Origin of the sequence: Candidatus Microbacterium phytovorans, from assembly GCA_029202445.1 — a bacterium.
In the GTDB taxonomy this organism is placed as follows: Bacteria; Actinomycetota; Actinomycetes; order Actinomycetales; family Microbacteriaceae; genus Microbacterium; species Microbacterium phytovorans.
The window spans coordinates 171,566-286,908 of sequence record CP119321.1 but is presented as its reverse complement, the minus strand read 5'-3'; the positions used below and the strand labels follow the sequence as shown (position 1 = coordinate 286,908).

Annotated in this window: 107 protein-coding genes (2 of these 107 running past the window's edge); 48 read left to right on the top strand and 59 right to left on the bottom strand. The window is 70.1% G+C overall.

All coding sequences use genetic code 11. The features are described 5' to 3' along the window. From P0Y48_01315 to P0Y48_01300, 4 genes are all read left to right on the top strand, one after another. On the top strand, positions 1-1,002 hold the 3' portion of the coding sequence (locus P0Y48_01315) for a TPM domain-containing protein (protein WEK13881.1). The gene continues 990 nt to the left of window position 1, outside the view; only the last 1,002 of its 1,992 coding nucleotides appear in the window; its start codon lies beyond the left edge, outside the window; the stop codon is at positions 1,000-1,002. Positions 1,003-1,077: 75 nt separating this feature from the next. Then, entirely contained in the window at positions 1,078-1,815 is a 738-nt protein-coding gene (locus P0Y48_01310) for a PspA/IM30 family protein (GenBank protein WEK13880.1), read from the top strand. Between the two features lie 96 nt (positions 1,816-1,911). After that, complete coding sequence (locus P0Y48_01305) at positions 1,912-2,721, top strand: arginase family protein (protein WEK13879.1); 810 nt, start codon at positions 1,912-1,914, stop codon at positions 2,719-2,721. After that, complete coding sequence (locus P0Y48_01300; protein WEK13878.1) at positions 2,718-3,170, top strand: Fe-S oxidoreductase; 453 nt, start codon at positions 2,718-2,720, stop codon at positions 3,168-3,170. The genes P0Y48_01305 and P0Y48_01300 overlap by 4 nt, the downstream gene beginning before the upstream one ends. A 54-nt stretch (positions 3,171-3,224) precedes the next feature. On the opposite strand, the gene P0Y48_01295 is transcribed toward P0Y48_01300, so the two are convergent. From P0Y48_01295 to P0Y48_01285, 3 genes are read right to left on the bottom strand one after another with little or no spacing between them, the layout of a single operon-like run. Next, positions 3,225-3,713 carry an SIP domain-containing protein gene (locus tag P0Y48_01295; protein WEK14976.1) on the bottom strand — a complete coding sequence of 163 codons (489 nt, stop codon included), beginning with the start codon at positions 3,711-3,713 and terminating at the stop codon, positions 3,225-3,227. Positions 3,714-3,762: 49 nt separating this feature from the next. After that, the gene (locus tag P0Y48_01290) at positions 3,763-4,473 is read right to left on the bottom strand and encodes a tyrosine-protein phosphatase (GenBank protein WEK13877.1); all 711 of its coding nucleotides are present in this window, start codon (positions 4,471-4,473) and stop codon (positions 3,763-3,765) included. Then, the gene (locus P0Y48_01285) at positions 4,466-4,948 is read right to left on the bottom strand and encodes a carboxymuconolactone decarboxylase family protein (GenBank protein WEK13876.1); all 483 of its coding nucleotides are present in this window, start codon (positions 4,946-4,948) and stop codon (positions 4,466-4,468) included. Before P0Y48_01285 ends, P0Y48_01290 begins: the two co-directional genes overlap by 8 nt. Before the next feature lie 97 nt (positions 4,949-5,045). Between P0Y48_01285 and P0Y48_01280 the strand changes: the two genes are divergently transcribed. The 8 genes from P0Y48_01280 to P0Y48_01245 all read left to right on the top strand — a co-directional run bounded on the left by P0Y48_01280 (position 5,046) and on the right by P0Y48_01245 (position 12,600). Then, entirely contained in the window at positions 5,046-5,963 is a 918-nt protein-coding gene (locus P0Y48_01280; protein WEK13875.1) for an alpha/beta hydrolase, read from the top strand. Between the two features lie 156 nt (positions 5,964-6,119). Further along, positions 6,120-7,631, top strand: a complete 1,512-nt coding sequence (locus P0Y48_01275; protein ID WEK13874.1) for an ABC transporter substrate-binding protein — start codon at positions 6,120-6,122, stop codon at positions 7,629-7,631. Beyond that, the gene (locus P0Y48_01270; protein ID WEK13873.1) at positions 7,628-8,578 is read left to right on the top strand and encodes an ABC transporter permease; all 951 of its coding nucleotides are present in this window, start codon (positions 7,628-7,630) and stop codon (positions 8,576-8,578) included. The genes P0Y48_01275 and P0Y48_01270 overlap by 4 nt, the downstream gene beginning before the upstream one ends. Beyond that, positions 8,575-9,486: an ABC transporter permease gene (locus P0Y48_01265; protein ID WEK13872.1), complete on the top strand. Its 912-nt coding sequence runs from the start codon at positions 8,575-8,577 to the stop codon at positions 9,484-9,486. Before P0Y48_01270 ends, P0Y48_01265 begins: the two co-directional genes overlap by 4 nt. Further along, entirely contained in the window at positions 9,483-10,283 is an 801-nt protein-coding gene (locus P0Y48_01260) for an ABC transporter ATP-binding protein (GenBank protein WEK13871.1), read from the top strand. Before P0Y48_01265 ends, P0Y48_01260 begins: the two co-directional genes overlap by 4 nt. After that, positions 10,280-11,095, top strand: coding sequence for an ATP-binding cassette domain-containing protein (locus tag P0Y48_01255; protein ID WEK13870.1), 816 nt, complete (start codon positions 10,280-10,282; stop codon positions 11,093-11,095). Before P0Y48_01260 ends, P0Y48_01255 begins: the two co-directional genes overlap by 4 nt. 10 nt (positions 11,096-11,105) lie before the next feature. Continuing rightward, complete coding sequence (locus P0Y48_01250) at positions 11,106-12,233, top strand: M4 family metallopeptidase (protein WEK13869.1); 1,128 nt, start codon at positions 11,106-11,108, stop codon at positions 12,231-12,233. Beyond that, positions 12,217-12,600 carry a hypothetical protein gene (locus tag P0Y48_01245; protein ID WEK13868.1) on the top strand — a complete coding sequence of 128 codons (384 nt, stop codon included), beginning with the start codon at positions 12,217-12,219 and terminating at the stop codon, positions 12,598-12,600. The genes P0Y48_01250 and P0Y48_01245 overlap by 17 nt, the downstream gene beginning before the upstream one ends. On the opposite strand, the gene P0Y48_01240 is transcribed toward P0Y48_01245, so the two are convergent. Genes P0Y48_01240 through P0Y48_01230 form a run of 3 tightly spaced genes read right to left on the bottom strand, consistent with a single transcriptional unit; the run spans position 12,583 to position 14,403 of the window. Further along, positions 12,583-13,200, bottom strand: a complete 618-nt coding sequence (locus P0Y48_01240; protein ID WEK13867.1) for a GNAT family N-acetyltransferase — start codon at positions 13,198-13,200, stop codon at positions 12,583-12,585. The genes P0Y48_01245 and P0Y48_01240 overlap by 18 nt on opposite strands. Before the next feature lie 4 nt (positions 13,201-13,204). Continuing rightward, entirely contained in the window at positions 13,205-13,903 is a 699-nt protein-coding gene (locus P0Y48_01235) for a uracil-DNA glycosylase (protein ID WEK13866.1), read from the bottom strand. Then, positions 13,903-14,403 carry a phosphoribosyltransferase gene (locus tag P0Y48_01230; protein ID WEK13865.1) on the bottom strand — a complete coding sequence of 167 codons (501 nt, stop codon included), beginning with the start codon at positions 14,401-14,403 and terminating at the stop codon, positions 13,903-13,905. Before P0Y48_01230 ends, P0Y48_01235 begins: the two co-directional genes overlap by 1 nt. Before the next feature lie 152 nt (positions 14,404-14,555). Between P0Y48_01230 and P0Y48_01225 the strand changes: the two genes are divergently transcribed. Then, positions 14,556-16,010 (top strand): MFS transporter, encoded by a 1,455-nt coding sequence (locus P0Y48_01225; GenBank protein ID WEK14975.1) that lies wholly within the window; start codon positions 14,556-14,558, stop codon positions 16,008-16,010. 180 nt (positions 16,011-16,190) lie between these two features. On the opposite strand, the gene P0Y48_01220 is transcribed toward P0Y48_01225, so the two are convergent. Beyond that, positions 16,191-16,967, bottom strand: a complete 777-nt coding sequence (locus P0Y48_01220; protein WEK13864.1) for an SDR family oxidoreductase — start codon at positions 16,965-16,967, stop codon at positions 16,191-16,193. A 196-nt stretch (positions 16,968-17,163) separates the two neighbouring features. On the opposite strand from P0Y48_01220, the gene P0Y48_01215 reads away from it, so the two are divergent. Then, positions 17,164-18,486, top strand: coding sequence for a bifunctional o-acetylhomoserine/o-acetylserine sulfhydrylase (locus tag P0Y48_01215; GenBank protein ID WEK14974.1), 1,323 nt, complete (start codon positions 17,164-17,166; stop codon positions 18,484-18,486). Between the two features lie 70 nt (positions 18,487-18,556). Here P0Y48_01215 and P0Y48_01210 read toward each other — a convergent pair whose 3' ends face one another. Continuing rightward, the gene (locus P0Y48_01210) at positions 18,557-19,498 is read right to left on the bottom strand and encodes a hypothetical protein (protein ID WEK13863.1); all 942 of its coding nucleotides are present in this window, start codon (positions 19,496-19,498) and stop codon (positions 18,557-18,559) included. Positions 19,499-19,593: 95 nt separating this feature from the next. On the opposite strand from P0Y48_01210, the gene P0Y48_01205 reads away from it, so the two are divergent. Next, the gene (locus tag P0Y48_01205) at positions 19,594-20,796 is read left to right on the top strand and encodes a homoserine O-acetyltransferase (GenBank protein ID WEK13862.1); all 1,203 of its coding nucleotides are present in this window, start codon (positions 19,594-19,596) and stop codon (positions 20,794-20,796) included. Positions 20,797-20,817: 21 nt separating this feature from the next. On the opposite strand, the gene P0Y48_01200 is transcribed toward P0Y48_01205, so the two are convergent. From P0Y48_01200 to P0Y48_01185, 4 genes are read right to left on the bottom strand one after another with little or no spacing between them, the layout of a single operon-like run. Next, a complete protein-coding gene (locus P0Y48_01200) occupies positions 20,818-22,029 on the bottom strand; it encodes an MFS transporter (protein WEK13861.1) in 1,212 nt (403 codons plus the stop codon). A 9-nt stretch (positions 22,030-22,038) separates the two neighbouring features. Continuing rightward, complete coding sequence (locus P0Y48_01195) at positions 22,039-22,359, bottom strand: thiamine-binding protein (protein WEK13860.1); 321 nt, start codon at positions 22,357-22,359, stop codon at positions 22,039-22,041. 30 nt (positions 22,360-22,389) lie between these two features. Further along, positions 22,390-23,613 (bottom strand): hypothetical protein, encoded by a 1,224-nt coding sequence (locus tag P0Y48_01190; GenBank protein ID WEK13859.1) that lies wholly within the window; start codon positions 23,611-23,613, stop codon positions 22,390-22,392. A gap of 30 nt (positions 23,614-23,643) precedes the next feature. Further along, on the bottom strand, positions 23,644-24,480 hold the full coding sequence (locus tag P0Y48_01185) for an NAD(P)H-hydrate dehydratase (protein ID WEK13858.1): 837 nt from the start codon (positions 24,478-24,480) through the stop codon (positions 23,644-23,646). Between the two features lie 39 nt (positions 24,481-24,519). On the opposite strand from P0Y48_01185, the gene P0Y48_01180 reads away from it, so the two are divergent. Beyond that, complete coding sequence (locus P0Y48_01180; GenBank protein WEK13857.1) at positions 24,520-25,587, top strand: NADH:flavin oxidoreductase/NADH oxidase; 1,068 nt, start codon at positions 24,520-24,522, stop codon at positions 25,585-25,587. Positions 25,588-25,656: 69 nt separating this feature from the next. Here the strand turns inward: P0Y48_01180 and P0Y48_01175 are convergent, their stop codons facing one another. The 3 genes from P0Y48_01175 to P0Y48_01165 form a co-directional block, all read right to left on the bottom strand. Continuing rightward, a complete protein-coding gene (locus P0Y48_01175) occupies positions 25,657-26,712 on the bottom strand; it encodes a hemolysin family protein (GenBank protein WEK13856.1) in 1,056 nt (351 codons plus the stop codon). Beyond that, entirely contained in the window at positions 26,709-28,055 is a 1,347-nt protein-coding gene (locus P0Y48_01170; protein ID WEK14973.1) for a hemolysin family protein, read from the bottom strand. The genes P0Y48_01175 and P0Y48_01170 overlap by 4 nt, the downstream gene beginning before the upstream one ends. Positions 28,056-28,219: 164 nt before the next feature. Beyond that, entirely contained in the window at positions 28,220-29,677 is a 1,458-nt protein-coding gene (locus tag P0Y48_01165) for a GuaB1 family IMP dehydrogenase-related protein (protein ID WEK13855.1), read from the bottom strand. Between the two features lie 146 nt (positions 29,678-29,823). On the opposite strand from P0Y48_01165, the gene P0Y48_01160 reads away from it, so the two are divergent. Beyond that, the gene (locus tag P0Y48_01160) at positions 29,824-33,537 is read left to right on the top strand and encodes a multifunctional oxoglutarate decarboxylase/oxoglutarate dehydrogenase thiamine pyrophosphate-binding subunit/dihydrolipoyllysine-residue succinyltransferase subunit (GenBank protein ID WEK13854.1); all 3,714 of its coding nucleotides are present in this window, start codon (positions 29,824-29,826) and stop codon (positions 33,535-33,537) included. On the opposite strand, the gene P0Y48_01155 is transcribed toward P0Y48_01160, so the two are convergent. After that, positions 33,527-34,813 carry an amino acid permease gene (locus P0Y48_01155; protein ID WEK13853.1) on the bottom strand — a complete coding sequence of 429 codons (1,287 nt, stop codon included), beginning with the start codon at positions 34,811-34,813 and terminating at the stop codon, positions 33,527-33,529. The genes P0Y48_01160 and P0Y48_01155 overlap by 11 nt on opposite strands. Positions 34,814-34,923: 110 nt before the next feature. On the opposite strand from P0Y48_01155, the gene P0Y48_01150 reads away from it, so the two are divergent. The 6 genes from P0Y48_01150 to P0Y48_01125 all read left to right on the top strand — a co-directional run bounded on the left by P0Y48_01150 (position 34,924) and on the right by P0Y48_01125 (position 39,583). Further along, complete coding sequence (locus tag P0Y48_01150; protein WEK13852.1) at positions 34,924-35,823, top strand: diacylglycerol kinase; 900 nt, start codon at positions 34,924-34,926, stop codon at positions 35,821-35,823. A 122-nt stretch (positions 35,824-35,945) separates the two neighbouring features. After that, positions 35,946-36,251, top strand: a complete 306-nt coding sequence (locus tag P0Y48_01145) for a hypothetical protein (protein WEK13851.1) — start codon at positions 35,946-35,948, stop codon at positions 36,249-36,251. Continuing rightward, entirely contained in the window at positions 36,251-37,504 is a 1,254-nt protein-coding gene (locus tag P0Y48_01140; GenBank protein ID WEK13850.1) for a hypothetical protein, read from the top strand. The genes P0Y48_01145 and P0Y48_01140 overlap by 1 nt, the downstream gene beginning before the upstream one ends. A gap of 16 nt (positions 37,505-37,520) precedes the next feature. Further along, entirely contained in the window at positions 37,521-38,156 is a 636-nt protein-coding gene (locus P0Y48_01135; protein WEK13849.1) for a hypothetical protein, read from the top strand. Continuing rightward, complete coding sequence (locus P0Y48_01130) at positions 38,149-38,733, top strand: hypothetical protein (protein ID WEK13848.1); 585 nt, start codon at positions 38,149-38,151, stop codon at positions 38,731-38,733. Before P0Y48_01135 ends, P0Y48_01130 begins: the two co-directional genes overlap by 8 nt. Next, positions 38,726-39,583, top strand: coding sequence for a hypothetical protein (locus P0Y48_01125; protein WEK13847.1), 858 nt, complete (start codon positions 38,726-38,728; stop codon positions 39,581-39,583). Before P0Y48_01130 ends, P0Y48_01125 begins: the two co-directional genes overlap by 8 nt. A 3-nt stretch (positions 39,584-39,586) precedes the next feature. On the opposite strand, the gene P0Y48_01120 is transcribed toward P0Y48_01125, so the two are convergent. Continuing rightward, entirely contained in the window at positions 39,587-39,832 is a 246-nt protein-coding gene (locus P0Y48_01120) for a zf-HC2 domain-containing protein (protein WEK13846.1), read from the bottom strand. Continuing rightward, on the bottom strand, positions 39,829-40,506 hold the full coding sequence (locus P0Y48_01115) for a sigma-70 family RNA polymerase sigma factor (protein WEK13845.1): 678 nt from the start codon (positions 40,504-40,506) through the stop codon (positions 39,829-39,831). Before P0Y48_01115 ends, P0Y48_01120 begins: the two co-directional genes overlap by 4 nt. A 59-nt stretch (positions 40,507-40,565) precedes the next feature. Between P0Y48_01115 and aroA the strand changes: the two genes are divergently transcribed. Genes aroA through bcp form a run of 3 tightly spaced genes read left to right on the top strand, consistent with a single transcriptional unit; the run spans position 40,566 to position 43,450 of the window. Then, positions 40,566-41,918 (top strand): 3-phosphoshikimate 1-carboxyvinyltransferase, encoded by a 1,353-nt coding sequence (gene aroA, locus P0Y48_01110; GenBank protein WEK13844.1) that lies wholly within the window; start codon positions 40,566-40,568, stop codon positions 41,916-41,918. A 16-nt stretch (positions 41,919-41,934) separates the two neighbouring features. Continuing rightward, complete coding sequence (gene rsgA / locus P0Y48_01105; protein WEK13843.1) at positions 41,935-42,972, top strand: ribosome small subunit-dependent GTPase A; 1,038 nt, start codon at positions 41,935-41,937, stop codon at positions 42,970-42,972. 13 nt (positions 42,973-42,985) lie between these two features. After that, the gene (bcp, locus tag P0Y48_01100; GenBank protein WEK13842.1) at positions 42,986-43,450 is read left to right on the top strand and encodes a thioredoxin-dependent thiol peroxidase; all 465 of its coding nucleotides are present in this window, start codon (positions 42,986-42,988) and stop codon (positions 43,448-43,450) included. Here the strand turns inward: bcp and P0Y48_01095 are convergent. After that, positions 43,433-43,846: a histidine kinase gene (locus tag P0Y48_01095; GenBank protein WEK13841.1), complete on the bottom strand. Its 414-nt coding sequence runs from the start codon at positions 43,844-43,846 to the stop codon at positions 43,433-43,435. The genes bcp and P0Y48_01095 overlap by 18 nt on opposite strands. Before the next feature lie 254 nt (positions 43,847-44,100). Between P0Y48_01095 and P0Y48_01090 the strand changes: the two genes are divergently transcribed. Further along, positions 44,101-44,349, top strand: a complete 249-nt coding sequence (locus P0Y48_01090; GenBank protein WEK13840.1) for a WhiB family transcriptional regulator — start codon at positions 44,101-44,103, stop codon at positions 44,347-44,349. 106 nt (positions 44,350-44,455) lie between these two features. Here the strand turns inward: P0Y48_01090 and P0Y48_01085 are convergent, their stop codons facing one another. From P0Y48_01085 to P0Y48_01045, 9 genes are all read right to left on the bottom strand, one after another. Further along, complete coding sequence (locus tag P0Y48_01085) at positions 44,456-45,601, bottom strand: ABC transporter permease (GenBank protein WEK13839.1); 1,146 nt, start codon at positions 45,599-45,601, stop codon at positions 44,456-44,458. Next, on the bottom strand, positions 45,598-46,314 hold the full coding sequence (locus tag P0Y48_01080) for an ABC transporter ATP-binding protein (GenBank protein ID WEK13838.1): 717 nt from the start codon (positions 46,312-46,314) through the stop codon (positions 45,598-45,600). The genes P0Y48_01085 and P0Y48_01080 overlap by 4 nt, the downstream gene beginning before the upstream one ends. Continuing rightward, complete coding sequence (locus P0Y48_01075) at positions 46,311-47,195, bottom strand: hypothetical protein (GenBank protein ID WEK13837.1); 885 nt, start codon at positions 47,193-47,195, stop codon at positions 46,311-46,313. Before P0Y48_01075 ends, P0Y48_01080 begins: the two co-directional genes overlap by 4 nt. Continuing rightward, positions 47,192-47,599, bottom strand: a complete 408-nt coding sequence (locus P0Y48_01070) for a hypothetical protein (protein WEK13836.1) — start codon at positions 47,597-47,599, stop codon at positions 47,192-47,194. Before P0Y48_01070 ends, P0Y48_01075 begins: the two co-directional genes overlap by 4 nt. Before the next feature lie 95 nt (positions 47,600-47,694). Further along, the gene (locus tag P0Y48_01065; protein ID WEK13835.1) at positions 47,695-48,093 is read right to left on the bottom strand and encodes a hypothetical protein; all 399 of its coding nucleotides are present in this window, start codon (positions 48,091-48,093) and stop codon (positions 47,695-47,697) included. 107 nt (positions 48,094-48,200) lie between these two features. Beyond that, the gene (locus P0Y48_01060) at positions 48,201-48,617 is read right to left on the bottom strand and encodes a hypothetical protein (GenBank protein ID WEK13834.1); all 417 of its coding nucleotides are present in this window, start codon (positions 48,615-48,617) and stop codon (positions 48,201-48,203) included. Between the two features lie 80 nt (positions 48,618-48,697). Next, complete coding sequence (locus P0Y48_01055; protein WEK13833.1) at positions 48,698-50,191, bottom strand: histidine kinase N-terminal domain-containing protein; 1,494 nt, start codon at positions 50,189-50,191, stop codon at positions 48,698-48,700. Between the two features lie 9 nt (positions 50,192-50,200). Beyond that, entirely contained in the window at positions 50,201-51,448 is a 1,248-nt protein-coding gene (locus P0Y48_01050; protein WEK13832.1) for a hypothetical protein, read from the bottom strand. After that, the gene (locus P0Y48_01045; protein ID WEK13831.1) at positions 51,445-52,071 is read right to left on the bottom strand and encodes an SAF domain-containing protein; all 627 of its coding nucleotides are present in this window, start codon (positions 52,069-52,071) and stop codon (positions 51,445-51,447) included. Before P0Y48_01045 ends, P0Y48_01050 begins: the two co-directional genes overlap by 4 nt. Positions 52,072-52,168: 97 nt before the next feature. Between P0Y48_01045 and P0Y48_01040 the strand changes: the two genes are divergently transcribed. Further along, positions 52,169-52,447 (top strand): helix-turn-helix domain-containing protein, encoded by a 279-nt coding sequence (locus P0Y48_01040; protein WEK13830.1) that lies wholly within the window; start codon positions 52,169-52,171, stop codon positions 52,445-52,447. 51 nt (positions 52,448-52,498) lie between these two features. Here P0Y48_01040 and P0Y48_01035 read toward each other — a convergent pair whose 3' ends face one another. Continuing rightward, a complete protein-coding gene (locus P0Y48_01035; GenBank protein WEK13829.1) occupies positions 52,499-53,098 on the bottom strand; it encodes a hypothetical protein in 600 nt (199 codons plus the stop codon). Between the two features lie 126 nt (positions 53,099-53,224). Between P0Y48_01035 and P0Y48_01030 the strand changes: the two genes are divergently transcribed. After that, complete coding sequence (locus P0Y48_01030) at positions 53,225-53,662, top strand: Rv3235 family protein (GenBank protein ID WEK13828.1); 438 nt, start codon at positions 53,225-53,227, stop codon at positions 53,660-53,662. A 3-nt stretch (positions 53,663-53,665) separates the two neighbouring features. On the opposite strand, the gene P0Y48_01025 is transcribed toward P0Y48_01030, so the two are convergent. Next, positions 53,666-54,889, bottom strand: coding sequence for a pyridoxal phosphate-dependent aminotransferase (locus P0Y48_01025; GenBank protein WEK13827.1), 1,224 nt, complete (start codon positions 54,887-54,889; stop codon positions 53,666-53,668). 75 nt (positions 54,890-54,964) lie between these two features. Then, positions 54,965-57,739 carry a preprotein translocase subunit SecA gene (gene secA, locus P0Y48_01020; protein ID WEK13826.1) on the bottom strand — a complete coding sequence of 925 codons (2,775 nt, stop codon included), beginning with the start codon at positions 57,737-57,739 and terminating at the stop codon, positions 54,965-54,967. Between the two features lie 179 nt (positions 57,740-57,918). On the opposite strand from secA, the gene P0Y48_01015 reads away from it, so the two are divergent. Beyond that, a complete protein-coding gene (locus P0Y48_01015) occupies positions 57,919-59,256 on the top strand; it encodes a hypothetical protein (protein ID WEK13825.1) in 1,338 nt (445 codons plus the stop codon). 82 nt (positions 59,257-59,338) lie between these two features. On the opposite strand, the gene raiA is transcribed toward P0Y48_01015, so the two are convergent. The 5 genes from raiA to mtrA form a co-directional block, all read right to left on the bottom strand. Further along, entirely contained in the window at positions 59,339-60,001 is a 663-nt protein-coding gene (gene raiA / locus P0Y48_01010; protein WEK13824.1) for a ribosome-associated translation inhibitor RaiA, read from the bottom strand. A gap of 68 nt (positions 60,002-60,069) precedes the next feature. Next, on the bottom strand, positions 60,070-60,783 hold the full coding sequence (locus P0Y48_01005) for a phosphoribosyltransferase family protein (protein WEK13823.1): 714 nt from the start codon (positions 60,781-60,783) through the stop codon (positions 60,070-60,072). Between the two features lie 100 nt (positions 60,784-60,883). Beyond that, the gene (locus P0Y48_01000; GenBank protein ID WEK13822.1) at positions 60,884-62,602 is read right to left on the bottom strand and encodes an LpqB family beta-propeller domain-containing protein; all 1,719 of its coding nucleotides are present in this window, start codon (positions 62,600-62,602) and stop codon (positions 60,884-60,886) included. Then, positions 62,599-64,281 (bottom strand): MtrAB system histidine kinase MtrB, encoded by a 1,683-nt coding sequence (gene mtrB, locus P0Y48_00995; GenBank protein WEK13821.1) that lies wholly within the window; start codon positions 64,279-64,281, stop codon positions 62,599-62,601. The genes P0Y48_01000 and mtrB overlap by 4 nt, the downstream gene beginning before the upstream one ends. Positions 64,282-64,306: 25 nt before the next feature. Then, positions 64,307-64,987, bottom strand: a complete 681-nt coding sequence (gene mtrA, locus P0Y48_00990; GenBank protein ID WEK13820.1) for an MtrAB system response regulator MtrA — start codon at positions 64,985-64,987, stop codon at positions 64,307-64,309. 242 nt (positions 64,988-65,229) lie between these two features. Between mtrA and aqpZ the strand changes: the two genes are divergently transcribed. Then, positions 65,230-66,036 (top strand): aquaporin Z, encoded by an 807-nt coding sequence (gene aqpZ, locus P0Y48_00985; GenBank protein WEK13819.1) that lies wholly within the window; start codon positions 65,230-65,232, stop codon positions 66,034-66,036. A gap of 356 nt (positions 66,037-66,392) precedes the next feature. Here aqpZ and katG read toward each other — a convergent pair whose 3' ends face one another. The 4 genes from katG to P0Y48_00965 all read right to left on the bottom strand — a co-directional run bounded on the left by katG (position 66,393) and on the right by P0Y48_00965 (position 70,986). After that, positions 66,393-68,681 (bottom strand): catalase/peroxidase HPI, encoded by a 2,289-nt coding sequence (gene katG, locus P0Y48_00980; protein WEK13818.1) that lies wholly within the window; start codon positions 68,679-68,681, stop codon positions 66,393-66,395. Positions 68,682-68,723: 42 nt separating this feature from the next. Continuing rightward, positions 68,724-69,191, bottom strand: a complete 468-nt coding sequence (locus tag P0Y48_00975; protein WEK13817.1) for a Fur family transcriptional regulator — start codon at positions 69,189-69,191, stop codon at positions 68,724-68,726. 70 nt (positions 69,192-69,261) lie between these two features. Beyond that, positions 69,262-70,719, bottom strand: coding sequence for an adenosylhomocysteinase (gene ahcY / locus P0Y48_00970; protein WEK13816.1), 1,458 nt, complete (start codon positions 70,717-70,719; stop codon positions 69,262-69,264). 60 nt (positions 70,720-70,779) lie between these two features. Next, on the bottom strand, positions 70,780-70,986 hold the full coding sequence (locus P0Y48_00965) for a DUF3499 family protein (protein ID WEK13815.1): 207 nt from the start codon (positions 70,984-70,986) through the stop codon (positions 70,780-70,782). A gap of 79 nt (positions 70,987-71,065) precedes the next feature. On the opposite strand from P0Y48_00965, the gene P0Y48_00960 reads away from it, so the two are divergent. Continuing rightward, the gene (locus P0Y48_00960) at positions 71,066-71,512 is read left to right on the top strand and encodes a metallopeptidase family protein (GenBank protein ID WEK13814.1); all 447 of its coding nucleotides are present in this window, start codon (positions 71,066-71,068) and stop codon (positions 71,510-71,512) included. A gap of 16 nt (positions 71,513-71,528) precedes the next feature. Here the strand turns inward: P0Y48_00960 and P0Y48_00955 are convergent, their stop codons facing one another. From P0Y48_00955 to manA, 4 genes are all read right to left on the bottom strand, one after another. Next, complete coding sequence (locus tag P0Y48_00955) at positions 71,529-72,935, bottom strand: DUF5719 family protein (GenBank protein WEK13813.1); 1,407 nt, start codon at positions 72,933-72,935, stop codon at positions 71,529-71,531. Next, a complete protein-coding gene (locus tag P0Y48_00950; GenBank protein ID WEK13812.1) occupies positions 72,932-75,757 on the bottom strand; it encodes a glycosyltransferase in 2,826 nt (941 codons plus the stop codon). The genes P0Y48_00955 and P0Y48_00950 overlap by 4 nt, the downstream gene beginning before the upstream one ends. Before the next feature lie 70 nt (positions 75,758-75,827). Further along, complete coding sequence (locus P0Y48_00945) at positions 75,828-76,148, bottom strand: WhiB family transcriptional regulator (protein WEK13811.1); 321 nt, start codon at positions 76,146-76,148, stop codon at positions 75,828-75,830. Between the two features lie 154 nt (positions 76,149-76,302). Beyond that, positions 76,303-77,448 (bottom strand): mannose-6-phosphate isomerase, class I, encoded by a 1,146-nt coding sequence (manA, locus tag P0Y48_00940; protein WEK13810.1) that lies wholly within the window; start codon positions 77,446-77,448, stop codon positions 76,303-76,305. A 40-nt stretch (positions 77,449-77,488) separates the two neighbouring features. On the opposite strand from manA, the gene P0Y48_00935 reads away from it, so the two are divergent. The 5 genes from P0Y48_00935 (at position 77,489) to P0Y48_00915 (ending at position 86,278) form a co-directional block, all read left to right on the top strand. Beyond that, positions 77,489-78,886: an O-antigen ligase family protein gene (locus P0Y48_00935; GenBank protein ID WEK13809.1), complete on the top strand. Its 1,398-nt coding sequence runs from the start codon at positions 77,489-77,491 to the stop codon at positions 78,884-78,886. Continuing rightward, complete coding sequence (locus P0Y48_00930) at positions 78,883-80,190, top strand: hypothetical protein (GenBank protein WEK13808.1); 1,308 nt, start codon at positions 78,883-78,885, stop codon at positions 80,188-80,190. The genes P0Y48_00935 and P0Y48_00930 overlap by 4 nt, the downstream gene beginning before the upstream one ends. Before the next feature lie 115 nt (positions 80,191-80,305). Then, the gene (locus P0Y48_00925) at positions 80,306-82,684 is read left to right on the top strand and encodes a CDP-glycerol glycerophosphotransferase family protein (protein ID WEK13807.1); all 2,379 of its coding nucleotides are present in this window, start codon (positions 80,306-80,308) and stop codon (positions 82,682-82,684) included. Between the two features lie 136 nt (positions 82,685-82,820). Beyond that, entirely contained in the window at positions 82,821-85,196 is a 2,376-nt protein-coding gene (locus P0Y48_00920; GenBank protein ID WEK13806.1) for a glycosyltransferase family 29 protein, read from the top strand. Further along, on the top strand, positions 85,193-86,278 hold the full coding sequence (locus P0Y48_00915; GenBank protein ID WEK13805.1) for a polysaccharide pyruvyl transferase family protein: 1,086 nt from the start codon (positions 85,193-85,195) through the stop codon (positions 86,276-86,278). The genes P0Y48_00920 and P0Y48_00915 overlap by 4 nt, the downstream gene beginning before the upstream one ends. A gap of 7 nt (positions 86,279-86,285) precedes the next feature. Here the strand turns inward: P0Y48_00915 and glf are convergent, their stop codons facing one another. Continuing rightward, a complete protein-coding gene (glf, locus tag P0Y48_00910; protein ID WEK13804.1) occupies positions 86,286-87,437 on the bottom strand; it encodes a UDP-galactopyranose mutase in 1,152 nt (383 codons plus the stop codon). A 154-nt stretch (positions 87,438-87,591) separates the two neighbouring features. Between glf and P0Y48_00905 the strand changes: the two genes are divergently transcribed. From P0Y48_00905 to P0Y48_00865, 9 genes are all read left to right on the top strand, one after another. Beyond that, positions 87,592-88,995 (top strand): bifunctional cytidylyltransferase/SDR family oxidoreductase, encoded by a 1,404-nt coding sequence (locus P0Y48_00905; protein WEK13803.1) that lies wholly within the window; start codon positions 87,592-87,594, stop codon positions 88,993-88,995. 31 nt (positions 88,996-89,026) lie between these two features. Beyond that, complete coding sequence (locus P0Y48_00900) at positions 89,027-90,238, top strand: polysaccharide pyruvyl transferase family protein (protein WEK13802.1); 1,212 nt, start codon at positions 89,027-89,029, stop codon at positions 90,236-90,238. Next, entirely contained in the window at positions 90,235-91,374 is a 1,140-nt protein-coding gene (locus P0Y48_00895) for a CDP-glycerol glycerophosphotransferase family protein (GenBank protein ID WEK13801.1), read from the top strand. Before P0Y48_00900 ends, P0Y48_00895 begins: the two co-directional genes overlap by 4 nt. Continuing rightward, positions 91,371-93,089 carry a CDP-glycerol glycerophosphotransferase family protein gene (locus P0Y48_00890; GenBank protein WEK13800.1) on the top strand — a complete coding sequence of 573 codons (1,719 nt, stop codon included), beginning with the start codon at positions 91,371-91,373 and terminating at the stop codon, positions 93,087-93,089. Before P0Y48_00895 ends, P0Y48_00890 begins: the two co-directional genes overlap by 4 nt. A gap of 4 nt (positions 93,090-93,093) precedes the next feature. Beyond that, the gene (locus P0Y48_00885; protein ID WEK13799.1) at positions 93,094-93,807 is read left to right on the top strand and encodes an IspD/TarI family cytidylyltransferase; all 714 of its coding nucleotides are present in this window, start codon (positions 93,094-93,096) and stop codon (positions 93,805-93,807) included. Between the two features lie 360 nt (positions 93,808-94,167). After that, positions 94,168-95,112 (top strand): LicD family protein, encoded by a 945-nt coding sequence (locus P0Y48_00880; protein ID WEK13798.1) that lies wholly within the window; start codon positions 94,168-94,170, stop codon positions 95,110-95,112. Between the two features lie 8 nt (positions 95,113-95,120). After that, entirely contained in the window at positions 95,121-96,410 is a 1,290-nt protein-coding gene (locus P0Y48_00875) for a polysaccharide pyruvyl transferase family protein (GenBank protein ID WEK13797.1), read from the top strand. Between the two features lie 28 nt (positions 96,411-96,438). Beyond that, positions 96,439-97,149: an IspD/TarI family cytidylyltransferase gene (locus P0Y48_00870; GenBank protein ID WEK13796.1), complete on the top strand. Its 711-nt coding sequence runs from the start codon at positions 96,439-96,441 to the stop codon at positions 97,147-97,149. Between the two features lie 6 nt (positions 97,150-97,155). Beyond that, on the top strand, positions 97,156-98,235 hold the full coding sequence (locus tag P0Y48_00865) for an NAD-dependent epimerase/dehydratase family protein (protein WEK13795.1): 1,080 nt from the start codon (positions 97,156-97,158) through the stop codon (positions 98,233-98,235). Positions 98,236-98,250: 15 nt separating this feature from the next. On the opposite strand, the gene P0Y48_00860 is transcribed toward P0Y48_00865, so the two are convergent. From P0Y48_00860 to P0Y48_00815, 10 genes are all read right to left on the bottom strand, one after another. Continuing rightward, on the bottom strand, positions 98,251-99,525 hold the full coding sequence (locus tag P0Y48_00860; protein ID WEK13794.1) for a polysaccharide pyruvyl transferase family protein: 1,275 nt from the start codon (positions 99,523-99,525) through the stop codon (positions 98,251-98,253). Then, complete coding sequence (locus P0Y48_00855; protein ID WEK13793.1) at positions 99,522-100,271, bottom strand: ABC transporter ATP-binding protein; 750 nt, start codon at positions 100,269-100,271, stop codon at positions 99,522-99,524. The genes P0Y48_00860 and P0Y48_00855 overlap by 4 nt, the downstream gene beginning before the upstream one ends. After that, on the bottom strand, positions 100,271-101,161 hold the full coding sequence (locus P0Y48_00850) for an ABC transporter permease (GenBank protein WEK13792.1): 891 nt from the start codon (positions 101,159-101,161) through the stop codon (positions 100,271-100,273). The genes P0Y48_00855 and P0Y48_00850 overlap by 1 nt, the downstream gene beginning before the upstream one ends. A gap of 101 nt (positions 101,162-101,262) precedes the next feature. Continuing rightward, a complete protein-coding gene (locus P0Y48_00845) occupies positions 101,263-103,422 on the bottom strand; it encodes an SH3 domain-containing protein (GenBank protein WEK13791.1) in 2,160 nt (719 codons plus the stop codon). 80 nt (positions 103,423-103,502) lie between these two features. Further along, positions 103,503-104,621: a glycosyltransferase gene (locus P0Y48_00840; GenBank protein WEK13790.1), complete on the bottom strand. Its 1,119-nt coding sequence runs from the start codon at positions 104,619-104,621 to the stop codon at positions 103,503-103,505. A gap of 9 nt (positions 104,622-104,630) precedes the next feature. Then, positions 104,631-106,094: an LCP family protein gene (locus tag P0Y48_00835; GenBank protein WEK13789.1), complete on the bottom strand. Its 1,464-nt coding sequence runs from the start codon at positions 106,092-106,094 to the stop codon at positions 104,631-104,633. Beyond that, positions 106,091-106,558: a 5-(carboxyamino)imidazole ribonucleotide mutase gene (purE, locus tag P0Y48_00830; GenBank protein ID WEK14972.1), complete on the bottom strand. Its 468-nt coding sequence runs from the start codon at positions 106,556-106,558 to the stop codon at positions 106,091-106,093. The genes P0Y48_00835 and purE overlap by 4 nt, the downstream gene beginning before the upstream one ends. Before the next feature lie 107 nt (positions 106,559-106,665). Continuing rightward, positions 106,666-107,793: a 5-(carboxyamino)imidazole ribonucleotide synthase gene (locus tag P0Y48_00825; GenBank protein ID WEK13788.1), complete on the bottom strand. Its 1,128-nt coding sequence runs from the start codon at positions 107,791-107,793 to the stop codon at positions 106,666-106,668. Between the two features lie 103 nt (positions 107,794-107,896). Then, a complete protein-coding gene (locus P0Y48_00820; GenBank protein ID WEK13787.1) occupies positions 107,897-108,448 on the bottom strand; it encodes a PH domain-containing protein in 552 nt (183 codons plus the stop codon). Between the two features lie 83 nt (positions 108,449-108,531). Beyond that, a complete protein-coding gene (locus tag P0Y48_00815) occupies positions 108,532-109,320 on the bottom strand; it encodes a biotin--[acetyl-CoA-carboxylase] ligase (GenBank protein WEK13786.1) in 789 nt (262 codons plus the stop codon). Positions 109,321-109,413: 93 nt separating this feature from the next. Here P0Y48_00815 and P0Y48_00810 point away from each other — a divergent pair, with 93 nt between their 5' ends. Next, positions 109,414-111,012: an acyl-CoA carboxylase subunit beta gene (locus P0Y48_00810; protein WEK13785.1), complete on the top strand. Its 1,599-nt coding sequence runs from the start codon at positions 109,414-109,416 to the stop codon at positions 111,010-111,012. Continuing rightward, positions 111,009-111,263 (top strand): acyl-CoA carboxylase subunit epsilon, encoded by a 255-nt coding sequence (locus P0Y48_00805; protein ID WEK13784.1) that lies wholly within the window; start codon positions 111,009-111,011, stop codon positions 111,261-111,263. The genes P0Y48_00810 and P0Y48_00805 overlap by 4 nt, the downstream gene beginning before the upstream one ends. 207 nt (positions 111,264-111,470) lie before the next feature. Here the strand turns inward: P0Y48_00805 and P0Y48_00800 are convergent, their stop codons facing one another. The 4 genes in view from P0Y48_00800 to P0Y48_00785 are tightly spaced (at most 9 nt apart) and all read right to left on the bottom strand, a layout consistent with a single transcriptional unit that may run on beyond the window. After that, on the bottom strand, positions 111,471-112,487 hold the full coding sequence (locus P0Y48_00800; GenBank protein WEK13783.1) for a hypothetical protein: 1,017 nt from the start codon (positions 112,485-112,487) through the stop codon (positions 111,471-111,473). Then, a complete protein-coding gene (locus tag P0Y48_00795; GenBank protein ID WEK13782.1) occupies positions 112,484-113,716 on the bottom strand; it encodes an ATP-binding protein in 1,233 nt (410 codons plus the stop codon). The genes P0Y48_00800 and P0Y48_00795 overlap by 4 nt, the downstream gene beginning before the upstream one ends. After that, positions 113,706-114,362 carry a response regulator transcription factor gene (locus P0Y48_00790; protein ID WEK13781.1) on the bottom strand — a complete coding sequence of 219 codons (657 nt, stop codon included), beginning with the start codon at positions 114,360-114,362 and terminating at the stop codon, positions 113,706-113,708. The genes P0Y48_00795 and P0Y48_00790 overlap by 11 nt, the downstream gene beginning before the upstream one ends. A 9-nt stretch (positions 114,363-114,371) precedes the next feature. Next, positions 114,372-115,343 carry the 3' portion of a class I SAM-dependent RNA methyltransferase gene (locus P0Y48_00785; protein ID WEK13780.1) on the bottom strand. Its footprint extends 366 nt past the window's final position, so 972 of the gene's 1,338 nt are visible here — the last part of the coding sequence; the start codon falls outside the window, past its right edge; its stop codon occupies positions 114,372-114,374.

Genomic DNA, 115,343 nt, shown 5'->3' with positions numbered 1-115,343 from the left:
CACACGACGGTCGCCGCGACGATCGACGCCGCCGCCGCTCGGCTCACGCAGCTGCAGACCGCGTACGCCCCCGAAGCCCTCGCTCCCGTCGTCGACAACCCCGAGCAGGCCCGTCAGCGCCTCACCTTCGCGCAGGAGCAGCTGAACGCCGCCCAGACCGCCATCGGCGCCGGCGACGGCGGCGAGGCGGCCGTGAGCATCCGCGCGGCCGAAGACGCCGTCGCGCAGGCTCGGACGCTGCAGGATGCCATCGGGGTGCTCGCCGACGACCTTGCCGAGGGCGAGCGCGACGCGGCGGCGCTCATGGCCGAACTGGAGAAGGACATCGCGACGGCGAGCGCCCTCCCCGACGCGGACGGCCGCGTGGCCGGTGCGATCGCGGCGACTCGGCAGCAGATCGACGCGGCCCGCCCGCTCCTGGCCGGATCGGCCAAGCGCCCCCTGTTCGCGCTCGAGAACCTCGAGAGGGCGAACGCGGAGATCGACGCCGTGCTCGCCGACGTCCGCGACGCGCAGGAGAAGGAGCGGCGCGCGGCTCAGCAGCTCAGCCAGCTGCTCGCGCACGCCCAGGCGCAGGTCTCCGCCGCCGAGGACTACATCAGCTCCCGGCGCGGCGCGGTAGGAGCGACGGCACGCACCCGGCTCGCGGAGGCCGGCTCCTCCCTCGTCCAGGCGCGCCAGCTCGCCGCGACCGACCCGGCACACGCGCTCGCGGCCGCCCAGCGCGCCAACGATCTCGCCGCCCAGGCCCTCCAGCACGCGCAGAACGACGTCGGCGCGTTCGGCGGCGGGGGGTTCGGCGGCGGCAACGGCGGCGGGGGCGGGAACGTCATGGGCGCCGTGCTCGGCGGCATCCTCATCAACTCGATGCTCGGCGGCGGCGGAGGCGGCCGGCGCGGCGGGGGCGGCATGCCCTCGTTCGGAAGCCGCGGCGGCGGCATGAGCTCCGGCAGCTTCGGCGGCGGCGGCACCCGCTCCCGCCGCGGAGGAGGCCGATTCTGACTCCCCTCGACCACGTGCGCGGGCGACGCCCCGCACCTCACACCACCCACACCTCCCGCTAGGAAAGGAAAACCGATGGCAAAGCAGTCCATCTTCGGCCGCATCTCGACCCTCGTGAAGGCGAACATCAACGCCCTGATCGACCAGGCCGAAGACCCCCAGAAGATGCTCGACCAGCTGGTCCGCGACTTCACCAACAACATCGCCGACGCCGAGTCGGCGATCGCCGAGACGATCGGCAACCTGCGCCTCCTCGAGCGCGACCACGCCGAGGACGTCAAGGCCGCCGCCGAGTGGGGCAACAAGGCGATCGCCGCCAGCCGCAAGGCCGACGAGCTGCGCGCGACGGGCAACACGACGGATGCCGACAAGTTCGACAACCTTGCGAAGATCGCCCTGCAGCGTCAGATCGGCGAAGAGAAGGAAGCGGCCGCGATCGCGCCGTCGATCGCGGCGCAGACGGAGGTCGTCGACAAGCTCAAGGACGGCCTCAACGGCATGAAGCAGAAGCTGGAGCAGCTGAAGACGAAGCGCTCCGAGCTCCTCGCCCGCGCCAAGACCGCCGAAGCGCAGAACAAGGTGCACGACGCCGTCAAGTCGATCGACGTGCTCGACCCGACGAGCGACCTCGGCCGCTTCGAGGACAAGGTGCGCCGTCAGGAGGCCCTCGCGGCCGGCAAGGCGGAGATCGCCGCGTCGTCGCTGGACGCCCAGTTCAACGAGCTGGAGGATGTCGGCGAGCTCACCGAGGTGGAGGCGCGCCTGGCCGCGCTGAAGACCGGCGGCACGTCCGCACCTGCTCTCGAGCAGTAAGCAACCACACGCAGCGCCGGGTGTCGTCCGCGACGCCCGGCGCTGCGTCGTCGTGCGGCGGGCCGCGAGGCGCTCGCACGGGAGGAAGATGACATCATGACGCGTTTCCTGGTCGTGCCCCAGTGGCAGGGTTCGCCCGCCGCCCGGGCCATGCTGCTCGTCGACGGCGCCGATGCGATCGCCGGCGACCTCCCCCGTGCGTCGTGCACGCGCGTGGAAGTTCCCGTGGAGGCCGGAGAGTCGCTGGACACCGGCATCCGTCGCTTCAGTGCGCTCCGACGCGTGCGGGAGAGCCTTACCGAGGCGCTCGACGCGTCCGAGGAGGTCGCTCTCGTCGTCGGTGGCGACTGCGGCGTCGCGGCGCCCGCGATCGCGCACGCGGCAGCCCGGCATCCGAAGCTCGCCGTCGTCTGGTTCGACGCCCACGGCGACTTCCACACCCCCGAGACCTCCCCGTCGGGGGCGTTCGCGGGCATGGTGCTGCGCGCGGTCACCGACGGCGGGCCGCTGGGCGACGCGAGCGTGCCCGCCGAGCGGGTCGTCCTCGCCGGTGCGCGCGAGTTCGACGAGGCCGAAGGGGCGGCGGTCGCCGCCGCGGGCGTGCACCACGTGCCCGCCGATGCCCTCGGAGACCCCGCCGCCCTCCTCGCCGCGGTCGACACCCTCGACGCCGACGCGCTCTACATCCACGTCGACCTCGACGTGCTCGATCCGGCCGTGCTCTCCGGGGTCGCGCGTCCCTTCCCGTTCGGGCTGCAGGCGGAAGAGCTCACCGGCGCGATCCGGGCCCTCCGCGAGCGCCTCCCGCTCGCCGGCGCCTCGATCGCGGGCTTCTCGCCCTCGTCGCCGCACGCGGCGGTGGACGACCTCGGCACGATCCTCCGCGTCGTGGGGTCTCTCGCGTGATCGCCCGCCCGCCGGCCGGGTGGCGTGATCGCGCCGCCCTCGCCGTCACGCGCGGCGAGCGCATCGACCGGTGGATTCCCGGCATCCTGCTCGACTCCCCCCTGAGCCTCCTCGGCTACGCGTGGGGCACGACGGTCGGGTGGGTGTGGGGATCGCTGTGGTCGACCGGGCGCGTCGAGCGCCGGGAAGGCCTGTGGGTGTTCACGGGGATGCCGTCGTGGAGCTACGGCCGCGGCGGCGTCTGCGTGGGCGGGTGCTTCCTCACCGGGACTGCACCGGTCACCGACGCGCTCCTCCGGCACGAGGCGACGCACGCACGCCAGTGGCGGCGGTACGGCTTCCTGATGCCGCTGCTCTACCTGCTGGCGGGGCGCAACCCGCTCACCAACCGCTTCGAGATCCTCGCGGGCCTCGAAGACGGCAACTACGTGCCTCGCGGCGCGCGCTGATCCGTGGGATCAGCCGAGTCAGCGGGTTCAGCCGAGTCAGCGGGTTAAGCCGGGTCAGCGGGAGGTGGCGAGTCCGAAGCGGGCGGGGGTGTGGATGCCGTCGGCATCCAGTCCGAGCACGTCGGTCAGGTGGTCGAAGATGTCGGCCGTGCCGAGGAAGCCGCCCAGCAGGTGCACCTGCGTGTGGTGGCCGTGTCCCTGCTCGTCGTCGCACAGCATCTCGTCGGCCCAGGCGGTGACCGCCCGCGCGAGCGCCTGACCGGGAGCGCACGCCCGACCCGAGCCGGGGGCACCGGAGCGCGAGGACCGATCCAGCCACGTCACGATCATGCGCGGAGGGACGACGAGCTCGCCGATGGCCGCGGCATCCGGAACTTCGACGAACACCCGGCCGGTCGAGCAGATCGGCAGCGTCGACAGCAGGAGCTCCAGATCGCCGAGCGACTGCTCGTCGGCGGTGATCAGGTGCTGGACGCGCGTGTGCTTCGCGGCGCGGCAGACTCCGGGACCGTGCGCGACGGAACCGGGAGCGGTGGCGGGCATCGTGGACATGACACCACCATCATACCTCGCGGGTAAGGCATGCCTCACCTCAGTCGGCGACGAGCGTCCGCCGCAGTTCCCGCACGTCGTCGTCGGACAGTCCGTGCGCGCGGAGGAACTCGACGGGTGCGCCGAATCGATCGCGAAGATCGTCCAGCAGCCCCCGCATGACGGGGGCCGGTGAGCGCGTCGCGAGATCTGCGAGGTTGCGCGCCTCAGGGTGGAGGCGTTGCAGATAGGACAGCACGCGGGCATTGCGCTCGGCTGGGAGGAGTGTCTCGGTGCGGGCGTAGTCCGCCACGATCGCGTCTTCGTCGACGCCCGCCGCCGCGAGCGTCAGCGCCACCGCGACCCCCGTGCGGTCCTTCCCCACCGTGCAGTGGACGAGGAGCGGCGCATCGTCGACGACCCCGCGCACGATCTGGACGATCGCCTCCGACGACCCGTCGACGAGCGTGCGGTAGAGGTCGGCGAGAGTGACGTCCTCTTCGAAGAACGACGACGCGGAGCCGGCGAACAGGGGCACGCGTCGCGTGACGACGGGAAGGTCGCCGAGGTCCGTCGGCTCGTACGCGATCTCGGCATCCTCCCGGAGATCGACGATGTGGCGCAGCCCCAGCGACCGCAGCGCCGCACGCCCCTCCTCACCGACGCGGGCGAGATTGCCCGAACGGAACAGGACGCCGTGCCGCGTGACGCCCGACCCCGCGGGGAGACCGCCGACGTCGCGGAAGTTGAGCGCTCCGGCGACGTCAGCCATCGGCAGCGGTCGACCGCCGCGGAGGCACGGGGTACTTGCCGGCGATCGTGATGCGGTTGAACGCGTTGATGGAGACGAGCAGCCAACTGAGCGCCACGTACTCCGATTCGGACAGGATGCCGCCGACGTGGTCGTACACGTCGTCGGGAAGACCCTCTTCGTGGATGAAGACGTAGCGTTCGGCCAGTTCCAGCGCCGCGCGCTCCCGCGCCGAGAACACGCCCGACTCCCGCCACGTCGCGAGCTGGGCGATCTCGTCGGCGCTGATGCCGGCGGCCACGGCCCGATCGACGTGGATGCGCACGCAGTAGGCGCAGCCGTTGAGCTGGGAGCTGTGGATCAGCGCCAGCTCCTTGAGGCGGTCGTCGATGCCCGCCTCCGCGGCGAGCTTCCCCACGGTCTGCGAGAACGCGTCCAGCGCGTCGTACGCCGGCCGCGCGGAACGGGAGAGGTGCACGCGTCGTTCCTCGGTCATGCGTTCAGCCTACGGCGGCACCCGCGAGGGAGCGGGGTCTGTTGCGTCCCGTCTCGACGTCGCGCCCGTCGCGGCGGGTATCCGGCAGGATGTCGGCATGAGCGACGAGTTCCAGTTCCTTCCCGCGCAGGCCGCCGACCTCGGTGTCGCCGCGCCGCCCGTACGTCGGGTGGCGCACACCCTGCCGGACGGGCGCACCGTCAGCGCGCTGGCGTACGGCGACGGCGAGCCCCGGGTCACGTTCCTCCACGGCGCCGGACTGAACGCCCACACGTGGGACACGACGATCCTCGCGCTCGGCCTCCCCGCGCTCGCGATCGACCTGCCCGGCCACGGCGACTCCTCCTGGCGGGACGACGCCGCCTACGCGGGCCGCCCCCTCGCCGCCGACATCGCGCCGGCGCTGGCGGCGTGGACCACGTCACCGCAGGTGCTCGTCGGCCAGTCGCTGGGAGGGCTGACGGCGGCCGCGCTCACCGCCGCTCACCCCGAGCTCGTGCGGGTACTCGTCGTGGTCGACATCACGCCGGGGATCGACCCGCAGGGGGATGCCGCGGGGATCCGCGCCTTCTTCGCCGGCCCCGTCGACTGGGCGAGCCGCGACGAACTCGTCGATCGGGCGCTGGCGTTCGGCCTCGGCGGCTCCCGCGAGGCCGCCACGCGCGGCGTCTACCTCAACTCTCGCGTGCGGGAGGACGGCCGCGTCGAGTGGAAGCACCACTTCGCGCGCCTCGCGAACGCGGCGGCCGCCGACCCCGCGGGCGCGGCGGCTACTCAGCAGCAGCACGACGCGCTCCGCGGCGCACTCTCCGCCTCGGGATGGGACGACCTGGATGCCGTCGGCGTCCCGATCACCCTCATCCGCGGCGATCGGGGTTTCGTGACCCCCGGCGATGCGGAGGAGTTCTCCCGCCGCGTGCCGACGGCATCCGTCGTGGTCGTGGCCTCCGGCCACAACGTCCAGGAGGAGCTTCCCGTCGAGCTCGCGCGCCTCGTCGGCGCGATCGCCGCGTGACGATTACCGAACGTTCGTGACGCCGGATGTCCGCAGCACGCCCGGCGGACTCTAGGCTGTAACGCGCACCAGAGTCGGCAGCTCGCCGCGACGCACCGTGAAGCCCGGTGCCCCGAACCGTCGCGCGACCTGCCCTTGCGAAAGGATCGCCACCCCATGCTCCGTCGTCCCACCCTCGTCGCCGCCGCCCTCCTCGCGGCCGGCGCCTTGCTGCTGTCGGGCTGCACCGGCGATCCCGCGCCGGAGGCCACGCCGACCGCGATCACTCCCGACCCGAACGCGTCGGTCGACATCCGCCTCGTGCTCGAGCCCGGAAACCTCGACATCCGTGAGACGGCCGGCGCCGCGCTCGACCAGATCCTGATCGACAACGTGTACCAGGGGCTCGTGTCCCGCACGCCCGAGCAGGACATCGAGCCATCGCTCGCGAGCGACTACGAGATCTCCCCCGACGGCCTCACCTACACGTTCACGCTCCGCGAGGGTGTGCTCTTCCACAACGGTGAGGAGCTGACCCCGGAAGACGTCGTGTGGTCGCTCGAGCAGGTGCGCGACACCGAGACGTTCCGCGACTCGGCGCGCCTCGCGAATGTCGAGTCGATCACCGCCGACGGGCAGACGATCACGCTGTCGCTGAGCTCGCCGGACTCGACGCTCCTTTGGAACCTCACCGGTCGCGCGGGCCTCATCCTCAAGAAGGGCGACAAGACCGACCGCAAGACGGCGGCCAACGGCACCGGCCCCTTCACGCTCGAGAGCTGGAAGCAGGGCGACAGCATCACCTTCGCCCGGAACGAGGACTACTGGGGCGAGAAGGCGAAGGTCGCCGAGGTCGTCTTCAGCTACCTCCCGGACAATCAGGCGGCTCTGGCGGGTGCCCTCGCCGGCGACTTCGACGCGCTCACCGGATTCGACGCGAACCTCACCGACCAGATCGAGGCGGGCGGCGACTTCACGGTCGAACTGGGCGCATCGACCGACAAGGGGACGCTCGCCTTCAACTCCAAGAAGGCACCGCTGGACGACGTCCGCGTGCGTCAGGCGATCCGTCAGGCCATCGACAAGGAGGCGATCGTCACGGCCCTCGGCGCGGGCACGACACAGTACGGCCCGATCCCCGAGCTCGACCCCGGCTACGAAGACCTCTCGTCTGTCGCCCCCTACGACCCGGAGGCGGCGCGTGCGCTCCTCGCCGAAGCCGGCGCCGAGAACCTGTCGCTGACGCTCACCCTGTACAGCGGCTACGGCACGACCGTGTCGCAGATCCTCGTCTCGAATCTCAACGACGTCGGGATCACGCTCAAGGTGGATGCCGTCGAGTTCCCGACCTGGATCAACGACGTGTACATCAACCAGGACTACGACCTGAGCTTCGTGCTCCACACCGAGGCGCGCGACTTCGAGAACTGGGCGAACCCCGCCTACTACTTCACGTACGACAACCCCGAGGTGCAGCGTCTCTACGCCGAATCGATCGCGTCGACCGATGAGGCCGCCGCGGCCGACCTGCTGAAGCAGGCAGCCCGGATCGTGTCGGAGGACCACGCTGCCGACTGGCTGTACAACGGGGCTTCGGTCGTCGCCGTGAGCAGCGGAATCGCGGGGCTCCCGTCGGTGAACGTGAACGAGCGCCTTAACGTCGCCGAAGTGGTCAAGAGCGCGGAGTGATCCGCTACGCGCTGACGCGGCTGGCCCTGCTCCTGCTGGGTCTGCTCGTCGCCAGTGCGCTGATCTTCCTCACGCTGCGCGTTCTCCCCGGCGATGTGGCTCAGCTCATCGCCGGGCTGAACGCGACGCCCGAGCAGATCGAAGCGATCCGCGACCGGCTCGGTCTCGACGCTCCCCTCGTGGTGCAGTACCTGCAGTGGATCGGCGGCATCCTCACCGGCGATCTCGGCAGTTCGCAGCTCACCGGAACCCCCGTGATCGACGAGCTCCTCCAGAAGGCCGAGGTGACGATCCCGCTGGGATTGATGGCCCTCACCGTCGCGCTCCTGATCGCCCTCCCCTTCGGAGTGCTGTCGGCCGTGCGACGCGGCCGCCGCGACGGCACGGCGCTCAACGTCGGCGCACAGACGATCGCGGCCGTCCCGGTCGTCTGGGCGGGGATGATGCTCGTCATCGTGTTCGCCGTGTGGCTCGGCTGGCTGCCGGCTCAGGGCTTCCCTCGCGAGGGCTGGGACGATCCGGCGCGCGCCTTCCGCTCGTTGCTGCTCCCGGCCGTCACCATCGGGGTGATCGAGGGGGCGATGCTCATGCGATTCGTCCGGTCGGCGACGCTCCAGGCGGTGGGACAGGACTACGTGCGCACCGCCGCCGCGAAGGGGCTCACCCGCACCCGCGCCCTCCTCCAGCACGGCCTCCCCAACGTCGGCCTGTCGATCATCACGGTGCTCGGGCTGCAGGTCGCCGGCATCCTCGTCGGAGCCGTCGTCATCGAGCAGCTCTTCGGGCTCCCCGGCATCGGCCGCATGCTCGTGGCCGACGTGGGCAACCGCGATCTTCCGAAGGTGCAGGGCGAACTCCTCGTGCTCACCGGCTTCGTGCTCGTCGTGGGGTTCGTCGTCGACCTCCTCCACCGGGTCATCGACCCCCGGCAGCGGGAGGCGGAATGACACCCCGAGCGACGACATCCCCTGACGGCCCGGGCCGCTTCGCGTGGTTGCGGCGGCTGTGGCAGCTGTCGACCGGCCGTTTCGGCATCCTGGTCGTCGCCGCCATCGGACTCGTCGCGCTCGTCTCGTGGGTGTGGCTGCCGTTCGATCCGCAGCGGGTCGACATCGCCGCGCGCTGGGCGCTCCCGGGGTGGCCGCACCTCCTCGGCACCGACAACAGCGGGCGCGACATCCTGAGCCTGCTGATGGCGGGAGCCCGCACGACCGTGTGGGTCGCTCTCGGCGCGGGGCTCGTGGCGACGGCCATCGGGCTCGTCCTGGCCGCGCTCGGCGCCCTCACGGCGCGGTGGGTGCGCGAGTCGGTCGCCGTGCTGGTCGACATCCTCATCGCGTTCCCCGTGCTGCTCATCGCGATGATGATCTCCTCGGTGTGGGGAGGGTCGCTGTGGGTCGTGATCTTCTCCGTGGGCATCGGCTTCGGGGTGAACATCGCCCGAGTGACGCGTCCGGAGCTGCGGCGCGTGCTCCACAGCGACTTCGTGCTGGCGGGCCGCGCGAGCGGTCTGACGCCCCTGCAGAACCTCTGGCGCCACCTCCTCCCGAACGTCGCGCCGGTGTTCATCGTCCAGCTCTCGTGGGGCATGGCGGTCGCCGTGCTGGCCGAAGCCGGCCTCAGCTACCTCGGTTTCGGGGCGCCCTCCACCGAGCCGTCGTGGGGGCTGCTGCTGAAGGAGCTCCAGGCGTACATCACGGTCTATCCGCTGAGCGTCGTCTGGCCGGGCCTGACCATCACCCTCACGGTGCTGGGGCTCAACCTCCTCGGCGATGCGCTCCGCGAGGCGACCGACCCCACGCTGTCCCGTCGCCGATCGGCCGCGCAGAGCCACCAGCCGGCGGTGATCGCATGAGCCTCGAAGTACGCGACCTCGTGATCGAAATCGGCGACCGCCGCGTCGTCGATCGCATCTCCTTCGACGTTCCCGACGGCGCGCGGCTCGGACTGATCGGCGAATCGGGGTCGGGGAAGTCGCTGACGGCGCTCGCGCTGCTCGGACTGCTCCCGGAGGGCGCACAGGCGACCGGCAGCATCCGGTGGAACGGTCGCGAACTGATCGGCCTCTCCGACCGGGAGCTCGCGCGGCTGCGCGGCGACGAGATCGGCATCGTGTTCCAGGAGCCGCAGACGGCCCTCAACCCGATCCGCACGGTGGGCCGGCAGATCGCGGAGTCGCTGCGCATCCACACGCCCCTCTCCCGGGCGGAGGCGCGCACGCGTGCCGTCGCCGAGGCGGAGCGCGTGCGCCTGCCCGACCCCGAACAGATCGTCCGGCGCTATCCGCACCAGTTGTCCGGGGGTCAGCGTCAGCGCGTCGCGATCGCGATGGCACTCGCCTGCCGTCCGCGGCTGCTGATCGCCGACGAGCCGACGACGGCCCTCGACGTCACGATCCAGGCCGAGATCCTCGACCTCCTCGGGTCGCTCGTCGCCGACGACGGAATGTCGCTCGTGTTCATCACACACGATCTCGCCGTCCTGTCGCAGGTCGCGACGGATGCCGTCGTGCTCGAAGACGGACGCGTCGTCGAGCAGGGCGCGCTGTCGACGCTGCTGACCGCGCCGTCCTCCCCCGTGACGCAGGGCCTGCTGCGCGACGCGACGGCGACGCTGTGGCGACCGACGGGCGCATCGGGAGGCGAGCGATGAGCACCCTGCTGAGCGGACGCGGACTCACCCGACGATTCCGGGCGCCGGCCCTCCGGCCGTTCGGACCGCCGCGGTGGACGACTGCCCTCGACGACGTCGACATCGACGTGCGCGAGGGCGCCGCGCTCGGCATCATCGGCGAGTCCGGCTCGGGGAAGTCGACGCTCATCCGCATCCTCCTCGGACTGGACGCGCCGACGGCGGGCACGGTCACCGTCGCCGGCAGAACGGTCGAGGCACGCGCGTCGGCGCGCTCCCTCCACTGGCTCCGGCGGGAGACCGGGATCGTCTTCCAAGACCCGTACGCCTCGCTCGATCCGCGCATGAGTGTGGGCCGTATCGTCGCGGAGCCGCTGTGGGCGCTCGACATCGAGGGCGACCGGCGCGCACGCGTGCGCGAGGTGCTCACCGACGTCGGACTCGAAGCCGACATGGCCGATCGGTTCCCGCACGAGTTCTCCGGCGGACAGCGCCAGCGCATCGCCCTCGCGCGCGCGATCGTGCACCGTCCGCGCCTCCTCGTCGGCGACGAGCCGCTGTCCGCCCTCGATGTGACCGTCCGCGCGCAGATCCTCGACCTGCTGCGGGAACTGCGCACGACGCAGCAGCTCACGCTGGTCCTCGTCTCGCACGACATCGGCGTCGTCCAGAACCTGTGCGACGACGTCGTCGTCATGAAGGACGGGCGGGTCGTCGAGGAAGGGCCCACCGAGAAGGTGCTCCTGACGCCGCAGGTCTCCTACACGCGACGGCTGCTGGCATCCATCCCCACGCTCTCGCCCGGCGGCCCCGGTGTCGGTCGGGCTGACTAGCCTGACCTGCATGGATGCCGAGACGACCGACCCCCGCACCGCACACCCCGCCCTCGCCCCTGCCCTCCCCCGCGACGAGGCGCACGCCATCGTTCCGGCCTACCTCCTGGCGCGGCTCGCGGCATCCGATCACCCCGGCTTCACGCGCGCGTCGGAGGCCGCCCGGGCGACGCTGGCGACCCCGCGCACGTACCGGCCGGTCCGCGCGAGCATCGACCTCACGGTCGACGGCGATGCGCTCGTGGTGGAGGCCTCACCTGATCCCGACCGCCTCGTGTCCGACGCGCAGACGCGCGAAACGCTCCCGGGTGTGCCCGTGCGCCGCGAGGGCGACGGCCCGACCGGCGATATCGCGGCGGACCAGGCCTACGACGGGCTCGGCGAGACGTTCGCGTTCCTCTGGGATGCCGTCGAGCGGGTGTCGCTCGACGGGGCGGGCGGCGCTCTCCTGGCGACGGTGCACTACGGCGAGAACTACGACAACGCGTTCTGGAACGGCGAGCGCATGGTGTTCGGCGACGGCGACGGCGAGGTGTTCACCGGCTTCACCGGCTCGCTCACCGTGATCGCCCACGAGCTCGGCCACGGCGTCATCGAGAGCGCGGGCGGCCTCGTGTATGCGGGACAGTCCGGTGCCCTCAACGAGTCGATCGCCGACGTCTTCGGGGTACTCACGGAGCAGCATGCGCGGCAGCAGACGGTCGACGAGGCATCCTGGCTCATCGGCGCCGGCATCTTCACGGACGCCGTGCAGGGCGAGGCCCTCCGGTCGATGAACGCGCCGGGCACCGCCTACGACGACGACGTCCTCGGGCGCGACCCGCAGCCGGCGCACATGCGCGACTTCGTCGACACGACGGCCGACAACGGCGGCGTCCACATCAACTCCGGCATCCCGAACAAGGCCTTCCACCTCGCCGCCACCGCCCTCGGTGGCTACGCGTGGGAGCGCGCCGGACGGATCTGGTACCTCGCGCTCACCGGCGGTGCTGTCGCCCCGACGGCCGACTTCGCCGCGTTCGCCCGCGCGACACTGGAGACCGCGACACGCGAGTACGGTGAGGACTCGGAGGAGCACACCGCCGTCCGCGCCGCGTGGGTCGGCGTCGGTGTGATCGACGATGTCGCAAGCCGCTGACCGCACCGACGAGCCCGCCGCGGAGTGCGCCCTCTCGATTCGGGTCGAGCGCACGGGCGGCTTCGCGGGGCTGACGCGCCGCTGGTCGGCGACTCCCCCGCCGGACGAGGCGGATCACTGGCGATCACTGATCGACGCCTGTCCGTGGGATGCCGCCGCGCCGCACGCGGGCTCCGACGCCGAGGCGGGCGCCGATGTCGAGGTCACGACCGGAGGCGCCGACCGGTTCTGCTGGACCGTGGTCGCCGGCACCCCGACGAGCGAGCACACCGCCGTGTTGCCAGAGACCGACCTCGACGAACCTTGGCGACGACTCATCGACGCAGTGCGCGAGGCGGATGCCGGTCGATCACCGGCCGAAGAGTGAGCGCTTCTTCCGCTTCTTGGCGTCGAGGTGCTTCTGCAGGTAGATCGTGCCGAGCCAGCGCCCGAACTTGAAGCCGACCCGTCCCATCCGCCCGACCTCGACGAAGCCGAGCTTCTCGTGCAGGGCCACCGACGCTTCGGCGCCCTTGTCGCTGATGACGGCCACCATCTCGCGGATGCCGAGTTCTTCGCACGCGGCGATCAGCGCCTCCAGGAGCGCGCGGCCGAGCCCTTTGCCGGTGGCCGCCTGCCCGAGGTAGATCGAGTTCTCCACGGTGTAGCGGTAGCCGGACTTGCCGGTCCACGGCGAGACCAGGCCGTATCCCAGGATCTGCCCCGACGGCGACACGGCGACGAGGAACGGGAGCCCGAGCTTGTGCAGGTAGTCGAACTTGTCGGTCCAGCGCGCGTGCGACCACTTCTTCTCGTCGAGGGTCACGACGGAGTTGGTGACGTAGTAGTTGTAGATCTCCCTCACGTCCGCCATGTCGGTGCGGGTGGCGGGACGGATCTCGAAAGCGAAAGGACGCTCGGGCTCGGGAGCACGGCGGAGGTGGTGCGGCAGCACACGCCGAGTCTTCTCGTACTCCTCCTCCAGCATGGGCTCAGCCTACGGGGCGCACCCGCCAGTCCACGGGGTCGGCGCCCAGATCGGCGAGGAGCGCGTTAGCGCGTGAGAACGGCCGGGAACCGAAGAATCCGCGATGGGCCGACAGTGGCGACGGATGCGCCGACTCGATCACGGGGGTGTGTCCGAGCAGCGGACGGAGGTTCGCGGCATCCTTTCCCCAGAGGATCGCGACGAGCGGCCGTTCCCGAGCGACGAGGGTACGGATGGCGTGCTCGGTCACCGCCTCCCACCCCCACCCGCGGTGCGAGGCGGGCGCGCCGGGCGCGACCGTGAGCACGCGGTTCAGCAGCATGACCCCCTGATCGCTCCACGCCGAGAGGTCGCCGTGCGGCGCCGGAGGGATGCCGAGGTCGGTCTCCAGTTCTCGGTAGATGTTCGCGAGGCTCCGCGGGAGGGGCCGGACGTCGGCGTCGACGGCGAAGGAGAGCCCGATCGGATGCCCCGGTGTGGGATAGGGGTCCTGCCCGACGATGAGCACCCGCACATCGTTCAGCGGTCGCGCGAAGGCCCGCAGGACGCTGTCTCCCGAGGGGAGGTAGCCGCGTCCGGCGGCCGTCTCGGCCCGCAGCCTCTCGCCGAGAGCGGCGATGTCGTCGCCGACGGGGGCCAGCGCGGATGCCCAGCCGGGGTCGATGAGCCCCGCCTCGGCGAGTTCCGGCAGGCCCCGTGGCATCAGGCGCTCGCCTTCGCGCCGCCGTCCTCCTCGACGACCGTGCCGCGAGCCGACCACGGGAAGTCGATCCAGAGACCCGTCTCACGCCAGGCGTAATCCGGCAGCGCGACCGAACCGGGCTTCGTGTAGATGCACACCGAGCGCACGTCCGCACCCGCGTCGCGCAGCAGCTGCACGGCGAGCGCGAGGGTGCGGCCGCTGTCGGCCACGTCGTCGACGAGAAGCACGCGCTTTCCGGGCAGGTACCCGAGGTCGAGGTCGGGCGGCAGCAGTTCCGGCGCGTCGAGCACGGTGCCGATCCCCGTGTAGAACTCGACGTTCAACGCGCCGCAGCTCTTGACGCCGAGGCCGTAGGCGATCGCCCCCGCGGGGAGCAGCCCGCCTCGCGCGATCGCGACGACCACGTCGGGCACGAACTCGTCGCCGACGATCCGCCGCGACAGATCGCGCGTCGCCTCCCCGAACCCGTCCCAGGTCAGCTTCTCGCGCTTCTGCGTCACCCGTTCCTCCTTCGTCGGCTCCAGCCTACGGCGCGCCGAGAGAGGTTCCTCCCGCTGCACGCGGTGTCAGCACGCGTGAGACTTAGACTGACGCCGTGGCATCCCGACCCGCTTCGTCCCCGCGGCCCGCCGCCGCGCCGCGCTCCTCCACCCTGCGCTCCTCAGCACTGGGTATCACCGCCGGGCTCATCGGCTGGTTCATCCTCGTCGAGGTGGTCAGCGGCATCCTGCAGGGGTACTACGTGCCCTTGTTCAGCGACATCGTCGTCGCCCTGGACATCCACGACTCCGACGTCAACTGGTTCGAAGCCGCCCAGCTGCTGCTGTCGGCGCTCGTCGTGCCGGTGCTCGCCAAGCTCGGCGACATGTACGGCCACAAGCGCATCCTGCTGATCGCGGCGGTCCTCACGGCGGGCGCGACGTGGTGGCTCGCGTTCGCTGGCTCCTTTTGGACCTTCCTCATCGCCTGGGCGCTCCAGGGGTTCTACGTCGTGTGGCTCCCCCTGGAGATCGCCCTCATCTTCGAGCGCGGCCGCGCGCAGAACCGCGGCGTCTCCCTCACCCGCCGCGCCGCGGGTCTCCTCGTCGTCGGACTGCAGGCGGGCGCGATCATCGGCGCCCTGGCCGCCGGACGCATCTTCGCCGCCACCGGGGGCGACCTGACCCTCACCCTCATCGTCCCGGCCATCGCGGTCACACTCGTCGCCGTCGTCATCTGGCTGTGGGTGCCGGAGTCCACCCCGCAACCGGGCCGGACGCTCGACACCTGGGGCTTCGTCATCCTCGCGTGGGGGCTGCTGCTCATCACGAGCGCACTCGCCTGGATGCGTCTCATCGGCGAACTCGACCTCGGTGACGGTGTCTGGGTGGGCGTCGTGACGCTCCTCGTGCTCGGCGTGGTCGTCCTCGTCGGGTTCGTGCTGTTCGAGCTGCGGCAGAAAGACCCGGCGATCGACGTCCGCGTGCTCGCGCGCCCCGACATGTGGCCCGTCCAGGTGACGGCGTTCCTGATCGGCATCAGCCTGCTCGGCGCGCAGGGCCCCCTCTCCACCTACGCGGGCACCGACCCGTCGCTCGGCTACGGCCTGGGGCTGGATGCCACGGAGCGCTCGAACGTCATCGGTGTCTACCTCGTGTCGCTCATCGTCGGTGCCGTGCTGTTCGCCGTCACCTCGCGCCGGGCGAGCCCCCGGATCGTCCTGATCGCCGCCGCCCTCCTCGTCGGCGTCGGGTACACCCTCTTCCTCCCCTTCCACCTCGAGCTGTGGCAGGTGCTCCTGAACCTCTCGATCGCCGGCCTCGGCTGCGGTGCCCTCGTGGGCGCGATGCCGGCGGCGGCCGCGGCGGCCGCACCGCTCGGTCAGACCGGCGTGGCATCCGCTCTCACCAACACGACCAAGACGATCGGCGGGACGTTCTCGTCGGCGGTGTTCGGCGTCGTGCTCGCCGGCGGCGCGGGGGTGGCGGCGAGCCAGACCGCCGCGTCGCTCGGCGGGTACCTGACGGTGTGGGCGATCTGCGCTGCGGGCGGGTTCCTCGCGGCGGTGCTCCTGTTCTTCGTCCCGAAGGTCGCTTTCGCCGACGCTGCGGAGACCCCCGCGGCCTGAATCGGTCCCGGTTCCACCGCGTCGGTGTCATCCGCGTCGGGTATGTCCGATTGATGCGCGACCCGTTCCTGCCCCGCAACTCCGGAAGTCCGGCTGACGGACGGGACGCGCTCACGACCGTTCGTGGCACCGCCTGACGGACGGGACCTAGATGCCGGAGTTGTGCTTGCCGTTCCGGCGCTACACGCGCGGGCGGAGCGGCCCGCGCGCCAGCAGGTGCTGGGCCGACTGCGCGACGGGGCGCATCGTGACCAGGTCGAGGTTCACGTGCCCCGGAGCGGAGAGGGCGTACGCGATCACGTCGGCCACGTCGTCTGCCGTCAGCGGCTCCGCCACGCCCTCGTAGACCTTCTCGGCCGCGGCCTGGTTGCCACCGAGGCGGTTGAGCGTGAACTCCTCCGTGTAGACCATGCCGGGGGCGATCTCGGTGACGCGGATCGGCTCCCCGTTGAGCTCCAACCGCAGCGCACGGGCGATCATCGACTCCCCCGCCTTCGCCGCGTTGTAGCCGGAACCGCCCGGGTAGGCGGTCTGGGCAGCGGTGGAGGTGACGTACAGGGCATCGGCGTGGTCGTCGTCAGCCGCGGCGGCCCGCAGCAGCGGAAGCAGGGCCGCGGTCACCCGCTGGGCCGACAAGACGTTCACCTCGAACATCCACCGCCAGTGCTCCGGGTCGCCGTTCTCGACCAGGTCCGTCCCGCGCGCACCGCCGGCAACGTGGACGAGCGCGTGCACCGGACCCGACGCCGCCAGGTGCTCGGCGAGCGCCGACACGTCGGCCGCCGCGGTGAGGTCGGCGGCGAAGGACACGGAGCCCACCTCGGCATCCAGTTCGGCGAGCCGATCGGCGCGACGCGCGACCCCCACGACATCCCAGCCCTTCGCCCGGAGGGCTCGCACCGTCGCGGCCCCGATCCCCGAACTCGCCCCGGTCACCACTGCACGCCGTGTCGTCATGGTCTCCACGCTACGACACCGGCTCGGAGACTCCCCGGTGACCCGCGCATCCGCCTCGCCGCCGCGCACGAGAACGACGCGGAGCGCGCACGTTACGTCACATTTCCCGGGCGTTGTTGCGAGGGATGCCGTGAACGTACTGTCGAGCAACGGCATCCGCCGTGAGAGCCGTCACCCGAACCCGCAGGAGCACACCATGTCCGCCAACGAGAACTGGCGCTTCGAGACCACGCAGATCCATGCGGGAGCCGCTCCCGACCCGGTCACGAAGGCGCGCGCCACGCCGATCTACCAGACCACCTCGTACGTGTTCGACAACGCCGACCACGCCGCGAACCTCTTCGCGCTGGCCGAGTTCGGCAACATCTACACGCGCATCCAGAACCCCACGCAGGATGTCGTCGAGCAGCGCATCGCGGCGCTCGAAGGCGGGACGGGCGCGCTCCTGGTGGCATCCGGGCAGGCCGCCGAGACCTTCGCGGTGCTCAACATCGCCGAGGCCGGCGACCACATCGTCTCGTCGAGCTCGATCTACGGCGGCACGTACAACCTGTTCAAGTACACGTTGGCCAAGCTCGGCATCGAGACGACCTTCGTGGAGAACCAGGACGACCCCGAGGAGTGGCGTCGCGCCGTCCGGCCCAACACGAAGCTGTTCTTCGCGGAGACGATCGGCAACCCGAAGATCAACATCCTCGACATCCGCACGGTGGCCGACGTCGCACACGAGGCGGGCGTGCCCCTCATCGTCGACAACACGATCGCGACCCCGTACCTGATCCGCCCGTTCGAGCACGGCGCCGACATCGTCATCCACTCGGCCACGAAGTTCCTCGGCGGTCACGGCACCGTGATCGGCGGCGCCATCGTGGACGGCGGGAAGTTCGCGTGGTCGCAGAACGTCGAGAAGTTCCCCGGTCTCACCGAGCCCGACCCGTCGTACCACGGCGCGTCGTACACGACGGCGGTCGGCGACGCCCTCGCCTACATCATCAAGGCGCGCGTGCAGCTGCTGCGCGACCTGGGTGCTGCGATCTCGCCGCAGAGCGCGTGGCTGCTCATCCAGGGCATCGAGACGCTCTCCCTGCGCATCGAACGTCACGTGCAGAACGCGCAGGAGATCGCGGAGTGGCTCGAGAACCACGACGACATCGCGTCGGTGAACTACTCGGGCCTGCCCACCTCGCCGTGGTACGCCGCCGCCAACACCTACGCGCCGACGGGCGTCGGTGCGGTGCTGTCGTTCGAGCTCAAGGGTGGTGTTCAGGCGGGTCGTGAGTTCGTCAACGCGCTCAGCCTCTTCAGCCACCTCGCCAACATCGGCGACGTGCGCTCGCTCGTGATCCACCCGGCCTCGACGACGCACTCGCAGCTCACCCCCGAGCAGCAGCTGACGACGGGGGTCACCCCCGGCCTCGTCCGCCTGTCGGTGGGCCTCGAGAACATCGACGACCTCAAGGCCGACCTGGAGCAGGCCCTCGCGGCCGCCCGTCGCGTGTCGGAGGCGGCTCGCGCCTGACCCGCACTCCACCGAACGACACGGATGCCTCGTCCTTCGGGACGGGGCATCCGTCGTTCATCGGTGCCGCTCAGGCGCCGTCCCACCACCGCAGCACCCGCCGTGCGCGCAACGTGACCCACCGGCTCGGCGCGCCCTCGTGTTCGCCCTCCATCTCGAAGAGCACGGGCCCCTCGTGGCGGTTCTCGTGGAGGAACCGGCCGTCGGGGAGCTGCTTCGCGCGGAGGAGCTCCACCGCGTCACCCAGTCGCGGATCGCGCAGGTCGGCGCGACGGAAGTACTCGAGCGCGCGAAGCGTGTCGTAGAACCAGCGCACGGGGTACGACGCCATACCGAAGCGCGGGTCGATGACCTCGCCGTCGGACTTCCGGAAGAGCAACCGCCTCTCCAGCAGCACCTCCTCCCCTCGCCGCAGGACCTCGTCGAGCCGCGCGTCACCGCCGCGGGCTCGGTGGGCATCGCGCAGTCCTTCCAGGGCGCACACCGTCGAGTGCAGTGACGCGACGCTCGTGCCGTCTTCGTCCCAGCAGTTCCAACCCCCGTCGGCGAGTTGGCCCGCCACGAGCGTGTCGATGATGGCGGACCCGTCGCGACCGAAGTACGTCGCGATCGTGAGCGCGACGCCGTTGATGCACGGCTCCGTCTCGCCCTCGAAGTAGGGCTCGCCGTCGTGATCCCACCGCACCTGCCGTTCCACGCGATCGACCGCCGTCACCACCCGCGGATCGCGTGGATCGACGCCGAGGTCGACCAGCTGCTGCAGCGAGAAGTGCGTCGCCGTCCACGCGTCGTACATCGGCCGGGACTCGTCGACCCACCCGGGTCGGTACACCCCGCCGTCCCACCGCCCGTCGGCACCCTGCTCGGCCAAAAGCCGCGCACCCCAGCCCTCGGAGGCGACACGTGCGCGTTCGACGGCGACCGTCGCCTCGTCGGCATCCGCCAGGTCGCGCAGGGTCTGCCAGCGGATCGCCGGATCTCCCGCGAGCAGGTACTCCACCGCGTTGTCCATGCCGGCGAGCGTACGCCCCGCCCCCGACACCCGACACCGGTGTTCCGGCCGTAACACGACGCACGCCAGCGCCCACGACCGGGAGAATGGATGCCATGGACTGGCAGACCTCCGAAGACACGGTGCCGAGCGCACCGATCACGGAGGCCGACGCGCGTCTGCTGCGCGCACGCCCGCCGGCGACCGGCGCGTGGCGCGACGGCGACGACCCGGGCGAGCGCCGGTTCGCCGCGCTCGGCGCGTTCCGCACGGAGAGCGGCCGGGAGCTGCCCGGCATCCGCCTCGCGTACGAGACGTGGGGTGAGCTGTCCCCCGCGCGCGACAACGCCGTGCTCGTGCTCCATGCACTGACGGGCGACAGCCACGTGCGCGGCGCCGCCGGGCGCGGACATCCCACCGCGGGGTGGTGGGAGGACATCGTGGGCCCGGGAGCGGCGATCGACACGGATCGCTGGTACGTGGTCGCGGCGAACATGCTCGGCGGATGCCAGGGCTCCACCGGACCGTCGAGCATCGCTCCCGACGGCTACGAGTGGGCCGGGCGCTTCCCGACGCTGACGATCCGCGATCAGGTCGAGGCGCAGGTGCGGCTGGCCGATGAGCTCGGCATCGACGTGTGGGCAGCGGTCGTCGGCGGCTCGATGGGAGGCATGCACGCTCTGGAATGGGCGGCCGGTCACCCCGACCGCGTGGAGAGGCTGGCGGTGCTGTGCTCGCCGCCGACCACGACGGCCGACCAGGTGGCGCTGAACTCTGTCCAGCTCGAAGCCATCCGCATGGACCCGCGCTTCGCCGGCGGCGAGTACTACGACGCCGCCGACGGCGAAGGTCCGCACCGCGGCCTCGCGCTCGCACGTCGTATGGCGCTGCTGAACTACCGCAGTCCCACCGAGCTCAATCAGCGCTTCGGACGCAGCTGGCAGTCCGACAAGAGCCCGATGACCGCCGGCGGCCGGTACGCCGTGGAGAGCTACCTCGACTTCCACGGCAACAAGTTCACCCGCCGCTTCGACGCGAACGCCTACCTCACCCTCGTCGAGGCGATGAACTCGCACGACATCGGGCGCGACCGGGGCGGTGTCGAGGATGCCTTGGCCCGCATCACGGCCCGCACGCTCGTGCTCGGCATCGACAGCGACCGCCTATTCCCCGTCGACGGTCAGCGGCGCATCGCCCGTGGCATCCGGTCGACCATCGACGACGACGTCGTGGTGCTCTCCAGCGACTTCGGCCACGACGGCTTCCTCATCGAGAGCGAAGCGGTCGGCAGGCACCTGCGCCGGCTGCTCGACTCCTGAGGGAGCATCCCGGACGGGGCGTCAGACCAGCGCGGGGCGTCGTTCGGCCTGGAGACTGACGACGGCGATCGCGAGCCCGGCGAGAGCGAGCACGACGCCCACCCAGACGGGGGCGACGAACCCGAAGCCCGCCGCGATGACGGCGCCGCCCAGGGCCGCTCCGGTCGCGTTGCCGATGTTCAAAGCGGAGTGGTTCAGGGCTGCGGCGATCGACTGGTTGTCGCCGGCGACGTCCATGAGCCTGGTCTGGATCGTCGGCCCGAGCACCGAAGAGGTGAACCCGATGGCGAACACGAAGACGGTGAGGGCGACGATCCACCCGGCGGTGAGGGCGAGAGCGACCTGGACGACCACGAGCCCGAGGAGACCGCCGAGGAGCGTGCGCCGCAGATCGTGATCGGCGAGGCGCCCACCGGCGAGGTTGCCGGCGGTCATGCCGAGTCCCATCACGACGAGCACGACGGGCACCGCCGCTTGCGGTGACCCGGCGACCTCCGTCACCAGCGGCGCGATGTAGCTGTAGGCGGCGAAGAAGCCTCCGAACCCGATCGCCCCGATGCCGAGCGTGAACCACACCTGTCCGATGCGGAAGACGCCCAACTCCGCGCGCAGCGTGCGTGCGGGATCGCCGGCGTGCGCGGGCACGAACACCCAGATCATGACGGCGGCGACGGCGAAGATCGTCGCGACCACCAGGAACGCGATGCGCCACCCGAACTGCTGCCCGAGGTACGTGCCGAGCGGAACGCCGACGACGTTGGCGATCGTGAGACCCATCATCACGGCGGCGACGCCCCGCGCGCGCTTGCCCGGACCGAGCACATCGGATGCCACGAGCGCTCCGATGCCGAAGTACGCGCCGTGCGGGAGTCCGGCCAGCAGCCGTGAGGCGGCGACCGTCTCGAAGGTCGGCGCGAGGAACGTCAGCGCGCTGAAGAACGTGAGCGCGGCGGCCAGCGCCAGCATGACGCGGTGCCGCGGGAATCTCGCGACGGTGGCGGCGATCGTCGGGGCTCCGATGACGACGCCGAGCGCGTACAGCGTGATGAGCCAGCCCGTCTGGGCGATGGCGCCGTCGGGGTCGGCGGCCGAGCGCGCCGGCAGCAGGTCGGCGGCGATGTCGGGCAGGAGGCCCATCACGACGAACTCGGTCATGCCGATACCGAAGCTGCCGATGGCGAGAGAGAGGAGCGCCCCCGTCGCCGCACCCCTCGAACGAGTCGAGGAGGTCACCGCACCATGCTACCCGCGGTCTTCCTCGCGCGCGGTCAGCGCCTGCTCGAGGCGATCGAGCTTGCCGGTGATCTCCCCCGTGTGGCCGGGGCGGATGTCGGCCTTGAGCACGAGCGAGACGCGGGAGCCGAAGGGCATCACGGCATCCGTGGCGGCCTTCACCACCGCGAACACCTCGTCCCACTCGCCCTCGATCTCGGTGAACATCGAGCTCGTGCGGTGCGGCAGCCCGGAGGCACGGACCACCGCGACGGCCGCGGCGACGGCATCGTGGACGGAACCGTCGGCACGTCCGGTGCCGCTCGGGGCGACGGAGAAGGCGATCAGCATGGGTCCTCCAGAAGTGGGACGGCGAGACGGTCAGGCGACCGCACGAGGCGCGGCCAGTGCGGTGTGCCGAGGGGAGCGGACTCGCGCCAAGCGTGCCACCATCCAGGCGAACAGCGCGATCAGCACGAGGTTGCGTGCCGTCAGCAGACTGACCGCCAGGGGCTCGGGCACGAGGATGCCCATATAGAGCACCGGGTAGACGAGCTGGGTGAGTAGCGCGGCGGCGAGTGCGAGGGTGGCGGGGGCGATCCACGCGGAGCGATCGAGCAGGAGCCCCAGCACGAGCGACGGGATGAGCCAGCAGAGGTACTGGGGCGATCCCACCTTGTTGAAGACGATGAAGCCGGTGACGAGCGCGAGCGACAGCACGGGGAACAGGGCGTGGAACGTCGCGCCCCGCCAGGCCTTCACGGCGCCGAGCACGGCGACCGCGGCCATCGCGAGCACCAGCAGTGGAGTCATGGCGGCGATCACGGGGTCGATCTGGGTGCCCGTCACCTGGAACGTGAGGAGGTCGTACGAGTAGTACACGGAGAACCCGTCGAGGCGCAGGAGCGCACCCCACAGGTACGGTGCCGCCACCGGCGCCTCGACCTGCAGCCCTCGCGTGGTCTGATCCCCGATGAAGCCGAAGGCGTTCGCCCCGCCTCCCGCCGCCCAGACCGCGGCCAGCGTGATAGCCGATACCGCGACCGCGCCGCCGATCACCGCGCCGCGTCGACGCACGGCGACGAGAGCCGCCGCGAGCAGGGCGGCCGGCCACACCTTCATCCAGGTGACGGCCGACAGGAGGATCGACGCGAGCCAGGGTCGACCGACGAGCCACAGACAGGCGGCTATCGCCACCGGGACCGTGAAGCCGTCGAGTCGGTAGAGGCCCACGGGACCGAGCGCGGCGATGTACGCGAGCCAGTACCAGGCCGCCACCGTGCGGCCGGCCGCATGACCGCGACCGACGAGCAGGGCGAAGGCGGCGGCATCCACCAGCATCACCAGGACGACCCAGGCGACCGTGTAGGAACCGACGAACGGGACGAAGGCGTGCGCGAGCACCATGGGGATCAACGCCAACTGCGGATAGACCCAGGTCTCGTCGATCCCGACGATGCCGCCGCCGTTCAGCGCCTGCGTCGACCACGGTTCGTAGACGCGGTACACGTCGCCCATCGGCTCGTTCGGCATGAGGAAGCCGAGCCACGCCACGCCGAGATGTACGACGACGAACACGACCCATAGAACCGTCCGTCTCGACACCCTCCCATCCTACGGAGAGCGCCCGGCGACTCACTCCGGCCTGTGGAGAGCGCCGACCGCTCTGGCCAGCTCGCCCGCGACATCGAGTGCCGTCACGGGTCCGCCTCCCGCGGCGCGCACCGCGCGACGGGCCGCATCGGCGTGGAGCCAGGCGCCCGTCGCCGCGAGCGGGCCGAGCGCCTCCACGTCGAGCTCTGCGGCCGCGGCACGAGCGGCGATGACCGCGCCGATCGCGCCCGCGAGGACATCGCCCGTCCCGGCGGTGGCGAGCCACGGCGTTGCGTGCGGGAGTGTCACCGACCATCCCGACGGCACGGCGACGACCGTTTCCGCGCCCTTGAGCACGACGCACGCGCCGAGGGCCTCCGCGGTCTCCGCCGTAGCCTCCGCGCGCGACCCGCGCGAGCGCAGACCCAGCAGTGCCCGCAGCTTCTCGTGCTCCCGCTCGTGGGGCGTGACCACGATCGGCGCTGCAGCGTCCGGCGCGAGATCGAGGGCACCCGCGTCGACGACGACCGGCACCGTCCCTTGCAGGATGCCGTCGAGGGCACGGGCCTCCTCGTCCGAGCGGTCATCGGCATCCGTCCCCGACCCGATCAGCCACGCCTGCACGCGCCCCTCCGCGACGACCGTCTCCGGCCGGCGCGACAGCACGAGGTCGGCCGCGCGGGGCGGCCCGACGTACCGCACCATGCCGAGGCCGGTCCGCCACGCGGCCTCGACACCGAGCACCGCCGCCCCCGGGTACGCCGTCGAACCGGTTCGGATGCCGAGCACCCCTCGGGAATACTTGTCGTCGGACGCGGTTGGCTCACGAAGGAGCTCCGCCGCGTCGGATGCCGTCCATCCCCTGGCCGCCCTGTTCATGGCGCCACCCTATCCACGCCACCTCTGGAGCTTCACCGCATGAGCCTGCTGTTCTCCCCCATCGACCTGCACGGCATCACCGTGCGCAACCGCCTGTGGGTCGCCCCCATGTGCCAGTACTCCGCCGTCGACGGCGTGCCCAACACGTGGCACCTCGTGCACCTCGCGCAGTTCGCCTCCGGTGGAGCAGGGGTCGTCATCGCCGAGGCGACGGCCGTCTCCCCCGAGGGCCGCATCTCCCCTGAGGACACCGGCATCTGGAACGACGAGCAGCGCGACGCCTGGCACCCGATCGCGCACGCGATCCGCGACCGCGGTGCCGTCGCCGGCATCCAGCTCGCCCACGCGGGCCGGAAGGCGTCGACCTGGTCGCCGTTCACCGGCCGCCGCGGCAGCGTGCCGACGAGCGAGGGCGGCTGGCAGACCGTCGCGCCCTCCGACGTCGCCTACGAGGGCTTCGCGGCCCCCGAGGCGCTGAGCCTTGCCCAGATCGACGAGCTCGTCGACGCGTTCGCGCACGCCGCCGTGCGCGCCGTCGACGCCGGCTTCCAGGTGCTCGAGGTGCACGCCGCGCACGGCTACCTGCTCCACCAGTTCCTCTCGCCGCTGTCCAACCGTCGCGACGACGAATACGGCGGCTCGCTGGAGAACCGCGCGCGCCTGCTCCTGCGCATCGTCGACGCCGTCCGCGCCGCGGCACCGGATGCCGCCGTCTTCGTGCGGTTCTCCGCCACCGACGCAGCCGACGGCGGCTGGGACGTCGACCAGACGGTCACCGTGGCCCGGTGGGCCGCCGATCACGGCGCCGAGTTCTTCGACATCTCCAGCGGAGGCCTCGTCGCCCACCAGCGCATCGTGACCGGACCGGGCTACCAGGTGCCGCTGGCGGCCGCGGTCCACGCAGCCGGCGCCGGTCCCGTCGGCGCCGTGGGCGAGATCACCGATGGCCCGCAGGCCGAGAGCATCCTCGCCGCCGGCGACGCCGACGTCGTGCTCGCGGGTCGGGAGTGGCTCCGCGACCCGCACTTCGCCCTGCGTGCGGCACGCGAGCTGGGCGAGACCGACAGCGCACCGTGGCCCGTGCAGTACGCGCGGGCGGCTCGCTGAGCTGATCGCCGCACATACGGCGGAGGGGGCGGGCGCTTCGCGCACCCGCCCCCTCTGCCGTATCCGTCGCTAGCGGCGTCGCCGAGTCGCGTCGTGGACCTCGCCGACGAGCTCCTCGATGATGTCCTCGAGGAACAGCACCGCCGTCGTCTCGCCGCGCGCGTCGCGCACCTGCGCGAGGTGGCGACTCGAGCGTCGCATCAACGCGAGAGCGTCCTCGAGGTCGGTCGTCTCCGACACGGGGACCATGTGGTGGATGCGCTTGGCGGGAATCGGCACGTCGGCGAGCGCATCGGCATCCGGACCCTCCGCCTCCCGCAGCACGTCTTTCAGGTGCACGTAGCCGAGCGGGATGCCGTCGGCATCCACGATCACGTAGCGCGAGAATCCATGCCGGGCGACCGATCGCTCGATCTCATCGGGCGTGGTCGATTCCGGCAGGGTGACCAGGTCGCCGAGCGGAACGGCGACGTCCTTCGCCTTCTTCTCGGTGAACTCGACCGCCGCCGTCACCGCGCCGGACGCGTCGTCGAGGACGCCTTCGATGCGCGACTGATTCACGATCGTCGCGACCTCGTCGAGCGTGAAGGTGGAGGCGGCCTCGTCCTTCGGCTCGACACGGAACAGGCGCACGATGTGGTTCGCGATCCAGTTGAGCGCGACGATCACCGGGTGGAAGAGCTTGGACACCCACACCAGCGGCGGAGCGAGCATCAGCACGGCGCGGTCGGGCAGCGAGAACGCGAGGTTCTTGGGCACCATCTCGCCGAAGACGACGTGGAGGTAGGAGACCAGCACGAGCGCGAGGGTGAACGCGACGCCGCCGATGACCGCCTCGCTCCACCCGGTGAGACCGAGCGGCACCTCCAGGAGGTGGTGGATCGCCGGCTCCGACACGTTCAGGATCAGCAGCGAGCAGATCGTGATGCCCAGCTGGCTCGTGGCGAGCATGAGCGTCGCGTGCTCCATCGCGAACAGCGCGGTCTTGGCCGCACGCGACCCCTTCTCGGCGAGCGGCTCGATCTGCGACCGGCGTGCGGAGATGACGGCGAACTCGGCGCCGACGAAGAAGGCGTTGAAGATCAGCAGGACGAACAGCCATGCGATACCGGCCCAGTCGTTCATCGCACCTCACCCCCCTGCGTCTCCGCGCGGACGGCCTTCTCGGCATCCTCCGACATCGGCGTCGGCACGAACCGCACGCGGTCCACGCGCCGGCCATCCATCCGGTGCACGGTCAGAGTCCCGTCTTCGATCTCCACCGTGTCACCCACGACGGGGATACGTTCCAGGGTCGACATGACGAATCCGCCGATCGTGTCGTAGACATCGCCCTCCGGCACGCGGATGCCGGTGCGATCGCTGAGCTCGTCGGGGCGTAGATCGCCGGGGAACGTCACGGCATCCGCACCCCGGACGATGCCGGCACGGCTGCGGTCGTGCTCGTCGAGCACCTCGCCGACGATCTCCTCGACGAGGTCCTCCAGGGTGACCACACCCGCCGTGCCGCCGTACTCGTCGACGACGATCGCCATCTGGTACCCGCGGGCGCGCAGTTCCGACATGAGACCGTCCAGGTGCACCGCCTCGGGCACCCGCAGCGGCTCCTCGGCGATCGCCGCCGCCGGCACGTCGGCCCGACGGTCGCGCGGCACGCTGATGGCCTGCTTCAGGTGGACGATCCCGGTGATGTCGTCCATCGATTCGTCGTACACCGGGAAGCGGCTGTGGCCCGTGCGACGGGCGAGCTGGATGACCTCTTCGACGCTGTCCCCCGCCGCGACGGCGTGGACGCTCGGGCGCGGGGTCATGACGTCGGCGGTCGTGAGGCGCGCGAAGGTCAGCGTGCGGTCCAGGAGCGAGGCCGTGTCCTTCTCGAGCACGCCCGCGCTCGCGGACCGGCGGACGAGGCTCGACAGTTCCTCCGCGGTGCGAGCGCCCGACAGCTCTTCCTTCGGCTCGACGCCCATCGCCCGCAGCACCCCGTTGGCGCTGCCGTTGAGCACCGTGATCGCGGGGCGGAAGACCGTCGTGAACACCGTCTGGAACGGGATCACGAGCTTTGCGGTCTGGCGGGGAACCGCCAGGGCGAAGTTCTTCGGCACGAGCTCGCCGATGATCATCGAGAACACCGTCGCCACCGAGATCGCCACGATCGTCGCGATCGGGCGGGCTGCCGACTCGGGGATGCCCCACGCGGTGAAGACCGGATTCAGCAGGTTCGAGAGCGCCGGCTCCATCGTGTAACCGGTGAGCAGCGTCGTCAGCGTGATCCCCAGCTGCGCACTGGAGAGGTGCGTCGAGGTGATCCGCAGCGCGCTGATCGTGAGCGACAGCCGGGACTCACCAGCGGCCTGTCGCTTCTCCAGCTCGGCCCGGTCGAGATTGACCAGGGCGAACTCGCTGGCGACGAACAGGCCCGTGCCGATCGTCAGAAGGAGCCCCACGCCCAACATGACGTAATCCATCACGCATCACCCCCGCTCGCGCGGGATGAGGGTCGGTGGGGCGAGTGTCTGCAACTAGGAGGGTCGTCCATCGTGCCGACGATTCTACGGCATCCCTCTCGGGAGCTCTCTGGTGCTTTCGCCACGCCTCGCGCTCGACTGGCGGGAAGAACCCGCAGCGGCGGCTACCAGCTGACGGGGAGCGCCTTACCCTCTTCGTAGCCGGCGGCGGACTGCAGTCCGACGGTCGCGCGCTCGTGGAACTCCGCGACGGTGGCGGCCCCGGCGTAAGTGAACGACGAGCGCACCCCCGACGTGATCATGTCGACGAGGTCCTCGACCGACGGGCGCAGCGGATCGAGGTAGATCTTCGACGACGAGATCCCCTCCGCGAACAACTCCTTGCGGGCGCGCTCGTACGGGTCGAGCCGGCCGAACCTGCCGTGGACGGCCTTCGTGGATGCCATCCCCCACGACTCCTTGTAGACGCGGCCCGCGGCATCCGTCTGCAACTCGCCGGGCGCCTCGATCGTGCCGGCGAACCACGAGCCGATCATGACGGATGCCGCACCCGCCGCGAGCGCGAGGGCGACGTCGCGGGGGTACCGCACGCCGCCGTCGGCCCAGACATGGGCGCCCAGCTCCGCGGCGGCCTGGGAGGTCTCCAGCACTGCGGAGAACTGCGGACGTCCGACGGCGGTCATCATGCGCGTCGTGCACATCGCGCCCGGCCCCACCCCGACCTTGAGGATGGATGCCCCGGCGTCGACCAGATCGCGCACACCCTCGGCGGTGACGATGTTGCCCGCGACCAGCGGGATGCCGAGGTCGAGGGCGGCGACTTCGCGCAGGGCGCGGAGCATTCCCTCCTGGTGGCCGTGGGCCGTGTCGACCACGAGGACGTCGACTCCGCCGTCGGCCAGGGCGCGCGCCTTCGCGGCGACGTCGCCGTTGATGCCGACGGCGGCCGCGACGATCAGTCGCCCGTCCGCGTCGAGGGCGGGGCGATACAGCGTGGATCGCAGCGCCGTGCGCTGGGAGAGAGTGCCGACGAGGTAGCCGTGCTTCAGCACGCACACGGTCTCGGCCTCCGCGGCGACGATGAGGTCGAACGCGTGGCGCGCGTCGGTGACGTCGTCGGCGTCGATGGATGCCGCGCGACCGCGCGCGAGGTCGCCCAGACGGGCATCGGGCAGGGCCGTGCCCAGGCGGGTCGCGGGCACCACGCCCAGGACGTCGTCGATGTGCACTCGGCCGTCGCGCTCGACGGCGACGACGATGCCGTGACCGTCGGTCGCCGGGAGCAGACTCGCCGCTTCGGCCACGGTCGCCTCGGGCGGCAGCACCAGCGGGGTGTCCCACACGACCGGCTGCGCCTTGACCCAGCGGATGGCGGCATCGATCTCCTGCAGGGGCATGTCCTGCGGCAGCACGCCGAGCCCGCCGCGGCGCGCGAGGGTCGCGGCCAGTCGCGCACCGGTGACCGAGTTCATGTTGGATGCCACGAGCGGAATCGTCGCCGTGGACCCGTCGCCGGGCGCCAGATCGACGTCGAGACGGCTCGTCACGTCCGATCTGCGCGGCACGAGGAAGACGTCCGAGTACGTCAGGTCGACCTGGGGGCGCTCTCCGGAGAAGTGCATGATTCCACGGTACCCACTCCTGACCGCACCGACGCCGGCATCCGTACTGCGGCCGTGATTACTGGGATACCCTTGTTAGTCGTGCGCGAGTGCCACGATCCGGGCCTGCGCACCATCTGAACTTCACCGATGAAAGCAGGAGAATCGTGTCCAGCCAGGTGACCGGCGCGGGAACATCGAACGACGGCGAATTCGGCGCCAACGAATGGCTCGTCGCCGAGATGTACGAGCAGTACACCAAGGACCGCAACTCCGTGGATCAGGCATGGTGGCCGATCCTCGAGTCCTACCGACCGGATGCCGAGGACGCCGCACCCGCAGCACCCGCCGAGGCCGCCGCACCCGCTCCCACCGCCACGCCCGCGCCGGCTGCAGCCCCTGCCCCGGAGTCGCATCCGGTCACCGCGCCCGTGCCGGTGATCGGCACCTCCCCCGTGGCCCGCACGACCGCGCGGCCCGCCGCACCCCAGCCCGTGCCCGCGCAGGCGCCCAAGTCGGCGCCGTCACCGCAGGAGGCCGGTGAGGACGTCGTCACGACCCTCCGCGGCATGCCCAAGACCCTCGCCGCCAACATGGACGAGTCGCTGACCGTGCCGACCGCGACGAGCGTGCGCACGATCCCCGCGAAGCTCCTCATCGACAACCGCATCGTCATCAACAACCACATGTCGCGCACGCGCGGCGGCAAGGTGAGCTTCACTCACCTGATCGGGTGGGCACTGATCCAGGCGCTCAAGGCGTTCCCGAGCCAGAACGTGTACTACGCCGAGGTCGACGGCAAGCCGTCCGTCGTCGCCCCCGCTCACGTGAACCTGGGCATCGCGATCGACCTGCCCAAGCCCGACGGCACGCGGGCTCTCATGGTCCCGAGCATCAAGCAGGCCGAGTCGCTGACGTTCCAGGAGTACCTGCAGTCCTACGAGGACCTCGTCCGCCGGGCCCGGGGCGGCAAGCTCACCGCCGCCGACTTCCAGGGCACCACGGTGTCGCTCACGAACCCCGGCGGCATCGGCACGGTGCACTCGGTTCCGCGACTCATGAAGGGCCAGGGGTGCATCGTCGGCGCCGGCGCGCTGGAGTATCCCGCGGAGTTCCAGGGATCGAGCGAGAAGACGCTCGTCGAGCTCGGTATCGGCAAGACCATCACCCTCACGAGCACGTACGACCACCGCGTGATCCAGGGAGCCGGGTCGGGCGAGTTCCTCAAGATCGTGCACGAGCTGCTCATCGGCCAGCGGGGCTTCTACGAAGGCATCTTCGCGGCGCTCCGCATTCCCTACGCCCCCATCCACTGGGCGGGCGACATCAACGTCGACATCGCCGAGCGCGTCGACAAGACGGCGCGCGTGCAGGAGCTCATCAACTCGTTCCGCGTGCGCGGTCACCTCATGGCCGACATCGATCCGCTGGAGTACGTGCAGCGCACGCACCCCGACCTCGAGATCGAGTCGCACGGCCTCACCTTCTGGGACCTCGACCGCGAGTTCGTCACCGGCGGATTCGGCGGGCGACGCATCATGAAGCTGCGCGAGATCCTCGGCGTGCTGCGCGATTCGTACTGCCGCACGATCGGCATCGAGTACATGCACATCCAGGACCCGGCGCAGCGCAAGTGGTTCCAGGACAACGTCGAGGTCAAGTACCAGAAGCCCGGTCACGACGAGCAGCTGCGAATTCTCGACAAGCTCAACCAGGCCGAGGCGTTCGAGACGTTCCTGCAGACGAAGTACGTCGGCCAGAAGCGGTTCAGCCTCGAAGGCGGAGAGTCGCTCATCCCCCTCCTCGACGAGATCCTGCAGGGTGCGGCGGGCGCCGGCCTCGACGGCGCCGCCATCGGCATGGCGCACCGCGGCCGCCTCAACGTCCTCACCAACATCGCCGGCAAGACCTACGGGCAGGTGTTCCGCGAGTTCGAAGGCTCCGTCGCGATCGGCTCCAAGAGCGGGTCGGGCGACGTGAAGTACCACCTCGGCACCGAGGGGACGTTCGTGTCGGATGCCGACGAGGAACTCCCCGTGTACCTCGCCGCCAACCCGTCGCACCTGGAGACGGTCGACGGCGTGCTGGAGGGCATCGTCCGCGCCAAGCAGGACCGGATGCCGATCGGCTCGTTCTCGTGGCTGCCGATCCTCGTCCACGGTGACGCCGCCTTCGCGGGCCAGGGCGTCGTGGTCGAGACCCTGCAGATGTCGCAGCTGCGCGGCTACCGCACGGGAGGCACCGTCCACGTGGTGGTCAACAACCAGGTCGGCTTCACGACGCTCCCCCAGGATGCGCGGTCGTCGGTCTACGCGACGGACGTGGCCAAGAGCATCCAGGCCCCTGTCTTCCACGTCAACGGCGATGACCCCGAGGCCGTCGTCCGCGTCGCCGAGCTGGCCTTCCGCTACCGCGAGGAGTTCCACCGCGACGTCATCGTCGACCTCGTCTGCTACCGCCGCCGCGGTCACAACGAGGGCGACGACCCGTCGATGACGCAGCCGCTCATGACGAACCTCATCGAGGCGAAGCGCTCCGTGCGCCGTCTGTACACGGAATCGCTGGTCGGACGCGGCGACATCACCGAGGAGGAGTACGAGAAGGCCAAGCAGGACTTCCAGAACCGCCTCGAGATCGCGTTCGCCGAGACGCATGCCGCCGCCACCGGTTCCACCGGCATCGTGACGCCGAGCGGCTCGGTCGACGTTGCGGTCGGCGAACCCGACACGACAGGCGTCGCACTCGAGGTCGTCCACCAGATCGGCGACGCGTTCGTGAACCGCCCGGAGGGCTTCACGGTGCACGCGAAGCTCCAGCAGCTGCTCGACAAGCGCAACGACATGAGCCGCAACGGCGGCATCGACTGGGCGTTCGGCGAGCTCCTGGCCTTCGGTTCCGTGCTCATGGAGGGCACCAATGTCCGCTTGGCGGGTCAGGACGCGCGTCGCGGCACGTTCGTGCAGCGGCACGCCGTCATGCACGACCGCGTGAACGGTCAGGAGTGGCTGCCGCTGGCGAACCTCGGCGACGGCCAGGGCCGCTTCTACGTGTACGACTCGCTGCTGAGCGAGTACGCGGCGATGGCCTTCGAGTACGGCTACTCCGTAGAGCGCGCCGACACGCTGACCCTGTGGGAAGCACAGTTCGGCGACTTCGCCAACGGCGCCCAGTCGGTCATCGACGAGTACATCTCGGCCGCCGAGCAGAAGTGGAGCCAGCAGTCGAGCGTGGTCCTGCTCCTGCCGCACGGCTACGAGGGCCAGGGCCCTGACCACTCGTCCGCACGGATCGAGCGGTACCTGCAGCTGTGCGCCCAGGACAACATGACGGTGGCGCGTCCGTCGACGCCCGCGTCCTACTTCCACCTGCTCCGTCGGCAGGCCTACGCCCGCCCGCGTCGCCCCCTGATCCTCTTCACCCCGAAGGCCATGCTGCGCCTGCGCGGTGCCACGAGCCCCGTGGAGGCCTTCACGCAGGGACGTTTCGAGCCGGTGCTCGACGACGACCGCGGGATCGACAAGAGCGCGGTGCGGCGCGTGCTGCTGCACTCCGGCAAGATCCACTGGGACCTCAAGGCCGAACTCGAGAAGAAGCCGAACCCCGAGATCGCCCTCGTGCGCCTGGAGCAGTACTACCCGGCTCCCGTCGACGAGCTCAACGCGATCCTCGACGGCTATCCGGACGCCGAACTGGTGTGGGTGCAGGACGAGCCCGAGAACCAGGGCGCGTGGCCCTTCATCGCTCTCGAGGTCGTGAAGAACCTGCGGGGCCGCACGGTGCGTCGCATCTCGCGCGCCGCGGCTGCGTCGACGGCGACCGGTTCGCCGAAGGTCCACGCGGTGGAGCAGTCGACGATCCTCGAATCGGCACTCACGCTCTAGCGCGACGTCCGCGGCGGGCGACGGTCACGACGACCGCCGCGGACGCGAGCGCGAGTGCGGGGGCCAGTGAGGCCCACGCGAGCGCCAGCATGCCCGCGCACAGCACCGCGGCCACGACCGCCATCCACCATCCCGCTGAACGCCGAGGCAGCAGCCGCACGGCGGCGACCATGCCGAGCGCGTAGATGGCGACCATGCTGCTCGTGTGAACGAGGATGAACGGGGTGAGCACCATGCCGTTCACGAGCATGAGCGAGAAGTACACGGCAGCGACGGCAGCGGTGAGGGCGAGCGCGCGGCGCGGGATGCCGCCGTGTTCGACTCCTCGGGAGAACCACCGCGGAAGGTCGCCGTTGTCGGCCAGTGAGGCACCCAGCTTCGCGAACGCCGCAAGGTACGCGTTGAGCACGCCGAGCGCGACGATGGCCGCGATGATGCCGACGGCGATCGGACCCAGGCGCGGTGACCCCAGCCGCGCGAGATCGAGGAGCGGCACCTGCCCCTCGCCCGCGCTCACCCCGAGCGCTCCGACGGTCACGACCTGCAGCACCAGGTAGCACGCGCCGGTGACGACGACGGCGATGCCGGTGGCCCACGGGATGTCTCGTGCGGGGCGCCGGAACTCCCCCGAGATATGGGTGCCGACCTCCCAGCCCGCGAACGCCCAGACGAACAGACTCACCGCCGTCGCGACTCCCGCCCACCCGTGCGGGAGGAACGGTTGGAAGTTCGAGGCCTCGACCGACGGTGCTCCCAGTCCGACGACGAAGACGACCACGGCGAGCAGGAGGGCGGTGAGCACGAACTGGGCGCCGCCGGCGACCCGCACGCCGAGCGCATTGAGCGCGAACGGCGGGAGGAAGATGAGGGCCGCCAGGAGCGGCACGAACGCGCGATCGACGCCGAGGGCGGCAACGACGTACTCGGCACCCAGTGCGGCGACCACCGGAGCCCCGGCGCACACGCCGAAGAGGAACCAGTAGCCCGTCATGCGGGCCGCGGTGCCCCCGAGCGCCTTCCGCACGTAGCTCGCGACTCCCCCGGGGTCGGGGTAGCGTGCGGCGAGGACGGCGAACGTGCCCGCCAACGGTACGGAGAGGCCGAGAACGGCCGCGACGGCCAGGATGCTCGCGGGGCCCGCCACGCTCGCCGTGAGGCCGGGCAGGACGAGCAGACCCGTGCCGAGGACGGATGCCACGTAGAGCGCGGTTCCCTGCACGAGTCCGATCCCGCCATGGCGGGCGGGCGTGTCGATAGCGAGGGAGCGGCCGGTCATGACACCATCCTGTCCAGCACCCCCGACGCTCGGCTCGCGGAAAACGGTCGTCTCGGTGCGGAATCCTGCCAGCACCCGACCGCGACGCACCCGAGAGAACAGGTACGGCGATGGACGTCGCACTGCTCGTCAACCCCGCCGCGCGCGCCGGTGCGCACACCGTCGTCGTGGACGAGGTCACCGCCCGCCTCCGAGCCCACGGCATCCGGGTAGCGGTGATCTCCGGCGGGAGCGCCGCCGACTCCTCCACGCTGCTGCGGGCCGCGCTCGACGTCGGGACGGATGCCGTGCTCGTCGCGGGCGGAGACGGAACGGTGAACCTCGCGATCCAGGAGCTCGCCGGCACCGACACGCCCTTGGGGATCGTCCCGGTCGGCACGGGCAACGACTTCGCCGCCGCGCTCGGTTTGCGCGAGCTGCGCGCGGAGGCGACTGCCGCGGCCGTCATCGCGGGCCGCACCCGGCGGGTCGACCTGGCCCGCGCGACGCGGGCGGACGGCTCCTCGCGGCTGTACGCGACCGTGCTGGCCGCGGGCTTCGACTCGAAGGTGAACGACCGGGCCAACGGCATGACGTGGCCTCGAGGGCACTCCCGCTACGACATCGCCGTCCTCATCGAGTTCCTGCGGCTGCGCGACCTCCCGTTCCGCGTCGAACTCGAGGACGCCGACGGCGACGTGGAGGTGCTCGACGGTCCGCTCGTGCTGGCATCCGTGGGGAACGGTCCGACGTACGGGGGCGGTATCCGCATCTGTCCCGAGGCAATGCTCGACGACGGTCTCTTGGACGTGACGCTGGTGCGTCCCGCCGGCCGCCTGCGGCTGCTGCGCCTCCTTCCCCGCGTCTATCGCGGCACGCACGCATCGTCGCCCGACGTCGTGATGCGTCGCGCCCGCGCCGTGCGCCTCGACGCACCGGCGCTCACCGCCTACGCGGACGGCGATCCCCTGGGCGCCCTCCCGGTGCGGGTGGATGCCGTTCCCGGCGCGCTCACCGTGTTCACCGCGTGAGGCCGACCCTCCCCGGACGGGAACCCTCGGGCCAGGGAACCTCGGACAGCGAAGTGGGGAGTTCTCCCCATGGCGGCCTGCGGCCCCGTCCCTAGGATGGAAACGACCGGGGAGGTGCACTCATGGCTGGAGACGGCGTCGACATTCCGCTCGACTCGATGGCGGAGCTGAGCGAGGCGCTCGGCGCGATCATCGCCGAGTATCAGAATGCGTCTTCGCAGACGAACACGTTGACCGAGGCGATCTCGCGGCCGCAGGGACGCGGTTCGCTGCAGTCGGCCGCCGAGGACTTCGAGGCGAAGTGGGACGACAAGCGCGAGACGCAGCGCCGCCACCTCGAAGAGATGAAGAAGCGGCTCGACGACGCCCGGGACAACTGGGCCGAAGCAGACGCCGAACTCGCCCGCAGCATGGAGGCATCCGAGTAATGGGACACGACGGCTACTGGTACCAGCGCGAGAACATGCCGGCCACCGCCGGCGGCCGCGACATCGAGCAGATCGTGGGCGAGCCGTCCCGCATCCTCAGCCGCGGCGAGAACATCGTCGAGCAGGGCGAGATGATGCGCTCCGCGGCCCGCACTCTGGAGATGTTCGCCGACGGAACGATCGGCAGCGGCGAATCGTTCGAGGCAGTGCGCGAACAGGCCAAGGAGGTCTACGCCGATCTCCGGACGGCCGGAGAGCGCTATCTGCCGAGCGGACGCGCCCTGGTTCGCTATGCGGGCGCCCTCGAGACGGTCCAGTCGGAGACCGACGGGCTCGTGACCCGTGCCGCCTCGGCCTGGGAGCGCGTCAACGACACCTCCCGCGCCCTCTCCGCGGCCGAAGGCGACCAGCAGCAGTGGGACTTCAACGACGACCACGAGGTGGAGCAGTCCGGGAGCCGTCCCAGCAGCGCCGCCGAGCAGTCCTCGTTCGACTCCGCGCTGCAGACGTTCGAGACGTACCGCGCGCAGTACGACGCGCCCGTCGCCCGCTGGGAAGCGGTGTACGACTCGACGCTGTCCAGCCTGCAGGGCGCGAACGAGGACGGCGTGTCCGACGGATTCTGGGACGACGCGATGCCGTTCGTCGAGGGTCTGCTCACCGTGCTCATGTGGGTGGGTGTCGCGCTCATCATCGTCGCTTTCGTCGTCACCGGCCCGCTCGCCGCCATCGCCGCAGCCCTTGCTGTGATCGTCGGCGTCATCTCCCTGCTCGGCGAGATCGCACGACTGTCCACCGGCCGCGGGAGCTGGCAGGAAGTGGCGCTCTCCGCCGTCGCGATCCTCCCCTTCGGCAAGCTCGCCGGGCTCGGCAGACTCGGCTCGTTCGCCTCCGCCGGGGCGCGGTTCCCCCGCCTGTCGGGAACGGTCCGCCTCTTCGGTTCGGAGTTCGTCGATGCGCGCAATGCGTTCCGCGCCCTGGACTCGGTGCTCGCGAACCGGATGCCGCAACTGTTCGTGCGCGGCACGCCGCACGGCCTGAACACGCGCAACATGTTCCGCCTGTTCTACTCGCCGGTGATGGTCAAGGAGACCTTCGCCCTGACGGGAAGCTGGGGCAACGGCTGGCGCGCCCTGGCGGGGTTCGCTCCCGGGCGGATGCCGCAGACGCTCACCGAAGCGCTGGGCGGCGCGGCGCAGGTCTACGCGACCGTCATGCCGACCGTCGTCAGCGTGGCCAAGTCGTTCGACTGACCCGCCTAGAATCGGGATGCCGTCCCCTCCCCACGATCGGAGCACCGTGTCTTTGCGCGCTGAACTGGTCGAGCCGACCGCCGGGATGCCCGGCTTCGCGCTCGTCCTTCCCTTGGGCTGGGGGTCTTTCGATCCCGAGCCGGTGGCGCTGCGCGCCATCGCGGAGCAGTCACTGGGGCGGCTCTCCGCTGCCCAGCGGACGGCGCTACGGCCGATGCTCGACGAGGTGTTCGCCGCGGCGAACCGCGGCGTCGGCGACGCGATCCGCCTGTTCGCGCAGCAGGACGTGCCCGAGAGCGACTTCTTGCCGGTCTCGATCGTCGCGGCGCGCATGGACGCTCCCGGCGGGCGGAGCCTTGCCGAAGCCGGACGCCACCTCATGGCGACGCGCGGGGCCGCGCCTCTGGACGAGGCGGGGACGATCCTCCGCTGGACGCAGACATCGACCGCCGGGTTCTCGGAGGGCGCTGCCGAAATCCTCACCATCAACTACCTGCTGCCCGCTCCCGACAGCGACCGCCGCGGTCTGCTGTTCCAGGCGAGCATCCTCGCCTCCGCCGCAGGCACGACGGTCGATCCGACCGGTGTCGCGACGATGACCGCCCTGTGCGACGCGATCGTGGCCACCGTCCGCTGGAAGCGCGATGCCTGAGCTGTCCGTCGAAGCCGACCCTCGCCTGTGGTCGGTGGTGCCGCTGGAGTCCGAGGCCGAGCCATGGCTGCGGGCGCTCCTGGAAGGCCGGACCGACGAGCAGCAGGCTCGGATCCTCCTCGCCGCCGACCTCGCCGTGACCGCCCGCGAAGCGGCGCCCGACTCGCTGGTGCTCCTGCTGTGCGAACCCGTGTCGGGTCTCTATGCGACGCTGGGCTTCCTCGTCACGGAGGCGCCCGCGTTCCGCGATGCCGCCCGCGCGGAGGAACTCGCCCTCACGCTGACCCCCTCACCGTGGCCGCCGACGACGACCCCGTTCACGGCCGGGGCGGTCTCGGGCTGGCGGGTCACGGTCCTGTTCTCCGACGAGGACGCCGCGTCCGACGAGCAGACCACCGATGGTGCCGACGCGTCGCCGGTCACGCCGCTCGGCTGGGTGCGTACCACGTACGTTCTCGATCTCGACGATCGACTCGTCGTGGGGCAGCTGTCGCCGCTGGCCCCCGAGGCGGGCGCCGTAGCCCTGGCGCTCACCGAGCAGCTCCTTCCGACACTCGAGATGGATCACCGTGGCTGACTCCCCGATCACCGCCCGCGCCGCGGCGGTGCGCGACGACCTCATCGCGCCGGCGACCGCCAGCCGCGAACTGATCGAGTACTCCGTGCTGGGCGTCGCCGGGCTGGGCGACGTACGCGAGCGCCTCGTGGCCGACTCCAACGCGGTGGCCGCGCGCGCTCGCCGACGTGTGACCCAGCTGCTGACCGAACGCCACGGCGGACGTCGCCCCCAGCTCAGCGGCTGGCACTCCCTGCTCGTGTTCCTGCTGACCTTCGCCTCCGCCGCGCCGCTCGCGCTCCTCGGCTCGCTCCGTCTCGGGGCCGACGGACTCGAGACGCCCGCGGCGATCGTCGCGCTGGTCGTCGGCATCCTGCAGGTGCTCGTGGCGCTCGCCGTCTTCAGCAAACCGGTGCCGCGCAGCACGCTCTTCCAGTCGCAGGTCTCGGCGGCGCTCGCCGTGGCCGGCGCGGTGTTCGGCGCGTCCGTGACCTCGGGCGGCCTCCCGGTCCTGTTCCTCGTCGGCGCGGCGGGTTCGGTGATCGCGCTCGTCGCCTACCACTTCGGTCGCCGCGACCGTGACGCGCGTCAGCGCATCGACGACGCGTTGGAGACGGCGTTCCTCGACGTCAGCGCCGAAGTGGCCGCCGAGCGCGCGCGTCTCCAGGAGGAACTTGCTCGCGAGCTCTCCGAGCGGCGCGTCGACGTCGACGGCATCCGGGCGCTGCGTTCGGCCTCGATCGCGCTGCTGCGCGAGGCGGGCAACCCTGCGGTCGACGACGACCCGGCGTCCCTGCCGGGCACCTACCTCATCGCGGGGCACACGAGCGCGTGGCTGCCGCCGACGCACCGCGACCGCGGGGTCGCCTGACGGTCAGTGGTGGGTGGCCTGCTCGGCGCGCAGCCGGCTCAGCACCTGGTCGCGCAGCTGTTCCGGCGCGGTCTCCTTGCAGGCGCGCGCAAGCACGGCCGTGAGGGTCGTCGCCACGAGGGCCTCCTCCCGGCAGGCAGGACAGTTCTCGAGATGCTCGCGAATGTCGGCGTGCTGGGTCTTGCACACCTCGTTGCGCAGGTACTCCTCGAGGTCTTTCCTCGCCTTGTCGCAGCCGCAGTCGCTCATTTCTTGCTCCTCGTGGCGGGCACGTCGATGCCGCGCTCTTTCGCATAGTCGGCAAGGAGGTCACGCAGCATGCGCCTGCCACGGTGCAGGCGGCTCATGACGGTGCCGATGGGGGTTTTCATGATGTCCGCGATCTCCTGATACGCGAAGCCTTCGACGTCGGCGAGGTAGACCGCGAGTCGGAAGTCCTCGGGGATCTGCTGCAGCGCGTCTTTGACCGCCGACGCCGGCATGTGGTCGATCGCCTCGGCCTCGGCAGAGCGCGTGCTCGTCGCCGTGGTCGACTCCGCACCGCCCAGCTGCCAGTCCTCGAGGTCGTCGATCGTGCCCTGGAAGGGCTCACGCTGCTTCTTGCGGTACGTGTTGATGTACGTGTTGGTCAGGATGCGGTACAGCCACGCCTTGAGGTTCGTCCCCTGCGTGAACGAGGCCCAGGAGCCGAAGGCCTTGACGAAGGTCTCCTGCACGAGGTCGGCCGCGTCGGCGGGGTTGCGCGTCATCCGCATCGCGGCGGCGTAGAGCTGGTCCATGAACGGGAGCGCCTGCTCCTCGAACTGGGCGCTGGGGTCCTGGGGGGCCTCGGGGGTCTGCGGATCGATCGCCGCCTCGTGTTCCATCAGGCGCCAGTCTACGTCGCCGAGCACGTCGAACACGGGGGGAAGGGTGGCGATCATGGCGCTCCTCACTGTGCTCTCACTCGGGGTACGACGACGGTTCGTTAGGGTAGAACCCGATGACTGCGTCCGGGTATTCCCAGCTCTCCCCCAGCGACGGGGCCACAGCCCCGGTCGCCGCGTGGCCCGCGCCCACGACGGAGGCGCCCGTGCACGCGACGGTGACCGTCCCGGGCTCCAAATCCCTCACCAATCGCAAGCTGGTGCTGGCCGCTCTCGCCGACGGGCCGAGCACCCTCGCCGCTCCCCTGCACTCGGACGATTCGGCCCGCATGATCGAGGCGCTCCGCACGCTCGGCGTAGAGATCGAGGAGCTTCCTCCCACCGGGCCCTACGGTCCCGACCTGCACATCACCCCTCCCGCGGCGTTCCGCGGCGACGTCGTGATCGACTGCGGACAGGCGGGCACCGTGATGCGCTTCATCGCGCCGCTGGCAGGTCTCGCGCACGGCGACGTGACGATCACCGCGCACGAGAGCGCCCTCCACCGTCCCATGGGCGTCATGATCAAGGCGCTGCGAGAACTGGGCGTCGACATCGACGACGGCGGCAACTGGGCGCTGCCGTTCACCATCAAGGGCCGCGGACACATCCGCGGGGGCGAAGTCACGATCGACGCGAGCACGTCGAGTCAGTTCGTCTCGGGCCTGCTGCTGGCCGCCCCGCGCTACGACGTCGGCCTGCACCTCCTCCACTCCGGCGCCCGGCTTCCGAGCGTGCCGCACATCGACATGACCGTCGAGGCCCTCGCCCGGCGCGGCGTGCACGTCGAGCACGAGAACCCGCACGAGTGGCTCGTGCCCGCCGGGGCCCCGCGCGGCCGGGATGCCATGGTCGAGCCCGATCTGTCGAACGCCGCCCCGTTCCTGGCCGCCGCCATCCTCACCGGCGGCGCCGTGACGATCCCGGGCTGGCCCGCCACCTCCACCCAGCCGGGCGCTCTCCTCACCGAGATCCTCACACTCATGGGCGCGCGCGCGTCGCGCCGCGGCGGCGCACTCACGGTGGCCGCGGGCGACCGCATCGCCGGCGTCGACCTCGACCTCACCGCCGCGAGCGAGCTCACGCCGACGCTGTTCGCGCTCGCCGCTTTCGCCGACGCTCCGTCGACCCTCCACGGCATCGGCCACATCCGCGGGCACGAGACCGACCGCATCGCCGCTCTGGTCTCCAACCTGCGGGCGATCGGCGGCGACGCCGAAGAGCTGCCCGACGGCATCCGCATCACCCCGGCTCCCCTGCACGGTGGTCTCTGGAAGGCCCACCACGACCACCGGATCGCGACCGCCGGCGCCGTCATCGGCCTGCGCGTGCCGGGCGTCGAGGTCGACGACATCGGCACCACCGCGAAGACGATGCCCGAGTTCCCGCAGCTGTGGCACGCCATGCTGCAGGCAGACGGCGTCTCGTGAGCGGTCGGGTCGCCCGATGAGCTGGCTGGACGACATCGACGACGACGAGTCCGACTTCGACGAGTCGTCCATCCGCATGCGGCCCAACCCGAAGGCCAACCGGCCTCGCACCAAGCGGCGACCCGCGCACGCCGACGCGCAGATCGCCCGCGTGCTGGGCGTCGACCGTGGGCGGTACACCGTCCTGGTCGACGAGGACGGTCCGACCGAGCACACCGTGTCGGCGACGCGTGCCCGAGAGCTGCGCAAGCAGCCGATCGTGACCGGCGACCGGGCGCGCGTCGTCGGCGACGTGACCGGCGACGAAGGCACGCTCGGCCGCATCGTGGGCATCGAGGAGCGCACCTCGCTCCTGCGCCGCAGCGCGGACGACACCGATCAGGTGGAGCGGGTGATCGTCGCCAACGCCGATCAGATGCTCGTCGTCGTCGCCGCAGCCGACCCCGAGCCGCGACCGCGACTCGTCGACCGATACCTCATCGCCGCGCTGGATGCCGGCATCCGACCTCTGCTCGTGGTCACCAAGACGGACCTCGCCGACCCGGCGGCCTTCCTCGGCCACTTCGAAGGGCTGGACGACCTCGAGGTGTTCACGAGCGGTCACGGCGACATGCCCGTCGAACGAATCGGGGAACGACTCGTCGGACATTCCACGGTCTTCGTCGGACATTCGGGCGTGGGCAAGTCGACGCTGGTCAACGCTCTCGTGCCCGACGCGGCGCGGGCGACGGGCCACGTCAACGAAGTCACCGGACGCGGACGCCACACCTCCAGTTCGACGGTGTCGCTGCGCTACACCGGCCGAGACGGCAAGGGGTGGGTCATCGATACGCCGGGGGTGCGGTCCTTCGGTCTGGGTCACGTCGACCCCGCCAACATCTTGAAGGCGTTCACCGACCTCGCCGCACTCGCGGAAGAGTGTCCTCGCGGGTGCACGCACTTGCCGGATGCCCCCGACTGCGCGATCGTCGAAGCCGTCGCCGAAGGGCGGCTCGGGGATCGGGGCGCCGCGCGTCTGGACTCCCTGCAACGCCTGCTCGCCACCTTCGCCTGACTAGGCTGGAGGCATGACGCGCCTCGACATCGGCTCCCCCGCTCCCGCTTTCACGCTCGTCGACCAGGACGAGCGGACGGTGTCGCTCAGCGACTACCGCGGCGGGCGCGTGATCTTGTTCTTCTACCCGGCGGCGATGACTCCGGGATGCACGACCGAGGCTTGCGACTTCCGCGACAGCATCGCGCCGTTGCAGGCGGCCGGATACACGGTCCTCGGCATCTCGCGTGACGAGCCCGCCACGCTGCGCGAGTTCCGCACCCGCGATGCGCTTCCGTACGACCTGCTCAGCGATCCCGACCACAGCGTGCACGACGCCTACGGCGCGTGGGGCGAGAAGACCAACTACGGCAAGACGGTCGAGGGCGTCATCCGCTCGACGTTCGTGATCGGCCCCGACGGCGACATCGAGCACGCGCTCTACAACGTGAAGGCCACGGGGCACGTGGCCCGCATCCGCTCACTCCTCGACGTCTGACCCCGCCGCTTCGCCCGCCCGCAGCCGGCGGCCCGCTGCACGTGCGCTCGCGACGAGCGCCGTGAGCACGGCGATCGCAGGGACGGCTACCGCGAGGGCGAAGGCGGGTTGCGGGTTCTCCCCCGACAGCGCGCCCACGGCGACGGCGAGAGCCAGGAGCTGAGCGACGATGCCGCCGCTGCGTCCCCACGAACCGCCGCGCCACACCGCTGCACCGAACGCCATGAGGGCCACGGCACCGATCGCGGTGAGGACGATGAGCGCCGTCGAGCTGCTCACGGAATCGGTGTCGCCCGTGACGAGCGCGACGATCTCCCAGCCCGCCAGCACGAACAGCGCGAGGCCTTCGAGCACGAGCGCGACCGCGGCGAACCGCTCCACAGGGGTGGTGGACATCGTTCCCGCGACTCCTCGGAAGTATCAGTATCCCGCCGCGTCACGGCATCCGTCTTGGAGGCTACGCACAGCAAACTGGTCTGGAAATGCCATGTTCACCCTTGATTCACCTGCCGACGCATGGGACGATTGATGAAGCGTGTGCTCCCACAGCGCAGTGGGGCGAGCAAGAGCTCGCACACTTCCAGGGTAATCGACGTCGACCCGGCGAACGACCCACCCGAACTTCATCCCGCATCAAGGAGCACCACACCATGGATTGGCGCGACAAAGCCGCCTGCCTGACCGTCGACCCGGAACTCTTCTTCCCCGTCGGCAACACCGGCCCCGCCGTCGACCAGATCGAGAAGGCGAAGACCGTCTGCGCTCGATGCACGGTCACCGAGATCTGCCTGCAGTACGCCCTCGAATCCGGTCAGGACTCGGGTGTCTGGGGCGGGCTTTCCGAAGACGAGCGCCGCGCGCTGAAGCGACGCGCTGCTCGCGCCCGCCGCGCTTCCTGACGTCGACTGAGCCTCCCGCGGATGCCATCGTCATCCTGCGCGGAGGCTCAGTTCGTGTCGTGCGCCATGCTCGGAGTGTCGCTCACGTCGCCCCGCTCGCGACCGATCAGAGGCGCATGATCGTCGACATCGGGAGACGCCACATCCGTGCCACCGGCGCGATGTTGCCGACCGCGGCGGCGAGTGCGCCGACGCCGAGTCCGAGCACGGCGGCATCTGCGGGGTAGCTCGAGGCTGCCGTGTCGGGGAGAGTCGCCATCGCCGAGACCATGGCCGGGTGCGCGAGAACCGAGACGGCGACGGCGGCGATAGCGGCCACCCCCGCGACGACCTGCGATTCGATCACCATCGCCCACGCGAGTGCCGAACGCGGCATGCCGAGGGCGCGTCGCAGCGAGAGCTCCCACGCGCGTTCGCGTGACCGGGACAGGCCGATGTTCAGGATGCCGACGGTCAGCGACAGCACGCTGAAGATCCCGACCACGATGAACGAGATGGTCGTCGCGGCCAGCTCGGCGGCGAGTTCGGCCAGCGTGTCTGTGCGCTCGACGCGATCGACGAGCGTGGTCTCTGCGATGCTCTCGATGCCGGAGAGCACGTCGCGAGCGGCGCCGGCGTCGAGATCCGGATGCGAGACCGTCAGGAGAGACTCGCGATCCGTGTGGAGCGCCGCCGTGTCGGCGTGTTGATCCAGCCGAAGGTAGACGCCCGGGTCGCGGGAACCGTCGTCGACGATCCCGCGGATCACGATGGGCTCACCGGCATCCGTGTGGATGACCGCACCGACGCCGACGTCGAGGACGGATGCCGCGCGATTGATCACCCCCGTCGACACGAGCGATTCGGTGTCGTCCAGCCACGCGCCGTCGATCACCGGCCATCGACGCACGGTCTGCAGGTCGCGCGAGGTCAGCACGACCTGCGCTTCGAGCATCTGGCGCGGCTCGGCGATGACCAGGGCTGGTGTGCGCACGATAGGTGCCACGGCGACACGGTCGGGCATCCGTCTCTCGAGTTGGGCGGCCAGACGATCCACGTCTTCCGGGGTCGCCGGGGCGCGCAGGTAGGCGGTGATCGTCACTCGATGGCCGCGTTCGAGCGTGGATTGATGCTCGATCGTCCGCGCCATCGTGGTCGACGCTCCGGCCACGGTGACGATGCCGACGAGACCCAGGAGGAGCGTGGCGACCGTGAGGAGGTGTCCGCGGATGTGACCGCGAAGCAGCTGTCCGGCCAGCCGCAGAGTCTTCACGTGCTCTCCCCTCGGAGCCTCTGCGCCCTCCGACCCCGGGGGGCGGTGACGTCACGCAGGCGACCGTCGACGAGCTCTGTGACGGTGTCCATCTGTGCGGCCACGGCCGCGTCGTGCGTCACGACGAGCAGAGCGCAGTCGCGTTCCCGGGTGGCGTCGCGGAGGAGGCGGAGCACCTCGGCTGCTGTCGTTTCGTCGAGTGAGCCCGTGGGTTCGTCGGCGAGGAGGAGGTCGGGCTCGCACGCGAGCGCCCGGGCGATGGCGACACGCTGCTGCTCGCCGCCGGAGAGCTGTCGCGGTCGGCGGCGCCGCAGCGCTGCGAGGCCGAGTTCGTCGAGGAGCTCTTCGGCCCTCCCCTGGCGTTGTCGTCTCGTCAGGGTGCCGGCGGCATCCATCGGCACCGTGACGTTCTCTGCGGCCGTGAGGTAGTCGATCAGGCGGAAGTTCTGAAACACGAACCCGAGTCGGCGTGCGCGAAGCACCGCACGATCCCGCTCCCCGAGGGCTTCGACACGCTGCCCCCACAGCCATCGCTCCCCCTCGGTGAGGTCGTCGAGGAGTCCGAGTATCGACAGCAGCGTGCTCTTGCCGCTCCCGGATCGTCCGATCACGGCGAGCGATTCGCCTCGGGAGATCGTCAGGTTCGCGGCGTCGAGCACCGGCCGGCCGCCGACGACCTTGGTGCCCTGCACCAGTCGGAGAACGTCGGTCATTCGAGGAGGCTCGGGCTCGGGATCAGCACTTCGTCGCCCTCGCGCAGGCCGTCGACGATTTCCACGAGGTACCCGTTCGATCCGCCGAGGGTCACGTCGCGCTCGACGACTTCGTCGCCGTCCTTCACCGAGACTCGCGCACGATCGACCGTTCCGGCGATCGCCTCCAACGGCAGCGACAGGACATTGTCATGGGTGGCAAGGGTGACGACGAGCTGCCCGCTCATCCCGGCGATGACCCGCACCGTCTCGGGGACCGCGCAGGCGAGGAACGAACTGCCCTCTTCTACGACGGACGGGTCGGTGGAACTCGGCACCGGGTCCACGAGGTCGCAGTCGAACGGGCCGGAGGAGCCGCGTACTTCGCCCGCCGCTCTTACCGGAGAGCCGCCCTTCGTCGACCCGCCCGTGGACGCTGTCAGCCGCAGCAGATGCTCCCCCGTGACCGAGGCTCGCAGGGCGAACCCCTCGTGCACCGCCTCAGCGAGAGGAAGCCCGGCGACCACCTCGGTTCCGGGTTCGACGAGAAGGGTCTCGATCCGGGCATCTCCACCGACGGCGAGAATTCGACCGGACTCGGGCTGCACGAACAGCGCACCGTCGCGTTCGACGAGGGTGCCGGATGCCGGAGCCGTCACCTGGAAGGCCATGCCCGCCACCACGGTCGCCGGCAGGGAGAGGACGGTGTCGAACGTGCGCCGCTCGACCGTCTCGATCATGACCGTCGCCCCGGCCGGCTCGTCGTCTGCGTACGGGTCCGGCGGCGGCGGAGCCGTACACGCGGCGAGGAGACCGCTCAGGAGCAGCGAGGCGGCCGCGGCAAGGGCGCCGCCTCGGACGGGCTGGCGGGAGCCCTCCGGACCATGTGACCGGACGGTCATCGTGAGTCCACGTGGCAGCCCACGGCGAAGTCCCTCATCGACCTCAAGTCGCCCTTTCGCGCACCGCCGAGCACCTCGAGTTCCCACATCCGGCCAGGATCTTCGTAGTAGAGGCGGCGGAACTCCGAATCGAGAGCGGCCTCGGACTCCAGCACATCCAGCGCTTCCTCTGCCTGTTCCCCGACACCGCCTGCATCGAGTACCTGAACCATCCACGCGCACTCCCAATACAGATACGCCTGAACGAGACCTGATCCGCGCTCGTAGAGCTCTGTCGTTGACGGATCGGTGACGATCTGGCTTTCCAGCGGCGGATGGGTGTCCACGTCCTCCGGGAATGGGAGGTCGTCCGGAAAGTTCTCCAGCGTCCGGTCATACTCCTCCCGCATCTCGTCGTACGACATGAAGCCTTCCTGGACGGGCGCGTCGGGGCTGCACGCGACGAGCGGTGACGCGAGCAGGACGACAGCACTAGCTCTACCGAGACTTCTGACACGCATCAGGACTCACCGTCGCAACCGACGGCGAAGTCTCTCAGCAGCCCGAGGTCGCCCTGTCGAGCGCTCCGGAGAACCTGGTTCTCCCACACGCCGCTGGAGTCGTCGAAGTGTCTCGCACGCATCTCGGAATCGAGCGCCGACTCCAGCATGTCCAGACCCTGATCGGCTTTCCTTCCCTTGCCCTCAGCAGCCAACACCTGCAGCATCCATGTGCACTCCCAGTACACGTAGGCCTGTCCCGAACCGGAACCTACTTCGAAGAGGTCGGTGGTTTCCGGATCCGTGACGATCTGGCTCTCGAGCGCTGGATGAGTGTCGACACCCTCTGGGAACGGGAGCTCGGCGGGAAAGTTCTCCAGCGTCCGGTCATACTCGTCGCGCATCTCTTCGTACGACATGAAGCCCTCCTGCGTAGGAGCTTCTGGGGAACATCCAACGACCGTGAAGGCGACGAGCGTGATGCCCAGACACAACCCGCTCTTCCACGCGCGCGGTGCCTGGGTTGTCACCACGTGATGTCTCCCTGCCACCGAATGCTGCTCGGGTCGAATCCACCCTGCAACTCCCCCAGCATCTGCCCGGATAGCTTGTAGCGCCCGCTAGGGATGATCGTCGATCCCGACGACGAGGACCAATACGTCGTCTCTCCGGGAGTGTGGAAGAGCGCGCGGTCGGAGACCCGGACACCATCCCTATCCCGCATCCACAGACGGAAGTTGAACGCCGTCACCCGGTCGAGGTGCATGCGAGGTCGAGTGGTCGAGACGTGATCTCGAAAGGTCTGGTAGTTGACGACGTATCCACGCCCGTTCAGCTCACCCCAGACGTTGCCGAAGTAGCGGGCGTGCGCGGGGACGGCAAGGCTGAGGACGATGGCCGCGGTGAGGAGAACTGCTGCCAGCGGCTTCTTGATTGCTCTCATGTATGCATAAAAGCACGTTTCATGAAAGCCTAGTGCGAGTTATCCACAGCGTCGGGCGAAACGCCAAGCTGCGGACGCGGTCAGGCGCTGCGTCGGTCGATGTAGCGCAGGGGGATCTCGATGGTCACTTCGGTGCCCGAGCCCACGAGCGTGTGCCAGTCGATCGTCCCGCTGAGCTCGCCCTGGATCAGCGTGCGCACGATCTGGGTGCCGAGTCCGCGCCCGACCTGGCCTTCGGGGAGACCGACGCCGGTGTCGCGCACCCGGACGCCGAGTTGATCGTCGGTGCGCTGCGCGATGATCTCGACCTCGCCCTCCTGATCGGCGAGGCCGTGCTCGACCGCGTTCGTGACGAGTTCGGTCAGTGCGAGGGCGAGAGGCGTCGCATACTCGCTGGGGAGAGTGCCGAACTCCCCCGATTTCACCGTGCGCGCCCGCGTATTCGGCGATGCCGCGACCTCCGCGACGAGCTTGAGCACCCGGTTGAAGACGTCGTCGAAGTCGACGTTCTGGGCGAGCCCCTCCGACAGCGTGTCGTGCACGACGGCGATCGCCGAGACGCGACGCATGGCCTGCGTGAGAGCGTCGCGCGCCTCGTCGGAATGAGTGCGTCGCGACTGGATGCGCAGGAGGGAGGCGACGGTCTGGAGGTTGTTCTTGACGCGGTGGTGGATCTCGCGGATCGTCGCGTCTTTCGTGATGAGTTCCTGCTCCTGGTGCCGGATCTCGGTGACGTCGCGGCAGAGCACGATCGCACCGATGCGGGTGCCGTGGTCTTTCAGCGGGATCGTGCGCAGCGAGACGGTCACTCCGCGGGCCTCGATGTCCGCGCGCCACGGGGCACGCCCTGCCATCACGATCGGGAGCGATTCGTCGAACTGACGGGATGCCGGCAAGAGCGCCGTGGCCACCTCGATGAGGGGCTCGCCCTCGAGTTCGTCATCGAATCCGAGGCGATTGAACGCGGACAGGGCGTTCGGGCTCGCGAAGGTCGTGACCCCGTCGACGTCGATGCGGATGAGTCCGTCGGACGCACGAGGGGCTCCGCGGCGCGGTGACGTGGGTGCCGACAGGTCGGGGAAGTCGGCGGATGCCATCATGCCGAACAGTTCGTCGGCGCAGTCGTTGAAGGTGATCTGCTGCCGTGACGGCGTGCGCGCCTCCCCCAGGTTGGTGTGCCGCGTCAGGACGCCCACGACCGTGGCGGGCCGGTCGGCCGTCGCGTGCTCTCGCACGATCGGCACGGCACGAACCCGTGTCGGAGTCTCCTCGAACCAGTCGGGCGATGCCGAGTCGACGATCCGCAGCTGGGTGAAGGCGTCGCGGACCTGTGTGCGCCACTGCGGACGCACCCGGTCGCCGACGATGTCGCGATAGAACAGCGTGGCCGCGCCGGACGGACGGGTGTGGGCGACGGCGATGAACGAATCGTCGTCGGTGGGCACCCACACGACGATGTCGGCGAAGGCGAGGTCGGCCAGAAGCTGACCGTCGCCGGCGAGCCGGTGCAGCCACTCCACGTCCGCTTCGCTGGACCGGCCTTGGGCGTACACGAGATCGCTGAGCGTCGACACGTCTCCAGGCTACCGACCCGCCGCGCCCGCTGCGCGCCGTCGGCGGACGCGCGACGCACCGCTGCGCGGCCGCTCGGATGGCGCGGCAGGCTCGATGACCTCGCCGACGAAACGACGGATCGCCGCGGTGAGCGAGGATCGGCCTGCGGCCCTCAGGAGCGGCTGGGCCGCCACGAGTGCGGCGTCGACGGCGCGAGGGTCGAACGGGGCGAACGAGGCCCGTCCGACACCGAGATAGCGGTCGAGCGTACGGCGCACCTGGGCCTGTGGATCGATCCCCAACACGGTTCGCCGCGTCTTGTTCACCCAGACGTGAACGGGTGCGGATCCGGCGGCGCCGCGGAGATCGCCGTGAGCCCGCACGAACCGCGAGACGCCGATCGGATCTGCCGCGACCACCGCGACCACGGTGTCGGCGGCAGCAAGGGCACCGAGCGTCGCTCCGTTGCGCCGAGGACCATCGAGATCCGACACGATCTCCTCGTCGAGCTCCAAGGACGCCGAGACGTCGACGACGACGTCGTCGGCCCAGGTGCGGCACACCTCCAGCGCCGCACGCACCCGGTCGGCCGACAACTCGGGCCAGCGCGCGGGGCGGTTGATCCCGGGGAGCAACGACATCGCGCCGAGATCGACGGCGATCCGCTCGAGCTCTGCCACCGTCAGCGCACCGCGCTCCACCTGACGGCACGCCGCCGCGAACCCCGGCCCCTCGTCGGGCACCCCGAGGGCCAGTGCGACCGACGGGGCGTGGGAGTCGGCGTCGACGAGGAGCACCCGCCGCCCATCCCGCGCCAGCTCGGCGGCCAGTCCCACGGCGATCGTCGTGCGCCCCGGCGCGCCGGCCGGCCCCCACACCACGAGTACCCTGCCGCGGTGCGACCCGCTGTCAGACACGGTGAGACCCGGTTCGATCACCTCGTGCGCCGGTGCATCGGCATCCACCATGCGGAGTCCGAACCGTTCGGCGGCGCGACGATCGGCGGGGCGCGCGCAGCGCGCGACGATCCGCACCCCGAACCGGTCGCACGCCGCGACGAGCCCGCTCGTGAGCGCTCGCGGGTGGGGATCGATGATCAGGAGGTCGGCCGTCGACAATTCCGCCAGCAGCGCGGCCGCTCCGGCGTCGGATGCGGCATCGGCCACGGCGGCGGCCGGAGCGGATGCCGCGACCACCGCGCGCACGTCGGCCCCCTCGGCCCGGAGGTCGTCCGCCCACCGACGCGGATCGCCGGCGGCGGCCAGGATGACCCTCACGGTGCCGTACCGGTCGCCGGGACGACGGACAGTGCGGCGCCCTCCGCGATGGCGGCGAGGGCGTCAGCGAGGTCGGCGCGGTCGATCACCACCTCGACCGTCGTCTCCCCTCCTCCCATGACCGCATCGCCGCGATTCACCGACACGACCGTCGCGAGGGGAACGAGGACCGCGGGAGCATCGAAACGGCCTTGTTCGCGCGGAGACGCGGACCACACCTCGACCTCCGAGCCGGTCGACACCGCCGCCGGCACCTCCCCCGAACTGCGGAGGACGATGGTCGTCACACGCGCCGTCTCGGCCGGCCCGACGGCATCCCGCGGAATGAGGTCACCGCGCGGCAACGTGCGCGTCGCGACGGAGCCGGGGACGAGTTCACCGGGCGCCAGATAGCGTTCCGCGACCGCGCCCAGGCCGATGTCGACGGCTTCGAGGTCGGCGGCCGAGAGAACCTGGCCCGCCACGACCGTGCGCGTCGCCACGAGAGCGGGGGCCGTCTGCCGCGCCGTCGCGACAACGGCCCAGACGGCGGCTATCGACCCGATGACGAGGATGATCCCCAGGAGGAAGCGGGCGTCGGCCCAGAACGCGGGAGGCCGAGGACGGGAGTCGGTCATGGTCATCGACCCATCGTGGCGGCGACGTCGATCCGATGTCGCCGGTTCTCCACAGGACACCCGAACCATGGCGCGCGGCGCGAGGCGAGCGCATAATGGCGTCATGCCCGACGTCCCGCTCCCCGACGCGCGCCTGCTCACCGCCGCGCAGGCCGCGGAGATGCTCGCGGTCGACGTCGACGAGGTGGTCGCGCTGATCCTCGAGGGGCGCCTGCGGGGGACACGCGTGGGAACGCGTGCGCAGTGGCGCGTCGAGGCGGCAAGCGTCGACGACTACATCGAGGCGCAGACGGAGGAGGTGCGCCGGATGGCTCTCTGGCGCGAGTCGCAGGCAGCGAGCTTCCCCGAGCTGTGGGGACGCGGTTCGGCGCACGCCGACTGAAGCCGCCGTCGCTGTGCCGCTGTTCGGGCAGCGCACACGCGCGACGAGCGGCTACGGCACAGCGGCGCGACCGTCCGGCATGACGCTGAGGATCGCCGCGAAGCTGACGATCCGGTAGCCGGTGACGGCATCCCGTCGGCGCGGGGCACCGGCGTCGTGGAGTGCCAGGTCCAGATGGTCCGCGCCCGCACGGTCGATGGTTCCCGTGAGGAGCTTGCCGCCCGTGACGCGCAGGCTCACCGGCACGCGCTTGCGCGCCAGGTCGCGGAGAACATAGCCGAGGGTCATGCGCTGTCTCAGCGCCGACCCCTCGGCCGCGTCACGCGCCGACGCGACGACGGGGCCGGGCTCCACCCCGAGCGAGACGATGGCCGGTAGCGGGAGGATGACGGCGGCACCGCGTCGAAGCTCGCTGTCCAGCGCGAGCCAGTCCGCTCCCACCGCCTGCACGCGCCCCGTCACCACCGTGGCGTCGCTCAGCTCGACCGCCGCCAGAGTCTCCCCCGAGCGGGCGAGGGCGACGAGACGCTCACGCAGGAGGAGCCGCGACACCCGCAGCCGCTCCGCCTCCGAATCCAGAGCGGCCCGCTCGGCCTCCCATTCGGAGTCGAGTTGGTCTTCCAGGTCTTCGAAGAAGCGATCCCAGCGCACGCCCCGACAGTAGGACACGCAGCGTCGGCCCGCTTCAGCCGTCCACAACGTTGGAGATCTCTCATCCCGATGCTCTCCGAGCTGTGCTCTACTCGTGCCCACTCCCCCCTCGTGAGGAGGTCCGCTGTGTCCGTTGCATCCGGCGGAGCCCGCTCCGCGCCCCGCGCGGCCAGGGCTCTCGATGTGGCCGAGTATTTTGCCCCCCAGCGCACCCCTGCACAGCAGCTTCCCGACCCCGATCCGCTGGTACGCAACCTGACGATCGGCGTCATGGAGGTGCTGGCGGGAGTGCGCGAGGTCGATCAGCTCGCCCGCTGGCTCGGCGAGGATGCCTTTCGCGCGCTGGTCGCTCGCGCGAATCTGTCCGCGCGCGCCCGCAGTGCGCGGGGTGTTCCGGCCGCGCGGCCCGTGCATCGAATCCTCAGCACCCGGCATTCTGTACCGGCAGATGGCGTCGTGGAGGCGGTCGCTATCGTCGCCGGCCCGCGGCGCACGCGTGCGATCGCCGTGCGCCTCGAGGGATGGGACGGACGGTGGCGGGCGACATCGCTCGCGCTCCTGTGACGGCTACTGCCGATACGACGACAGGAAGTTGCCGAGCCGCTCCACGGCTTCCGAGAGCACGCGCGCTTCCGGAAGGGTGACGATGCGGAGGTGATCGGGAGTCGGCCAGTTGAAGCCGGTCCCCTGCACCAGCAGCACGTGCTCAGCCACGAGGAAGTCGTAGACGAACTTGGCGTCGTCGCGGATCTCGTAGACCTCGGGGTCGAGGCGTGGGAATGCGTACAGTGCCCCCTGCGGCTTCAGGCAGGTGACACCCGGGATGCGCGTCAGACCCTCCCACGCCGCGTCTCGCTGCTCGTGAAGGCGGCCGGACGGGCCGATGAGCGCATCGATCGACTGCACCCCGGAGAGCGCCGCCTGGACGGCGTGCTGCGCAGGGACGTTCGGGCACAGGCGTGTGGAGGCGAGGAGCTGGATGCCTTCGAGGAAACCCGCGGCGTGCCGCTTGGGACCGGTGATGACCATCCATCCCGAACGGTACCCGGCCACGCGATACGTCTTGGACAGACCGTTGAACGTCAGGCACAGCAGATCGGGCGCGAGCGTCGCCAGCGGAATGTGGACGGCGTCGTCGAAGAGAATGCGATCGTAGATCTCATCGCTCAGAAGCAGGAGCTCGTGCTCTCGCGCGATCTCCACGATTCCCTCGAGAACCTCGCGCGTGTAGACGGCTCCCGTCGGATTGTTCGGGTTGATCACGACGATCGCCTTCGTGCGCGGCGTGATCTTCTCGCGGATGTCGTCGAGATCGGGCTGCCAGCCGTTCTCGTTGTCGCATCGGTAGTGCACCGGGGTACCGCCCGCAAGGCTCGTCATGGCCGTCCACAGCGGATAGTCGGGCGCGGGGATGAGAACCTCGTCACCTTCGTCCAAGAGCGCCTGCATCGTCATCGTGATGAGCTCGGAGACGCCGTTGCCCAGGTAGACGTGGTCGGGGTCGAAAGGCGGGAAGTCGGGCACCTGCTCGTAGCGCGACACGATCGCCCGCCGTGCCGACATGATGCCTCGGCTGTCGCTGTAGCCGTGGGCCTGCGGGATCGCCTCGATCATGTCCCGCACGATCTGATACGGGGCCTCGAAGCCGAACACGGCCGGATTGCCCGTGTTGAGCTTCAGGATGGTGTGGCCGTCTGCTTCCAGGCGATCGGCCTCGACGAGTGCTGCCCCGCGGATCTCGTACAGGACGTCCTTGAGCTTCGACGATTGATCCAGGATGCGGGGACTCATCGGATCAGGATATCGCCGCCCCGACGGTGCCAATCGACGAGCCGTGGCCTCCGCTCGGGCCCCGCTCCACCCGGACTACTTCTTCTTGTCGGCGGCGCGGCGCTCTGCCCGGTTGAGCGGAGCGGATGCCGGGGCGTCGGTGCGCTGACCGAACGCGCCGCGCGGCGCCTCCTCTGCCGGCGCGGCCTGCGCGGCCGCTTGGCGCACCTTGTTGGTGGCCGCCTGCTGCACCTGACCGCGATCGTTGCGGACCTCCACCTCGCCGGCGTCGTTCGCCGCCGTGTACTGGAGCTTCTGCGCTTCGACGGGAGGAGCGGCGAGACCCTTGGCCTCCACACCCTCGCCCGCCTGGCGGACCTCCACCTCGAGGTTGTAGAGGAACCCGACGGACTCCTCCTTGATCTGCGCCATCATCGACTGGAACATCTGGTAGCCCTCGCGCTGATACTCGATCAGCGGGTCGCGCTGCGCCATGGCGCGCAGACCGATGCCGTCCTTGAGATAGTCCATCTCGTAGAGGTGGTCACGCCAGCGGCGGTCGAGGACCTGCAGCACGACCCGACGCTCGAGCTCACGCGTCGCCGCGGCGCCGAGAGTCTCCTCGCGCTTCTGGTACGCGATCTTCGCGTCGGAGAGGATCTCGCGCTTGAGTACCTCGGGGGTGACGCGGCCCTTCGCGCCGCTCTCGGCGACGACCTCGTCGATCGTGACTCCGACCGGGTACAGGGTCTTCAACTCGGTCCAGAGCGCGTCGAAGTCCCAACTCTCGTTGTGTCCGCTGCCCGTGTGATCGTCGATGACGGCGCTGATGGCATCCTCGATGAAGTGGTGCACGCGGTCCGAGAGATCGTCGCCTTCGAGCATGTGACGCCGGTCGGCGTAGATCGCCTCACGCTGGCGGTTGAGGACGTCGTCGTACTTGAGGACGTTCTTGCGGATCTCGGCGTTGCGCGCCTCGACCTGCGACTGGGCGCTCTTGATCGCACGCGAGACCATGGTCGACTCGATCGCGACGTCGTCGGGGAAGTTCGTTCGCGCGAGGATCGCCTCGGCGGCTCCCGACTGGAACAGACGCATGAGGTCGTCGGTGAGGGACAGGTAGAAGCGGCTCTCGCCGGGGTCGCCCTGTCGACCCGAACGTCCGCGCAGCTGGTTGTCGATACGCCGGGATTCGTGCCGCTCGGTGCCGAGCACGTAGAGCCCGCCGGCCTCGACGACCTTGGCGCCCTCTTCGGCGACGGTATCGCGCATCGCCGTGTACACCTCGTCCCAGGCGGCCTCGTACTCCTCGGGGTTCTCCTCGGGGTCGAGCCCGCGAGCGCGCATCTCCTGCACGGCGAGGAACTCGGCGTTGCCGCCGAGCATGATGTCGGTACCACGGCCGGCCATGTTGGTGGCGACCGTGACGGCGCCGAGGCGACCGGCGCGCGCGACGATCTCCGCCTCGCGTGCGTGGTTCTTGGCGTTCAGGACCTCGTGCTTGACGCCCTTCTTCGCGAGCAGGCGCGACAGGTACTCGCTCTTCTCGACGCTCACCGTGCCCACGAGCACCGGCTGGCCGCTCTCGTGACGTTGAGCGATGTCCTCGACGACCTGTGTGAACTTGGCCTGCTCGTTCTTGTAGACCAGGTCCGACTGGTCCTTGCGGATCATCGGCTTGTTCGTCGGGATCGGCACGACGCCCAGCTTGTACGTCGACATGAACTCGGCGGCCTCGGTCTCGGCCGTACCGGTCATACCGGCGAGCTTGTCGTACAGGCGGAAGTAGTTCTGCAGCGTGACCGTGGCGAGCGTCTGGTTCTCCGCCTTGACGGGGACGGCTTCCTTCGCCTCGATGGCCTGGTGGATGCCCTCGTTGTAGCGGCGACCGACGAGGATGCGCCCCGTGTGCTCGTCGACGATCATGACCTCGTCGTTCATGACGACGTAGTCGGTGTCGCGCTTGAAGAGAGCGAGGGCCTTGATCGAGTTGTTCAGGAACGAGATGAGGGGCGTGTTCGCCGACTCGTACAGGTTGTCGATGCCGAGGTAGTCCTCGACCTTCTCGATGCCCGGTTCCAGGACGCCGATCGTCCGCTTCTTCTCGTCGACCTCGTAGTCGACACCGGCCTCCAGGGTCTTGGCGATCTTCGCGAACTCCACGAACCACCGGTTGGCCTCGCCTGAGGACGGTCCGGAGATGATGAGGGGCGTGCGCGCCTCGTCGATGAGGATCGAGTCCACCTCGTCGACGATCGCGAAGAAGTGTCCGCGCTGCACGAGGTCGTCCTTGCGCCACGCCATGTTGTCACGGAGGTAGTCGAAGCCGAACTCGTTGTTCGTGCCGTAGGTGATGTCGGCGTTGTACTGCTCGCGACGCACCTCGGGCGTCTGGCCGGCGATGATCGTGCCCGTCGTCATGCCCAGGGCGCGGTAGACGCGGCCCATGAGTTCGGACTGGTACGACGCGAGGAAGTCGTTGACGGTGATGACGTGGACGCCCTTGCCCGCGATGGCGTTGAGGTAGACGGCGAACGTGGCGGTCAGGGTCTTGCCCTCACCGGTCTTCATCTCGGCGATATTGCCGAGGTGGAGCGCCGCCCCACCCATGATCTGCACGTCGTACGGACGCTGGCCGAGCGTGCGCTTGGCCGCCTCCCGCACCGCGGCGAAGGCCTCGGGCATGAGCTTGTCGAGCGTCTCGCCCGCCTCGTGGCGCGCACGGAGCTCGGCGGTCTCGCTGCGCAGTTCCTCGTCGGTCAGCTGGGCGTAATCCTCTTCGAGGGCGCCGACGGCCTTCACGACCTGCTGGAGCCGCCGCAGGATGCGTCCTTCACCGGCACGGAGCAGTTTCTCGAGAGGGTTGGCCACGGAGGTTCTCCATCTTTCGGGTGCGGGTGGCGCGGGATGCCACCGGTGTCGCGCGCCCATGCGCACAGCACAACACCCCATGTTATGCGGTTGTGACCTTGATACGGGCTGTACGTGCCGTGCCAGAGAGCACGGCAAGCGCTCAGTCTCGCCCTTCACGGGAGTCCTAGGATCGATTCATGGCCGGAATCTGGGGCAACCGCAAGAAGGAACGCGAAGCGCAGGCGGCGCAGGATGCCGAGCTCACACGACGCGCCGGCACCGCTCTCGTCGAGGCCGACGAGCGCATCCGCACCACGAGCGACGAGCTGGTCTACGCCGAGGCGGAGCTGGGCACCGATGCGACCCGTGACCTTCGCGACGCGCTCACGGCGGTCCGACAGCACTTGGCCGAGGCCTTCCACCTCCACCAGCTGAACCACGACGAGATCCCCGACACTTCGGAAGAGCTGCAGTCCCGCGGCGCCCGCATCCTTCAGCTGTGCGAGTGGGCGCAGGAACTGCTCGACGACCGCACTGCGGCCTTGGCAGCGCCGATCGAGCGCGCTCGGCGCGCGCCGGAGATCATCGACGGCATCCGCCGCGACGTCGAACGGCTCACCGCTCGCCTGCCGCAGGTGAAGATCACGATCGATCGCCTCGCATCGCGGTACTCTGCCGACGCGCTCCGGAAGGTCGCGGGAAATCACGCCGAGGCGTCGCAGCTGCTCGAGTTCGCCGCCCACGGGGCGGACATCTCGGAGCGTCGACGTGAGTCCGGCCAGCGCGAACAGGCGAACCTCGCGCTGGAGACGGCGATCGAGGCCGTCCGGCGGGCGACGACGCTCATCGAGGCCGTCGACGGATACGAGGTCGAGGCGCTGCGGGCCGAGTCCACCCTCGACGCGATCGTGCTCGACTCCCGTGAAGACCTCGCCGCCGCGAAAGACATCGCCAACGTTCCGGCGGTCGCGACGGCGATGACGGTGCTGGAGAAGGAGCTCGGTGCGCTGGCTCCCGCGGGCACGCCCACCGACCCGTTCGCGGAGCTGACGAGGCTGCGCGAAGCCAACGCGGCACTCGACACGATCGTGGCGAAGACACGCGAACGCGCCGCACGACCGGTCGTGCCCGAGACCCACGTGTGGCACGCGATCGACGACGCCGACCGCCAGCTCGGGGTTGCGAGAAGCGTCATCTCCGGGCACCGGGGCTGGATCGGCGCGGATGCGCGCACCCGTCTGGCCGAGGCGGAGCGCATCAGGCTGGACCTGCGGTGGGCTCCCGGCATCGCCGTGCCCGAGGACGACCGCGATCAGGCTATGGCCGACGCGCGTCGCTGCGGGCAGCTGGCATCCGAGGCGCTCCAGCTCGCGCAGCGCGACATCGACTCGTCCCGCCCTCAGGGTCCCGGCGGCGGCTGGGGCGGCGGTGGCGGCGGCTGGGGCGGCGGAAACCGCGGAGGCGGCGGCGATGTCATGGGCGGCATCCTCGGAGGTCTCGTGATCGGGAGCATCCTCGACGGCATCTTCGACTGACCCTCCCGCGCGAGGGTCACTCCGATCGTGAACGCAGAAGAGGGGATGCCGGTCGGCATCCCCTCTTCTCGTGCTCCTGTCGTCAGGACGCGAGTTCTTGCGCCGGCGGCGCTGAGGCCGTCAGCGAGATGACGCCGTAGTCCCAGCCCTTGCGGCGGTACACGACGCTCGGGTGATCCGTGCGAGCGTCGATGAAGAGGAAGAAGTCGTGGCCGACGAGTTCCATGCGGTCGACCGCCTCTTCCACCGTCATCCACTCGGCGTCGAAGTTCTTCGTGCGAATGACGACCGGGGTGTAGTCCGCCTCGTCCTCGTCGCTCGCGACGACGGGGATCTCACCCGTCGCGACGGCCCGAAGGACCTCGACCGAGGCGGGCTGCACGTCGATGCCTTCGAGGGCGCCGCTGCCTTTCTCGAACTTCGCCCCGCGCGGGTGATTGCGCGCGTCGACACGCTTGTCCTTCGCGCGCCGCAGCTGCTCGGCGAGCTTGTCGACGGCGAGGTCGAGGGCGACGAACTTGTCGCCGTCGGTCGCCTCCGCCCGGACGACGGGACCCTTGCCGGTGACGGTCAGCTCGACGGTCTCCTCTTCGCGGCCCCCGTTGTGGTACGCGCGATGAGTGACCTTGACGTCCATGCGCAGTGCGCGCGGAGCGAGGTTCTCGATGCGGCTGGACTTCTCTTCGGTGACCGTACGGAATCGATCGCTGATTCCCACTCCGACACCGACGATGCTCGTTTCCATCCGTGACCTCCTTGTTCCGGTTCCACCCGGTCAAGGGCGGAACCTGGGTTCGCCTTGTCCCCACCACGCTATCCGTGGACGTCGCCGATGTCACGTATGGATCGCTGATGCGGCAGCACAGCGCCGGCCGAGAGCTCACGGGCGAGTCGGCGCCGAGGGGTCGCGGCGACGGCGACGCCGCCGACGACGTCCGCGCCCGCCTCCCGCAGCGCCCTCACCGCCTCGGCGAGGGTCGCGCCGGTCGTCACCACGTCGTCGACGACGACCACGCGCTGCCCCGCTGCCGGACCGCGAGCGCGGAAGGCGCCGATCACGTTCTCCGCGCGGGCACGGCGATCGAGACCGCGCTGATCGGAGGTGGCACGCGCGGGCGAGAGCAGCCGCAGGGGCCTCCGGCCGGCACCCCGCACGATGAGCTCGACCGGCGCGTACCCGCGGCGCCGCATCGCCGCCCGCGACGACGGCACCGGCACCACGGCCGCGTCGATCGGGAGGTGCCGCCGCAGCGCGGCTCCGAGCGGTGCGGCCAGCCCCGTGCGCCCCTCCTCCTTCAGCGCACGGATCACACGCGCGGTGACACCGTCGAACTCGTACGCCGCGACCACCGTGACGCCCGCGTCGAGCGCGGCCACCGGCACCGTCGCCCGCCCGTCAGCGACGAGCGCTTCGCGACACCCGTCACAAAGGGCACGATCGGGACGGTCGCAGCCCGCGCACCACACCGGGAACAGCAGGGCGAGAGCATCGAGAGCGGCGTCGCGGACCGCGGGAGGAAGGGGCATCGCGCCAGGATGGCTCCCCGACCGTCGTTGTAGCGCTCGGCCACCCCCGAACGGGGAGAAGTCGTCACGGGAGGCTCCTGGGGAGGACGCCCGGTGAAGGTCAGCCCGGCATCCCCTTCTGGACGACGAGGACCGAGATCTCGGATGCCATGGGAGTCCACGTCGCGCCGCGCTGCCCGTAGAGCTCGCCGTCGGCGTCGAGTACGCGCACCGAGCCGGGCTCGTTGCCACCCGCGAGGGAGACGGCCCTCTCGGGGGCGCGCGTGGACGTGGCGGGACCGCCGACGGGCTGCTGGACGACGGTGCGGCCCCCCTCGGAGTCCGCGAGGACCGCCAGCGTCGAGCCGTCCAGCCAGGTGAGGTCGCGGCCGCTACCGGGCAGCTCCCCCAGCGTCGTGGGCTCGCCGAGCCGCACGGGGGCACCGGACTCGTCACGGACGATGCCGGAGACCACCACACTCGACACGGCGCCGTTGCGGACGAGCGCCGCGAGACGGGTGCCGTCTCGCGAGACACGGATCGCATCGACCCGGCTCACCCCCGGCCACGCGTCGGCCACGTCGTAGGTGCTCCCGTCCGCGCCGACCGCGAGGAGCGCTGCCGGGTCGTCGGCAGGCACCGAGAAGATGTGCCCCGTCGTGTTCACCGAGGGTGCCACGAGTCCCGGTCGGGTGTCCACGGTCTCCCACCGCGAATCGGCGAGCACGCGGCGCACCTCGCCCTGCGCGGTGCGGACGGCCGCGATCGCGCGGTCGGCGTCGATCTCGACGGCATCCGGATCGACGTCCTGGAGCGCCTGCGAAAAGCTCGCCAGCGGGTCGATCTCGGAACCCGAGAGGAAACCGAGCGACGAACCGCTCATGACCAGCGTGCGCGCCTCGATGCGCGTGCTGCGCACCGCCACCGGCGACGCGTCCAGCGGTTGCCCGTCGACGAGCATGTCGACATCCCGCACCCCCGCCGTTCCCAGACTCTGCTGGAACTGCGTCTGCATACGGTCGAGGGTGAGCTGGTCGAGATCGCGCGCGGGCGGACGCAGCGACACCTCCGCGGTCTGTGCCCGCACCGGCACGAACGGGCCGCTGAGGCCGGCGCTCTCCGTGAAGGCCGTCGCCACCGAGTCCGCGAGCCACGGCACGGGCCCCGCGACGAGCGCTTCCGCGATACGCACCGGCGCGTACTCGACCGTGAACCACCGCTGATCGGGAAGAAGGTAGGTCCACGTCGGGTCGAAGTACATGAGCGAGTAGCTGCGGTAGACCGAGCCGAAGCGATTGCGATCCAGCAGGATGCCGTCGGGGGCCTCGCTGATGCGCCACTCTCCGTCGACCTGCGCGAGCCGATAGTTCAGGCTGATGGCCTGTCCCGAGCCGGGCGTGTACGCGCCGACATCGTCGACGGACGCCTCCTGCATGACCGAGACGGTCACCTCGGCGACACCCGCGACCACGTCACCGTTCTCGCCGTCCTCGCTCGCCTCGCCTCCGTTCTGCGTCGCGCTGCGCTGGCCAGGGGTGTAGACGGTGACGCCGGCGTTCGGATTCCAGTCGCTGTCGGGCGTGAGGAACATCCGCGCCGTCCCCCAGTCGTTGCGGGGGCCCGTTCCGGCGTCGATGAACCCCTCGACCACCTGTTGAGGCGTCATACCCGCGACCGGCTCTTCGGGGTTGAACGAGACTTCGGGGTCCTCCCCCGCCTCGGCGACCACCCGACCGAGCTTCACCGGCCCGCTCACCGGCAGGCCGGCGCACGCGGTGAGGGCCAAGGCGATGAGCCCGGCGAGGGCGACGGTCGCCGTGCTGCGGAACCGGAGACTCACGACGCACCTCCCCGCCCGAGCGACGGGATCTCGATCGGCTGGGTGAGACCCAGGTCTTCCAGCGGCGCACCATCGTCGCCGGGGTCGGCCGGCAGCGGGGACGACGATCCGATACGGGCACCCCCGCGGGGAAGCGTGAGCACGAAGTTCGTCCCGCGGCCGAGCTCCGACCACACCGCGAGGGTGCCGCCGTGAAGGCGGGCGTCGCCGAGTGCGATGGAGAGCCCCAGGCCGGTGCCGCCGATGGTGCGCTTACGCGACGGGTCGGCGCGCCAGAAGCGGTCGAAGACGCGCTCCACTTCCTCCGGTCGCATGCCGAGCCCGAAATCGCGCACCCCGACCGCCACGGATCGCTGGTCGCTGTCGACGGTCACCACGATCGGCCTGCCCTCCCCGTGTTCGATCGCGTTGCCGAGCAGATTGCGCACGATCCTTCGCACGCGCCGCGGATCCATGTCGACGGGCGAGTAGCCGCCGGGCGCGACGAGGCGCACGTCGGTGCCGTGCTGATCGGCGAGCTGCTGCATCGAGGCGATCACGTCTTCGGCGAGGTGTGCGAGCGATGTCGGCTCGGTCTCCAGTTGCACCGACCCGGCGTCATAGCGACTGATCTCCAGCAGGTCGGTGAGGAGCGTCTCGAAGCGCTGGACCTGGGCGTGCAACAGCTCCGCCGCGCGCGCGGTCGTGGGATCGAAGTCGGTGCGTTGATCGTTCAGCATGTCGGATGCCAGGCGGATCGTCGTCAAGGGTGTGCGCAGCTCGTGCGAGACATCGGAGACGAACCGCTGCTGCACGAGGGACAGATCCGCGAGCTCCTGGATCTGACTCTCGATGCTGTCGGCCATCGCGTTGAACGAGCGGCCGAGGGTGGCGAACTCGTCCTCGCCTCGCACGGGCAACCGCACCTTCAGGTCTCCGGCGGCGAGCTTCGCGCTCGTCTCGGCCGCCTGGCCGATCGGCACCGTGACCGAGCGCAGGACGAACCACGAGATGGTGCCGATCAGGACGACGAGGACCAGACCGACGCCCCACAGGGTGACCTGCACGAATCGGAGGGTGGCCGCCTCGGACCCCAGGTCGTACGCGAAGTACAGCTCGTAGGCACCGGCCTCCGGTAGGAGGAGTTGCTGACCGACGACGACGCCCGGCACGGTTCCGCCGTCATCGGACGGAAGGCCGATCGACTGCCAGTACTGGTGGTCGGGATCGGCGGCCACGGCCGACCGGAGATCCTCGGAGAGCAGCGTGGCGCGGAGCCCACCGACCTCGACGTCCTGCGGCGCGACGACCGACGGCGCGGAGTCGACTCTCAGGAGGGCGTAGCGGTCGGTCGCCGCCTGGCGGAACTGCGTGTTCTGCACTTCGCTCATGACGCTCTGGAGAGCGACGGCGTTGCCCTCGATCGACGCGGAGTCCAGCGCCGTCTGGGCCGCCAGAGTGGCTTGCTGGGCCGCCGCCTCCACCTGTCGCACACGCGACTCGAAGAGGTCGTTCTGAATGGCCAGCGCCATCCAGACGAGTGCCACGAGGATCGTGAGCGCCGTGAGGCCCAGCGTCACGGCGAGCGTCCGGAAGCGCAGCGAGCGACGCCACGCGTGGGTGAGAGTGTCGGGCCAGTCCCGCCACTCGCGCCACGTCGGCAGCGACGCCGTACGCACCGGTCCCGTCGTTGACGTCACGTTCCCTGCACCGTCGCTCGTCGCGCTAGAGCGCTGCCCCGGCGCGATAGCCGACACCGCGCACGGTCATGACGATCCGCGGGTTGTCGGGGTCGATCTCGACCTTGGCGCGCAGCCGCTGCACGTGCACATTGACCAGGCGCGTATCGGCCTTGTAGTGGTAGCCCCACACCTGTTCGAGGAGCGCCTCTCGGGAGAAGACCTGCTGCGGCTTCGACGCCAGGGCGACGAGCAGTTCGAACTCGAGCGGCGTCAGGGCGATGACATCGTCACCACGGCGCACTTCATGCGCGGCGACATCGACGGAGAGATCGCCGATGCGGAGCACTTCGGCGGGAGAGGCCGAGGCCGGACGGAGGCGCGTGCGGATACGCGCGACGAGCTCCTTCGGGTTGAACGGCTTGACGATGTAGTCGTCGGCGCCGGACTCCAGTCCGCGTACGACGTCGGCGGTGTCGGTGCGCGCCGTCAGCATGATGATCGGGACACCGGACTCGGCACGGATCCGCGTGCACACCTCGATGCCGTCCATGCCCGGGAGCATGAGATCCAGCAGCACCAGCTCGGGTCGCTCCTGCCGCCACACCTCGACGGCCGCGGCACCGTCGGCACAGAACACGGGCTCGAACCCCTCGGTGCGCAGGACGATGCCGATCATCTCTGCCAGTGCGGTGTCGTCATCGACGACCAGGATGCGGGAAGCCATCTGACCCATTCGTCCATCGGGTACGGCGGATGCCGTGGCGCACCGGGTGAAGCGCGCTGTGTGACACAGTATCGGACGCATCCGATGCCCGCCTGTGGACGCGGTTCCCACCGGATCGATACCGCGTCCCGTGAGGACTCGCGACGTCATTCGTCGTCAATATGTCGCCCCTTTCTGTGCAAGAGCCGGTAACGGCGGCAGAATCACTCACAGCAGGACGCTCACCGAACAAAGGAACACTGATGAGCCCCGATCCGATCCCGGACAATCCCGTCACTCCCACGCCTCTCGATCACACGCCGGCGCCGTCCGGCCCCACGACCGGCATCAAGCTGCTGGCCGAGGCCGCCGGCACCTTCCTCCTCGTCTTCGGCTCCATCGGGGCCGCGCTCTTCGCCGCAGACTTCGGCGTCGGAGGCAACGGCACGCCGCTCGGCATCGGCTTCGTCGGCGTCGCCTTCGCGTTCGGTCTGACAGTGATCGCGGGCGCGTACGCGTGGGGACCCATCTCGGGCGGACACTTCAACCCCGCCGTCACGCTGGGGCTGGCTGCGGCCGGCCGCTTCCCGTGGCGCGACAGCATCGGCTACATCGTCGCCCAGGTGGTCGGCGGCGCGATCGGCACGAGCCTGATCGTGCTGATCGGCCTCTTCGGCCCCGACGGCTGGCTGTCCGACGCCCAGTCCGGCGGCTTCGCGAGCAACGGCTTCGGAGAGCACTCCCCCGGCGGGTTCGGTCTCGGCGCCGCCATCACGGCGGAGATCCTCTTCACGGGCATCTTCGTGCTGGTGATCCTCGGAGTCACGCACGCAACGCGCGGCACGAAACTCGCCGGCCTCGTGATCGGTCTGACGCTCACCCTCATCCACCTGGCATCCATCCCGATCGACAACACCTCGGTCAACCCGGCGCGGTCGATCGCCACCGCGATCTACGGCGGCGGCGACGCCCTGCTGCAGCTGTGGGTGTTCCTCGTGTTCCCCATCGTCGGCGCTCTGATCGCCGGCTTCGCGCATCGCGCGTTGTTCGACGGCAAGGCCGCCGGCTGACCGCACGTTTCGTCTCGTCGCTGCGCTCCTCGCTCAACGCCCGGAGGCGGAACCCCACCCGGTCGTCGAGCGAGCGCAGCGAGACGAAACGCCCGGAGAAGGAACCCCACCCGGTCGTCGAGCGAGCGCAGCGAGACGAAACGCCCGGACAAGGAACCCCACCCGGTCGTTGAGCGAGCGCAGCGAGACGAAACGCCCGGAGGCGGAAGCCCACCCGGTCGGTGAGCGAGCGCAGCGAGACGAAACGCCCGGAGAAGGAACCCCACCCGGTCGTTGAGCGAGCGCAGCGAGACGAAACGCCCGGCACAACGCAGAAGGCCCGCTCCGTGGGGAGCGGGCCTTCTCGCGTCAGCGAGTCAGGCGTGCAGGTCGAACCGGTCGAGTTCGGTCACGCGGCCCCACGCGGCCACGAAGTCGCGCACGAACTTCTCGGTCGCGTCGTCGGAGGCGTACACCTCGGCGAGCGCGCGCAGCTCGGAGTTCGACCCGAACAGCAGGTCGACGCGCGTGCCGATGCCGACCTTCTCGCCCGAGCCGTCCTTCGTTCCGGCGAACGCGTGCGAGCCGGGGTCGAGCAGCTTCCACGTGGTGCCGAGGTCGAGGAGGTTCACGAAGAAGTCGTTCGTCAGCACCCCGGGGCGATCGGTGAACACGCCGTACTCCGAGCCGTCCCAGTTGGCGCCCAGCACGCGGAGCCCGCCGACGAGCACGGTCGTCTCCGGCGCGCTCAGCGTGAGGAGGTTGGCCTTGTCGATCAGCAGGTGCTCCGCGGGCAGACCGGATGCCATGGCGAGCGGTCCCTGGTAGTTGCGGAAACCGTCGGCGGCGGGCTCGAGGTACGCGAACGACTCCACGTCGGTCTGCTCCGCCGTCGCATCGGTGCGGCCGGGGTGGAACTCCACCGTCGCGTCGACACCGGCATCCTTCGCTGCCTTCTCGACGGCCGCGTTGCCCGCCAGCACGATGAGGTCGGCCAGGGACACCTTCTTGGCTCCTTGCGCCGCGTCGAAGTCGGCCTTGATCCCGCCGAGGACGCCGAGCACGCGGTGGAGCTGCGCCGGGTTGTTGACCTCCCAGTCCTTCTGGGGAGCCAGGCGGATGCGTGCGCCGTTGACACCGCCGCGCTTGTCGCTGCCGCGGAAGGTGGATGCCGCCGCCCACGCCGTGGACACGAGTTCGGAGACCGTCAGGCCCGACGCGAGGATCTGCTCCTTGAGAGCGGCGGCGTCGGCGTCGTCGATCAGTTCGTGATCGACGGCGGGAACGCGGTCCTGCCAGATGAGCTCTTCCGCCGGCACCTCGGGTCCGAGGTAGCGCTCGATGGGGCCCATGTCGCGGTGCGTGAGCTTGAACCAGGCGCGGGCGAAGGCGTCGGCGAAGGCCTCGGGGTCGTCCTTGAAGCGGCGCGAGATCGCGTCGTAGGCCGGGTCGACGCGCAGCGCGAGGTCGCTCGTGAGCATGCGGGGCTCGCGGCGGCCGTTCGAGTGCGCGGCCGGCACCATGTCCGCCCCGCCGCCGTTCACGGGCCGCCACTGGTTGGCTCCGGCCGGGCTTTGGAAGAGCTCCCACTCGTAGGCGTAGAGGATGTGGAAGAACTCGTTGTCCCACCGGGTCGGGTGGTAGGTCCAGGTGACCTCCAGCCCCGACGTGATCGTGTCGTCGCCCTTGCCGGACGCATGGTTGTTCTTCCAGCCGAGCCCCTGCTGCTCGAGGCCGGCGGCCTCCGGGTTGTCCTCGAGGTTCGAGTCGGGCGCGGCGCCGTGCGTCTTGCCGAACGTGTGTCCGCCGGCGATGAGGGCGACCGTCTCCTCGTCATTCATCGCCATGCGTGCGAACGTCTCGCGGATGTCGCGCGCGGAGGCGAGCGGATCGGGCTGACCGTTGGGGCCCTCCGGGTTGACGTAGATGAGCCCCATCTGGACGGCCGCGAGCGGCTTCTCCAGGTCGCGCTCACCCGTGTAGCGCTGGTCGCCGAGCCACGTGGTCTCGGGGCCCCAGTACACGTCGTCGTCGGGCTCCCACACATCGGGGCGGCCACCGGCGAAGCCGAAGGTGCGGAACCCCATCGACTCGAGGGCGACGTTGCCGGCGAGGATCATGAGGTCGGCCCACGACAGGTTCTGCCCGTACTTCTTCTTGACGGTCCACAGCAGGCGACGCGCCTTGTCGAGGTTGACGTTGTCGGGCCAGCTGTTGAGCGGCGCGAACCGCTGCTGTCCCGCACCGCCGCCGCCGCGGCCGTCCATGACGCGGTACGTGCCGGCGGAGTGCCAGGCCATGCGGATCATGAGGGGCCCGTAGTTGCCGAAGTCCGCCGGCCACCAGTCCTGCGAGGTGGTCAGCACCTCGGCGATATCCGCCTTGACGGCGGCGAGGTCGAGCGCCTCGAAGGCGGCCCGGTAGTCGAAGTCCTCACCGAGCGGGTTTCCGACGGCCGGGTTCTTCTTCAGGAGCCCCAGGTTGAGCTGGTTCGGCCACCACACGTTGTTGGCGGACCCGCTCGTGGGGTGCGGCTGGCTGTGGACCACCGGGCACGTGGCCGCCTCTTCGGCGCGGGCGGTGTCGGTGTCGGTGACGGTGACGGCCTGATCGATGTCGGTGGGGTTCTCGCCGATCGGCGAGACGCTGTCGTCGTTAACGCTCATGGTGGTCCTTCCTTGGATGGCGGTTCGGGTCGTGATGTGGTGTCAGGATGCCGTGGCGGCGCACGCGGGGCACGTGCCCCAGAAGGTCACTTCCGCGGCCTGCAGCGCGTAGCCGTGGGTATCGGAGGGCGCGAGGCACGGCGCATGGCCGACGACGCAGTCGACGTCTTCGACGGCGCCGCACACGACGCACACGACGTGGTGGTGGTTGTCGTCGACGCGGAGCTCGAAGAGCATGGGACGTCCGGCGGGCTCGATGCGGCGCACGATCCCCGCCTCGGCGAAGTCGCTCAGCGCGTTGTAGACCGACTGCCGGCTGGTGCGCGGCATCCGAACGACGATGGCCGCGAAGACGTCGTCGGCGCTCGCGTGCGATGACCGCGCGAGCGCGTTGTAGACGGCGACGCGCGATTCTGTGACGCGCAGGCCGGCGCCGCGGAGCGCGTCGTCCGCGGCTGCGGGGAGCGTCGCAGACCTGCCGGAGCGGATCGACGAGCTGGCGGAGGTCATGGCACCCAGCCTACTCCTGTTTTGATCGAATCAAAACAGTGTGGGCGAGGCGCCGACGGGACGCCGCCGCTCAGTAGCGATAGTGCTCCAGCTTGTACGGACCTTCCACCGGAACGCCGATGTACGCCGCCTGATGCGGGGTCAGCTCCGTCAGCTCGACGCCGAGGGCGGCGAGGTGGAGCCGCGCGACCTTCTCGTCGAGGATCTTGGGCAGCGTGTACACCCCGACGGGATACGCGTCGAGATTGGTGAACAGTTCCAGCTGGGCGAGCACCTGGTTGGTGAACGACGCACTCATCACGAATGACGGGTGCCCCGTCGCGTTGCCGAGGTTCATGAGGCGGCCCTCGGAGAGCACGAGGATGCTTCGGCCCGTGGGGAGGCGCCATTCGTGCACCTGCGGCTTGATCTCGATGCGCTCGGCGCCCGGGAGGCTCTCCAGCCCCGCCATGTCGATCTCGTCGTCGAAGTGACCCACGTTGCCCACGATCGCCAGGTGCTTGAGCCCCAGGAGGTGATCGACGGTCACGACCTGCGTGTTGCCGGTTCCGGTGATGAGGATGTCGATCTCTCCGAGCACCGACTCCAGGCGTGCGACCTGGAAGCCGTCCATGGCCGCCTGCAGAGCGCAGATCGGGTCGACCTCGCCCACGATGACGCGAGCGCCCTGGCCGCGCAGCGCCTCGGCGGCACCCTTGCCCACATCGCCGTAGCCCACGACGAAGGCGACCTTGCCGCCCATGAGCACGTCGGTGGCCCGGTTGATGCCGTCGGGAAGCGAATGACGGATGCCGTACTTGTTGTCGAACTTGGACTTCGTGACGGAGTCGTTGACGTTGATGCCCGGGAACAGGAGCTTGCCCTCGGCATGGAGCTCGTAGAGGCGGTGCACGCCGGTCGTCGTCTCCTCCGTCACCCCGAGAAGAGCTTCGGCCATCCGGGTGAAACGCTGCGGGTCGCGGGAGAGGCTCGCGCGCAGCGTGTCGAGAACGATGCGGTATTCGACCGAATCGCCGTCGGCGGCATCCGGGACGGCGCCCGCGCGCTCGAACTCGACGCCCTTGTGGACGAGGAGGGTGGCGTCGCCGCCGTCGTCGAGGATGAGGTTCGGACCGTCGTACCCCTCGGCCGTCCAGTCGAAGATGCGGTCGGCGAGCTGCCAGTACTCCTCGAGCGTCTCCCCCTTGAAGGCGAAGACGGGCACGCCCGCGGGAGCATCGACGGTGCCTGTCGGACCGACGGCGACCGCAGCGGCCGCCTCGTCCTGCGTGGAGAAGATGTTGCAGCTCGCCCAGCGCACCTGCGCACCGAGCGCGACGAGGGTCTCGATCAGCACCGCCGTCTGCACCGTCATGTGGAGCGAGCCCGCGATTCGCGCGCCGGCGAGGGGCTGCGTGGGCCCGAACTCCTCGCGAAGGGCCATCAGACCCGGCATCTCGTTCTCGGCGAGGCGGATCTGGTGCCGACCGGCCTCGGCGAGGGCGAGATCGGCGACGACGAAGTCCAGGGTGTTCACGGGAGTCGACATCCGTCCATTCTCCCACTTCGTACCCGCCCCGTCGGACAGGGGTGCGTCACCCGCGGCAGCTCAGACGCGCAGCGTCTCGTGGCGCACGACGACCCAGCCCTTCGGCACCGAGAGGCGATCGGTGTGGATCGCGCAGAGGTCGTGAGCGTGCGGGTCGTTGCCGCCGCCGAGCGGACCCAGCGCCGCCATCTGGTCGCCGTAGTCGTAGGTCAGGGTCGTCACGGCCTCGCGGGCGCAGCCCACCTTGGAGCAGAGTCTGTCACGCATCCCGATCACGCTAGCCGTGGCCGGCGACGTCGCGCGGATGCCGCGCCGGGGCGGCGGTGTCGCGACCTAGGATGGGGGCATGATCAGGCGGCGGCGCACCTCGGCACCGGAGTCGGCGCGAGCCGCCACCCCGTCGAGGCACGGCCGCCACGGCCGGGAGGACCGCAGTCCCGTCGTCCGCCCGCCGCTGCCGCCCCTCGAGACGCGGGCGGACAAGTTCGATCTCGCCGTCGGCACGGCGGCGGAGTTCCTCCGCAGCGCCTGGTCCGAGCTGCGCGACGTGCGTTTCGAGGTCGCGTCGATGCCCTCGGCGGCCGATGACGACGGCATCCCACGCTGGAGCGTGTCGACCACGGAGAAGCGGATCACGCTGTACCGACTGCCCATCGAGCGACTGAGCCATCTGCACCGCGACGACGAGCTCCACCGGCGCATGATGATCGAGAGCTGCGTCTTCCGAGCGGCCGCGCAGTACCTCGACCGTGACCCGTGGGACCTCGGGCCGGAGAGGTTCCGCTTCTTCTGAGCCGGACTCCCGCCGACTACTGCGGGTAGACGACGACCGGCTCTGCGGCGGCGTCGGCAGGGATGACGTCGTAGCCCGCCAGGGCGTCGGGACCGCGATAGGTCACGTTGGCGCGCAGGACGCCACCTTCCGGGGTGAGCTGGTAGACGGCCGCGTCCTGCACCGGCGTCCGAACCGACGATCCCGGCGGAACGAGCACCTGCGTGTCGCCCGACGGACCGCTCACCTCCACCCGCGCCTCGTCGTCGCCCTCGTTCGAGAGGGTGAGGACGGGCGACGGCCCGACCGCCACGGCGACGAGACTGGGCACGTCCACGACCGACGGCGCGGTGTGCCAGGCGAAGTCGGAGCCCGCCCCGAAGCCGGTGGTCGCCCACAGTGAGGCGACGACAGGCTCGTCGGCCGTCACCTCGACGCGGTAGGTGCCGGGGTCGAGCGCGCCGAGGTCCAGCTCCACGGGCACGCCGGCCGGAAGCTCCAGAGTCGTCGACGACGCGGATCCGCCGGTCAGCGGCTGCAGGTCGACGACAGCCTCGGTGTCGTCCGAGGGCGCCAGGATCCTCATGACGGTGCCCGGCTCCGAGGCGCCCTCCTCCCCCGGCTCGACGACGACGCTGACCGACGGGATGACCTGCCTCTCGGCGGGCGGTGCGGTCGTGCCCACCTGGTCGACGCCACCGGTGAGCAGCGTACGGGTGAGGCTCGCCTGCAGGGAGGCCTGGATCGGCGCACCGGAAGCGTTGATACGCACGACGGGGTTCTCCTGGCCGAGAGCGAGGGCCGCCAGCGGAAGCACGCGCTGCGTGCGCGGAGGCACGATGATCCCCGCCGCCGCGGCGGGCTGCACGGGCCCCTCCGATCCGTACACGGTGATGTCCACCTCGGAGGCGACCCCCGACGGGTTCGACAGCAGCACGACGTCGGCCGCGCCGGTGGTGCCGCTCCCCGCGACCAGCCACGACTCCATGAGCGCGGGAGCACACGCGGATGCCACGAAGCCGGCGAGGTCCTCGTCGGCCACGGTGGCCGAACCCGCCGCCGCGAGATCGGTGCGGACGCCGCCCTCCGGCTGCGCGCTCAGAGCGTCGGGCCCGGCGCCGCCTGACACACCGGGGGCGGCCAGGCGCGCCGCCTCGGCATCGGGCTGTCCGGGCGCCGTCGCGGCTGCGACGTCCTGCCCCGTCGCGTCGGTGAGGAGCGCGGCGTCGGTCGCATCCCGGCCGACGGCGAGCACGGGCCCGGCGCACGAGACGAGGGAGGCGGTGGGTTCGGGCAGCGCCGTCACGGCAACCGGGTCGCGGACGATCGCGGGCCACGGAACGAACGCCGCAGCGGGGACGGCCACGGCGACCACCGCCGCGACGGCGATGCCGGCACCCAGCCGAGCGGCGCGTTGCGACGACGTGCGCGGGGCGGCGGTCATGGCGCGGCCTCTCCGACGACGCGCGGTTCGCGACGCGCCTGGCGGATCGTCGCCGCCGTCGGGATGGCGAGGAGGAGGGTCACCAGCACGACGCCGAGCTGCAGCGACCCGATGCGCCACGCCTGCGCCTGCTGGTCCGCTGTCGGTGTGCGCGGGGTCACATCGGCCACGACGAACCACAGTTCGCCCTTTCCGGTGTCACCCACCGACTCCAGGTCGTCACGTCGATCCAGCACTCCCCTGGCAGCCAGTCGTGCGGCACGAGCCGCGTCGGTCTCGCCTTCGACCGCGCCCGCCAAGAGGACGTATCCCACGCCATGGGATGCCAGTTCGGCCACCGCGTCACCGGCGGCACCGGTGACGAGGTCTGCCGTCAGCGCGGCGGTCTCCTCATCGGCGGTCGTCGCGCCCGAACGGACGGATTGGAGCGTGGTCTGTCCGCCGAGGGTGGCGCTTCCACCCCACACGACCTCCGCGGCCAACCCGCCGCGAGGCTGCGCACGCAGGACGAACGTCGCCGTACGCGGATCGCCGCGACCCTCGGCATCCACATACGCGGGCAGTGTGCTGTCGGGGCCGTTCGTGACAGCGAGGGCGTCGCGGTGCAGGGCGGTGAGGGCCGGAGCGGCGGTCACGGCGAGGCAGACGGCGACGGCGGCGACGGCAAGGCTGCGCGCGCCGCCCCGCGGCATCCCGTCGGCAGTGAGGGCCGCCGCACCGAGCAGCCCCGCCCACGCAATCGTGAGGCCGGCGCCGGTCCACAGCCCGACAGGCGTCGACGCGCTCGCGGCGAGGGCCGTGTTCGAAGCCAGCAGCGCCGTCAGCAGCCCGGCCGCGGCCGTCAGCAATAGTACGAGGGCAGGGAGAAGGCGGCCGAGGATCGGGGCGAGCACGGCGAGCAGGAACAGCGGGACCACGAGGGCGGGGAGCCACGGCGGCGCGTCGTCGCGTCCGAGCAGCCCTGCCCACCCCGCACCGTCCGCGGTCGGGAACCCGCCCAGCAGTAGGAGCCGTCCGACCGGATCGGCGGCGGGAGACCCCGGGGCGACGGCGACTCCCGGATCGGCGAGGATCGCCCACGGATCGCCGGTGCGCACCCGCTCCCAGAGCAGCGGCGCCGCGAAGACCGCGGTCGGAATCACGAGCCAGATCACGCGGGCGATGCCCCGTCCCGATCGCCGCACAGCCGTGAGGACGACAGCGACGACCCACAGCAGTACGAGGGCGGGGACCACCGAGGGCGCGGCGGCGGTGGTCGCCGCCAGGGCGAGCGAGCCCGCGGCGGCCTGCGTCCACGAGCGGTGGGCCACCGAGGCGGTGAAGAAGAGCCATGGCACGAGGAGGTGGACGAGCACGCCTGTCGGGCGTCCCTCGACCAGCGCCGTCAAGAACGTGGGCGCGAGCGTCCAGCCGATCGCGACCAACGCGCGCGGTCCCGCGCGCTCGGTGATTCGAGTCGCGGCGAACCAGCCGCCGAGCGCCGCGAGCGGAAGGGCGAGCACCCACAGCACGACCAGGGCGCGCGACGGCTCGGCCGGGGAGAGGCTCCCGATGACGGCGACGAGCGCGCTGAACGGATCGGCGGGGCCGATGGTGCTCCACCCCAGGGGGCGCGGGCCGGCCACGGCATCGGCCCACAGTTGCGCGAGGGTGGTGCGCAGCGGGGCGAGGGCACCGCCGCCGAGGACAGGCCAGGCCAGCAGCGCCGGGAAGGCGGCGAGCGACACGACGAGGGCGGCCAGGACGATCCAGGCCCCGCCGGTGCTGCTGAAGAACCGAAGGTCGGGGCGAGCGAGGGCGTCGGAGCCGTCGTCGTCGAGGCGGTGGCGCAGCTGCCGTGTGCCGATGCGCAACGGCGCGAGCTGCGCCCACGACACGCGCCGGCTCCCGCGGATGCCTGCGCGCGCTCGCGCCACCGACGGAAGCCGCACGAACGCGACGACGGCGGCGGCGAGCTCGGGGAGGATGAGCCCCGGGCGCTTGGCGAGGAGATGACCGAGCGAACGCACGATCGCGAGCGGGAGCAGCGACAGCCAATGGAGCGCCACGACACCGGGCGCGGCATAGACGAGACGTCGATGCAGCTGCGCGCTGCGGCGGGCATAGGCGGTGCGCGCGCGGGTAGCGACGTCGTCGCCGGCGGCGTCACCGGCGACCCCGTCTCCGGCGACGGCGACGATCGCCGTGGGCGCGAGCGCCACCCGTCCGCCGGCGAGGCGTGAACGCACACCCAGGTCGAGTCCCTCGTCGGCCCCGTCGAGCGCGGGATCGAGCCCGTCGAGCGAGCGCCAGGCATCGGCGCGCACGAGCAGCCCGCGGACGTCGGCGCCCATGACGTCCTCGCGTGCGTCGTGTTGGCCCTGGTCGTGCTCCCCGTCAGCGAGTCCCACGCTGCGGCCGGTGCGGGTGAGGGTGACCCCGAGCGACACGATGTGCGCGCGGTCGTGCCAGCGGACGAGCTTGGGGGCGGCGACGGCCACCGACGGCGCGGTCTCGACGGCGGCGACCAGGCGCGCGAGCGCTTCCGGCTCGGGTGCGGTGTCCTGCGCGAGCAGCCACACGGCATCCCCGTTCAGGCGATGGGATGCCATCCGCAGCGCGTCCGCGAATCGCGTCGAGCGGGCCGCGGCGATGACCGCCTCCGCACCCGAACTCTCGAGCACCTCGCGGACGCGGGGATCGTCTCCGCAGACGACGACCGTCAGTGCGTCGACGGGTCGGGTCTGCGCGGCGAGCGCGGCCAACGTGCGGCGCAGATGGAGGTCGGGGGCGACGTGTCCATCGGAGCGCACGACCAGCAGCGCGTGGACTCGGGAGGGCATGACGACGTCAGCCTAAGCGGGCCCGGTCGCGGTGCGCGGAGTGCACGCCGCGATTCCGGGGATCGGCGTCTCAGCCGGCGCGGCGCTTGAGCTTGCGGCGCTCGCGCTCGCTCAGCCCGCCCCAGATACCGAAGCGCTCGTCGTTCTGGAGCGCGTACTCGAGGCACTCGCCTCGCACGTCGCACGAGGTGCAGATGCGCTTGGCGTCGCGCGTCGATCCGCCCTTTTCCGGGAAGAAGGCCTCGGGGTCGGTCTGCGCGCACAGCGCGTCGGTCTGCCAGGAGAGCGTGCCGTCGCCCTCGTCCACGGTCGCCCGGCGCACACCGGGGACACCGAGGTTGACCGGGTCGACGAACCAATTCTCGGGAACGCCGGAACGGTAAGCCGCCATATCGCTCTCCCACCTGTTTCGCCTCGCGCTGTTGCGCGTGTTGGGATAATTACACCCTTGTCATTCGGTGAGGTCAAGTCGCAGATCGTAAACCCTCAACGCGTGATTGAACCTTTACGGCGCGCCGTAGGCGTGTCGCGTCGATCGGTCGAGGTCAGGGCTTCCCCGGTCGGGCGAGGAAAACCTCGCCGTCGCCGCGCAGGACGACCTCTCCCGAGTCGGCGCTGAGGAATGCAGCCTCGCCTGCCGCCAGCGTTGCCTCCTCGCCACCGGTCGCCACGGCGACGCGTCCGCGGACGACGAGGGCGATCGTCGGACCGGTGACGGGCAGCGAGGCCCCGGCATCCGCCGTGACCTCCACGCGCTGCAGAAGGAAATCGGGCACGCCGGCGTCGTAGAGCGCCACGGCGCCGAGGCGCGAGGGCACGACGCGCGGAGCCGGGCCGGGAGTCGTGTCGACGATCCGCAGGAGTTCGGCGACGTCGACGTGCTTAGGCGTGAGGCCGCCGCGCAGGACGTTGTCGCTCGCGGCCATCAACTCGACGCCGAGGCCCTCCTGGTAGGCATGCAGCACGCCGGCGGGGGCGAACAGCGCCTCGCCCGTGCGCAACTCGACGAGGTTCATGAGCAAGGCGACGACGACGCCGGGGTCGCCGGGGAAATCGGCGGCGATGCGGCGCAGCACCTCGAGCTCGGCGGCGAACTCGGCGCTGTCGGCAGAACCCAGCGCCGCCACGACATCCGACACGGCGTCGTCCGCGTCACCGGAGAGCAGCCACGCGAGCACGTCGCGCAGGGCTGCGGGCGGCTCGCCCGAGGCGAGACGAGCTCGTACGGCGACGACACCCGGGGCGGACGGGAGGGCGTCGAGCAGCCGGAGGGTCGCGTCGACGTCGCGCAAACCCACCAGCGCACGGAATCGATCGCTCAGCGCGACGATGATCTCCGGCTTGTGGTTGGCGTCGCGGTAGGTGCGGTCGTCGGCGTCGCGCGGGATGCCGGCGGCCTCTTCCCGCGCGTACCCCTCCTCGGCTTCGGCCTTCGACGGGTGCGCCTGGATCGACAGCGACATGCCCGCAGCGAGCACCTTCAGCAGGTAGGGCAGCGGCGGAGCGCCCTCCCCGGCCAGAACCACGTCGAGCGTGCGGCCGTCGGGGGTGCGCGACGGGCTCCCCGGGTGGTCGCCGTACCAGATCTCGGCCTCCGGCAGACCGGTCGGCTCACGTCCGACCAGACCGGGGATGAGGGTGGGCGACCCCCACGAATACGCACGCGGTTCATTGGCGATGGGGATCAGCACATGCTCAGCCTAGAGCGGCCCGCGATACCCTGAGGAGCACATGAGCCCCCACACCCAGCACCCCATCGCCGCACCGCCGGCCGCGCCCGTCCGGGAGACCACGAGCCACCTCCTGCTGCGCGGCTGGTGCATCCTCGTGCTGGCAGGGGGACTCGGCGGGACGAGCCTGCTCATGCTGTTCGGCGCGGTCGGCACGGCCGCCGCAGTGTACGGCTCCGCGATCGTCTCCTTGATCCTGTGGATCGTGTTGCGTCCCGTCGTGCAGTGGCGCCGCCTCCCGTGGTTCGCCGTGTCCTACCTCGCCCTGGCGGTGTCCTCGCTCGCATGGTCGGCGTGGCCGTCGACGAGCGCGCTCACCCTGGGGCTCGTCCTGTCTCTGACGGTGCACGGCGGTCTCATCGCGGCCGTCCTCACGTGGCGGGAGCTCGTTCGCGCCATCGCGTCGGCGCTCAAGTGGATCCTCGGGCTGTCGCTCGTGTTCGAGCTGTGGGTGTCGCTCGTGTGGGGCGGACCCATCCTTCCGGGATTCGTCCGACCCGTCGGCGAATACGACCCCATCGTCCTCTGGAGTCGAGACAACCTCTTCGACGGCGGCCGCATCCAGGGGCTCTTCGGCAACTCCAACGCCCTGGCCTACGTCGCCCTCCTCGGCATGGTGGTCTTCGGCATCCGCATCGCTTCGAAGGCCCCGCGCCGGGCGCTCCTCGTGGGCTGGGTCGCGCTGGCCGCCTTCCTCTTCGTGCGCGCCGGCTCCGCAACGGCCTATCTCGCCGCCGCCTTCACCGTCGTCGTGCTCGCCACCGCGCTCCTCATGCGCACCACCCGGCGTCCGGGCGAACGCACGCGGTACTACATCGCGTACGCCGTGATCGCGGTGGGCGGACTCGGCGCGCTCTGGCTCGCCCGCGACACGGTCTTCCGCCTTCTCGGGCGGTCGGCCGACCTCACGGGGCGCGAGTCGATCTGGGGCGCGGTCGCCGCGCGAGCTAGCGAGCGTCCCGTCTTCGGCTGGGGATTCGCGACCCCGTGGGTGCCGACCGACCCCTTCTTCGACGGGTGGATCGTCGACCACGGCGAGACCGTCATGCAAGCCCACAACATGTGGCTGGACGTCTTCCTCCAACTCGGTGCCGTCGGCGTCACGCTCATGGCGCTCACCTACCTGGCGTTCATCTGGCGTTCCTGGTTCTTCGCCGTCGATCGCCCCCGATGGGATCTCGTCGCCGACCGGCCCTACGCCGCACTCACGCTCCTTCCCACCCTCACGGCCGCGCAGCTCCTCGTGCAGGGGCTCGCCGAGTCGACACCGCTCCTCAACTGGGGCTGGATGTTCCTCATCATGTTCGCGTTCAAGATCAAGCAGGCTCCCCTCGTGGGGCGCGGCCCGTCCGAGCAGCGGCTGGCGGGCGAGCAGGGCGAGCGGCTCGCGGAGCGATGACGACCCTCCGGCGCGCCACCCTGGACTTCCTCCGCTCCTCCGCGCTCGCAGCCGCCTTCACGACGGTGACGATCGGCGCCCTCTTCTCGACCCACCTGCTCCGACAGCTGATGGGGGATGCCGGCTACGGCGCGATCATCACGGGCCTGTGCGTCATCGGCGCCGGCATGATCGTGGCGCGCCGGCGGGAGCTGCGCGTGTTCGAGATCATGCCCACCCTGCTGCTGCTCTTCCTGCTCTGGTTGCTGCTGACCGTGTTCTGGTCGCGGTCCACGGGAGCGACCCTGGGCGGCTGGCTGCAGTTGGCCGCCCCCACCTTCCTCGCCGTCGTGGTGGCGCAGTTCCGCGACACGCTGCAGACCGTGCGCGCGACGGGAGACGTGCTGCGGGTACTCCTGGGGGGCTCCCTCGCGATCGAGATCCTCAGTGGCATCCTGCTCGACCTTCCCGTGCCGTTCCTGGGCATCGCGGGGAACCTCGCCGAGGGCGGTCCGATCCAGGGGCTGTTCGGCACCCGGACGATGCTCGGCCTCGTCACGATCCTCGCGCTGATCACCTTCCTCGTGGAGTGGCGGACCCGCTCGGTCAGCCCCGGGCTCTCGGTCTTCTCGGTCGTGCTCGCCTGCCTGCTGGCCGTCTTCACCGACTCGCCGATCGTGCTGGGCATGGCGCTCATCGCGGGGCTCGCCACCGGCATCCTCGCCATCGTCCGCCGCACGCCACCGGAACGCCGGACGGCCCTGCAGTGGGCGATCGCCGGGGCGCTCGCGATCGGCGGCATCCTCGTCTTCACCTTCCGGCGCCCGATCGTCTACTGGCTCAACGCGGAGCCCGACTTCCTCACCCGGTCGCGCCTGTGGAACGAGATCCTCGACATGGCCGCGCTGCGGCCGGTCCAAGGTTGGGGCTGGGTCGGCAGCTGGCCCGACAACCTGATGCCGTACTACTTCATCCGCGGAGCCACCGGCCGCGAGCACGGATCGGCGCTGAACGCGTGGATGGACGTGCTCCTGCAGGCCGGCGCGGTCGGCGTCGTCCTCTTCGTCGGATTCGCCGGGCTCGCGCTCGCCCGCGCGTGGGTGACGGCATCCGAGCGTCGCTCCACCGTCTACACGTGGCCGGCCCTGGTGATCATCACGCTCCTCGCCGACTCGGTCGTGACCAGTTCGCTGCTGGGCGGCTTCGGCTGGTTCCTCCTCGTCGTCTGCGCGACCCGCGCCTCGCTCGTGCGGGGGTGGCGCAGCGGCCTCGACACCGGACCGGAGTCACCGGGATGGCGGATGCCGCGCGGCACCGTCTCCTAGCCTCCACACTCCCGCCCTCCCCCGCATACGGCCGCACGCCGCCGACGGCTCAGCGTTCGCACATCGACCCGACAACTAGGATTGGCCGGGTTCGTCGTCTCACCTGGAGGTTTCCGTGCCCACACTGCGCAGCATGCTGCGAGGGAGCGCGTTCCTGCAGAAGTGGCGGTTCGCGCCGTACATCCTCGCCTATGCGATCGCACGACGAACCCGCCCGGTCCGCCCGGGCCGCGTGCTCTTCCTCTCCGACTCCCGCGCCGGCTTCACGGGCAACTTCGCCTTCTTGGAGGCGGAGATCCGTCGCCAGCAACCGGATGCCGACATCCGCGGCGTCTTCAAACGACGCCTGCGTGCGCGCCGCCCCCTGAGCGACCTCGTGCGCCTCCCGTGGCTGATCGCAACGGCGCAGACCATCGTCGTCGACGACTTCTACCCGCTGATCTACCCCTTGCACCTCCGGAGCGAGACGCGCCTCCTTCAGGTCTGGCATGCCGCGGGCGCCTTCAAGCGGGTGGGCTGGAGTCGCGAAGGCCTTCCCGGAGGGCCGCTGCCGGGATCGCTGGCCCACCGCAACTACACCGACGCGAGCGTCAGCGCAGAGAGCATCCGCGGCGACTACGCGGAGGCGTTCGCGATCGACGTCGAGCGCGTGCACGCGCTCGGGGTGCCGCGCACCGACATCTTCTTCGACGACGACGACGTGCAGCGCACGGCGGCCGCGCTGCGCAAGCGCTACGGCATCAAGAAGTCGCAGAAGATCGCCCTCTTCGCTCCGACGTTCCGGGGGAACGGCCAGCTCACGGCGACCTACGACGTCGACGCGGTGCCGTGGGAGAAGCTCGCGGCCGATCTGGGCGACGAGTGGGTCGTCATGGTCAAGATGCATCCCTTCGTCACACCACTGGAGGTGCAGCGCCCTCACGTCACGGGTGTGCTCGACGTGTCCGGCGAGCGCGAGCTGAACGAGCTGCTCATGGCCGCCGACGTGCTCGTGACCGACTACTCCTCGGCGATCTTCGAGTACTCGCTGCTGCGCCGCCCCATCGTCTTCTTCTGCCCCGACCTGGAGGAGTACACCGCGGCGCGGGACTTCTACTACCCGTTCGAGGCGTACGTCACCGGCCCGCTCGTGCGCGAAGGCGAGAACCTGGCGGCCGCGATCCGCTCCGCCGCGGTCGGAGCCGACGCCGACGCCTTCCGCGAGCGGTTCATGTCCGCGTGCGACGGTCGTTCGAGCGAACGGATCACCCGCGAGATCATCCTGGCCCGACGCGCCGACGTCGACACCGCGGCGGTCGCTCCCGGCGGGAGCCCGGCGCCCACGCGCGTGCGGGGCCGCATCGGCGCACAGCTCGCGGTGGCCGCCCTGGCCCGGGTGGGCCTGGCGATCGTGTACGCGCCCCTCAAGCTGCTGCCCACGCAGCGCAAAGTCGTGATGATCAGTCGGGAGCATCCCGAGGAGCCGGCCGACTTCGCCGATCTCCGGGATGCCATCACGACGCGCGATCCGTCGGTGCGCGTCGTGTCGATGGTGCGCATGGTGCCGCCCGGACTGGCGGGCAAGGTGCGCTACAGCATCCACATGCTGGCGCAGCTCTACCAGGTGGCGACGGCGCGGGTCCTGATCGTCGACACGTACTCGATTGTGGCGAGCGTCCTTCGCCACAAGGACTCCCTCACCGTGATGCAGATCTGGCACGCGCTGGGAGCGTTCAAGAAGTTCGGACTCAGCATCCTCGGACAGGAGGAGGGACGCGATGCTCGCCTCGCCAAGGCGATGCGCATGCACGAGGGGTACGACGTCGTGCTCACGAGCGCCGAGGAGTGCCGCGCTGCCTACGCGGAGGCCTTCGGCACCGACGTGTCTCGCGTCGTGGTGGCGCCGCTCCCCCGCGTCGACCGCCTCCGCGATCCCGCGCGTGCCGCCCAGACGCGCGAGCGGATCTATGCGCGCCACCCGCACCTGCGTGGCGCCCGCGTCGCGGTCTTCGCCCCCACCTTCCGGCTCGACGGCACGGTGACCGTCGATGCGACCGGCCTCGGCGATGCCCTGCGCGCCCACGGCATCCACACCGTCGTGAAACTCCACCCCCTCATGCACGGGCGCTTCGGTGGCGACGTGGACACCGCCGACGGGTTCTCCACGCAGGAGATGCTGCTCATCGCCGACGTCTTCATCACCGACTACTCCTCCGCGCTGTACGAGGCGGCCGTCGTCGGCGTGCCGAGCTACTTCCTCGTTCCCGACCTCGACGAGTACCTCGCCTCGCGCGACTTCTACCTCGATTACCGGCGAGACCTCCCGGGGCCCATCGTGCGCACCGTGCCGGAGCTGGCAGAGGCCATCGCCGCCGAAAAGGCGACACCGGCGGATGCCGCGGCGTTCGCCCGCCGGTGGGTGCAGGTGCCCGGCGATCCCGAACCACGAGCGGGAGCGACGGTCTGCGCAGACGCGATCGCCTCTCGTGTCGTCGCCGCCACGACAGGCCGCTGACCCCTTCTCCACGGGCCTGCGCCCTCGTCAACCCGGGGTCCATCTCCGCGTCTCCGACGCGCCACATCGGTCGGCTATGATCCCTCGATCCCGCGCCGCACGTCGTCTGCGACGGCGCCCGAACGAGACAGGTCGCATGAAGAGACTCGCCCGGAAGGTCCCCCTGCTGCGTGCGCTGGCACGCCGTTCCCGCCCGCTGCGCTCCGCGTGGCGCGGCCGCCTCCGCCGGGGCCGGGCACGACTCGTGACTCTCCTCTCGCCTCGAGATCGCCGGCGCGGCGGGGCGAGCCCGCAGACGCGACGCGTGACCGACGACCTCACGCTGGCGCGTGTGGAGTGGCGCGATCAGGGCGCGACGCCCTACCTCCTCGACCGGGCCCGCGCCATGCTCCGAAACTCCGCTGCCTGGCACCTCCTCCCGCCGGCGATGTGGGCCGTGTACGCGGGTGTGCTTCTCGAGGCGGGTGACCGCCCGGCCGCCGAACAGCTGCTGCGCACCTACGTCGCGCGCGGGCTCCCCCTGTCGGAACTCGCACGGTGCCTGCCCGTGGCGCAGTTCGCGACCGAGCTGCGCATCGCAGACGAGCAGCTCGCCCGAGCCTCCCAGGTGGCCGATGTGCTTCGGCGCAACAGTGAGCGGCGCGTGTTCGCCGATCTCGTCGCAGGGCGCACCGTCGCGGTCGTGGGCAACGGTCCCGGCGGGATCGGATCCGGTCGCGGTGCCGAGATCGACGCGCACGACGTCGTCATCCGCTTCAACAACCATCCCTCCGGCTACGAGACCGACTACGGCCGCCGCACGGACGTCTGGGTACGGGGAGCGCACCGCGATGTCCGCGACCGCGTGGCCGTCGACACGGGCGCCCTCGTCGTGTGGGAGATGGACTTCTTCCGCAACCTTCTGGAGGTGCCCGAGCACGCGGACATCCTCTACCGCGACACCCTGTTCTCGCCCGATCGCGTGACGCACATCGACACCGGCACGAAGGAGCGGCTGCACCGCCGTTCGGGACTGCTGCTTCCCACCTCCGGGGCCCAGATCCTCTGGATGCTCGCTGAGAGCCGCGGCTCACTCGCGGGTGTCGATGTGTACGGCTTCTCCAGCGTCGACGGGGGCGACCAGGGCCACTACTTCGACACCCTCGGCGATATGGCATCCCGCCACGACGCCGACGCGGAAGGCGCGTTCCTGCGTTCGCTCCTCGTCGAGCACGTCGTCGCGGGCCGCGACACGCCTCCGCAGACGGATGCGCCGCAGGGGTCGGCCGACGTCACGGTCTTCGCGTGTGCATACCGCGAGTACGACCCGGCGACGGGCAAGACCGGCGGACCGGGCGGCGTGCTGGCCACGCAGCGTCTCGCGCTGGGCGAGCGCGACGGCCGCCTCCGCATGGAGTACCTCTTCCTGCCGTCCGATCGCGCGTCGCTGCGCGACAGGCTCGCGTCGACGACCGCCGGCCTCAGCACGAAGATCGCGCAGATCATCGAGGCGAGCGAGTACATCCGCACGCATCCCGACGTGCTCGCGGCGCGCGATGCGGGCGGCGTGCTGCTCGTCGCCCACGAACTGGGTACGGCCTACGGTGCGTACCGCCTCGGCATCCCGTACGTCCTCGTCTACCACCAGCAGGGCAGCACGCTGCAGGAGATGCGCTCGATCGGACGCACTCCGACGGCGCACGAGACGCACGTCGCCGAGGCCCTGGAGAAGCTGATCCTCGACAATGCCCAGCGCGTCTTCTTCCCGAGCATCGGCGCGCGCGACACGTATCTCGCCACCTCCCGCAGCGGCGTCGCGGCGACGAACTTCGCCGACAGCGCGCTCTACAACACGGTCTCCGCCGTCGATCACGCCGCGGAGACGGACGGACGGCGGGCGCTCCTGGAGGAGCTCGCGCGGGACCTCGACCTGCCGCCGCGGGACGGTGACACGGACGTCTTCCTCAGCGTCGGCGACTTCAACGACGACAAGGGGTTGGACCGCATCCCGGCCCTTCTCGCACGACACACGGAGCTGTCGGGCCGGAAGGTCGTCTGGATCGCGATCGGCGCCGCGTCCGATCGCTCGCGTTTCGACGACCTCGAACGGCAGCGCGATGCCTGGCCCTTCACGGCACGCCTCGTCGGCACCCGCACGACCCACGACCGGCTCCTGGCCCTCATGGACTACGCCGATTACTACGTCATAATGCACCGCAACGCGATCTTCGATCTCGCCACCCTGGAGGCCATGCGCGCCGGAAAGGCCCTCATCCTCTCCCCCGTCGGCGGCAACGTCGAGGTCGACCTCGGCAGCAACGTGCTGTTCGTCGACGAGAGCACGATCCAGGATGCCTGTCGGGTGCTCGAGACGCGCGACCGGGCGATGTGGGGTGAACGCAACCGGGCCGTGTTCGACGAGCACTTCTCGCTCGAGCGGTTCACCGAGCGCTACCGGCGGATGCTCCACGAGGAGCTCGCGCACGCGCAGCTCCTCCCTGCCGCGGACGCGCAGGCGGGAGATCCCGCGTGAAGAAGGCACTGTGGATCACCTGCGGAGTGCGGGGCAATGCCGGCGACGCGCTCCTGCACGACGTCACCCGCGAGCTGTTCGCCGGGCGCATCGACCTCGACCTTCGCGTCGTCAGCTCGCCGGAGTACCTCGCGAAGGGGGCGCCCTCGCCGGAGAACGTCGTGATCGGCCCGGGCGGACTGTTCGTCCAGACCAACTCGTCACGTCACCTGCACGCCAAGCTCGCCAAGCAGTGGGAGCGCTTCGAGTCGTCGCAGTTCGCCCTCTGGTCCACCGGCATCCTGCAAGAACCCACGCCCGACGAGGTCGCCGCCGTTCGGCGGGTGACCTCCCGCGCCCCACAGATCATCGTGCGTGCCACGAGGGAGGCCGACTTCATCCGGCAGGTCGGACCGGTGACGAGCCCGGAGTGGGCGCCATGCGCGTCGCTGTTCACCGACCGCCTCTCCGACGCCACCGCCGCCCACCGCGACGTCGTCGTCGTGAACTTCGACAGCTTCCTCTTCACCCCCGACAACATCGCTGACCACCCCCTGCGACGGTTCGCCGAGTTCGCCGCGGCGCACGGGCTGGAGGTGCGCTCCATGGTCAACGCCTCGGGCGACTCCAACCGCCAGATGCTCGACCTGTTCCCGCTCATCGACATCGACGAACCGTACTTCGGCGATCTGCTCCGCGCTGAGAAGGAGGGTCGCGAGTTCCACGAGGCGTTCAACGACGCACTGGCGCGGCATCCCTCGTTCGCCCAGCGGTACGCCGACTGTCGGTTCGCGTTCGGGAAGCGGCTGCACGGCTGGCTGCCGTTCCTCGCCTTCGACAAGCCCGCCGCCTTCATCGGCATGGGTGCGCGGCGAGGGATGCCGAAGGACTACTTCGGCGATGACGAGTTCCTCTGCGCCGTCCCTCGCGCGACCACGATGACGCGTCGTCAGCTCGAGCAGACCGCCGACCGGATGATCGCGACCCTCACACGGTTCATCGCGCAGGAGGACGGGCTCACCGCGCGCATCGCCGCTCGACGCGAGGAGTTGTGGGCGCAGCTGCAGATTCAGGCCGACGCGTTCGCCGACGCGTTGCGGTGAGCGGACCTCAGAGTTCCGCGGCTCGAGCCAGGTCGTTGCGCCACATCGACAGCGCGGAGCCGATCGCCATGTGCATGTCGAGGTACTGGTAGGTGCCCAGCCTCCCACCGAAGTGGACGTCGCCCTCGCCGCGCGCCAGCTCGCGGTAGGCCAGCAGCCGGTCGCGGTCGGCGGCGGTGTTCACGGGGTAGTAGGGCTCGTCCGTGTTCTCGGCGAAGCGCGAGAACTCGCGCATGATGACCGTCCGATCCTGCGCGTGCCGCTCGTCTCGCTCGGGATGGAAGTGACGGAACTCATGGATGCGGGTGAAGGGCACCTCGGCATCCGCGTAGTTCATGACGCTCGTGCCCTGGAAGTCCCGGACCGGCACGACCTCGCGCTCGAAGTCGAGCGTCCGCCACGACAGCGCGCCTTCGGCGTGATCGAAGTAGCGGTCGATCGGCCCCGTGTACACGAGCGGGACCTGCCCGACCGCGGCACGCTTGTGCAGCGGCTGAGTCTCGTCGAAGAAGTCCACGCCCAGCTTCACCTCGATGTTCGGGTGATCGGCCATGCGCTCCAGCCACGCCGTGTAGCCGTCGACGGGCAGCCCCTCCCACGTGTCGCTGAAGTAGCGATTGTCGTACGTGTAGCGCACGGGGAGGCGGCTGATGATCTCGGCCGGCAGATCCCGAGGATCGGTCTGCCATTGCTTGGCCGTGTAGTCGCGGATGAACGCTTCGTAGAGCGGACGCCCGATGAGACCGATCGCACGCTCTTCGAGGTTCTGGGCGGACTTCGGATCGAACTCGCCGGCAAGGTCCTGGATGAGCGCACGGGCTTCCGTCGGCGAGTGCGCCGCCTGGAAGAACTGATTGATGGTGCCGAGGTTGATCGGGAGCGGATACACGACGCCGCGGTGATTCGTGTACACGCGGTGGACGTAGTCCGTGAACGCCGTGAAGCGGGTGACGTACTCCCAGACCGTGGGGTTCGACGTGTGGAAGAGGTGCGCGCCGTAGCGGTGCACCTCCACTCCCGTCTCGGCATCCACCTCGCTGTAGGCGTTGCCCCCCAGATGGTCGCGACGGTCGATGACGGTCACGCGTCGACCCGAGGATGCCGCACGCTCCGCGATCGTGAGGCCGAAGAACCCGGAGCCGACGACGAGGAGATCCATGAATAGTGCCCTTTTCTGACGCGCGGCACCCTGCCCCGCCCCACGATCCTACGAAGCCTTCCCGCCCGGCTCCGTCCCGATACGGCGCGGTTCATCGGGCGTTGCGCCGCCGTTCACGCGGGCGTCTCCGAGACCGGCCCCGTAGGATTGATGCGTGAGCTCACCCCGCACCGTCGCTGTCGTGCTGGCCGGAGGCATCGGCGTTCGCGTCGGCCTCGGCATCCCGAAGCAGCTCATCAAGATCGCCGGCAAGGCGATCGTGGAGCACACGCTCGAAGCGCTCGACGCCAGCCCCCTGATCGACGAGATCATCATCATGATGAACGCCGCCGCGATCGGCGAGCTCGACCACCTCCTCGACAACGACCGGTTCGGCAAGCTCACCCGCATCTTGCCCGGCGGCGAGACCCGCAACGACACGACGCAGCTCGCGATCGCGGCGATCGAGGGCGACGACACCAAGGTGCTGTTCCACGACGCGGTGCGGCCGTTCATCGACGACCGCATCATCGAGGACTGCGTGCGCGCACTCGACGACTTCGACGCCGTCGACACCGCGATCCCCTCTGCCGACACGATCATCCGCGTCGACGAGAACCGCATCATCACCGGCATCCCCGACCGTTCGATGCTCCGCCGCGGGCAGACTCCGCAGGCCTTCCGGCTCGGCACCATCCGCCGCGCCTACGAGATCGCCGCGGGCGATCCCGCGTTCAAAGCCACCGACGACTGCGGCGTGGTCTTCACCTACCTCCCCGACGTGCCCATCTACGTCGTCGACGGCACGGCCGAGAACATGAAGGTCACCGAGCCGATCGACGTGCACATCGCCGACAAGCTCTTCCAGCTCCAGTCGGCGAGCCTGTCGCTGGAGAGCATGACCTCGGTCCCCGACCTCACCGGCAAGAGCGTCGTCGTGTTCGGCGGCAGCTACGGCATCGGCGAGAGCATCGTGGAACAGGCACGGCAGGCGGGCGCCATCGTGTCGGAGTTCAGCCGCACGTCCACGGGGACCGACATCAAGTCCGCCAAGGCCGTCCGGCGCGCCCTTGCCGAGGTGAAAGATGCCGTCGGCCGCATCGACGTGGTGATCGTCACGGCGGGGGTCCTTCGGATCGCGCCGCTCGTGGAGAGCCGCAAGCGCGACCTCAAGGACACGATCGAGGTGAACCTCATCGGCCCGGCGATCGTCGCCCGCGAGGCGCACGCGCACCTCGCCGAGACATCGGGGCAGGTCGTGCTCTTCACCTCCAGCTCCTACACCCGCGGCAGGGCCGGGTACAGCGCGTACTCAGCCACGAAGGCGGGCGTCGTGAACCTCACGCAGGCCCTCGCCGAAGAGTGGGAGCAGTCACGGGTGCGCATCAACTGCATCAACCCGCAGCGCACCCACACGCCGATGCGCACGCAGGCGTTCGGAGACGAACCGCTCGACTCGCTGCTCGATCCGGCAGACGTCGCGCGCGTCACGTTGAACGTGGCCGCGTCGGAGCTCACGGGACAGATCGTGACCGTGCAGGTGGCGGCGATGCGCGGCGCGGAACCGGCATCCGCATGAGCGGGTCGTCTCGGGCGATGCGGGCCCGCGCATGACGAGAACGATCGGCGTGGTCGGCCTCATGACCAACGAGAACGTGGGCGACTACCTGCTGGTGGAGGCCACCAAGTACCTGTTGCGCACGCACGACCCCGACACGATCCTCGTCGACATCGACGTCGATCCCGCGCAGGCCCGCGCCCACTCGGGTCTGCGACGCGTGAACTACCGTGTGGCGTCGATCATGAAGGTCTTCGAGCGTCCCGTGCTCTCCCTCGTCCGCAGCCGCCGGTTCGCATACCTCTACCACTCGCTGTATTGGCGCACGAAGCTCGGCTGGTACTTCGCGGACCGCATCAAAGACGTGGATGCCGTCGTCTTCACGGGAGGCGGCTTCATCAAGTTCAAGACGCAGGGGCTCAACTACATCGACGAGCTCATCCTCAGCAACGCGCGCAGGCGCGGGATCCCCGTCATGATGAACGCCGTCGGCGTCGAGGGCTACAGCGAGACCGACATCCGCTGCCAGCGACTGAAATCGGCCCTGAACGCCGAGAACGTGAAGGTCATCACGACCCGCGACGACATCGACACCCTCGACGAGCGGTACATGCAGACCGACCGCATCGTCACCGAGCGCGTGGGCGACCCGGTCTTCTGGCTGAACGAGATGGACATCCTCGAGCCACGGCGCCCCCGCGAACCTCGCGCGACACCGCGGATCGGCATCAATCTGCTCAACCCGAAGAACTTCTCCGTCTACGGCGGCCAGCTCTCCCCGGACGGTGTCGTGAACTTCTACCGTCAGCTGATCACGGAACTGCGGCGCGCCGACGCCGACTTCGCCCTCTTCTCCAACGGGATGAGGGTCGACCAGGACTTCGGCCAGTCGCTCGTCGCCGAGATGAATCTCCGCCCGGAGCAGCTGCTGCACAGGCCGACGACGTCGGCGGAATTCGTCAACGTCGTCGGCGACTTCGACATCATCCTCAGCGCCCGCATGCACGCCGGCATCACGGCCTACGCGCTCGACGTTCCCGTCGTCGGACTCATCTGGGGCGAGAAACTGCAGTTCCTCACCGAGATCACCGGGCTTCGGGACCGGTACTTCACCGAACAGGAACTGGATCCGGCCCGGATCGCCCGCCTCCTCGTCGACAACGACCTGCCCGATCCCGACTACGCGCGTCGCGACGAGCTGCGGGAGCGCACGCGACGGCAGCTCGTTCGCTTCCTCGACGATCTGCCCGGGGGCCGCGCATGATGGACACACTCCTCGAGGGCAAGCTGCTGGCGCTGATCGTCGGCGCTCCCTTCCGCCTCGTCGAAATCCTCGTCCGCGCCGTCCATCTCACGGTGCGGGGCGTCCGACTCCTCGTGCAGGAGAGCATCGCCCGTCGCATCGACCGGCGACTGTCGATGTACGGCAAGCGCCGGCTCGCGTCGCGCACCACGGTGGACGTCAACTCGCTCGTCCTGATGAGCGCCACCGGCGAGTACGACTCGGATGCCAAGTACATCGCGGAGGAGTTGCTGCGTCGCGGCGCAGCAGTGGCCATCACCTGGGTGCTCCGCGACGGGTCGGTCGGGCCGTTCCCGCGACAGTTCCACTTCGTCCGCTACGGCACGGCGCGATTCTTCCGCGCGCTCGCCGGCGCGAAAGTGGTCGTCCACGAAGGCGGAGCGCTTCGCGCGAGCGGCGCCGTGCGCTCCCCCGCGCAGCAATGGCTTCACGTCGGCCGCGACGCACCGGCATCCTCGCTCGGTCATCCCCGCAACGACCCGCTCGTCGACGCCTCGGCCGACCGCGTCGCCGTCGTGCGCAAGAAGGTGCTCGATCGACTGGGGGTGGCCGAATCCGGTCAGCGGTTCCTGCTCTACACCCCACCGCGTCGCACACCCGCCTCGGTGACCGGGCTGGCTCCTGCACGGGTGCGGGACGCGCTCTCGGAGCGATTCGGGGGGACGTGGGAGATCCTGATCCGCGTCCCGGCGGCGACGGCATCCCTCTCCGCCCAGGTGCTCGCAGGTCTTCCGTACTTCTGCCGCGACGCGACGCCGTACCCCGACGAACAGGAACTGCTCCTCATCGCGGACGCGGCGATGTCCGACCGTTCCGGCGCACTGGCGGACTTCCTCCTCACGGGACGGCCGGCGTTCGTCTTCGATCCCCACGCGTCTGGCGCCGAGCGATCGGAAGACCTCCGCGCCCTCCCCCGCGCCACGTCGCATGCGCAGCTCGTGCAACAGGTGATCCAGTTCGACGACACCCGCCACCGCGAGCGGGTCGAGCGGATCCTCGCCGAACGGGGCGCCGACGACGACGGGCGCGCCGCATCGCGCGTGGTCGACGAGATCCTGGGCGGGCTCCCTTCCTCCGGTCGGCGAGGCGAACCGTGACCGCACCGCAGCAGGGCATCGATCGCCACGCCACCCTCGAGGTGACGAGCATCTCCTGGGAACGCATCCACGTGACGATCGGGCTGCGTCTGTCCTCGGATGGCGCAGCGGCGGACTCGGCGCTCGGCACCGGGGGTGCGGCGGTCACCTTCGCCTTCGTGAGCGGCCGCCGCGTGGTCGAGGTGCCCGCGACCGACACGGGCGACGGACACTTCCAGGTGCACGTCAATGTCACGAACTTCGCCCAGCGCCGAGCAGTGCCCGACGGAACGTGGCGCGTGCGGGCGTCGGTCGACGGGCTTGCCGTGGCGGTGGCATCCTTCCCCGGCGGCAGCCTCGGCGACCTCGAGGACGCGTCGCGCGTCTTCCTCTACGGTGCTCACTCCGCCGCCCTGACCGTCTCGTACGGCGTGAGCGAGAGCGCGGAGGATCCGAGCAGGCTCGAGTTCCTCATTCACACCTACCATTTGCATCGCGGCGGCTCGGGCGCGCGCGGAGGGCTGAGGGGGCGGCTGCGCGGACTGGTCGGGAAGCTGCGGCTGCGCCAGCGTTTCGTGCGGCTGGTTTACCTCACGATCGTGCGTGTGCGGGGCCCGCAACCGGGGCGCATCCTGTTCGCCTCCGATCAGCAGGCGACGATGGGCGGCAATCTCCTCCGCGTCCACGAACGCATGATCGAGCGAGGCCTGGATCGGCGTTTCGACCTGCGCACGTCGTTCCGGCTCCCCGCGACGACGGGGTGGCTGACGACCGTCCGCATCCTGCGTCTGCTCGCCACGAGCGAGGTGGTCCTGCTGGATGACTACTTCGGGCTCCTCAACACCGTCACGATCGACAGACGCACCCGGGTCATCCAGCTCTGGCACGCCGGCAGCGGCTTCAAGTCCGTCGGCTACAGCAGATTCGGCAGCGCGGACTCGCCGCACCTGAGCCAGCCCCACCGGCAGTACACGTTCGCGATCTGCGGCTCCGAGCATCTGCGCCCCGTCTACGCAGAGGCCTTCGGCATCGAAGAGCAGGCGGTCATACCGACCGGGCTGCCGAGGATCGACTGGTTCCTCGACGAGGAGCGCACCACGGCATCCGTCGATGCCTTCTACGCGGAGCATCCGCGGCTGCGGGGCACACGCATCGTCCTGTTCGCGCCGACGTTCCGCGGCGCCTCGTACCACTCCGCGAGCTACGACTACGGACTGATCGATTTCGACGCGCTCGCCGCCGCGTGCCCACCCGACACCGTGGTGCTGTTCCGCATGCACCACTTCGTCACGGAGCGGGTCCCCATCCCGGACCGCTACCGCGACCGCTTCTTCGACGTGACGAAGTACGCCGACGGTCTGGGGCTGTTGCACGTGACCGACGTGCTCATCACGGACTACTCGTCGATCATCTACGAGTTCTCCCTCCTCGACCGCCCGATGCTCTTCTTCGCTCCCGATCGCGCCGTCTACGCTGCGACGCGGGGGTTCCACCGCGACTACGCGGAGACGGCCCCAGGGCGCGTGTGCGAAACCTTCGCCGATCTCCTCGACGCGCTCACGCGCGGGGATTTCGAGGACGAGAAGCGCGCACGATTCCGCGCCGAGAACTTCGACCGGATCGACACGGGAGCCGGCGACCGGGTGATCGACTGGCTCATCCTGCGGGAGAGCCCGGCGCAGGCAGGATCGCCCGCAGCGTCGGGCACGAGTTCGACGACGAGTCGAGGAGACTGAGGACATGAACATCGCGCTGATCTTCGCCGGCGGCATCGGCTCACGCATGTCGTCGCAGAATCTGCCCAAGCAGTTCCTGGAGATCCACGGCAAGCCGCTCATCGTCCACACGCTGCAGCACTTCCAGGATCACCCGGAGATCGATGGTGTGGCGGTAGCAATCCTCCCGGCCTGGCGCGCACACTTCACGAAGCTCGTCGAGCGGTACGAGTTGACGAAAGTCACCTGGATCGTCGACGGCGGTTCGACCGGCCAAGAGTCGCGTCACCGCGCGATCCGCGCGGTCGCCGCCGAATGCCCCGACGATGCCGTCGTCCTCATCCACGACGGGGTGCGTCCGCTCATCACGGCGCAGCTCATCTCCGACAACATCCGGACGGTGACAGAGCGGGGCGCGGCGATCACGTGCACGAAGGGCAATGAGACGATCGTCTCCGCCGCCGGCGACGAGATCGACGACGTGCTCCCCCGCGACTTCCTGTACATCGCCCAGGCGCCGCAGAGCCTCCGCCTGAGCACAGCGCTCGAGATCTACGACCGAGCCGTGTCCGACGGCGACGACGACTCCATCGACACGGCCACCCTGCTGCAGCGCTACGGCCACAAGATCTTCCGCGTCGACGGCCCCCGCTCGAACATCAAGATCACGACCGCCGAGGACTACTACATCTGCCGGGCCTTCTTCGACGTGATCGAACGCAGCCAGATCGGCGGCTGACCGCCGTCTCGGCGCGCGCGCAGCATCTCACCGTCGCGCGACACCGAGACAAGAGGCATTCGGAAACGGCAGAAGCGCACCACTTCACCGGCACGTTCACACGGACGCTCGCCGAACCTCTGGATGCGAAGTTGCGGCAGTCCGCGGTGGCCCGCAACGCGCGCTGGCGAGGCCGGGGTAGGATGTTGCGACGGTCCACACGCCGCGAAATGCGGTCGAACCGGCCGGTTCGACCGGCTCGCGCGATGGCCGTGGTGGCGAGTGGAGGCTCAGTCGTGACGAGGCCGACGGCCCATCGTCACCGGCCGAGATCGCACCGCCCCGAGAAGACGAATGCGTCCTAGAGGAGAAAATCAAGGAATGCGGGACTACACCTACAGCGACCTCAAGGATCTCGCATCCGACGCCGACCACAAGGCGGCGATGCTCGAGCTCCTGCTGGCGTTCGACACGTTCTGCGAAGAACACGGCCTCACCTACTACCTCTCCGGAGGCACGCTGCTGGGCGCGGCCCGTCACAAGGGGTTCATCCCCTGGGATGACGACGTCGACGTGAACATGCCGCGCGAGGACTGCGAGAAGCTCATGGAGCTCTCCGGCGGCCGGATCGGCGACTTCGAGCTGATGCCTCCGAACTCGTCCCAGCGCTACTTCGCCTACCACTGGAAGCTCTACTCCGAGCGGATCCTCGTCGCCAAGCGCACGAAGGGCGGCATCGGCGGCAAGGTCTACCCGATCTTCCTCGACATCTTCCCCATCGAAGGCCTTCCCGACACGCCGGAGGGCAACCGGGAGCACTACGCGGAGATCAAGCGCCGCAAAGACCGGGTGCGTCACGCGCGGAACGTCCGCAAGTACCGCGGCCGCAACCCGTACCGCATCCTGCGCAACCGCATCGCCACGCGCGTCTACCGGTCCATCGGCGTCGGTCCGCTCTTCGACAAGGTCATCGAGCACGCGACGTCGCTCCACTTCGACGATTCCGACTACGTCGGCGTGATGATGACGAACGTCCACACCACCGAGGAACGGGTCGTCAAGGCCGAATACGCTCCCGTGATCCGCCTGGAGTTCGAGGGGCACCTCCTGCCGGCCCCGGCCGGATACGACACGTATCTGCGCCAGCTGTACGGCGCGAACTACATGGAGTGGCTCCCGGTGCACAAGCGGGTGCCCCGCCACGACTTCGTGACCTTCTTCCCGCACGAGCCGGGCGAGAAGCCCCTCGTCGTGGGGGCCCCGACCGAGTCCGTCGACGACCTCCCGGTCGCCGACGACGACGAGATGCAAGACGAGATGGCGTGACGTCACCGATGACTGGAGACACGAAGACCGTGAAGATCGCCATGTGCGGACTCGTCAAGAGCGAGAACCTCGGTGAGATGTTCATCGCTCGGAGCCTGGAGCACCTGATCGCCGACGGCCTTCAGAAGGCGGAGCCGGGCATCGAGATCGAGTATGTAGAGGTCGATCTCCTCGGCCGCAACGACACGATCTATGAGATCCCGGATGCGCGCGAGCGCCGGTTGCGCAATTACTACCGCTACAGCGAGAAGGGCCGTCTCACCGAGAAGCTCTTCCTCGACCTGCAGCGTCGCGGACGCAAGGCCAAGAGCAAGGCGACGCAGAACCTCATCAGCCGCGCACGTCACCTCATCTGGCGGTTCGGCCGCAACTACCGCAAGCGCCTCGCGAGCTACTTCGACATGAAGCTCGAGGGGGTCGACTACATCGTCATCGACGGCGCCGGTCTCCTCGAGTACAGCTACAACGAGTACCACTGGTCGCTCCTGCTGATCAGCGAGTACGCCGAACGGCACGGCCTCGAGGTCGTCTACAACGCGATCGGCCGCGCGGGCGCCTTCGATGAGCGCGACTTCGGCAGCACGATCCTCAAGCGTGCCATCCGCTCCTCCGCCGTGACGTACGTCTCTGCACGCGACAACGTGACCGAAGTGCAGGCGTGCGCCGGCCCCGGCCACAAGGTGAAGCTGCTCGCCGACTCCGCGTTCTGGATGAAGGAGGCGTACGGCATCGACACCTCCGTCGAGCGCAAGAAGATCGGCATCGGTCTGATCCGCGGCAACTCGCTCCAGGGCTACGGGGTCGAGTTCGGCTCGAAAGAGTGGACGGCGCTGTTCGCCGGCATCGCGACCGTGCTCCGTGAGCGCGGGTACGACTTCGAGTTCTTCACGAACGGCCTCCCCGGCGACGTGACGCTCGGCAAGCGCGTGCTCAAGAAGCTCCGGCTCCCCGACTCCTACCTCGTCGAGCGACCCGTCGACGACGAGGTCCTCGTCGACACGATCAACGGCTACGAGGCGATCATCACCTGTCGTATGCACTCGTCGATCGCGGCGTTCACGATGGGCGTTCCGTCGGTCATCCTGTCGTGGAACGACAAGGTCGAGAAGCTGATGGAGATCATCGGCTATCCCGAGCGCGCGATCAAGCAGAAGGACTTCTCGCCGGAGTTCATCGTCGACGCCATGGAGAGGGCGAAGGCCGAAGGCATCGACGACGTCCGACTGACGGCGATGAAGGACAAGGCGAAGGAGAGCGTGGACGACTATCTGCCGCGCATCCTCCGCGCCAGCAAGTGACCTGCCGACCCACCTCCAGGAGCTCCACATGATCACCGCACTTCTCACGGCCGCCGGCACGGGCTCGCGGATGAAGCAGGACATCCCCAAGCAGTTCATGCACGTCAAGAACAAGCCGCTGATCGTCTACACGATGGAGGCGTTCCAAAACCACCCCGCGATCGATGCGATCGTCGTGGTCACCCTTCCCTCGTGGATCGATGTCGTGACGGCGTACGCGAAGCAGTACGGCATCACCAAGCTGCAGGCGATCGTGCCCGGTGGCTCGACCGGTCAGGAGTCCATCCACAACGGTCTCGTGAAGATCCGCGAGGAAGGCTCCACCGACGACGACATCGTCATGATCCACGACGGCAACCGCTGCCTCGTCTCGTCGGAGATCATCTCCGACAACATCGCGGAGTTCAAGGCGAACGGCAGCGCCGTGGCGGCCATCCCCTGCGTAGAGGCGGTGTTCCGCAGCGACGACAGCGGCGTCTCCTCCACCGTGTCGATTCCCCGCGAGCAGCTCTTCCGCACGCAGACGCCGCACTCTTACACGCTCGGCGCGCTCATGTGGGCGCACGAGCAGGCGAAGGTTCGGGGCATCGGCGACACCGCGGCATCCTGCGTCCTCATGCACGAGCTGGGCGAGACGGTGTACTTCTCCGCCGGTTCGGAGCAGAACCTGAAGATCACGACGATGGACGACCTCTACATCTTCGAATCGATCCTCGACGCCCGCCACGCGGCACTCTGAGCGACGATGACGAGCGACTCACCGACGTCCAGCGCGTACGCGGAAGACCTGCGCGTCGCGCTGGACAGCATCCCCGGGGTGCGAGACCTGTTCGGCACGCGGATCCTCGTGACGGGCGCGACCGGCATGATCTGCTCCTCCGTGGTGGACCTTCTCCTCCACATGAATCGGGAGTGGAACGCGGACATCACCGTCTACGTCGCAGGACGTCGCGAGCAGGACGCTCGGGATCGATTCTCCAGCTTCGCCGACGACGAACGCTTCGTCTTCGTGCCCTACGATGCCACCTCCGGAGACGCCGTCGAGCTCGGGGCGGAGCTGGACTACATCATCCACGGGGCGAGCAATGCGAACCCCGCGCTCTACATGGAGCGTCCGGTCGACACCATGCTCGCGAACATCGTGGGCCTGTCCGCCATGTTCGACCTCGGCCGCGCGACGTCGGCGCGCCGCGTGCTCTACATCTCCTCCAGCGAGGTCTACGGTCAACGCCAGGGAACGGACGCATTCCGCGAGGACGACTTCGGCTACCTCGACATCCTCAACCGCCGAGCGGGATACCCGTCCTCCAAGCGGGCCGGTGAATCCCTCTGCGTGGCGTACGGCATGCAGTACGGACTCGAGTCGGTCATCGTGCGCCCGGGGCACATCTACGGACCTTCGATCCGGGATGCCGACAACCGCGTGTCCGCGGAGGTGACCCGTCGCGCTCTCGCCGGCGAGGACGTCATCCTCAAGAGCGCGGGGAGCCAGTTGCGGTCGTACTGCTACTCGCTGGACTGCGCGTCGGCGATCCTCACCGTGCTGCTGCGAGGCGAACCCGCCAACGCCTACAACATCTCCAATCCTCACTCCATCTGCACGGTCCGCGAGCTCGCGGAGGCGGTCGCCCACGCCGGCGGTGTCGAGGTGCGGTTCGACCTTCCGGCGGGCTCGGAGACCGTCGTCCACAACCTCATGGACAACTCGTCGCTGGCATCCGACAAGCTGGAGGCACTCGGCTGGGCGCCGGCATTCGACCTCGCCCATGGCGTCGATCGGATGATGAAGGTCCTCCGAGCCGCGGGCGGAACGCTCACGGTCTGACCGGCGGAGACGCGGTCACCCTCGACGTCGCGACGCCTGCGTGACGCGCCACACGAGGCGATCGATCGGCGAACGGCGCGCTCCCGGGGTGCGCGCACCGGGAGGCTGCACGGGCGGGGCGAGGTCCACCCGCGCGAGCTCACGGTCGAAGCGGGGGTGTGCCTCACCGATCGTGTGTGCAAGGCCGTGTCGGTCGAGGAACGCTCGGAAGGTCGCGAGGTTGCGCCCGTGGGATGCCGTGAAGGCCTCGAAATCGGCTCGCTCGTAGAGTCGCCGTACGTTCGCCGACTTCATCGCGGACTTGCGCGCATACGGGATCGAGTGGAACTCGGCGAGCTCGCGCGTGCGGGTGTCGTGGGCGATGAGGATGGCGGGAACTCCCGCCAAGAGCCCGGCGATCGTTCCGTGGATGCGGGTGCCGACGACGAGATCACGATCGCGCAAGGTGTCGATCCACGTCGTGGCATCCACGAAGAATCTCATGCGGTCGGTGCGATAGAGCTCGTGCGACGCCGTCTCGGGCAGGTCCCGCTTTGCCGCGTACGGAGTCGGGTCGCCCCACAGCAGGAGAGCCAGCGCTTCGACCGTCTGCGGAACGACATAGCTGTCGCGGTACGCCGTCGTCACGGTGCGAACGAAAGTCCCGGCGTCGCGAAGGTACGGCGAGTAGGTCACGGCCAATCGCGCGTCAGGGGTGAGCTCGCGCCGCGGCGCGAGCACACCGTCACCGCCGAAGCCGTACAACGAGGGGCATCCGATGACATCGATGGTGCGGTCGTCGAATCCGAGTGCGACGAGGAAGTCGCGCGTGAAGCCGCCACGCACACCGATCGAGGGCGAACGATCCAGCACCGCGGACACGAAGGAGCGGACAGCGTCACGAAGCTCCGCGGGAGCGTCGGCCACGTCGGCCCCGAGCGGGAACTGGGCACCCACGCCGATGACGCTGACCGGGATATCGAGAAGACGGATCACGTCGGTGAGCCGGTCGAGGCGGGGCAGGAAGCTCTTGCGAAACGCGTTCGCGAGCGGGATGACGAGCCGATCGTATTCGCGGTTGAGACGTTCCGCCTCCTGCCGGGCAGAGCGTTGCTCGGTCGCGTACCCGTCCGCGAAGAGTTCCGTACCGTCGGTGAGAAGTGCACGCCACGCTGCCGAGTAGAAGAGCATGTTGCCGGCGTTGGTCCCGAACACACCGTCCCGACGGATGGCGAGGGAGCGAGCCGCCGACATCGGCACGAGCGGATCCTTCCCCGCCCGCACGAGCACCCGCTCAGGCCGCGAGGTCATCGACTGTCGAGAGCCTCGAGCGCCTCAGCGATGGGCCCGTCGAAGACGACACGCCCCTTCCGGATGACGATGCCCCGGCTGCACAGCTGCTTGACCTGGCCCTTGCTGTGACTGACGACCATCATCGTCACTCCTTGGCCTGCGAGCTCTTTGAGCTTCGCGTTGCACTTGGCGCGGAACGGCGCGTCACCGACGGCGAGTACCTCGTCGACCAGCAGCACGTCGAGCGGAACGTGGATGGCGACGCTGAAGGCCAGACGCATGAACATACCCGAGGAGTAGTGCTTCACCTCTTGGTCGATGAAGTCCTCGATCTCGCTGAAGGCGACGATCTCGTCGAACCTGGCCTTCGTCTCCCTCTCGCTCATGCCGAGGATGGCGGCGTTGAGGAAGACGTTCTCGCGTCCGGTGAGCTCGGGGTGGAATCCCGCGCCGACCTCGATGAGCCCCGCCACCTTGCCGCGCGTGAACACGCGTCCCTCGTCGGGCTCGAGCACACCCGAGACCAGCTTGAGCGTGGTGGACTTGCCCGACCCGTTGAGGCCCATGACAGCGACGGACTCGCCCTCGCCGATGGTGAACGAGACGTCGTTGAGCGCCTGGAACTGGGTCGAGCGCACGGGACGACGTCGCACGAGGTTGATGAAGGCATCCTTCATCGAGCGGGAACTGCGCTTGTTGAACCACTTCGAGACGTGCTCGACGACGATCCGCGGCTGGGGCTGGGAGTGGGGGGTCGTGTGCATCACAGATCCTGTGCGAAGGTGCGCTCGAAGCGGCGGAACACGAGCTGCCCGACGACCAGCGAGAAGAGGATGACCGCGATCGCGGCCAGGACGTACCAGCCGAACAGCGGCGGCCAGCCGAGGTTGGCGGGGGCCGGGTCGAGCGCCGCCACGGACGGCAGCGAGCCCCAGAACGCGTGGTGGAAGAGCTCGACAGCGACCGCGAGGGGGTTCGACATGTAGATGTGGAAGAGCCACGGGATGCTCTGGGACCGTTCGTAGACCATCGCCCACGTATACAGGATCGGCACGGACCAGGTCGCGATCGTGCGGATGATCTCGACGACGTTGCTCGCGTCGCGGAAGCGGACGTTGACGGCGGAGAAGAACAGGCCCAGCCCGATGACGAATCCGAGGACGATGAGCACGCCCGCGAGCACGAGACCGACGGATGCCAGAGACGGGAGCCACCCGAAGATCAGGCTGGCGACGATGAGGACGGCGAGCTGCGGGAGGAAGTGGGTGAACGCGCCGATGATGGCCGCCAGCGGAAAGAGCTCCCGCGGCAGGTAGATCTTCCGCACGAGGGCTTTGTTGCTGACGATCGAGCCGGTCGCCGCCGCCAGGGTCTCGTTGAAGAGGTTCACGAGGACGAGCCCGCTGAACAGATAGAGCGGGAAGTACGGAACGCTCTTGTGGAGCCCGAGGATCTGGCCGACGACCAGGTAGTAGACGAGGAACTGGACCGTGGGGCGCACGTACGACCAGAACCAGCCCAGAACCGAGTTGCGGTAGCGCAGCGAGGTGCTCTTGCCGATGAGCAGGCGCAGCAGGTAGCGGTAGCGGATGACGTCGAGGACGCCGCGCCCGCGCCCAGGGGTGTCGAAGGCGCTGTAGTCGATCTGTGTCACGGGTTTCCTAGCAGAGCGGGAGAATCCTGCCCGGATCGCAGGCCAGGCGGGCCACCGGCCATCCTAACGGAACTGCGCTGGGTCGACCCTGGATACCGCGTCTACTTCAGGTAGTCGCTGTGCACCCAACCCGTCCGCGAGCCGACCGTGACCTTCCGCCACGCACCCTGGGACGTCGTCACCGTCACCTTCGTGCCCTTCTTGAGCACCGTGATGATCTTCGCGGAGGTCGACGCGCTGGAGCGCAGGTTCAGGCTCGTCGTGGTCGTCTTGACGACCTTGGTCGGGGCCACCGTCGTCAGGTACGAACCGTGCACCCAACCCGTCTTCCCGGAGACGCTGACCTTCCGCCACGCCCCGCTGGTCGCGGTGACGCTCACCTTTGTGCCCTTCTTCAGCGTGGTGATGACCTTCGCCGATGTGGAGGCACTCGAACGGACATTCAATGACGTCGTCGTCTGCCGCGCGGCAGGCGTCATCTTGGTCAATGCAGACGTGGGCACCCAGGCGGTCGCGGAGCCGACCTTGACGGCGGTCCAGTTCCCGATGCCGTCCACCACGGTGACCTGCGTCCCCTTGGCGAGCTTCTTCACCGCGGTCGACGACGAGGAGGCTGCGACGCGCGACGTGACGGCGGTCTTGGTCTTCATCGTGGTCGTCGCCACAGCGGCGGGCTTCTTCGCGACGAGCTTGCTCGACGCGATCCACCCCTTCGTGGAGCCGATCTTGACCTGGCTCCAGGTGCCCGACGTCGCCGTCACGGTCACCTTGGTGGATGTCGTGACCGACGACAGGTAGGTCGACGAGCTGGCCTTGGCGCGGAGGTGCGTTGCGGCGCGGGCGTACATCGTGGTCGCGTCGGGCGCGGCCGTCGCGGTCGGGGTCGGCGTCGGCGTCGGCTTGGGAGTGGGTACCGGGGTCGTCGAGGGCGATTGGAGCGAGACGTAGGCGCTGTGCACCCAGTACGAGGAACTGCCCACGGTGATGCGCCACCACACGTCGTACGTCGCGGTGCGCGTGTACACGGCGCCGAGTTTGACCGTGATCCGACCGGTGTCGCACGCCGTAGACGGCGCCTTCCGGGCGTTGAGGCTCGCGGTGGCGACCACCACCTTGCCGGAGGCCTTCGTGATGCTGGAGCTGGCCGGTGCGGCGCACGAGCTGCCCGCGGGCGTCCCACTCGACGCGACCTTCAGCGCCGACTTCGCCGCCCACAGTGTCGACGACCCGCTCTTGACCCGGAGCCAGGCGCCGTAGGTTCCGAGCACCGTGACGGTGGCGCCCTTGGCGAGGGAAACGGTCCCGGACGTGCACTTCGTGGTGGGCGCCTTGCGTCCGGTCGTCGCGGTGGTCACCGTGGCCGTTCCGGAACCGGCCGTGATGTCGGCCGAGGCGGGCGCCGTGCAGGCCGAGACCTGAGCGGGGGTGCCGGTCGAGCTGGAGGCGCCGGGAGCGAACCAGGTGACGTAGTAGTTGTAGAAGTTGCGGTTCCCGTAGGTGGAGCAGCCGTCACCGGTGCCCGATCCCGCTGCCAGTGCGGCGATGTTGGGGCGATACGGCGTGTAGATGTAGAGGTTCGCCGTCGCCTGGTTCTTGATGAAGACCTTCGACGAGCCGCACGAGCTCGTCGGGTGCCACTTGATGGTGTTGACCTGGCCTGCGCGGTAATTGAACGACGTCGGGTTCTTCGTGTACACCTGCATCTGCCGCGCACCCTTGTAGACCTGGTTCACGAATCCGGCGGCCGCCTCGTCGCACGGCGCAGTGTCGGGGCAGGCCTGTCCCATGGCGGCGCGATACGACCATTCCGACGGCGCCGTCGAAGTGACGAGTCCTTGCTCCTTCTGCAGCATGACGAGGATCACCTTGGGGTTGATCCCGCACGCCTTGGCGACCGCGGCGATGACGGCGGCAGCGGACGCGTCCTCGCGGGCCGAGATCGCCTTGCAGTAGCTGTCCGCCTTCTTGGCCGGCAGATCGGTCGTGAAGTCCTTGAGGCACGCCGGGCCCGTCGTGGCCTTACACGTGGTCACACGGGCCTTCAGGAACGACTTGATCTCGGTGGCGGTCATCGAGTCGCTGTCGAAGAACTCGGCGTCGCTGATGATGAAGCCGCCGTCCTGGATCGTGGACGGGAGGGCGGTGGCTGCCTGCGCGGGGGCGGGCGGTGCGAACACCAGCATCCCCGCGACCAGCGAGAGGACAGCGACGACCAGCGCCGTGGGAGAAACGGCGCGGCGAGGTTCCAGTCGGGGGGACATGTGACCATTGTGACGGAAGTCAACTTCCGTTACCACTCCGAATTCGGAACTCGTGCTCCGACACGCCGTTTCGAGAAGGCTCAGAGGTCGGCGTGCAACTGCCACACCCGCTCCGCCGCACCCGCCCACGAGAACGCGCGACCGCGATCTCCCGCGAGCACCCCCAAGCGTTCGGCAGCGGACGTCGACCCGAGCGCGCCGGTGAGCGCCTCGCCGAGGGCATCCGCATCAGCCTCGGCCACGAGACCGCCCTCTGCGAGCACTTCACGGTGCACCGAGGAGTCGACGGCGACCACGGGAACTCCCAGCCGCAGCGCTTCGACGAGCCGCCACGGGAAGGCGGAGCCTGCGGCGGGGGCGAGATAGGCGACGGCGGCGCCGAAGACGGCCGCGCGGTCGTGCGGATCGAGAGCGGGGCGCGCGTGCACGTGCGACTCGGGGATGCCGGCAGCCACCGCGAGCTCGGCGAGCGCCGGCTCCGAGCCCTCCGGAGCATCGAGGATGACGACGGGCAGGTCGACGCCCGCCCGCGCGACAGCGTGGAGCCCGACCGCCAGGCCGGACGACGCGACGGGTGCGCCGCTGAAGAGGACGAAGCCTTCGGGGAGCCCGAGCGCACGACGTCGGCCGATCTCGTCGGCGGGAACGCGGAACGTCTCCGGCGGAGCGCCCGCGATCACACGCACCCGATCCCCCAGCCGTGCGAGCTCCCCCAGCCGCTGTGCGGTCGCGTGCGTGGGCACGACGACGGCGTCGGCGAACTTCACGGCGCGCTTGAGCAGTGCCCGCTGCGAAGCGACGTGAGCGCGGGGCATCTCGTCGGGGCGCTCCCACGCGTCGAGGTCCCACATCGTGACGACCGTCTGGTCGTTGTCGTGCACACGGTCGTGGCGCACGAGAGGTGCCAGGAGCGACGGCGCGTGGATCAGTCCGCCGCCGACGCCGGTCGGCATCCCGAGCTGCCAGGCGGCCGCGAGCTCGCGTCGTCCGAGCGGCAGCCGGGTCGCAGCCTCGAGTCCCGGTACGAGCGACGCGAGGTCGACCGCCTCGTCCGCACGCGCCGCGGGCGCGATCGCTTCGACGGCGCATCCGGCGGGGGCGGTGGTCACCAGCCCGCGTGCGAGTTCGAGCGAGGCCGAGGCGACGTCGGACACCGCCCCTGCCGCAGGGTCGAGCACGATGCGCAGGATCGCGGTCATGCGCCGAGCCTACTGACCGTCGCCGCCGGGTGTGGGCGTGGGCGTCACGGGGTGCAGCGTCTCGTCGACCAGCTCGTGGATGTACGCGAAGTCCGGGCTGTCGGGGTCGACGCCGTTCTCGTGCGTGAGCTCGATGGTCGACACCTCCTGCTCCTTCGCCTTCACCGCGAGATCGGCGAGGTAGGAGAGCATCGAGGCCGGAATGTCGGTGTGGACGATCTCCGATCCCGCCTTGGAGATGTCCTGGAATCGCGTGAGCACCGTCGCGGGGGTGAACTGATCCAGGATCGCCGCCTGGAGCTGACGCTGACGCTTCATGCGGTCGTAGTCGCTCGTCGTGTAGCGCGAACGGGCGTACCACTGTGCGGTGTCCCCGTCCATGTGCTGCGCGCCGGCTTCGATCCATCCCTTGATCCCCGACAGCGAACCGTCGGCGTTCTTGTGCAGCGCACCCGTGGGGAGCCGCTCGGCGACGGTGATGTCGACGCCGCCGAGCGCGTCGATGAGAGCGGCGAACCCGTCCATGTCGACGAAGACGAAGTAGGGGATCTCGATGCCGAGCACGCCCTCGGCGGCGTCGCGCGTCGCCTCGATCCCGGGGGTGGAGCCGATCGCCGCGGCATCCGGGTACATCGCCTCCCCGTCCAGGCACAGCCCGACCTCGGTGTTGAGCTGATTGATCTTGTTGTCCCACCCGCACGTGGCGTCGGCGTGGCCCTCGTGGCCATTCGGATAGCGCTCCTGCATGGGCCCGTCGGAGAACGGCACGTTGCGCATGTCGCGCGGGATGCCGGTGATCGTGACGGCGCCGGAATCGGCGTTCACCGACACCACCGAGATGCTGTCGAAGAGCATGTGGTCGCGCCCGCCGCCGCTGTCGGCGCCGAGGAGGAGGAAGTTGTAGTAGCCGTCGGAGGGTGGCACGCTCGGTCCCCCGCCGAAGACGGTCGAGATCGCGTCGCGCGCCGAACCCGCGACCTGCGAGGCGTACACGGCGCCTCCCGAGGACACGACGACGAGCGCGACGGCGAGAGCCGCGATCCCGACCCGGGCACGCGGACGCGTCTTGACGAGACGCACGAGGCGGAGGGTGTCGATCGTCAGCACGATCCACAGGACGGCATACGCCAGCAGAATCACCTGCGCCAGGAGGAGGACGAACCAGTTGGCGAGGATCGACACGAGCGACGTCCAGGAGAGGGCGGCGAGCACCACCAGCACGACGACGAGCCCCCACAGCACGAACGTCGAGACGAGCCCGACACGACCGAGGCGACGGTGCCCGGCCAGCGTCTGCGCGGAGCCGGGGAGCAGGAAGTTGAGCACGACGAGCCACCACGCGCGCCGGGTCATCACGGCGGGCGACGACGTGTCCGGGGTCCGCAGCGAATGCGCATTCCACAGGGCCGACGGCATCGCCGCCCGCCCCGCAGCCGGCGCGGCACTCCGCCGCGGCGGGCTGGCGATGCTCACAACGAATCCTTCAGGCGTCGGTTCTTCTCCTCGACCTGTCGCTCCAGGTTGCGGGCGTACTCCTCGACCTGACCGGCGACCGCGGGGTCACCGGCCCCGAGGATGCGCGCAGCGAGAAGGCCTGCGTTCTTGGCGCCGTTGATCGAGACGGTGGCGACGGGGATGCCGGCCGGCATCTGCACGATGCTCAGCAGCGAGTCCATGCCGTCGAGGGTGGCGAGCTGCACGGGAACCCCGATGACGGGGAGGGCCGTGACGGAGGCGAGCATGCCCGGCAGATGGGCGGCGCCGCCGGCTCCGGCGATGATGACGCGCAGGCCACGGCCTCGGGCTTCGCGTCCGTAGCGGAGGAGCTTGTCGGGGGTGCGGTGCGCCGAGACGACCTCGACCTCATGAGCGATGCCGAAATCGGTGAGGACCTGCGACGCGTCGCTCATGACCCGCCAGTCCGAATCGGAGCCCATGACGACGCCGACCAGCGGCGCAGCGGAGGAGTGAAGGGGTCGAGTCACCCGACCAGGCTAGGTGTCGCGCCTGGAAAGTCGCCGGAACGGCGCGCCTTGCGGTGCGGTCAGTCCTCGAAGAACGCGGCAGCCGCACGGGCCTCGTAGACCACCGCGTCGAGTTCGTCGCCGCTGACGTTCACGTGCCCGACCTTGCGCCCCGGGCGCGGCGCCTTGCCGTAGGTGTGGACTTTGGCGGCCGGGTGAGCGGCCAGCACCGCGGGGAACCGGCTCTCGAGCGAGTCCGCGGCGGGACCGCCGAGGATGTTGACCATGGCCGACCAGGGCGCCCTCGGCGACGGGTCGCCGAGGGGGAGGTCGAGGACGGCGCGGACGTGCTGCTCGAACTGACCGGTGACGGCGCCGTCCTGGCTCCAGTGACCGCTGTTGTGCGGACGCATGGCGAGCTCGTTGACGAGGAGCCGCTCGTCGGTCGTCTCGAACAGCTCCACCGCGAGCATGCCGGTGACGCCGAGCCCTTCGGCGATCGTGCGACCGATCTCCGCCGCGACATCGGCGACGCGCCCCGCACCGTGGGGCGCGGGAGCGATGACCTCCGCGCACACACCATCGCGCTGCACGGTCTCGACCACGGGGTAGGCGACGGCATCCCCCGAGGGACGGCGAGCGACCTGCTGGGCGAGCTCTCGCGTGAAGTCCACGAGCTCCTCCACCAGCAGCGCGCCGCCGGGCTCCAGCGCATCGATCCAGTCGGCCGCGTCGGCGGCAGAGCGCACGACGCGCACGCCCTTGCCGTCGTAGCCGCCACGCGGCGTCTTCACGACGCCGCGCCCCTCGTGCGCGTCGAGAAAGCGTTGCAACGCGTCGAGGTCGGCCACGGCGGCCCAGTCGGGTTGCGGCATCCCGAGCTCTTCGAGCCGGGCGCGCATGCGCAGCTTGTCCTGCGCGTATTGGAGCGCATCGGGTCCGGGGTGGACGGCGACGCCATCGGCCACGAGGGCGCGCAGCACCTCCTGGGGCACGTGCTCGTGGTCGAAGGTCAGCACGTCGACGTCGCGCGCGAAGGCGCGGACGGTCTCGAGGTCGCGGTAGTCGCCGACGGCGGTGGCCGCGAGCGCCGCCGACATGCCGACGTCCTCGGCGAGCACGCTCACCTGCAGACCGAGCTCGACCGCGGGGGCGATCATCATCCGCGCGAGCTGACCGCCACCGACGATTCCGACCTTGACGGGCATGGCTCCCTTTCCTGGAGGGCCGCCCCTCCCCTGAGTCACCATCTTTCCAGGTCGGCACCCTGACCGGCGACGCCCGTCGCCCGGCCACCCGCACTGGCTCGCGTCAGGAGCGGTCCCCCGCGGATGCCGTCGCGCCGTCGCGGTGGGCGAGGATCTGACTGATCTCCACCTGGTCGGCGAGCGTCTCGTGCACGAGTCGCACGGCGGGGATGTCGACCATCCGCAGCGGCGCGTCGACGCCGTTCGCGAGCGCGAGTGTGCCCGCACCCCACAACCTCTGCAGCGGGCCCCGCTTCTCGGAGATGGTGTACCCGCGGGCGTGGGAGACCTCCCGCCGCGCCCTGCTGACGAAGCCGGACTGCTCGACGACGCGACGGGTCGTGATCGTGTACGTGTGCGAGAGCCACGCGACGTAGGGCAGGACGACGAGCAGCAGCACCACGAGACCGGCGGCGGCCCACAGCATCCAGTCCTCGAAGGGCGCGGGCAGGTTGCCCGTGAAGAACCCCACGGCCCCGGCCACCGCCACCAGCACGAGCGCCGACCAGCCGAGGCGACGCGCGTGCCGACGCAGCCTCACGAGGCGCAACTCGGGCGCAGCGGCCCCCGGGGCCGGCGTCAGCGGCCTTCCGGAGTACGGAGTCGGCTGGGTCACGGGTCCATTGTGACCGAGGCCCCCGACACCGCCGAGTCGGCGCGCCGGGCGGTGACGCCGGGCGGTGATGCCGGGCGGTGGCGTCAGCTGCGCCCCGGGCGGACGTGCACGACGTCTCCGGCCGAGACGACCGACTCGGTGCCCTCGTGCGACACGACCAGGCGCCCCTCGGCATCCAGCCTCTCGGCGTGTCCCTCGATCCGGGCACCGTCGGGGAGGGAGACGGTCACGTCGACCCCGAGGGTCTCGCACACCGCGGAGATCCGGTCGCGAGCGCCGTCGGCGCCACCCACCGCGAGGGAGGCGATGCCGTCGCGGAGCGCCGTCAGGTAGTCGGCGACCAGTCGGTCCTCGTCGACGTCGCGACCGAGGTCGGCGAAGGACGTCGCCGTCGGTACCGGGAGGTCGGCACGCGTCATCGTCGTGTTCACCCCCGCACCGACGACGACCCGGTACGGATCGTCGGGCAGGACTTCGACGAGGATGCCGCTGATCTTCAACCCGCCGACGAGCACGTCATTGGGCCACTTCACCGTCGCGATGAGCCCCGTGAGCTGAGCCGCGACCGCGTGGCGCATCGCCTCGCCCGCCACGAGGGGCACCCACCCGCGGTCGGCGTGGGCGACGGCCCCGATATCCAGGAGCACGGAGATGGCCAGCGCCGTTCCCGGCGGTGCCGTCCACGCGCGGTCCAGACGGCCCCGGCCGGCGCGCTGGTCACGCGTGAGGAGCACCGACAGGTGAGGGTGCCCCGCCTGGTCGGCTGCGACGTCGGCGAGCAGCCGCGCGTTGGTGGAGTCGACGGTCTCGATCACCTGCAGCCGGGGCGACACGGCGGCGGCGAGCGGATAGCCGGAAGGAAGGGACGACATGACGGCAACGATACGCGGCTGGGCGACTCCGACAACGGTCGACGCCGCGCGTTGTGGTCGTCTGCCAACGCGGTCGCTGTCGCGCTCGCTAGGGTGGAACGCGTGACCGACCAGCCCGACCTGTCCACGACCGCCGGCAAGATCGCCGATCTGCGTGCTCGATTCCAGGAAGCCGTCCTCGATGCCGAGGCCGTCGCCCAGGAGAAGCAGCACGCGAAGGGGAAGGGCACGGCGCGCGAGCGCATCGAGCAGCTGGTGGACCCCGGGAGCTTCGTCGAACTCGACGAGTACGTGCGCCACCGCACGAGCGCCTTCGGCATGGACCGCTCCCGGCCCTACGGCGACTCCGTGGTGACCGGTGTCGGCACCATCCACGGCCGCACCGTCGCCGTCTACTCGCAGGACTTCTCGACCTTCGGCGGCTCTCTCGGCGAGGTCGCCGGCGACAAGATCATCAAGGTCATGGAGTTCGCCCTCCGCGGCGGCATGCCCATCGTCGGCATCCTCGACTCGGGCGGCGCCCGCATCCAGGAGGGTGTCGTCGCCCTCGGGAAGTACGGCGAGATCTTCCGCCTGAACACGGCGGCGTCGGGCGTGATCCCGCAGATCTCGATCATCATGGGCCCGGCGGCCGGCGGCGCCGTGTACTCCCCCGCGCTCACCGACTTCGTCGTCATGGTCGACAAGACGAGTCAGATGTTCGTCACCGGCCCCGACGTCATCAAGACCGTCACCGGCGAGGACGTCGGCATGGAGGAGCTCGGCGGCGCCTACACGCACAACACACGCTCGGGCGTCGCGCACTACCTCGCGGAAGACGAAGAGGACGCGATCGACTACGTGCGCACGATGCTCGGCTTCCTCCCCGACAACAACATGGCCGAGATCCCCGACTACGAGCACGCCTTCGAGTTCGAGACGACGGATGCCGACCGCGTGCTCAACACGATCATCCCCGACTCCCCCAACCAGCCGTACGACATCCACGAGGTCATCTCCCACATCACCGACGGCGGCGAGTTCCTCGAGGTGCAGCCGTTGTTCGCGCCGAACATCGTCATCGGATTCGGGCGGGTCGAAGGGCGATCGGTCGGCATCATCGCCAACCAGCCGTCGCAGATGGCGGGCACGCTCAACATCGAGGCGGGCGAGAAGGCCAGCCGTTTCGTGCGCTTCTGCGACGCGTTCTCGATTCCGATCGTCACTCTCGTCGACGTGCCGGGCTACCTCCCCGGAACCGACCAGGAGTGGACCGGCGTCATCCGTCGCGGCGCCAAACTCCTCTACGCCTACGCCGAGGCGACCGTGCCACTCGTGACCGTCATCCTCCGGAAGGCGTACGGCGGTGCCTACATCGTGATGGGGTCCAAGCAACTCGGCGCCGACGTGAACCTCGCCTGGCCGACCGCGGAGATCGCGGTGATGGGCGGTCAGGGCGCCGTCAACATCCTCTACCGCGGCGAGATCAAGAAAGCCGAAGAGGCCGGCGAAGACGTCGCCGCCGTCCGGACCCGTCTCGCCAACGAGTACACCTACAACGTGGCATCGCCGTTCCTGGCGGCCGAGCGCGGCGAACTCGACGGCATCATCGAACCCGCCGCGACCCGCGTCGCGATCGCGAAGGCTCTCCGCGCCCTGCGCGGCAAGCGCGCGAGCCTCCCCGCCAAGAAGCACGGGAACATCCCGCTATGACCGGGGCGGACGGCGTGCCGGCGCGCGACGCCTCGGCCGAGGACACGGCGCTGCGGATCGACGTGCTGCGCGGTAATCCGACGCCCGAGGAACTCGCGGCCGCCGTCGCCGTCGTCAGCGAATCGTATCGCTCGGAGGCCGCGGCGGCCGTCGCCGATGACGGGCGTCGGCGTTCCGCGTGGGAGGTCTCGGCGCGGTCGCTCCGGCAGCCGTTGCGTCGCGAGGTCGGCTGGGGTCGATTCTCGGGCTGAGCGCCGTCGCTCGGGCAGCGCCGCGAGATGTCCCCCAAAATACCTACAGACATCACCGACGCCCCGCCGCACACTAGAACTGCTGGAACGCTTCTGCGTTCGGTCGGTCCGCTCTCAGAGTTCAGGCCGGCCAGCGAGTCGGTTTTCGGGTAACCGCTCGCGCAGGCGAGGGGCGGGCGGCTTCGCCGCCCCTCGCCTCCCTCCCCCTTAGGTCGCGTCGGCGTCAGCGGGCCATCGGATCTCGTGCCAGAGATCGACGACATCCTCGCCGTCCGGGTCGTCCTCGCTGCGCGATCGACCGACGACGGTGACCGCGATGCTCTCGTGCTGCGACGTGCGGATGAAGACGCGCTCCGACCGTGCGTCGGCGAGCGCCTGGGCGAGCTCGGTGCGGATCGCGGTCAGATGCGTCTCTTCGACGCCGTCGAGACCGCCCTCGTCGAGCATCGTGACCTCGGTGCCGCGTCGGCGCACGGTCTCCAGCTGCAGCCGCACGGCGTCGTCGAGCAGCCGACGCCCGCGGAGCTCGTCGCGCAGCCGCCCCTCGGACAGCCGGGCCAGTGCGCGCTCGTCGTCGTCGAGGACGCCGCCCGTCTCGATGACGCGCGTGAGGACGGGGCCGGCGAGCGCGATCGCGCGCTGCACCGTCACGCGCCGCTCCCGCCGCCGTCCCGACTGCGATGCGAGCCATTCCGACGAGGACCGCTGGAGTTCGGTCAGCTCGGCGGTGTCGCGCGCGGCGCGCGCCATGAGCCCGGTCACCAGCTGGGCGATGCCCACCCAGACGACCGCGCCGACGGCGCCGAGGGAGAGAGCGCTGACGATGCCGATCCAGAAGCTGCCGGAGACGGCGAGGATGCCGACGCCGATCCACGCGGCCCACACCCGGCGGCGGACGACGAGGATCGCCAGCAGCGCACTGATCCCGCCCAGCCCCCAGGTCGCCCACGTCTGCAGGCGCACGTCGTCGCCCGCTGCGAACCAGGTGACGTTCGGCACCAGCACGGCCGCCAGCAGCGCAAGCGCCGTCAGCCACAGCGGCAGCGGCGTCGTGCCCGATCCCCAGAAGATACAGAGCCACACCGTCACGAGGTACAGGGTGATCATGGCGACCACCAGCAGCGGCTGCTGCGGGGTCGAGGTCCAGATCATCCCGCCCACGGCGAGGTAGGCGGTGAACGCGACACCGAGCGCCGACAGTGCCGATCTCAGCGACGCCTTCATGACGGCCGCTCCCAGTACAGGGCGACCCGGGTGCCGGTCGGGTCGCTCTCGATGCGCGACGTGCCCGCCACCGCAGCGACGCGCGCGGAGATCGACCCTCGGATGCCGAGGCGGTCATCGGGCACGGCGTCCGGATCGAATCCCCGTCCGCGATCGGCGATGAGGATCTCGACGTGCCGGTCGCCCGCGGCGACCTCGATGCGCAGCCCCTTGCCGTCGGCATGCTCGACCGAGTTGGCAACGGCCTGCGCCGTGGCCAGCACGAGGGCACGGGCGACACGGCCGGGAAGCGACCAGTCGAGCGCGTCGACCGTGCTGCTCACCCTGGGCCCGCCGGCATCGGACGAGGCGCGGTCCAGGTCGGCGACGAAGGATGCCAGGGGCACCGGGGCGTCGGAGCCCTCGCCGGCATCCTGATCGACGTTGGCGAGACGGGTGAGGGCCTCACGTGCCATCGACACCGCGAGCGACCGTTCGCGCGGTGTCCGTGCACGCTCCGCCGCGATGAGGGCGGCCAGGACGCTGTCGTGCATGAGCGCCGCCACGGCGACCCGTTCGCGCTCGGACGCGTCGGCGGCTGCCGCGGCGGCGTAGGAGCCGACGGCATCCCGCCTGGCCGTGTCCATCTGCACGGCGACGCTGCGCAGCATCCAGCCCAGCACGACGAACACCGCCGCGAGGATGATGGCGAACACCACGTCGAGGATGGTCGCCCGCAGCGCATCCGGCCCGACCTGCACGATCCGCACGACGCCGTACAGCAGGGGGATGAACAGCGCCCACACGATCTGCAGGGGCATGGAGAAGGCGAGGACGGCCGCGGCGGTTCCGACGTTGAGCAGGAACCAGATCCACGGCGCGGACGTGCCGGCGGCGTCGCGACCGGCGGTGGCGATCGGCCAGGCCAGCAGCACGAGGGGGAAGACGACGGCGAAGACGCCGGCGCACGCGCGGGTCGCGAGCCCCGTGGAACTGGCGACGACCATGAGGATGAGGGGGACGAACACGGCCACCACGAGAGTCACTCGCCACAGCGGACCCTCCTGGGTGGAGGTCAGGGCGTTCAGGAACGCCTGCGCCCCCAGGACCGAGCAGCCGAAACCGACGACGACGCCGAGAATGCGTTCGATGCGCGCCTGCGAGAACCGCTCGCTTCCGGCAGCCGCAGCCTCACCGGGGGGAAGGACCGGCCGGAGCGATACGGCTCCGGACGGCCGCTCAGACGTCACCCTCGTCCTCAGCGACGAGACCGTCCTCCATGGCGCGGCGGAGCAGGTCGACCTTCGTCGGCGCGGGACGCCCGACGTCGATGTACTTCACGCGCACGCGTGTGATGTTCTCCTTCGCCGTCGAGTACGCGATCCCGAGCCGGTCGGCCACCGCCTTCAGGGGCAGACCCGTGGCGTACAGCCGGAGCACGTCGCGCTCGCGGGCCGACAGCTGGGCGTCGGCGAAGGCCCGGTCGCCGTCGACGGCGCTGGCCCACTCGACGTTGTCGAGGGGCTCCCCTCGGGCGACGATGCGGATCGCCCGGATGACGTCGTCGATGCGCGACGACTTGCTGACCACGCCCGCCGCCCCGGCGGCGAGCGCCTCGCGGACGGCGGCGGGTCGGTCGGCGACGCTGTGGATGATCACCTCGGAGCCGTCGCGCGTGAGTCGCAGCACGTTCTCGGTGACGGTGGTGCCGTCGCCGAGCGTGAGGTCGAGGACGACGACGTCGGCGGGCCCCTCGTGGGAGAGCACGCGCCACTTCATGTATTCGGTGACGGTGTCGCCGGAGAAGACGACCTCCTTCTCGGGCTCGCGGGCGCACGCGGCCTCGAGGCCCAGGCGCACGGATTCGTGGTCGTCGATGAACGCCACCCGAGTCATGGGGCCAGCCTAACGAGCCTCACCCTCAGTAGTGAGGAGGACAAGCCCTTCGACATGATGAGAATGCGGGAACAGGTCGAACCCGTGGACTGCCGACGCGTGATAGCCGCGGGCGGCGAACGTGCCGAGATCGCGGGCCAGCGCGACGGGATCGCACGCGACGTAGGCCACGTGCGCCGGTCGGAGCTCGACGATGTGTTCGACGACGTCTCGACCCGCTCCCGCGCGCGGCGGGTCGAGCACCACGACGCCCGCACGCAGTCGCGCGCGCTCGGCGGCGGACGCGGATGCCGTGAGGCTGCGCAACCAGCGGTCGACGCGCCCCGTCTCGGCGCGTGCGCCCACCCATTCCGCCAGGTTCTCGCCGGCGTGCTCCGTCGCCCGGGGATCGGACTCTACGGTCGTGACACGGGTGGTCGGCCCGCCCGCGTCGCCGAGGGCAGCGGCGAGGAGCCCCACCCCGCCGTACAGGTCGAGGTGCCACGCGTCGGGATCGACGACGTCTCCGGCCAGGAGTTCGCCGAGCGCCGCCGTGAGGGTGTGCGCCGCGGCGCGGTGCACCTGCCAGAACCCGCCCGCGTCGACGCGGAACTCCCGCCCCGCGACCCGCTCGACGACGGTCTCGCGCGCGGCGGGGTCGATCGGCGCGGCCGGTGCGCCGCCGCGGCGAGGACCCCGGCGCGGTCGCGGGTCCGTGCTGTCGGGGCGCGCGATGACGCGTACCCGCCCGTCGGCCGGGAGCACGAAGTCGAGGCGGCCCGATGCGGCGGCCCGCGGCTGACGGACGGCGTCGGCGATCTCGTCGGCGGCCAGCGGCAGCTCCGTCGTCGGGATGACACGGTGGCTGCGTGCCGCATAGGGCCCGATCCGGCCGTCGCCATCGACGTGCACGCTGACGCGCGTGCGCCAACCCATGCCGTCCTCCGCCGCTGGCCCGCCCGGAAGCGGATGGGCCGCGGCGACGGTGACGGGAAGCGCCAG

Bases quoted from the DNA above. Each gene is read 5' to 3' on its own strand.
- P0Y48_00860 (WEK13794.1), bottom strand. From the start codon at position 99,525: ATGACCTCGCGGCCTGAGCGGGTGCTCGTGCGGGCGGGGAAGGATCCG.
- P0Y48_01285 (WEK13876.1), bottom strand. From the start codon at position 4,948: ATGACCGAGGAACGACGCGTGCACCTCTCCCGTTCCGCGCGGCCGGCG.
- P0Y48_01260 (WEK13871.1), top strand. From the start codon at position 9,483: ATGAGCCTCGAAGTACGCGACCTCGTGATCGAAATCGGCGACCGCCGC.
- P0Y48_01060 (WEK13834.1), bottom strand. From the start codon at position 48,617: ATGAGAGCAATCAAGAAGCCGCTGGCAGCAGTTCTCCTCACCGCGGCC.
- P0Y48_01015 (WEK13825.1), top strand. From the start codon at position 57,919: ATGGCCGGAATCTGGGGCAACCGCAAGAAGGAACGCGAAGCGCAGGCG.
- P0Y48_00885 (WEK13799.1), top strand. From the start codon at position 93,094: ATGAACATCGCGCTGATCTTCGCCGGCGGCATCGGCTCACGCATGTCG.
- P0Y48_00790 (WEK13781.1), bottom strand. From the start codon at position 114,362: ATGACTCGGGTGGCGTTCATCGACGACCACGAATCCGTGCGCCTGGGC.
- P0Y48_01305 (WEK13879.1), top strand. From the start codon at position 1,912: ATGACGCGTTTCCTGGTCGTGCCCCAGTGGCAGGGTTCGCCCGCCGCC.
- purE (WEK14972.1), bottom strand. From the start codon at position 106,558: ATGGGCTCCGATTCGGACTGGCGGGTCATGAGCGACGCGTCGCAGGTC.
- P0Y48_01120 (WEK13846.1), bottom strand. From the start codon at position 39,832: ATGAGCGACTGCGGCTGCGACAAGGCGAGGAAAGACCTCGAGGAGTAC.
- P0Y48_00825 (WEK13788.1), bottom strand. From the start codon at position 107,793: ATGCCCGTCAAGGTCGGAATCGTCGGTGGCGGTCAGCTCGCGCGGATG.
- ahcY (WEK13816.1), bottom strand. From the start codon at position 70,719: ATGTCGACTCCCGTGAACACCCTGGACTTCGTCGTCGCCGATCTCGCC.
- P0Y48_00805 (WEK13784.1), top strand. From the start codon at position 111,009: ATGACCGGGGCGGACGGCGTGCCGGCGCGCGACGCCTCGGCCGAGGAC.
- P0Y48_01005 (WEK13823.1), bottom strand. From the start codon at position 60,783: ATGCCCCTTCCTCCCGCGGTCCGCGACGCCGCTCTCGATGCTCTCGCC.
- rsgA (WEK13843.1), top strand. From the start codon at position 41,935: ATGAGCTGGCTGGACGACATCGACGACGACGAGTCCGACTTCGACGAG.
- P0Y48_01280 (WEK13875.1), top strand. From the start codon at position 5,046: ATGAGCGACGAGTTCCAGTTCCTTCCCGCGCAGGCCGCCGACCTCGGT.
- aqpZ (WEK13819.1), top strand. From the start codon at position 65,230: ATGAGCCCCGATCCGATCCCGGACAATCCCGTCACTCCCACGCCTCTC.
- P0Y48_01220 (WEK13864.1), bottom strand. From the start codon at position 16,967: ATGACGACACGGCGTGCAGTGGTGACCGGGGCGAGTTCGGGGATCGGG.
- P0Y48_01155 (WEK13853.1), bottom strand. From the start codon at position 34,813: ATGACCGGCCGCTCCCTCGCTATCGACACGCCCGCCCGCCATGGCGGG.
- P0Y48_01265 (WEK13872.1), top strand. From the start codon at position 8,575: ATGACACCCCGAGCGACGACATCCCCTGACGGCCCGGGCCGCTTCGCG.
- P0Y48_00865 (WEK13795.1), top strand. From the start codon at position 97,156: ATGACGAGCGACTCACCGACGTCCAGCGCGTACGCGGAAGACCTGCGC.
- P0Y48_01150 (WEK13852.1), top strand. From the start codon at position 34,924: ATGGACGTCGCACTGCTCGTCAACCCCGCCGCGCGCGCCGGTGCGCAC.
- P0Y48_01255 (WEK13870.1), top strand. From the start codon at position 10,280: ATGAGCACCCTGCTGAGCGGACGCGGACTCACCCGACGATTCCGGGCG.
- P0Y48_01075 (WEK13837.1), bottom strand. From the start codon at position 47,195: ATGACCGTCCGGTCACATGGTCCGGAGGGCTCCCGCCAGCCCGTCCGA.
- P0Y48_00920 (WEK13806.1), top strand. From the start codon at position 82,821: ATGAAGAGACTCGCCCGGAAGGTCCCCCTGCTGCGTGCGCTGGCACGC.
- P0Y48_01235 (WEK13866.1), bottom strand. From the start codon at position 13,903: ATGCCACGGGGCCTGCCGGAACTCGCCGAGGCGGGGCTCATCGACCCC.
- P0Y48_00895 (WEK13801.1), top strand. From the start codon at position 90,235: ATGATGGACACACTCCTCGAGGGCAAGCTGCTGGCGCTGATCGTCGGC.
- P0Y48_01290 (WEK13877.1), bottom strand. From the start codon at position 4,473: ATGGCTGACGTCGCCGGAGCGCTCAACTTCCGCGACGTCGGCGGTCTC.
- P0Y48_01295 (WEK14976.1), bottom strand. From the start codon at position 3,713: ATGCCCGCCACCGCTCCCGGTTCCGTCGCGCACGGTCCCGGAGTCTGC.
- P0Y48_01175 (WEK13856.1), bottom strand. From the start codon at position 26,712: ATGAACGACTGGGCCGGTATCGCATGGCTGTTCGTCCTGCTGATCTTC.
- P0Y48_00900 (WEK13802.1), top strand. From the start codon at position 89,027: ATGACGAGAACGATCGGCGTGGTCGGCCTCATGACCAACGAGAACGTG.
- P0Y48_01025 (WEK13827.1), bottom strand. From the start codon at position 54,889: ATGAGTCCCCGCATCCTGGATCAATCGTCGAAGCTCAAGGACGTCCTG.
- mtrA (WEK13820.1), bottom strand. From the start codon at position 64,987: ATGGCTTCCCGCATCCTGGTCGTCGATGACGACACCGCACTGGCAGAG.
- P0Y48_00845 (WEK13791.1), bottom strand. From the start codon at position 103,422: ATGTCCCCCCGACTGGAACCTCGCCGCGCCGTTTCTCCCACGGCGCTG.
- P0Y48_01240 (WEK13867.1), bottom strand. From the start codon at position 13,200: ATGCTGGAGGAGGAGTACGAGAAGACTCGGCGTGTGCTGCCGCACCAC.
- P0Y48_01080 (WEK13838.1), bottom strand. From the start codon at position 46,314: ATGACCGACGTTCTCCGACTGGTGCAGGGCACCAAGGTCGTCGGCGGC.
- P0Y48_01115 (WEK13845.1), bottom strand. From the start codon at position 40,506: ATGATCGCCACCCTTCCCCCCGTGTTCGACGTGCTCGGCGACGTAGAC.
- P0Y48_01065 (WEK13835.1), bottom strand. From the start codon at position 48,093: ATGTCGTACGAAGAGATGCGCGACGAGTATGACCGGACGCTGGAGAAC.
- P0Y48_01040 (WEK13830.1), top strand. From the start codon at position 52,169: ATGCCCGACGTCCCGCTCCCCGACGCGCGCCTGCTCACCGCCGCGCAG.
- P0Y48_00935 (WEK13809.1), top strand. From the start codon at position 77,489: ATGAGCCCCCACACCCAGCACCCCATCGCCGCACCGCCGGCCGCGCCC.
- P0Y48_01250 (WEK13869.1), top strand. From the start codon at position 11,106: ATGGATGCCGAGACGACCGACCCCCGCACCGCACACCCCGCCCTCGCC.
- katG (WEK13818.1), bottom strand. From the start codon at position 68,681: ATGAGCGTTAACGACGACAGCGTCTCGCCGATCGGCGAGAACCCCACC.
- P0Y48_00950 (WEK13812.1), bottom strand. From the start codon at position 75,757: ATGCCCTCCCGAGTCCACGCGCTGCTGGTCGTGCGCTCCGATGGACAC.
- P0Y48_01180 (WEK13857.1), top strand. From the start codon at position 24,520: ATGAGCCTGCTGTTCTCCCCCATCGACCTGCACGGCATCACCGTGCGC.
- P0Y48_01215 (WEK14974.1), top strand. From the start codon at position 17,164: ATGTCCGCCAACGAGAACTGGCGCTTCGAGACCACGCAGATCCATGCG.
- P0Y48_00855 (WEK13793.1), bottom strand. From the start codon at position 100,271: ATGCACACGACCCCCCACTCCCAGCCCCAGCCGCGGATCGTCGTCGAG.
- P0Y48_00960 (WEK13814.1), top strand. From the start codon at position 71,066: ATGATCAGGCGGCGGCGCACCTCGGCACCGGAGTCGGCGCGAGCCGCC.
- P0Y48_00955 (WEK13813.1), bottom strand. From the start codon at position 72,935: ATGACCGCCGCCCCGCGCACGTCGTCGCAACGCGCCGCTCGGCTGGGT.
- P0Y48_01095 (WEK13841.1), bottom strand. From the start codon at position 43,846: ATGTCCACCACCCCTGTGGAGCGGTTCGCCGCGGTCGCGCTCGTGCTC.
- P0Y48_01195 (WEK13860.1), bottom strand. From the start codon at position 22,359: ATGCTGATCGCCTTCTCCGTCGCCCCGAGCGGCACCGGACGTGCCGAC.
- P0Y48_01140 (WEK13850.1), top strand. From the start codon at position 36,251: ATGGGACACGACGGCTACTGGTACCAGCGCGAGAACATGCCGGCCACC.
- P0Y48_01210 (WEK13863.1), bottom strand. From the start codon at position 19,498: ATGGACAACGCGGTGGAGTACCTGCTCGCGGGAGATCCGGCGATCCGC.
- bcp (WEK13842.1), top strand. From the start codon at position 42,986: ATGACGCGCCTCGACATCGGCTCCCCCGCTCCCGCTTTCACGCTCGTC.
- P0Y48_00945 (WEK13811.1), bottom strand. From the start codon at position 76,148: ATGGCGGCTTACCGTTCCGGCGTTCCCGAGAATTGGTTCGTCGACCCG.
- P0Y48_01310 (WEK13880.1), top strand. From the start codon at position 1,078: ATGGCAAAGCAGTCCATCTTCGGCCGCATCTCGACCCTCGTGAAGGCG.
- P0Y48_01090 (WEK13840.1), top strand. From the start codon at position 44,101: ATGGATTGGCGCGACAAAGCCGCCTGCCTGACCGTCGACCCGGAACTC.
- P0Y48_01245 (WEK13868.1), top strand. From the start codon at position 12,217: ATGTCGCAAGCCGCTGACCGCACCGACGAGCCCGCCGCGGAGTGCGCC.
- P0Y48_00870 (WEK13796.1), top strand. From the start codon at position 96,439: ATGATCACCGCACTTCTCACGGCCGCCGGCACGGGCTCGCGGATGAAG.
- P0Y48_00975 (WEK13817.1), bottom strand. From the start codon at position 69,191: ATGACCTCCGCCAGCTCGTCGATCCGCTCCGGCAGGTCTGCGACGCTC.
- P0Y48_00965 (WEK13815.1), bottom strand. From the start codon at position 70,986: ATGCGTGACAGACTCTGCTCCAAGGTGGGCTGCGCCCGCGAGGCCGTG.
- P0Y48_00815 (WEK13786.1), bottom strand. From the start codon at position 109,320: ATGTCGTCCCTTCCTTCCGGCTATCCGCTCGCCGCCGCCGTGTCGCCC.
- aroA (WEK13844.1), top strand. From the start codon at position 40,566: ATGACTGCGTCCGGGTATTCCCAGCTCTCCCCCAGCGACGGGGCCACA.
- P0Y48_01045 (WEK13831.1), bottom strand. From the start codon at position 52,071: ATGACCATGACCGACTCCCGTCCTCGGCCTCCCGCGTTCTGGGCCGAC.
- P0Y48_01145 (WEK13851.1), top strand. From the start codon at position 35,946: ATGGCTGGAGACGGCGTCGACATTCCGCTCGACTCGATGGCGGAGCTG.
- P0Y48_01170 (WEK14973.1), bottom strand. From the start codon at position 28,055: ATGGATTACGTCATGTTGGGCGTGGGGCTCCTTCTGACGATCGGCACG.
- P0Y48_00930 (WEK13808.1), top strand. From the start codon at position 78,883: ATGACGACCCTCCGGCGCGCCACCCTGGACTTCCTCCGCTCCTCCGCG.
- P0Y48_01135 (WEK13849.1), top strand. From the start codon at position 37,521: ATGCCGTCCCCTCCCCACGATCGGAGCACCGTGTCTTTGCGCGCTGAA.
- P0Y48_01130 (WEK13848.1), top strand. From the start codon at position 38,149: ATGCCTGAGCTGTCCGTCGAAGCCGACCCTCGCCTGTGGTCGGTGGTG.
- P0Y48_01205 (WEK13862.1), top strand. From the start codon at position 19,594: ATGGACTGGCAGACCTCCGAAGACACGGTGCCGAGCGCACCGATCACG.
- glf (WEK13804.1), bottom strand. From the start codon at position 87,437: ATGGATCTCCTCGTCGTCGGCTCCGGGTTCTTCGGCCTCACGATCGCG.
- P0Y48_00875 (WEK13797.1), top strand. From the start codon at position 95,121: ATGACTGGAGACACGAAGACCGTGAAGATCGCCATGTGCGGACTCGTC.
- P0Y48_01275 (WEK13874.1), top strand. From the start codon at position 6,120: ATGCTCCGTCGTCCCACCCTCGTCGCCGCCGCCCTCCTCGCGGCCGGC.
- P0Y48_00800 (WEK13783.1), bottom strand. From the start codon at position 112,487: ATGAAGGCGTCGCTGAGATCGGCACTGTCGGCGCTCGGTGTCGCGTTC.
- P0Y48_01165 (WEK13855.1), bottom strand. From the start codon at position 29,677: ATGCACTTCTCCGGAGAGCGCCCCCAGGTCGACCTGACGTACTCGGAC.
- P0Y48_01185 (WEK13858.1), bottom strand. From the start codon at position 24,480: ATGAACAGGGCGGCCAGGGGATGGACGGCATCCGACGCGGCGGAGCTC.
- raiA (WEK13824.1), bottom strand. From the start codon at position 60,001: ATGGAAACGAGCATCGTCGGTGTCGGAGTGGGAATCAGCGATCGATTC.
- P0Y48_00880 (WEK13798.1), top strand. From the start codon at position 94,168: ATGCGGGACTACACCTACAGCGACCTCAAGGATCTCGCATCCGACGCC.
- P0Y48_00840 (WEK13790.1), bottom strand. From the start codon at position 104,621: ATGACCGCGATCCTGCGCATCGTGCTCGACCCTGCGGCAGGGGCGGTG.
- P0Y48_01070 (WEK13836.1), bottom strand. From the start codon at position 47,599: ATGTCGTACGACGAGATGCGGGAGGAGTATGACCGGACGCTGGAGAAC.